This window comes from Pseudomonas sp. FW305-20, from assembly GCF_058788075.1.
In genome coordinates this window covers 1-113532 of record NZ_JBYTAJ010000016.1, presented here as the reverse complement: position 1 = coordinate 113532, position 113532 = coordinate 1, and the positions used below count along the sequence as shown (strand labels likewise).

General features: G+C 57.2%; 106 protein-coding genes, 1 tRNA gene, 1 other RNA gene and 1 riboswitch (1 of these 109 only partly in view). Of the genes, 66 read left to right on the top strand and 42 right to left on the bottom strand.

The window, feature by feature from the left end; genetic code table 11:
- Window positions 1–948 carry the 5' portion of a methyl-accepting chemotaxis protein gene (locus AC3WP4_RS16015; protein WP_074880273.1) on the bottom strand. 1110 nt of this gene lie to the left of the window's left edge, so only the first 948 of its 2058 coding nucleotides appear in the window; the start codon lies at window positions 946–948; its stop codon lies off the left edge, out of view.
- A gap of 331 nt (window positions 949–1279) precedes the next feature.
- Here AC3WP4_RS16015 and AC3WP4_RS16010 point away from each other — a divergent pair, with 331 nt between their 5' ends.
- From AC3WP4_RS16010 to AC3WP4_RS16000, 3 genes are all read left to right on the top strand, one after another.
- A complete protein-coding gene (locus AC3WP4_RS16010) occupies window positions 1280–2497 on the top strand; it encodes an MFS transporter (RefSeq protein WP_102615260.1) in 1218 nt (405 codons plus the stop codon).
- A gap of 80 nt (window positions 2498–2577) precedes the next feature.
- The gene (locus AC3WP4_RS16005) at window positions 2578–2757 is read left to right on the top strand and encodes a hypothetical protein (protein ID WP_074880266.1); all 180 of its coding nucleotides are present in this window, start codon (window positions 2578–2580) and stop codon (window positions 2755–2757) included.
- A gap of 4 nt (window positions 2758–2761) precedes the next feature.
- Window positions 2762–2995 carry a hypothetical protein gene (locus AC3WP4_RS16000; protein WP_102615261.1) on the top strand — a complete coding sequence of 78 codons (234 nt, stop codon included), beginning with the start codon at window positions 2762–2764 and terminating at the stop codon, window positions 2993–2995.
- Window positions 2996–3108: 113 nt separating this feature from the next.
- On the opposite strand, the gene ychF is transcribed toward AC3WP4_RS16000, so the two are convergent.
- The 8 genes from ychF to AC3WP4_RS15960 all read right to left on the bottom strand — a co-directional run bounded on the left by ychF (window position 3109) and on the right by AC3WP4_RS15960 (window position 10029).
- A complete protein-coding gene (gene ychF / locus AC3WP4_RS15995; protein WP_008011955.1) occupies window positions 3109–4209 on the bottom strand; it encodes a redox-regulated ATPase YchF in 1101 nt (366 codons plus the stop codon).
- Between the two features lie 22 nt (window positions 4210–4231).
- On the bottom strand, window positions 4232–4816 hold the full coding sequence (gene pth, locus AC3WP4_RS15990) for an aminoacyl-tRNA hydrolase (RefSeq protein WP_008153430.1): 585 nt from the start codon (window positions 4814–4816) through the stop codon (window positions 4232–4234).
- Between the two features lie 169 nt (window positions 4817–4985).
- A complete protein-coding gene (locus AC3WP4_RS15985; RefSeq protein ID WP_076029795.1) occupies window positions 4986–5588 on the bottom strand; it encodes a 50S ribosomal protein L25/general stress protein Ctc in 603 nt (200 codons plus the stop codon).
- 141 nt (window positions 5589–5729) lie between these two features.
- Window positions 5730–6671: a ribose-phosphate pyrophosphokinase gene (locus AC3WP4_RS15980; RefSeq protein WP_003208392.1), complete on the bottom strand. Its 942-nt coding sequence runs from the start codon at window positions 6669–6671 to the stop codon at window positions 5730–5732.
- A gap of 45 nt (window positions 6672–6716) precedes the next feature.
- Window positions 6717–6791: transfer RNA gene (locus AC3WP4_RS15975), tRNA-Gln, on the bottom strand.
- Window positions 6792–6828: 37 nt separating this feature from the next.
- Complete coding sequence (gene ispE / locus AC3WP4_RS15970) at window positions 6829–7680, bottom strand: 4-(cytidine 5'-diphospho)-2-C-methyl-D-erythritol kinase (protein WP_074880862.1); 852 nt, start codon at window positions 7678–7680, stop codon at window positions 6829–6831.
- Window positions 7681–7682: 2 nt separating this feature from the next.
- Entirely contained in the window at window positions 7683–8300 is a 618-nt protein-coding gene (gene lolB / locus AC3WP4_RS15965) for a lipoprotein insertase outer membrane protein LolB (RefSeq protein ID WP_102615262.1), read from the bottom strand.
- Window positions 8301–8304: 4 nt separating this feature from the next.
- On the bottom strand, window positions 8305–10029 hold the full coding sequence (locus AC3WP4_RS15960) for a tetratricopeptide repeat protein (RefSeq protein ID WP_074880251.1): 1725 nt from the start codon (window positions 10027–10029) through the stop codon (window positions 8305–8307).
- 182 nt (window positions 10030–10211) lie between these two features.
- Between AC3WP4_RS15960 and hemA the strand changes: the two genes are divergently transcribed.
- The 6 genes from hemA (at window position 10212) to AC3WP4_RS15930 (ending at window position 15576) form a co-directional block, all read left to right on the top strand.
- Window positions 10212–11501 (top strand): glutamyl-tRNA reductase, encoded by a 1290-nt coding sequence (gene hemA / locus AC3WP4_RS15955; protein ID WP_074880247.1) that lies wholly within the window; start codon window positions 10212–10214, stop codon window positions 11499–11501.
- Window positions 11498–12580, top strand: a complete 1083-nt coding sequence (gene prfA / locus AC3WP4_RS15950) for a peptide chain release factor 1 (RefSeq protein WP_074880244.1) — start codon at window positions 11498–11500, stop codon at window positions 12578–12580. Before hemA ends, prfA begins: the two co-directional genes overlap by 4 nt.
- The gene (gene prmC, locus AC3WP4_RS15945; protein WP_102615263.1) at window positions 12581–13411 is read left to right on the top strand and encodes a peptide chain release factor N(5)-glutamine methyltransferase; all 831 of its coding nucleotides are present in this window, start codon (window positions 12581–12583) and stop codon (window positions 13409–13411) included.
- Window positions 13405–14160 carry a molybdopterin-synthase adenylyltransferase MoeB gene (locus AC3WP4_RS15940; RefSeq protein WP_102615264.1) on the top strand — a complete coding sequence of 252 codons (756 nt, stop codon included), beginning with the start codon at window positions 13405–13407 and terminating at the stop codon, window positions 14158–14160. The genes prmC and AC3WP4_RS15940 overlap by 7 nt, the downstream gene beginning before the upstream one ends.
- Complete coding sequence (gene murI / locus AC3WP4_RS15935; protein WP_074880235.1) at window positions 14153–14944, top strand: glutamate racemase; 792 nt, start codon at window positions 14153–14155, stop codon at window positions 14942–14944. The genes AC3WP4_RS15940 and murI overlap by 8 nt, the downstream gene beginning before the upstream one ends.
- A gap of 113 nt (window positions 14945–15057) precedes the next feature.
- On the top strand, window positions 15058–15576 hold the full coding sequence (locus AC3WP4_RS15930) for an acyloxyacyl hydrolase (protein ID WP_102615265.1): 519 nt from the start codon (window positions 15058–15060) through the stop codon (window positions 15574–15576).
- 129 nt (window positions 15577–15705) lie between these two features.
- Here the strand turns inward: AC3WP4_RS15930 and AC3WP4_RS15925 are convergent, their stop codons facing one another.
- The 6 genes from AC3WP4_RS15925 to AC3WP4_RS15900 form a co-directional block, all read right to left on the bottom strand.
- Complete coding sequence (locus AC3WP4_RS15925; RefSeq protein WP_074880229.1) at window positions 15706–16011, bottom strand: YkgJ family cysteine cluster protein; 306 nt, start codon at window positions 16009–16011, stop codon at window positions 15706–15708.
- Window positions 16012–16122: 111 nt separating this feature from the next.
- Window positions 16123–16902: an SDR family NAD(P)-dependent oxidoreductase gene (locus tag AC3WP4_RS15920; RefSeq protein WP_076029801.1), complete on the bottom strand. Its 780-nt coding sequence runs from the start codon at window positions 16900–16902 to the stop codon at window positions 16123–16125.
- A 14-nt stretch (window positions 16903–16916) separates the two neighbouring features.
- Window positions 16917–18362 carry a deoxyribodipyrimidine photo-lyase gene (gene phrB, locus AC3WP4_RS15915; protein ID WP_102615299.1) on the bottom strand — a complete coding sequence of 482 codons (1446 nt, stop codon included), beginning with the start codon at window positions 18360–18362 and terminating at the stop codon, window positions 16917–16919.
- Window positions 18363–18397: 35 nt separating this feature from the next.
- The gene (locus AC3WP4_RS15910; protein ID WP_074880219.1) at window positions 18398–19339 is read right to left on the bottom strand and encodes a MerR family transcriptional regulator; all 942 of its coding nucleotides are present in this window, start codon (window positions 19337–19339) and stop codon (window positions 18398–18400) included.
- A gap of 10 nt (window positions 19340–19349) precedes the next feature.
- The gene (locus tag AC3WP4_RS15905; protein WP_102615266.1) at window positions 19350–20306 is read right to left on the bottom strand and encodes a YbgA family protein; all 957 of its coding nucleotides are present in this window, start codon (window positions 20304–20306) and stop codon (window positions 19350–19352) included.
- 261 nt (window positions 20307–20567) lie between these two features.
- Window positions 20568–21554, bottom strand: a complete 987-nt coding sequence (locus AC3WP4_RS15900; RefSeq protein ID WP_074880213.1) for an NAD(P)/FAD-dependent oxidoreductase — start codon at window positions 21552–21554, stop codon at window positions 20568–20570.
- A gap of 196 nt (window positions 21555–21750) precedes the next feature.
- On the opposite strand from AC3WP4_RS15900, the gene AC3WP4_RS15895 reads away from it, so the two are divergent.
- Together AC3WP4_RS15895 and hemH are read left to right on the top strand one after the other, a co-directional pair.
- Complete coding sequence (locus AC3WP4_RS15895) at window positions 21751–22653, top strand: TIGR01777 family oxidoreductase (protein WP_102615267.1); 903 nt, start codon at window positions 21751–21753, stop codon at window positions 22651–22653.
- Between the two features lie 13 nt (window positions 22654–22666).
- Window positions 22667–23692, top strand: a complete 1026-nt coding sequence (gene hemH, locus AC3WP4_RS15890; protein ID WP_102615268.1) for a ferrochelatase — start codon at window positions 22667–22669, stop codon at window positions 23690–23692.
- Between the two features lie 73 nt (window positions 23693–23765).
- On the opposite strand, the gene AC3WP4_RS15885 is transcribed toward hemH, so the two are convergent.
- Together AC3WP4_RS15885 and upp are read right to left on the bottom strand one after the other, a co-directional pair.
- Window positions 23766–25040, bottom strand: coding sequence for a uracil-xanthine permease family protein (locus AC3WP4_RS15885; RefSeq protein ID WP_008153403.1), 1275 nt, complete (start codon window positions 25038–25040; stop codon window positions 23766–23768).
- A 2-nt stretch (window positions 25041–25042) separates the two neighbouring features.
- Window positions 25043–25681 (bottom strand): uracil phosphoribosyltransferase, encoded by a 639-nt coding sequence (gene upp / locus AC3WP4_RS15880; RefSeq protein WP_008025893.1) that lies wholly within the window; start codon window positions 25679–25681, stop codon window positions 25043–25045.
- A 163-nt stretch (window positions 25682–25844) separates the two neighbouring features.
- Here upp and AC3WP4_RS15875 point away from each other — a divergent pair, with 163 nt between their 5' ends.
- Window positions 25845–26402 (top strand): hypoxanthine-guanine phosphoribosyltransferase, encoded by a 558-nt coding sequence (locus AC3WP4_RS15875; RefSeq protein WP_074880200.1) that lies wholly within the window; start codon window positions 25845–25847, stop codon window positions 26400–26402.
- Between the two features lie 39 nt (window positions 26403–26441).
- Here AC3WP4_RS15875 and dauA read toward each other — a convergent pair whose 3' ends face one another.
- The gene (dauA, locus tag AC3WP4_RS15870; protein ID WP_102615269.1) at window positions 26442–28163 is read right to left on the bottom strand and encodes a C4-dicarboxylic acid transporter DauA; all 1722 of its coding nucleotides are present in this window, start codon (window positions 28161–28163) and stop codon (window positions 26442–26444) included.
- Window positions 28164–28314: 151 nt separating this feature from the next.
- On the opposite strand from dauA, the gene AC3WP4_RS15865 reads away from it, so the two are divergent.
- Window positions 28315–28800, top strand: a complete 486-nt coding sequence (locus tag AC3WP4_RS15865; RefSeq protein ID WP_074880194.1) for a hypothetical protein — start codon at window positions 28315–28317, stop codon at window positions 28798–28800.
- A gap of 63 nt (window positions 28801–28863) precedes the next feature.
- Complete coding sequence (locus AC3WP4_RS15860) at window positions 28864–29151, top strand: PA4642 family protein (RefSeq protein WP_046053428.1); 288 nt, start codon at window positions 28864–28866, stop codon at window positions 29149–29151.
- A 203-nt stretch (window positions 29152–29354) separates the two neighbouring features.
- Here AC3WP4_RS15860 and mqo read toward each other — a convergent pair whose 3' ends face one another.
- Both mqo and AC3WP4_RS15850 read right to left on the bottom strand, forming a co-directional pair.
- Entirely contained in the window at window positions 29355–30863 is a 1509-nt protein-coding gene (gene mqo, locus AC3WP4_RS15855; RefSeq protein ID WP_102615270.1) for a malate dehydrogenase (quinone), read from the bottom strand.
- 740 nt (window positions 30864–31603) lie between these two features.
- Entirely contained in the window at window positions 31604–31837 is a 234-nt protein-coding gene (locus AC3WP4_RS15850) for a hypothetical protein (protein WP_074880185.1), read from the bottom strand.
- Between the two features lie 205 nt (window positions 31838–32042).
- Between AC3WP4_RS15850 and AC3WP4_RS15845 the strand changes: the two genes are divergently transcribed.
- On the top strand, window positions 32043–32627 hold the full coding sequence (locus tag AC3WP4_RS15845) for a YajG family lipoprotein (RefSeq protein ID WP_074880182.1): 585 nt from the start codon (window positions 32043–32045) through the stop codon (window positions 32625–32627).
- A gap of 99 nt (window positions 32628–32726) precedes the next feature.
- Here AC3WP4_RS15845 and AC3WP4_RS15840 read toward each other — a convergent pair whose 3' ends face one another.
- On the bottom strand, window positions 32727–32933 hold the full coding sequence (locus AC3WP4_RS15840) for a hypothetical protein (protein ID WP_074880179.1): 207 nt from the start codon (window positions 32931–32933) through the stop codon (window positions 32727–32729).
- A 190-nt stretch (window positions 32934–33123) separates the two neighbouring features.
- On the opposite strand from AC3WP4_RS15840, the gene AC3WP4_RS15835 reads away from it, so the two are divergent.
- Entirely contained in the window at window positions 33124–33408 is a 285-nt protein-coding gene (locus tag AC3WP4_RS15835; protein ID WP_102615271.1) for a hypothetical protein, read from the top strand.
- Window positions 33409–33626: 218 nt separating this feature from the next.
- Here AC3WP4_RS15835 and AC3WP4_RS15830 read toward each other — a convergent pair whose 3' ends face one another.
- Complete coding sequence (locus AC3WP4_RS15830; RefSeq protein WP_173860457.1) at window positions 33627–34790, bottom strand: 1-acyl-sn-glycerol-3-phosphate acyltransferase; 1164 nt, start codon at window positions 34788–34790, stop codon at window positions 33627–33629.
- Window positions 34791–34932: 142 nt separating this feature from the next.
- Here AC3WP4_RS15830 and AC3WP4_RS15825 point away from each other — a divergent pair, with 142 nt between their 5' ends.
- The 4 genes from AC3WP4_RS15825 to AC3WP4_RS15810 all read left to right on the top strand — a co-directional run bounded on the left by AC3WP4_RS15825 (window position 34933) and on the right by AC3WP4_RS15810 (window position 37156).
- Window positions 34933–35115 carry a CPXCG motif-containing cysteine-rich protein gene (locus AC3WP4_RS15825; protein ID WP_008153387.1) on the top strand — a complete coding sequence of 61 codons (183 nt, stop codon included), beginning with the start codon at window positions 34933–34935 and terminating at the stop codon, window positions 35113–35115.
- 12 nt (window positions 35116–35127) lie between these two features.
- Window positions 35128–35388, top strand: a complete 261-nt coding sequence (locus tag AC3WP4_RS15820; protein WP_074880171.1) for a putative signal transducing protein — start codon at window positions 35128–35130, stop codon at window positions 35386–35388.
- A gap of 35 nt (window positions 35389–35423) precedes the next feature.
- Window positions 35424–36047, top strand: coding sequence for an SOS response-associated peptidase (locus AC3WP4_RS15815; protein WP_046048287.1), 624 nt, complete (start codon window positions 35424–35426; stop codon window positions 36045–36047).
- 290 nt (window positions 36048–36337) lie between these two features.
- Window positions 36338–37156, top strand: coding sequence for a M48 family metallopeptidase (locus tag AC3WP4_RS15810; protein ID WP_074880168.1), 819 nt, complete (start codon window positions 36338–36340; stop codon window positions 37154–37156).
- A 166-nt stretch (window positions 37157–37322) separates the two neighbouring features.
- Here the strand turns inward: AC3WP4_RS15810 and AC3WP4_RS15805 are convergent, their stop codons facing one another.
- The 3 genes from AC3WP4_RS15805 to AC3WP4_RS15795 all read right to left on the bottom strand — a co-directional run bounded on the left by AC3WP4_RS15805 (window position 37323) and on the right by AC3WP4_RS15795 (window position 40157).
- Window positions 37323–37907 carry a TMEM165/GDT1 family protein gene (locus AC3WP4_RS15805; protein ID WP_102615272.1) on the bottom strand — a complete coding sequence of 195 codons (585 nt, stop codon included), beginning with the start codon at window positions 37905–37907 and terminating at the stop codon, window positions 37323–37325.
- An 88-nt stretch (window positions 37908–37995) separates the two neighbouring features.
- Window positions 37996–38120, bottom strand: a riboswitch (yybP-ykoY riboswitch).
- Window positions 38121–38160: 40 nt separating this feature from the next.
- Window positions 38161–39159 (bottom strand): methyltransferase, encoded by a 999-nt coding sequence (locus tag AC3WP4_RS15800; protein WP_074880163.1) that lies wholly within the window; start codon window positions 39157–39159, stop codon window positions 38161–38163.
- Between the two features lie 32 nt (window positions 39160–39191).
- Window positions 39192–40157, bottom strand: a complete 966-nt coding sequence (locus tag AC3WP4_RS15795; RefSeq protein ID WP_076029815.1) for a 2-hydroxyacid dehydrogenase — start codon at window positions 40155–40157, stop codon at window positions 39192–39194.
- Between the two features lie 92 nt (window positions 40158–40249).
- Between AC3WP4_RS15795 and AC3WP4_RS15790 the strand changes: the two genes are divergently transcribed.
- Complete coding sequence (locus AC3WP4_RS15790; protein WP_102615273.1) at window positions 40250–40879, top strand: LysE family translocator; 630 nt, start codon at window positions 40250–40252, stop codon at window positions 40877–40879.
- 7 nt (window positions 40880–40886) lie between these two features.
- Here the strand turns inward: AC3WP4_RS15790 and AC3WP4_RS15785 are convergent, their stop codons facing one another.
- Window positions 40887–41780, bottom strand: a complete 894-nt coding sequence (locus tag AC3WP4_RS15785; protein ID WP_074880154.1) for a glycosyltransferase family 2 protein — start codon at window positions 41778–41780, stop codon at window positions 40887–40889.
- A 351-nt stretch (window positions 41781–42131) separates the two neighbouring features.
- Here AC3WP4_RS15785 and AC3WP4_RS15780 point away from each other — a divergent pair, with 351 nt between their 5' ends.
- The 4 genes from AC3WP4_RS15780 to AC3WP4_RS15765 all read left to right on the top strand — a co-directional run bounded on the left by AC3WP4_RS15780 (window position 42132) and on the right by AC3WP4_RS15765 (window position 50577).
- On the top strand, window positions 42132–43814 hold the full coding sequence (locus AC3WP4_RS15780; RefSeq protein WP_074880151.1) for a fatty acid--CoA ligase: 1683 nt from the start codon (window positions 42132–42134) through the stop codon (window positions 43812–43814).
- Between the two features lie 335 nt (window positions 43815–44149).
- On the top strand, window positions 44150–46087 hold the full coding sequence (locus AC3WP4_RS15775; RefSeq protein ID WP_102615274.1) for a DUF1302 domain-containing protein: 1938 nt from the start codon (window positions 44150–44152) through the stop codon (window positions 46085–46087).
- A gap of 28 nt (window positions 46088–46115) precedes the next feature.
- Window positions 46116–47480, top strand: a complete 1365-nt coding sequence (locus tag AC3WP4_RS15770) for a DUF1329 domain-containing protein (protein ID WP_074880145.1) — start codon at window positions 46116–46118, stop codon at window positions 47478–47480.
- Window positions 47481–47841: 361 nt separating this feature from the next.
- Window positions 47842–50577: a winged helix-turn-helix domain-containing protein gene (locus AC3WP4_RS15765; RefSeq protein WP_102615275.1), complete on the top strand. Its 2736-nt coding sequence runs from the start codon at window positions 47842–47844 to the stop codon at window positions 50575–50577.
- A 102-nt stretch (window positions 50578–50679) separates the two neighbouring features.
- On the opposite strand, the gene AC3WP4_RS15760 is transcribed toward AC3WP4_RS15765, so the two are convergent.
- Both AC3WP4_RS15760 and AC3WP4_RS15755 read right to left on the bottom strand, forming a co-directional pair.
- Entirely contained in the window at window positions 50680–51450 is a 771-nt protein-coding gene (locus tag AC3WP4_RS15760) for a PP2C family serine/threonine-protein phosphatase (RefSeq protein WP_102615276.1), read from the bottom strand.
- Window positions 51451–51980: 530 nt separating this feature from the next.
- Window positions 51981–53411: a hypothetical protein gene (locus AC3WP4_RS15755; protein WP_102615277.1), complete on the bottom strand. Its 1431-nt coding sequence runs from the start codon at window positions 53409–53411 to the stop codon at window positions 51981–51983.
- Window positions 53412–54178: 767 nt separating this feature from the next.
- Between AC3WP4_RS15755 and AC3WP4_RS15750 the strand changes: the two genes are divergently transcribed.
- Window positions 54179–54850 (top strand): hypothetical protein, encoded by a 672-nt coding sequence (locus AC3WP4_RS15750; RefSeq protein ID WP_309475422.1) that lies wholly within the window; start codon window positions 54179–54181, stop codon window positions 54848–54850.
- 275 nt (window positions 54851–55125) lie between these two features.
- On the opposite strand, the gene AC3WP4_RS15745 is transcribed toward AC3WP4_RS15750, so the two are convergent.
- Complete coding sequence (locus AC3WP4_RS15745) at window positions 55126–55800, bottom strand: hypothetical protein (RefSeq protein WP_146011581.1); 675 nt, start codon at window positions 55798–55800, stop codon at window positions 55126–55128.
- Between the two features lie 190 nt (window positions 55801–55990).
- Window positions 55991–56251, bottom strand: coding sequence for a TraK family protein (locus tag AC3WP4_RS15740; protein WP_102615281.1), 261 nt, complete (start codon window positions 56249–56251; stop codon window positions 55991–55993).
- Between the two features lie 308 nt (window positions 56252–56559).
- On the opposite strand from AC3WP4_RS15740, the gene AC3WP4_RS15735 reads away from it, so the two are divergent.
- From AC3WP4_RS15735 to AC3WP4_RS15695, 9 genes are all read left to right on the top strand, one after another.
- Window positions 56560–56982 carry a plasmid mobilization protein gene (locus AC3WP4_RS15735; RefSeq protein ID WP_442964038.1) on the top strand — a complete coding sequence of 141 codons (423 nt, stop codon included), beginning with the start codon at window positions 56560–56562 and terminating at the stop codon, window positions 56980–56982.
- 152 nt (window positions 56983–57134) lie between these two features.
- The gene (locus tag AC3WP4_RS15730) at window positions 57135–57362 is read left to right on the top strand and encodes a transcriptional regulator (RefSeq protein ID WP_102615283.1); all 228 of its coding nucleotides are present in this window, start codon (window positions 57135–57137) and stop codon (window positions 57360–57362) included.
- Between the two features lie 118 nt (window positions 57363–57480).
- Complete coding sequence (locus AC3WP4_RS15725; protein WP_102615284.1) at window positions 57481–58749, top strand: hypothetical protein; 1269 nt, start codon at window positions 57481–57483, stop codon at window positions 58747–58749.
- A 6-nt stretch (window positions 58750–58755) separates the two neighbouring features.
- Entirely contained in the window at window positions 58756–59670 is a 915-nt protein-coding gene (locus AC3WP4_RS15720) for a hypothetical protein (protein ID WP_207250554.1), read from the top strand.
- 170 nt (window positions 59671–59840) lie between these two features.
- Window positions 59841–63317, top strand: a complete 3477-nt coding sequence (gene hsdR, locus AC3WP4_RS15715; RefSeq protein ID WP_102615285.1) for a type I restriction-modification system endonuclease — start codon at window positions 59841–59843, stop codon at window positions 63315–63317.
- Window positions 63318–63570: 253 nt separating this feature from the next.
- The gene (locus tag AC3WP4_RS15710) at window positions 63571–65118 is read left to right on the top strand and encodes a class I SAM-dependent DNA methyltransferase (RefSeq protein ID WP_102615286.1); all 1548 of its coding nucleotides are present in this window, start codon (window positions 63571–63573) and stop codon (window positions 65116–65118) included.
- A complete protein-coding gene (locus tag AC3WP4_RS15705) occupies window positions 65111–66718 on the top strand; it encodes a restriction endonuclease subunit S (protein WP_102615287.1) in 1608 nt (535 codons plus the stop codon). Before AC3WP4_RS15710 ends, AC3WP4_RS15705 begins: the two co-directional genes overlap by 8 nt.
- Window positions 66708–68288 carry an AAA family ATPase gene (locus AC3WP4_RS15700; protein WP_102615288.1) on the top strand — a complete coding sequence of 527 codons (1581 nt, stop codon included), beginning with the start codon at window positions 66708–66710 and terminating at the stop codon, window positions 68286–68288. Before AC3WP4_RS15705 ends, AC3WP4_RS15700 begins: the two co-directional genes overlap by 11 nt.
- A complete protein-coding gene (locus AC3WP4_RS15695) occupies window positions 68285–69148 on the top strand; it encodes a hypothetical protein (protein ID WP_102615289.1) in 864 nt (287 codons plus the stop codon). Before AC3WP4_RS15700 ends, AC3WP4_RS15695 begins: the two co-directional genes overlap by 4 nt.
- Before the next feature lie 110 nt (window positions 69149–69258).
- On the opposite strand, the gene AC3WP4_RS15690 is transcribed toward AC3WP4_RS15695, so the two are convergent.
- A complete protein-coding gene (locus tag AC3WP4_RS15690; protein WP_256581184.1) occupies window positions 69259–70254 on the bottom strand; it encodes a tyrosine-type recombinase/integrase in 996 nt (331 codons plus the stop codon).
- 167 nt (window positions 70255–70421) lie between these two features.
- Between AC3WP4_RS15690 and AC3WP4_RS15685 the strand changes: the two genes are divergently transcribed.
- Together AC3WP4_RS15685 and AC3WP4_RS15680 are read left to right on the top strand one after the other, a co-directional pair.
- The gene (locus AC3WP4_RS15685) at window positions 70422–71066 is read left to right on the top strand and encodes an MBL fold metallo-hydrolase (protein ID WP_102615291.1); all 645 of its coding nucleotides are present in this window, start codon (window positions 70422–70424) and stop codon (window positions 71064–71066) included.
- Between the two features lie 103 nt (window positions 71067–71169).
- Window positions 71170–71901, top strand: a complete 732-nt coding sequence (locus AC3WP4_RS15680; RefSeq protein ID WP_076029822.1) for a YiaD family glycine zipper/OmpA-like lipoprotein — start codon at window positions 71170–71172, stop codon at window positions 71899–71901.
- A gap of 242 nt (window positions 71902–72143) precedes the next feature.
- Here AC3WP4_RS15680 and AC3WP4_RS15675 read toward each other — a convergent pair whose 3' ends face one another.
- Window positions 72144–72578: a Z-ring associated ZapG family protein gene (locus AC3WP4_RS15675; RefSeq protein ID WP_008155956.1), complete on the bottom strand. Its 435-nt coding sequence runs from the start codon at window positions 72576–72578 to the stop codon at window positions 72144–72146.
- 144 nt (window positions 72579–72722) lie between these two features.
- On the opposite strand from AC3WP4_RS15675, the gene AC3WP4_RS15670 reads away from it, so the two are divergent.
- From AC3WP4_RS15670 to zapE, 3 genes are all read left to right on the top strand, one after another.
- On the top strand, window positions 72723–73352 hold the full coding sequence (locus AC3WP4_RS15670) for an alpha/beta hydrolase (RefSeq protein ID WP_076029823.1): 630 nt from the start codon (window positions 72723–72725) through the stop codon (window positions 73350–73352).
- 24 nt (window positions 73353–73376) lie between these two features.
- The gene (locus AC3WP4_RS15665) at window positions 73377–74732 is read left to right on the top strand and encodes a tryptophan--tRNA ligase (RefSeq protein WP_074880132.1); all 1356 of its coding nucleotides are present in this window, start codon (window positions 73377–73379) and stop codon (window positions 74730–74732) included.
- A 91-nt stretch (window positions 74733–74823) separates the two neighbouring features.
- Window positions 74824–75918 (top strand): cell division protein ZapE, encoded by a 1095-nt coding sequence (zapE, locus tag AC3WP4_RS15660; protein WP_074880131.1) that lies wholly within the window; start codon window positions 74824–74826, stop codon window positions 75916–75918.
- Between the two features lie 87 nt (window positions 75919–76005).
- Here the strand turns inward: zapE and AC3WP4_RS15655 are convergent, their stop codons facing one another.
- The 5 genes from AC3WP4_RS15655 to AC3WP4_RS15635 form a co-directional block, all read right to left on the bottom strand.
- Complete coding sequence (locus AC3WP4_RS15655; RefSeq protein WP_102615292.1) at window positions 76006–76986, bottom strand: asparaginase; 981 nt, start codon at window positions 76984–76986, stop codon at window positions 76006–76008.
- Window positions 76987–77063: 77 nt separating this feature from the next.
- Window positions 77064–78266 carry a threonine/serine exporter family protein gene (locus AC3WP4_RS15650; RefSeq protein ID WP_102615293.1) on the bottom strand — a complete coding sequence of 401 codons (1203 nt, stop codon included), beginning with the start codon at window positions 78264–78266 and terminating at the stop codon, window positions 77064–77066.
- Window positions 78267–78281: 15 nt separating this feature from the next.
- Complete coding sequence (locus AC3WP4_RS15645; protein WP_076029827.1) at window positions 78282–79169, bottom strand: nitrilase family protein; 888 nt, start codon at window positions 79167–79169, stop codon at window positions 78282–78284.
- A 228-nt stretch (window positions 79170–79397) separates the two neighbouring features.
- Window positions 79398–81335: a flavin monoamine oxidase family protein gene (locus AC3WP4_RS15640; protein ID WP_102615294.1), complete on the bottom strand. Its 1938-nt coding sequence runs from the start codon at window positions 81333–81335 to the stop codon at window positions 79398–79400.
- Window positions 81336–81559: 224 nt separating this feature from the next.
- The gene (locus AC3WP4_RS15635) at window positions 81560–82456 is read right to left on the bottom strand and encodes a GlxA family transcriptional regulator (RefSeq protein ID WP_173860460.1); all 897 of its coding nucleotides are present in this window, start codon (window positions 82454–82456) and stop codon (window positions 81560–81562) included.
- A 244-nt stretch (window positions 82457–82700) separates the two neighbouring features.
- Here AC3WP4_RS15635 and AC3WP4_RS15630 point away from each other — a divergent pair, with 244 nt between their 5' ends.
- Window positions 82701–83837, top strand: a complete 1137-nt coding sequence (locus AC3WP4_RS15630; RefSeq protein ID WP_074880118.1) for an acyl-CoA dehydrogenase family protein — start codon at window positions 82701–82703, stop codon at window positions 83835–83837.
- A 122-nt stretch (window positions 83838–83959) separates the two neighbouring features.
- Here AC3WP4_RS15630 and AC3WP4_RS15625 read toward each other — a convergent pair whose 3' ends face one another.
- Complete coding sequence (locus tag AC3WP4_RS15625; RefSeq protein WP_074880116.1) at window positions 83960–85000, bottom strand: NADP(H)-dependent aldo-keto reductase; 1041 nt, start codon at window positions 84998–85000, stop codon at window positions 83960–83962.
- 245 nt (window positions 85001–85245) lie between these two features.
- Between AC3WP4_RS15625 and rplM the strand changes: the two genes are divergently transcribed.
- The 7 genes from rplM (at window position 85246) to AC3WP4_RS15590 (ending at window position 90132) form a co-directional block, all read left to right on the top strand.
- The gene (rplM, locus tag AC3WP4_RS15620; protein ID WP_007905295.1) at window positions 85246–85674 is read left to right on the top strand and encodes a 50S ribosomal protein L13; all 429 of its coding nucleotides are present in this window, start codon (window positions 85246–85248) and stop codon (window positions 85672–85674) included.
- 14 nt (window positions 85675–85688) lie between these two features.
- Window positions 85689–86081 (top strand): 30S ribosomal protein S9, encoded by a 393-nt coding sequence (rpsI, locus tag AC3WP4_RS15615; RefSeq protein WP_003216038.1) that lies wholly within the window; start codon window positions 85689–85691, stop codon window positions 86079–86081.
- 268 nt (window positions 86082–86349) lie between these two features.
- A complete protein-coding gene (gene petA / locus AC3WP4_RS15610; protein ID WP_074880113.1) occupies window positions 86350–86943 on the top strand; it encodes a ubiquinol-cytochrome c reductase iron-sulfur subunit in 594 nt (197 codons plus the stop codon).
- Window positions 86943–88154 carry a cytochrome b gene (locus AC3WP4_RS15605; protein ID WP_074880111.1) on the top strand — a complete coding sequence of 404 codons (1212 nt, stop codon included), beginning with the start codon at window positions 86943–86945 and terminating at the stop codon, window positions 88152–88154. The genes petA and AC3WP4_RS15605 overlap by 1 nt, the downstream gene beginning before the upstream one ends.
- Complete coding sequence (locus tag AC3WP4_RS15600; RefSeq protein ID WP_074880110.1) at window positions 88154–88936, top strand: cytochrome c1; 783 nt, start codon at window positions 88154–88156, stop codon at window positions 88934–88936. Before AC3WP4_RS15605 ends, AC3WP4_RS15600 begins: the two co-directional genes overlap by 1 nt.
- Window positions 88937–89084: 148 nt before the next feature.
- A complete protein-coding gene (locus AC3WP4_RS15595; RefSeq protein WP_008155978.1) occupies window positions 89085–89702 on the top strand; it encodes a glutathione S-transferase N-terminal domain-containing protein in 618 nt (205 codons plus the stop codon).
- Window positions 89703–89718: 16 nt separating this feature from the next.
- Window positions 89719–90132 (top strand): ClpXP protease specificity-enhancing factor, encoded by a 414-nt coding sequence (locus AC3WP4_RS15590; RefSeq protein ID WP_074880107.1) that lies wholly within the window; start codon window positions 89719–89721, stop codon window positions 90130–90132.
- Window positions 90133–90232: 100 nt separating this feature from the next.
- Here the strand turns inward: AC3WP4_RS15590 and AC3WP4_RS15585 are convergent, their stop codons facing one another.
- The 4 genes from AC3WP4_RS15585 to AC3WP4_RS15570 form a co-directional block, all read right to left on the bottom strand.
- Window positions 90233–90811 carry a BON domain-containing protein gene (locus tag AC3WP4_RS15585; protein WP_074880104.1) on the bottom strand — a complete coding sequence of 193 codons (579 nt, stop codon included), beginning with the start codon at window positions 90809–90811 and terminating at the stop codon, window positions 90233–90235.
- Window positions 90808–91401, bottom strand: a complete 594-nt coding sequence (locus AC3WP4_RS15580; protein ID WP_007943727.1) for a phosphoheptose isomerase — start codon at window positions 91399–91401, stop codon at window positions 90808–90810. Before AC3WP4_RS15580 ends, AC3WP4_RS15585 begins: the two co-directional genes overlap by 4 nt.
- Window positions 91402–91505: 104 nt before the next feature.
- Window positions 91506–91868 carry a YraN family protein gene (locus AC3WP4_RS15575; RefSeq protein WP_102615295.1) on the bottom strand — a complete coding sequence of 121 codons (363 nt, stop codon included), beginning with the start codon at window positions 91866–91868 and terminating at the stop codon, window positions 91506–91508.
- The gene (locus AC3WP4_RS15570) at window positions 91868–93679 is read right to left on the bottom strand and encodes a penicillin-binding protein activator (protein WP_102615296.1); all 1812 of its coding nucleotides are present in this window, start codon (window positions 93677–93679) and stop codon (window positions 91868–91870) included. Before AC3WP4_RS15570 ends, AC3WP4_RS15575 begins: the two co-directional genes overlap by 1 nt.
- 176 nt (window positions 93680–93855) lie before the next feature.
- Between AC3WP4_RS15570 and rsmI the strand changes: the two genes are divergently transcribed.
- The 18 genes from rsmI to lpxC all read left to right on the top strand — a co-directional run bounded on the left by rsmI (window position 93856) and on the right by lpxC (window position 113373).
- On the top strand, window positions 93856–94761 hold the full coding sequence (rsmI, locus tag AC3WP4_RS15565) for a 16S rRNA (cytidine(1402)-2'-O)-methyltransferase (protein WP_162493963.1): 906 nt from the start codon (window positions 93856–93858) through the stop codon (window positions 94759–94761).
- Between the two features lie 75 nt (window positions 94762–94836).
- Window positions 94837–95191: RNase P RNA component class A (gene rnpB, locus AC3WP4_RS15560), an RNA gene on the top strand.
- Between the two features lie 355 nt (window positions 95192–95546).
- On the top strand, window positions 95547–96002 hold the full coding sequence (gene mraZ / locus AC3WP4_RS15555; protein ID WP_008147486.1) for a division/cell wall cluster transcriptional repressor MraZ: 456 nt from the start codon (window positions 95547–95549) through the stop codon (window positions 96000–96002).
- Window positions 95999–96946, top strand: a complete 948-nt coding sequence (gene rsmH, locus AC3WP4_RS15550) for a 16S rRNA (cytosine(1402)-N(4))-methyltransferase RsmH (RefSeq protein WP_371916899.1) — start codon at window positions 95999–96001, stop codon at window positions 96944–96946. Before mraZ ends, rsmH begins: the two co-directional genes overlap by 4 nt.
- The gene (ftsL, locus tag AC3WP4_RS15545) at window positions 96943–97236 is read left to right on the top strand and encodes a cell division protein FtsL (RefSeq protein WP_033053422.1); all 294 of its coding nucleotides are present in this window, start codon (window positions 96943–96945) and stop codon (window positions 97234–97236) included. The genes rsmH and ftsL overlap by 4 nt, the downstream gene beginning before the upstream one ends.
- Window positions 97236–98975 carry a peptidoglycan D,D-transpeptidase FtsI family protein gene (locus tag AC3WP4_RS15540; protein ID WP_173860459.1) on the top strand — a complete coding sequence of 580 codons (1740 nt, stop codon included), beginning with the start codon at window positions 97236–97238 and terminating at the stop codon, window positions 98973–98975. Before ftsL ends, AC3WP4_RS15540 begins: the two co-directional genes overlap by 1 nt.
- Window positions 98975–100438 (top strand): UDP-N-acetylmuramoyl-L-alanyl-D-glutamate--2,6-diaminopimelate ligase, encoded by a 1464-nt coding sequence (locus AC3WP4_RS15535; protein ID WP_102615297.1) that lies wholly within the window; start codon window positions 98975–98977, stop codon window positions 100436–100438. Before AC3WP4_RS15540 ends, AC3WP4_RS15535 begins: the two co-directional genes overlap by 1 nt.
- On the top strand, window positions 100431–101798 hold the full coding sequence (locus tag AC3WP4_RS15530; protein ID WP_102615298.1) for a UDP-N-acetylmuramoyl-tripeptide--D-alanyl-D-alanine ligase: 1368 nt from the start codon (window positions 100431–100433) through the stop codon (window positions 101796–101798). The genes AC3WP4_RS15535 and AC3WP4_RS15530 overlap by 8 nt, the downstream gene beginning before the upstream one ends.
- The gene (mraY, locus tag AC3WP4_RS15525; protein WP_008147501.1) at window positions 101798–102880 is read left to right on the top strand and encodes a phospho-N-acetylmuramoyl-pentapeptide-transferase; all 1083 of its coding nucleotides are present in this window, start codon (window positions 101798–101800) and stop codon (window positions 102878–102880) included. The genes AC3WP4_RS15530 and mraY overlap by 1 nt, the downstream gene beginning before the upstream one ends.
- 5 nt (window positions 102881–102885) lie before the next feature.
- The gene (gene murD, locus AC3WP4_RS15520) at window positions 102886–104232 is read left to right on the top strand and encodes a UDP-N-acetylmuramoyl-L-alanine--D-glutamate ligase (protein WP_074880081.1); all 1347 of its coding nucleotides are present in this window, start codon (window positions 102886–102888) and stop codon (window positions 104230–104232) included.
- Complete coding sequence (gene ftsW / locus AC3WP4_RS15515) at window positions 104229–105446, top strand: putative lipid II flippase FtsW (protein WP_074880076.1); 1218 nt, start codon at window positions 104229–104231, stop codon at window positions 105444–105446. Before murD ends, ftsW begins: the two co-directional genes overlap by 4 nt.
- Window positions 105436–106506, top strand: coding sequence for an undecaprenyldiphospho-muramoylpentapeptide beta-N-acetylglucosaminyltransferase (gene murG, locus AC3WP4_RS15510; protein WP_074880071.1), 1071 nt, complete (start codon window positions 105436–105438; stop codon window positions 106504–106506). The genes ftsW and murG overlap by 11 nt, the downstream gene beginning before the upstream one ends.
- On the top strand, window positions 106499–107959 hold the full coding sequence (gene murC / locus AC3WP4_RS15505; protein WP_074880068.1) for a UDP-N-acetylmuramate--L-alanine ligase: 1461 nt from the start codon (window positions 106499–106501) through the stop codon (window positions 107957–107959). Before murG ends, murC begins: the two co-directional genes overlap by 8 nt.
- Complete coding sequence (locus tag AC3WP4_RS15500; RefSeq protein ID WP_074880065.1) at window positions 107956–108912, top strand: D-alanine--D-alanine ligase; 957 nt, start codon at window positions 107956–107958, stop codon at window positions 108910–108912. Before murC ends, AC3WP4_RS15500 begins: the two co-directional genes overlap by 4 nt.
- Before the next feature lie 4 nt (window positions 108913–108916).
- Window positions 108917–109786: a cell division protein FtsQ/DivIB gene (locus AC3WP4_RS15495; protein WP_074880062.1), complete on the top strand. Its 870-nt coding sequence runs from the start codon at window positions 108917–108919 to the stop codon at window positions 109784–109786.
- Between the two features lie 14 nt (window positions 109787–109800).
- On the top strand, window positions 109801–111060 hold the full coding sequence (gene ftsA / locus AC3WP4_RS15490; protein WP_008147519.1) for a cell division protein FtsA: 1260 nt from the start codon (window positions 109801–109803) through the stop codon (window positions 111058–111060).
- Between the two features lie 95 nt (window positions 111061–111155).
- Window positions 111156–112349: a cell division protein FtsZ gene (gene ftsZ / locus AC3WP4_RS15485; RefSeq protein ID WP_074880059.1), complete on the top strand. Its 1194-nt coding sequence runs from the start codon at window positions 111156–111158 to the stop codon at window positions 112347–112349.
- Window positions 112350–112461: 112 nt separating this feature from the next.
- Complete coding sequence (gene lpxC, locus AC3WP4_RS15480; RefSeq protein WP_008147525.1) at window positions 112462–113373, top strand: UDP-3-O-acyl-N-acetylglucosamine deacetylase; 912 nt, start codon at window positions 112462–112464, stop codon at window positions 113371–113373.
- The last annotated feature ends 159 nt before the right edge of the window (window positions 113374–113532 follow it).

Here is a 113532-nt window from a genome sequence, read left to right as displayed (position 1 = left end):
CGACACCAACGATTGCTGACGCAGCGAAGCGAGGTCGGCGAGCAGGGTGTCGAGGCTGCGTTCGAACTCGTCCGGCTTGAGCTTGATGCTGCCGCCGAACACACCGTCATCGAGGACTTTCAACTCGGCATCCAGGTGCTTGAGGCTGTCATGGTATTGCCCGGCCCAGGCCTGCAATGCGCTGGGTAGTCGCGCTTCGAGCAGGCTGGCGGTTTTGACCAGTTGCTCCCGGGCGTCACCGATGCGGCTGCGCAAGTCCCGCAGTTGCAGACGACTTTGCAGGGTGAACTGCCCGGACACTACAGAGGCCTGACCAACGCTGGCGAGACGGCCGACGCGTTCGATCAGGTCCGGCGCGTGCTGCGTGGAGATCTGCGTCAGCAGATAGGTTTCCAGCCACGGCGCCAGCGTCAGGCGATTGTCCATGGCAATCTGTTCGCGCAAGGCTTGCAGAGCGCTCAAGGCATTGGTGAAACGATCGTAACCGTCCGGCCACCAACCGACGCTGCTCAGGCTTTTCGAGTCCAGGCCGTTGAGGGCGCTTTGCAGCGCTTGAAAACGGGCCAGGGTTTCGCCCTCGGCGCCTTCGGTTTGCAGTGCGTTGCCGAGGTCCATGGTGGCTTGGGCGACGGCGGGCTGAACCGTATCGAAAGCCGCCATCGCCGCGATCGTCGCGGGTGTCGGCTGACGATTGGTTTCCGTGGCGCGCCAGCGAGCCGCGCGATCACGCTGAGCGGCGAGCAGATTATCCAGAGCGTCCAGGGCGAGCAGTTGCCGAACCCCGGCACGTTCGCCGGAGATCAGGTTCAGTTTGTCGCGATAGTCTTGACCGATCATCCACAGACTGCCCGTCAACGGCAGGATAAACAGCAGAAACAACAGCTGAAATTTGCGTGCGAAGCCAAAACGCCCCAGCAACCCGATCCCCGGTGATAAAAAAGCCTGCATGCCCCATGACTCCTCTGGACACCACGCACCATTGGCGTGCGTCGCAACCGTTGCGGTCGCGACCGGTGCCCTTCTAAAAGGCCTCGAAAGTTCACCCTCGCCAGCTCTGTAGGCCGGCTCTGTAGCGAAACTTCCCATTCTCGGTCCCCTTTGTAAGGGGCCGCGTTGAAGCGGATTACCAAGGCAAGATTCAGACCATGGCGTTGCGCTATCACCTTTTCAACGATGAAAACGAGGTCGTTAGCAGGCTAAGGGGATGGCGCGGTTGCACCGAAAAATGGCACATTGGCGCACCTGCCCGTGTGCACCCATCTGTTGTATGGAAACTCTTATGGCTATCAGCAATGTCCAGACCGGCGCGCAGCCGGCATCCGCGACTTCACAAAGCAGCCCTTTGGTCATGCGCATCATCGGCGCCGTGGCGCTGGCGCATTTGATCAACGACTTGATCCAGTCGGTGCTGCCGTCGATCTATCCGATGCTCAAGGCCAGCTACGGCCTGACCTTCACCCAGGTTGGCCTGATCACCTTGACGTTCCAGCTGACGGCTTCGCTGTTGCAGCCGTGGGTCGGTTACTACACTGATCGGCACCCCAAACCCTGGCTGTTACCGGCCGGGACGATCTGCACATTGATCGGCATTTTGATGATGTCGGTGGTCGGCACCTTTCCGATGATTTTGCTGGCGGCAGGGTTGATCGGTATCGGCTCCTCGACCTTTCACCCGGAAGCTTCTCGCGTGGCGCGGCTGGCTTCGGGCGGGCGGTTTGGTTTGGCGCAGTCGACGTTTCAGGTCGGCGGCAATGCTGGCTCAGCCTTCGGTCCTTTGCTGGCTGCGGCGATCATCATTCCGTTCGGTCAGGGCCATGTCGCCTGGTTCGGGCTGTTCGCGGTGTTTGCGCTGTTCGTGCTTTATCGGATCAGCCGCTGGTACGCCAATCACTTGAGCCTGTTCAAACTCAAACAAGGCCAGGCGGCGACGCATGGTTTGTCGAAAAACCGTGTGATCAGTGCGCTGGTGGTACTCGGGCTGCTGGTGTTTTCCAAGTATTTCTACATGTCCAGCCTCACCAGTTACTTCACCTTCTACCTCATCGAGAAATTCGACCTGTCGGTAGCGAGTTCACAGTTGCACTTGTTCCTGTTTCTCGGCGCGGTAGCGGCGGGGACTTTCTTCGGTGGGCCGATCGGCGACAAGATCGGGCGCAAGGCCGTGATCTGGTTCTCGATCCTCGGCGTAGCGCCGTTCACCCTGATCCTGCCGCATGTCGACCTGTTCTGGACCAGCATCCTCAGCGTCGTGATCGGCTTCATCCTGGCCTCGGCTTTCTCGGCGATCGTGGTGTATGCCCAGGAACTGGTGCCGGGCAATGTCGGGATGATTGCCGGGGTGTTCTTCGGATTGATGTTCGGTTTTGGCGGGATTGGCGCGGCGTTGCTTGGGCATCTGGCGGACATTCACGGCATTGAGTACGTGTATTTCTTGTGTTCGTTCTTGCCGCTGCTTGGGGTGTTGGCGATCTTTCTGCCGCGGAGCAAAAAAGTCTGACGCGGACCGATCCGGATTTGCGATAACCCAAATCCTGATGGACACTTCGCGCCTTTCTGGATTCGTTAAGGATGCGAACAGTGGAGTTTGACAGGAATCAATTTACCGCCAATCACGGCATTGTCCTCAGCGCTCATCCGTTTCAGTGTCAGGCCTATCACGCTGGCGATGTCATCGTCAGTCTGGACGCTCAAGTCAGTGGCGGCATCGGGCCGCAGCGTTCCGTGTCCTCCATGATCATCAAGTCACAAGGGGCATAGGCCCATGAGTCTCTACATTCAATATGCGTTGGCAGGCGTGGGGATGCTGCTGCTATACAGTTGCGTAAGGAGCTACGTACTCAGGAAATGGCTGGGTATTGCTCTGGTCGGTTTGGGCTTTTGCGTGATGTTTGTGCTGCCGCTCTATATTGGCAGCATTGATGTCGGGATCTTTGCAATCGCGGTAGTGGGGGCGGGGGCTTCGATGTTCTTCAATCGGCGCAAGTATCGGGTGTGAGGTAACGAGCCGCCGTAGCATGTGTTGTGCTGGTTTAATCCATGAAAAAAAGGCACAAAAAAGCCGCGTCTAAACGCGGCTTTTTCTTGGGTAGTGCTTTGTTCTGAATAAAGTTAGACGTTAAAACGGAAGTGCATCACGTCGCCGTCTTTAACGATGTAGTCCTTGCCTTCCAGGCGCCATTTACCGGCTTCTTTGGTGCCGGCTTCGCCCTTGTACTGGATGAAGTCGTCGTAGGCGATGACTTCGGCGCGGATGAAGCCTTTCTCGAAGTCGGTGTGGATCACACCAGCGGCTTGTGGCGCAGTAGCACCCACGCGGACGGTCCAGGCGCGGACTTCTTCGACGCCGGCGGTGAAGTAGGTCTGCAGGTGCAGCATTTCGTAGCCAGCGCGGATGACGCGGTTCAGGCCAGGCTCTTCGAGGCCCAGGGCTTCGAGGAACATGTCTTTCTCTTCGCCGTCTTCCAGTTCGGCGATTTCGGCTTCGATCTTGTTGCAGACCGGAACCACCATGGCGCCTTCTTCTTCGGCGATGGCTTTGACGATGTCCAGCAGCGGATTGTTCTCGAAACCGTCTTCAGCGACGTTGGCGATGTACATGACCGGCTTGGTGGTCAGCAGGTGGAAACCACGAATCACCGCTTTGTCGTCGGCGCCCATGTTCTTCATCAGCGTACGAGCAGGCTTGCCGAGGGTGAAGTGAGCGATCAATTGCTCCAGCAGGCCTTTCTGGACCACGGCGTCCTTGTCACCACCCTTGGCGTTGCGGGCGACTTTCTGCAGTTGCTTTTCGCAGCTGTCGAGGTCGGCGAAGATCAGTTCCAGATCGATGATTTCGATGTCGCGTTTCGGGTCGACGCTGTTGGAGACGTGAATCACGTTCTCGTCTTCGAAGCAGCGGACTACGTGGGCGATGGCATCGGTTTCACGGATGTTGGCCAGGAACTTGTTGCCCAGGCCTTCACCTTTCGAGGCGCCGGCAACCAGGCCAGCGATGTCGACGAATTCCATGGTGGTCGGCAGGATGCGCTTTGGATTGACGATGGCCGCCAAGGCTTCCAGACGTGGATCCGGCATCGGCACGATACCGGTGTTCGGCTCGATGGTGCAGAAGGGGAAGTTCTCGGCCGCGATCCCGGATTTGGTCAGGGCGTTGAATAGGGTGGACTTGCCGACGTTAGGCAGGCCGACGATGCCGCAATTGAATCCCATGGTGTTTTCCCCGAGGAGTGAGTCAGGCCTTCTGGCTGTGCAGGTTTTTCATCGCGCGGTTCCATTCCCCGGCGAGGATATCCGGCAGCACGCCGAGGGCAAAGTCGATGCTGGCATCGAGTTTTTCCTGTTCGGCGCGTGGCGCACGACCCAGGACGAAATTTGAAACCATACTGGCAACGCCCGGGTGGCCAATGCCAAGCCGCAAGCGGTGAAAGGTATTCTGATTGCCCAGTTGCGCGATGATGTCGCGCAACCCGTTGTGCCCGCCATGGCCGCCGCCCTGTTTGAGCTTGGCAACGCCGGGTGGCAGGTCGAGTTCGTCATGCGCCACCAGGATTTCTTCAGGCGTAATGCGGAAGAATCCGGCAAGTGCCGCGACGGCCTGGCCGCTGCGGTTCATGTAGGTGGTGGGAATCAGCAGACGAACATCCTGACCTTGATGCGAATAGCGTCCGGTCAGGCCGAAATATTTGCGATCCGCCACAAGGTTTACGCCTTGTGCGTTCGCGATGCGCTCAACAAAAAGGGCCCCTGCGTTATGCCGGGTCTGTTCGTATTCAGCGCCTGGATTTCCCAGGCCAACGATCAGTTTGATGGCAGTCACGATAGGGGCCCTTCTTTGGAGTGGTGGATAACATCGCCGCGACCGTTGTGTGCGGCGAAAGTGGACGACAAGTGCTCATTTACCATTATGTAAACTCCGCGATCTCGCCCGCTTTCTCGCTACGCTTTAGTCCGCGATGTTTCCGGTCACTCCGGCGAACAGAGTGAAATTACTCTGCTGCGCCTTCTTCAGTAGCTTCTGGAGCAACACGTGGAGCGTGAACGTTGGCAACAGCCTTGTCATCGCCGTGTGCCAGAGCAACAAACTCAACGCCTTTAGGGGCTTTGAGGTCAGACAGGTGAATGATCGAACCGATTTCGGCGTTAGCCAGGTCGACTTCGATGAATTCAGGCAGGTCTTTTGGCAGGCAGGTCACTTCGATTTCAGCAACAACGTGCGAAACTTCGCCGCCTTTCTTGATCGGAGCTTCTTCGCCAACGAAGTGTACAGGCACGATAGCGGTCAGTTTCTGGCCAGCTACAACGCGTACGAAGTCAGCGTGCAGCACGTGGCCTTTGGCCGGGTGACGCTGCAGGGCTTTGATGATTACGTTTTGCTTGGTGCCGCCAACGTTCAGCTCGATGATGTGGCTGTAAGCCGCTTCGTTTTCGAGCAGTTTGGCAACTTCTTTAGCCAGCATGCTGATGGATTCAGGGGCTTTTTCGCCACCGTAAACTACAGCTGGTACCAGGCTTGCGAGACGACGCAGGCGGCGGCTCGCACCTTTCCCCAGGTCGGAACGCACTTCAGCATTCAGAGTAAATTCGTTCATGTTGTATCTCCAAAATAACCACATTCGCCCCAGCGTTTGCGACCAGCGCTAAAGGCGATATGGGCAAAAAAGCCCCGCCCCGACAGGAATGCCGGGGCGGGGCGCTTTTCGTCAACGAGATGGTCGAGAAGGGCAGGGCCCTTAACGGAACATCGCGCTGATCGATTCTTCGTTGCTGATGCGGCGAACCGCTTCGGCAACTACCGGCGCGATATCCAGTTGACGGATACGCGAGCAGGCTTGAGCAGCGGCGGACAACGGGATGGTGTTAGTCACCACCAGTTCGTCCAGCATTGAATTTTCGATGTTTTCGATCGCCCGACCGGACAGCACAGGGTGTGTGCAGTAGGCGAAAACCTTGGCAGCGCCATGCTCTTTCAGGGCCTTGGCCGCGTGGCACAGAGTGCCGGCGGTATCGACCATGTCATCGACCAGAATACAGGTGCGCCCTTCGACATCACCGATGATATGCATCACTTCAGAGTGATTGGCTTTCTCACGGCGTTTGTCGATGATCCCGAGATCCACGCCCAGGGATTTGGCAACAGCACGTGCACGCACGACGCCGCCAATGTCTGGGGATACGATCATCAGGTTTTCGAAGCGCTGATCTTCAATGTCATCCACCAGTACCGGGGAGCCGTAGATGTTATCTACCGGAATATCGAAGAAACCCTGGATTTGGTCAGCATGCAGATCAACCGTGAGAACACGGTCGATGCCGACTACGGTAAGCATGTCAGCAACGACTTTCGCGCTGATAGCCACACGTGCGGAACGCGGACGGCGATCCTGACGGGCATAACCAAAGTAAGGAATAACAGCAGTGATACGAGTAGCCGAGGAGCGGCGGAAGGCATCAGCCATCACTACCAGTTCCATCAGGTTATCGTTAGTCGGAGCGCAAGTCGGCTGAATAATGAAGACATCTTTACCGCGGACGTTTTCATTGATCTCGGCAGTAATTTCGCCGTCGGAGAACTTACCGACAGAGATGTCACCGAGAGGGATATGCAGCTGACGTACAACACGCCGAGCCAGATCGGGGTTAGCGTTCCCCGTAAAGACCATCATCTTGGACACGCGCAGTACCTAGAGGCTGAGGGTAACCTGGATGAGTATGGAAAATGGCAGGGGCGGCTGGATTCGAACCAACGCATGGCAGGATCAAAACCTGCTGCCTTACCGCTTGGCGACGCCCCTGTATCTGTTGCAACGAGTACCCAGTACTCGATTCCTTTTAGAGCAGACTTTGCAGCTTGCGATGCAACATCGAAACGTTGCTTCCCTTTGCTACAAACCCTGTAAGGGTCTCTGTAAGAAGGGCCGAGACTTTATCAGCTTCAGCTTTGTTTGGGAAGCCCCCAAACACACAACTTCCAGTTCCGGTGAGTTTTGCTTCGGTAAATTTACCTAACAAATTCAATGCGTTACGTACATCTGGGTAACGCCTTGCTACCACCGGTAAGCAGTCATTTCGACTGTTTCCCTTGGGAACGGGGCGCACTTTAATGGGAGAAGAGTTACGTGTCAACAACGGATCTGAAAAAATTTCTGCTGTACTTACAGAGACTTGCGGCACAAGCACGAGATACCACGGTTCTTCGGGGTCTACAGGGGTCAGTTTCTCCCCCACGCCTTCGGCAAAAGCCGCGTGCCCACGCACGAAAACCGGGACGTCCGCGCCCAGCGTCAGGCCTAGAGCGGCCAGTCGATCCTCATTCCAACCCAGTTGCCAGAGATGATTGAGACCGAGCAAAGTCGTCGCGGCATTTGAACTGCCGCCACCAATTCCACCGCCCATAGGAAGAATTTTTTCGATCCAGATGTCGATGCCGAGCGAACAACCGGATTGCTCCTGAAGTTTTTTTGCCGCTCGAACAATCAGATTGCTGTCGTGAGGGACGCCTTCGAATTCGGTGTGCAGTCGAATCACACCGTCATCACGAACGGCGAAGGTGATCTCATCGCCGTAATCGAGAAACTGAAAAATAGTCTGCAACTCGTGATAACCGTCTTCACGGCGACCGAGGATGTGCAGCATCAGATTGAGTTTGGCCGGGGAGGGCAGCGTCAAGCGCGCAGCAGTCATCTTCATTGCCCCAATTTGCGAGGTTGCCATTCCTTGATCACCAGCGTGACATCAAGGTCGGTGCCATGCAGTTTGATCCGCTCGGGCAGCCAAAAGCCGTTTTGCTCGGCATAACTGAGGTATTCGACTTGCCAGCCATCCTGCTCAAGGTTGGACAGGCGGCTGTCAGTGTCCAGCGTCAGACGGCTTTTGCTGTCCGGAGCCGGGAGCCCGCGAACCCACCAGGCCAGATTCGACACCGGTAACTTCCAGCCGAGTTGTTCTTCGACCAACACTTCGGGCGTAGGCGCTTCATAGCGGCCCTGGTTGGCGACTTCCAGCGAGACCTTGCCGGGGCGGCCGGTCAGGCGTGCTGCGCCGCGACCCAGGGGGCCGGAGAGGCGAATGTCGTAGTAATCCTGTCGCTGCAGCCAGAACAACGTGCCGCTGCCCGAGTCTTTCGGGGCGCGAATGCCGATCTTGCCGTTGATCTGCCAGCCGTCGAGGCTGGTCAGTTGCTGTTTGTACACGCGCCATTGGGCCGTGTTGCCTTTGCCCTGGACTGATTCGCGGGCACCGAAGCCCGCGCAACCGGCGAGCAGGGCGATGAAACTGAAAACGATGAGGTGGCGCAAAAACATAATGTTAAAGAGTCTCTGATCCGGTCAGGCGCTTGATGGTGCTGCGCAGGATGGGGCTGTCGGGTTGTTCCTTGAGGAACTTGCTCCAGATTTGCTTGGCTTCCCGTTGCTTGCCATTGGCCCACAGGACTTCGCCCAGGTGCGCGGCGACTTCCTGATCGGGGAAGCGCTCCAGCGCCTGGCGCAGCAGGCGTTCGGCTTCGTCGAGGTTGCCCATGCGAAAGTTCACCCAGCCGAGGCTGTCGAGTACCGCCGGGTCTTCCGGATTGATCTTGTGCGCTTGTTCGATCAAGGCCTTGGCTTCGACGTAGCGCGTCGTACGGTCCGACAGGGTGTAACCGAGGGCGTTCAACGCCATCGCGTTGTCGGGGTCGCGCTTGATGATCAGCCGCAGATCACTTTCCATCTGCGCCAGGTCGTTGCGTTTTTCCGCTTGCATGGCGCGGGTGTACAGCAGGTTCAAATCGTCCGGGTATTGCTGCAAGGCTTGCTTCAATACATTCCAGGCCTTGTCGGGCTGTTTATTGGCAGACAAGGTTTCGGCTTCGATCAAGTACAACTGAATCGCGTAATCGGGTTGCTCATCGCGCTCCGCAGCCAGACGGCTTTGGGCTTCTGCGGTCTTGCCGTTATTCATCAGGATATCGGCCTGACGCAATTGCGCCGGCAGGTAATCGTTGCCAGGGCCGACCTGGGCGTACTCGATCAGCGCGCCTTGAGGGTCATTGCGCTCTTCAGCGATACGACCGAGGTTCAAGTGCGCCGAATCGACGTGGCTTTCCCGGGCAATCAGGTCTTCCAGATAGCCCTTGGCCTCATCCCAGGCCTTGGCTTCCAGGCAAACCAGCGCCAGGGAATAACGCAGCTCGTCGTCTTCGGGGTACTGCTGAACCAGGCTCGAGAACTCGGCTTTGGCGTCGTCCATGCGGTCCTGTTCAACCAGCATGCGCGCGTAAGTCAGGCGCAGGCGTTTGTCGTCCGGGTATTTCTTGATGCTTTTTTGCAGCAGCGGCAAGGCTTCGTCGCCACGACTGAGGGCCTGCAGCAGGCGTGCGCGCAGCAAAATCGGTGCTATTTCGCCTTCGTCCGGAGGATTGTCTTCCAACAGGCTCAGCGCACCCTTGGCATCACCGTCCTGTTGCAGCAGCAAGGCTTTGCCGAAAATCAGCTGACTGTTGTTCGGATGGCGCTGCAATAAACGGTCAAAACTTTTCATCAAGCCGTTGCGCGTGTCCTGGTCGGTATCGGCCGCAGACAGGGCGAGGAAGTCGAAATGCGTGTCGCCCTTGCCTTGCAGGACTTTCTCCATATAGACCATGGAGTCGTCATAGCGCCCGGCACGAGCCAGTTGCACGGCAGCGGCCCGTTGCGCCTCAAGGTCTTGCGGCGCGTTTTTCGCCCAGATCAGCGCGGTGTCCAGGGCGGCCTGATCGGCGCCCAGATACTCGGCAATACGGAATGCTCGCTCGGAGATGCCCGGATCCTGAGTATTGATTGCCTGGGTCACGTAGTTGTCCAGGGCAATGTCGAAACGATTGCGCTGGCCAGCCAGTTCGGCGCTCAACAGGCTGAAGACGGTTTCTTCACTGAATGAGCTGTAGACCTTGGGCTTTTCAGGGGCCGGAGTGCTGTCTTCGACCGGCGGCGTACCGTCCGACGAAACGGGTGCCAAGGCCTGGCAGCCGCTGAGGAAGACAAAAGCGAGGAGCAACGCGGAAGATCTATTCATATAGGAAGAGGACGACTAACCTGCGGTCGGATCATCATGACACAAGCCTTCGGCCAAACATAACCGAGACTCAATCGGCACCTTTATAGAGGCAGATCATTGGGACAATAGTCAGCGGTAGTTGTTCTGGCTCTGTCGAAGTAGGACAATTGCCGGCTTCACGTCACTATCAGCGACCTTGAATGGCCTTCCTTGCACTCGGTATTAACCACAAGACTGCTTCAGTAGACGTCCGCGAGCGCGTGGCCTTTACCCCTGAGCAACTGGTGGAGGCCTTGCAGCAGCTCTGCCGACTCACCGACAGCCGCGAAGCCGCGATCCTCTCCACCTGCAATCGCAGTGAACTCTATATAGAACAGGATCACCTTTCGGCGGACGTCATTCTGCGCTGGCTGGCCGATTATCATCATTTGAGCCTCGAAGAGCTGCGTGCGAGCGCTTATGTGCACGAAGATGATGCGGCAGTTCGTCACATGATGCGGGTGGCTTCCGGGCTCGATTCGCTGGTGTTGGGCGAACCGCAGATTCTCGGTCAGATGAAATCGGCCTACGCCGTGGCCCGCGAGGCTGGCACCATCGGTCCGTTGCTCGGGCGGTTGTTCCAGGCCACGTTCAATGCGGCCAAACAGGTGCGCACCGACACCGCCATTGGCGAGAACCCGGTGTCGGTGGCGTTTGCCGCGGTCAGTCTGGCGAAACAGATTTTCAGCGACCTGCAACGCAGCCAGGCCTTGCTGATTGGCGCCGGCGAGACCATCACCCTGGTCGCCCGCCATCTGCACGAATTGGGTGTGAAACGCATCGTCGTCGCCAACCGCACCCTGGAGCGCGCGAGCATTCTGGCCGAGCAGTTCGGCGCTCACGCGGTGTTGCTCTCGGACATCCCGGCGGAACTGGTGCGCAGCGACATCGTCATCAGCTCCACCGCCAGCCAGTTGCCGATCCTGGGCAAGGGCGCGGTGGAAAGCGCCTTGAAACTGCGCAAGCACAAGCCGATCTTCATGGTAGACATCGCCGTCCCCCGGGATATCGAGCCTGAAGTCGGCGAACTGGACGATGTTTACCTCTATAGCGTCGACGATCTGCACGAAGTCGTCGCCGAGAACCTCAAGAGTCGCCAGGGTGCAGCCCAGGCGGCGGAAGAGATGGTCTCGATTGGTGCCGAAGATTTCATGGTCCGCCTGCGTGAACTGGCGGCAGTGGATGTGCTCAAGGCCTATCGCCAACAAAGCGAGCGCCTGCGCGACGAAGAATTGCAGAAGGCCCAGCGCATGCTGGCCAACGGCAGCAGCGCCGAAGACGTGCTGGTGCAACTGGCGCGGGGCCTGACCAACAAACTCTTGCACGCACCGAGCGTGCAGTTGAAAAAGCTCTCTGCCGAAGGCCGCCTCGATGCGCTGGCCATGGCCCAGGAACTCTTTGCCCTGAATGAGGGCTCATCGGATAGCTTTTCGGATAAAAAACCGCAATGAAAGCGTCACTGCTCAATAAGCTGGACATCCTCCAGGACCGTTTCGAGGAATTGACCGCCTTGCTTGGCGACGGCGAAGTCATTTCCGATCAGAACAAATTCCGCACCTATTCCAAGGAATACGCGGAAGTCGAACCGATTGTCGAAACCTATAAACAGTTGCTCAAGGTACAAAGCGATCTCGAGGGCGCTCAGGCGCTGCTCAAGGACAGCGACCCGGACATGCGCGAAATGGCCGTGGAAGAAGTCCGCGAAGCCAAAGAGCAACTGATCGACATCGAAGCCAGCCTGCAACGCATGCTGCTGCCCAAGGATCCGAACGATGGCCGCAACGTGTACCTCGAAATCCGCGCCGGCACCGGCGGTGACGAGGCGGCGATTTTCTCCGGCGACCTGTTCCGCATGTATTCGCGTTACGCCGAACGACGTGGCTGGCGGGTGGAGATCCTCTCGGAGAACATCGGTGAACACGGCGGCTTTAAAGAAGTCATCGCTCGCGTCGAAGGCGACAACGTCTACGGCAAGCTGAAATTCGAATCCGGTGCCCACCGCGTACAACGGGTTCCGGCTACCGAATCCCAGGGCCGCATCCACACCTCGGCCTGCACCGTAGCGGTGTTGCCCGAGCCGGACGAGCAAGAAGCGATCGAGATCAACCCCTCGGATTTGCGCATCGATACCTACAAATCCTCCGGTGCCGGTGGTCAGCACGTTAACAAAACGGACTCGGCGATCCGCATCACGCACTTGCCGTCCGGTATCGTCGTCGAGTGCCAGGAAGAACGTTCCCAGCACAAGAACCGCGCCCGGGCGATGTCCTGGCTGTCGGCCAAGCTCAACGATCAGCAAACCAGCGCCGCCGCGAACGCGATCGCCAGCGAGCGTAAATTGCTGGTCGGTTCGGGCGATCGCTCGGAGCGGATTCGCACGTACAACTTTGCCCAGGGGCGGGTCACCGACCACCGGGTCAACCTGACGCTGTATTCCCTCGACGAAATCCTCGCGGGTGGCGTCGATGCGGTGATCGAGCCGTTGCTGGCCGAATACCAGGCCGACCAATTGGCAGCGATAGGTGAGTAAATGACGATCATTGCCAGTTTGTTACGCGCCGCCGACCTGCCGGATTCGCCCACTGCGCGCCTGGATGCCGAATTGTTGTTGGCCGCGGCGTTGGGCAAGTCCCGCAGTTTTCTGCACACCTGGCCCGAGCGCATCGTTCCGAGCGAAGCGGCGCTTAAATTTGCCGAGTATTTGCAGCGCCGCCGTGGCGGTGAGCCAGTGGCTTACATCCTCGGCCAGCAAGGTTTCTGGAAGCTTGACCTGGAAGTGGCGCCGCATACGCTGATCCCGCGCCCGGACACCGAGCTGTTGGTGGAGACTGCGCTGGAACTGCTGCCGGCCACACCTGCCAAGGTCCTCGACCTCGGCACCGGCAGCGGCGCCATTGCGTTGGCCCTGGCCAGCGAGCGTCCGGCCTGGACGGTGACCGCCGTGGATCGCGTACTCGAAGCCGTGGCCCTGGCCGAGCGCAATCGCCAGCGCCTGCACCTGAACAACGCCACCGTGCTGAGCAGTCATTGGTTCAGTGCGCTGGAAGGTCAGCGCTTTCAACTGATCATCAGCAACCCGCCTTACATTGCCTCCGCCGATCCGCATCTGGTGGAAGGCGATGTGCGCTTCGAACCGGCCAGTGCCTTGGTGGCTGGCGTCGACGGGCTCGACGATCTGCGTCTGATCGTCGCCCAGGCGCCGGATTATCTGGAAGCGGGCGGTTGGCTGATGCTTGAACACGGTTACGATCAAGCCACTGCGGTACGCGATTTACTGCTGACCCGCGGCTTTGAAGAAGTCCACAGCCGCACCGATCTGGGCGGTCACGAACGTATCAGCCTGGGGCGCCTGCCGTGCTGAATGATCAGGAGTTGTTGCGCTACAGTCGGCAGATTCTGTTGCAACACGTCGACATCGACGGCCAGTTGCGACTGAAAGAAAGCCGCGTGTTGATCGTCGGTCTTGGCGGCCTCGGCTCGCCGGTTGCGCTGTATCTGGCCGCCGCCGGCGTAGGTGAATTGCACCTGGCGGACTTCGACACCGTCGACCTGACCAACCTGCAACGCCAGATCGTCCACGACACCGACAGTGTCGGCCTGAGCAAGGTCGATTCGGCGATCCGTCGACTGAGCGCGATCAATCCCGAAATTCAGTTGATTGCCCATCGCACCGCGCTGGACGAAGACTCCCTGGCCGCCGCAGTGGCCGCGGTGGATCTGGTGCTGGACTGCTCCGATAATTTTTCCACCCGCGAAGCGGTCAACGCTGCGTGTGTCGCCGCCGGTAAACCTCTGGTCAGCGGCGCAGCGATTCGGCTCGAAGGGCAGTTGTCGGTGTTTGACCCGAGCCGTCCGGAAAGTCCGTGCTACCACTGTTTATATGGTCACGGCAGTGAAGCCGAACTGACCTGCAGCGAAGCCGGCGTCGTAGGGCCATTGGTTGGCCTGGTGGGCAGTCTCCAGGCGCTGGAAGCGATGAAATTGCTGGTGGGTTTCGGCGAGCCGCTGGTGGGGCGCCTGTTGTTGATCGATGCCTTGGGCTCGCGCTTTCGCGAATTGCGGGTCAAGCGTGATCCGGGCTGCAGCGTCTGTGGTTCGAAGCATGCGTGAAGCGCCGATTGGCGTGTTCGACTCCGGTGTCGGCGGGCTTTCGGTGCTGGCCGAGATTCAGCGTTTGCTGCCTAACGAGTCACTGTTGTACGTCGCCGATTGCGGGAATATTCCCTACGGCGAGAAAACCCCGGAATTCATCCGTCATCGCTGCAGCGTGATGGCCGGTTTTTTTCAGCAGCAGGGCGCCAAGGCCTTGGTGCTGGCCTGCAACACGGCGACGGTCGCTGGCGTTGCCGACTTGCGCCGCGATTATCCCGAGTGGCCCATCGTCGGCATGGAGCCAGCGGTCAAACCGGCCGCTGCCGCCACCCGCAGCGGTGTGGTCGGCGTGCTCGCCACTACTGGCACCTTGCAGAGTGCCAAGTTCGCGGCGTTGCTCGACCGATTCGCCACCGATGTGCGCGTCATCACCCAGCCGTGCCCCGGCCTGGTGGAGCTGATTGAAAACGGCGATCTGCACAGCGAGGCATTGCGCCAGTTGCTGGCCAGGTATGTCGAACCGCTGCTCGGTGCCGGGTGCGACACGATAATTCTGGGCTGCACGCATTATCCCTTCCTAAAGCCGTTGCTTAAGCAGATGATCCCCGATGACATCAGTTTGATTGATACCGGCGCCGCTGTAGCGCGGCAACTTCAGCGATTGTTGGCCGAGCGGGAATTGCTCGCCCAAGAACCTGCGCGTGCTGCGCAATTCTGGACGAGTGCCGATCCGGAGCATTTCAGAAATATCTTGCCGATACTGTGGAATACCGCTGGTGTTGTGCGAAGCTTCAAGGAGTAACAAAACTCGGGGCAAGCGAGTAATTGGGGTGAACTTCTGATTAATCGTCGACTTCTATAGCGTTAAGCAACAAAAAAAAACCATACGAAATCGTTCGGAAAAGGATGTTTCTAATGAAGCGACTATTCTGCTTGGCCGCGATTGCGGCCGCACTAATGGGGCACAGTTTTACCGCACAAGCGGCAGGCGTGGAGTTCGCGGTCGGCCAGACTGACGAATCGACCATGACCTATCGGCTGGGCATGCAATTCGATTGGGACAAGAGCTGGTTGCAGAGTGATATCGGTCGTTTGACGGGTTACTGGAGCGGTGGCTACACCTATTGGGATGGCGACAAGACCTCCAGCAACCACAGCCTGTCGTTCTCGCCGGTGCTGGTTTACGAGTTTGCCGGGCAGACCGTCAAACCCTACCTGGAGTTGGGCGTCGGCGTCGCGGTATTCGCCAATACCGAAGTCGAAAACAACCAACTGGGCAGTGCCTTTCAGTTTGAAGACCGGTTCGGTTTTGGACTGCGCTTTACGGGCGGGCATGAAGTCGGGATTCGTGCGACGCATTATTCCAATGCCGGAATCAGCAGCCCGAACGATGGTGTAGAAAGTTACGCGCTTCACTACACCATGCCGCTGTAAGACTCACTCGGTTAAATGTGGGAGCGGGCTTGCTCGCGAATGCGGACTGTCAGTTGACATCATCGTTGACTGACACGCCGCCTTCGCGAGCAAGCCCGCTCCCACATTGGATCTTCACTGGTCTGACTTTCAGCGATACGCCGTGGTAATCCCTTGGCGTTCTTCGATGCATTCCGGTGCGCCCATCTCGAACTCCCGACAGATCAGCGGGCGTTTTTCGTAGATGGTGCACATCATCGTGTTGCGATCCAGCGCGGCGCACCAGCCGTCATCCAGGCGCAGCATGACTTCCCCGCCCCAGTCATCGGTATCGATAAAACGTTCGGGCACGCCCGTGTCCGTGATCAGCATGACTTCGAGCTGACAGCAGCAAGCTGCGCAGGTCGAGCATGTGACCGCAGGCTCGGCGATTTGCGTATGGGGAATGGTTTTCATGGCGCCCAGTGTAAGGCAGTGGGCCGATGCTGTGTGAAAGGCCTGACGGACAGGGTGATCTCATGGCTGCGATTCAACAGCCAGGAGCGATCAGCCTTGGAGGCGGGTGATTTACGGCTGGTCCTTGATCGGCGGGTTGCTGCGCACCATGCGTTTGCCGATTGCCAGGTTTGCTCGGTGGGGTGATTTCGATAATGGCCAGAGGTCGGCCATGAACAACGCGGGAAAGGCTATCTCCAGCGGCCGATCCTTCAGTTCGGCGAAGATGTGGCGTGCGGCCTTGTCCACCGGCCAGCCGAGTGGCGTGGGGCTGTTTTGCGCTGTCAGGGGTGTTTCGACAAACCCGGGGCTGACCACGGTGACTTCGATGCCATCTGGAGCAAGATCAATGCGCGACGATTCAAACAGATAACGCAACCCGGGCTTTGAGGTGCCATGAGCCTCGGACCGTGGAAGCGGCAGGTAGGTGACCGAGCTGGCGACGCCCACCAGATACGGCGCGGTGCCGGCGCGCAAGAGCGGCAGGGCCGCCTGGATGCAAAAGCTGCTGGCAAGCAGATTGGTGCGCACCACGTGCTCGACGATCGACGCATCGAACTGCTGAACGTCGACGTATTCGCAAGTGCCGGCATTGAGGATCACCGTGTCCAGGGCTCCCCACTCCTCGGCAATCTGCTCGCCGATTTCTCGCACGGTCTGGCTGTTGGTCAGGTCACCGGCCACTACCAGCACTTGCCCCGGATAACGCTGGGACAAGACTTTGAGTGGCGCCACAGAACGAGAGCTCACCGCGAGGTGAGCACCGGTTTTCAATATTTCTTCGGCCAGCGAGGCACCAATGCCGTTGCCGGCACCTGTCAGCCAGTAGCGCCTTGGAGGTGTAAAACTCATCCCATTCTCCTTTTTCAGTCAGGTAATCGCCCGGCAGATTGTCGTGATGGCAAGTTCTTGAACGCGGCCAGCGCCCGTTGCCGAGAGCTGCTCAGATTGACGATCGGCGAAGGATAATCCGCCACACCGAACAGGCCGCCGAGGTTCGCCGGGTTGTGCACATCCTTCTTGTTCAGCCCGGCCAGTTCCGGCAGCCAGTACTTGATGAACAGCCCCTCGCTGTCAAATTTCTCCGACTGGCTCAGCGGGTTGAAAATCCGGAAGTAGGGCGCCGAATCGGTGCCAGTGGACGAACTCCACTGCCAGCCACCGTTGTTCGCCGCCAGGTCGCCATCGATCAGATGACGCATGAAAAAACGTTCGCCTTCACGCCAGTCGATCAGCAGATTCTTGGTCAGGAACATCGCCACTACCATGCGCAGGCGGTTATGCATCCAGCCGGTTTCCAGCAATTGGCGCATGGCCGCGTCGATAATCGGCAGACCGGTGCGGGCCTCTTGCCAGGCCAGGAGTTCATCCGGGGCATCGCGCCAGGCGAGGGCTTCGGTTTCCGGGCGGAATGCGCAATGACGCGAGACCCGTGGGTAGCCCACCAGGATGTGTTTGTAGAACTCGCGCCACAGCAATTCGTTGATCCAGGTAACGGCGCCGACCTTGCCACTTTCGAACTCGCCCTGATTGCTTTGCAGCGCGGCGTGCAGACATTGACGGGGGGAAATCACCCCGGCGGCGAGATAGGCCGAGAGCTGACTGGTGCCGGGTTTGGCCGGGAAGTCGCGTTCGTCTTTGTAGTCGTCGATCTGAGCGTCGGCGAAGGTGACGAGGCGACGGTGGGCTTCGGCTTCCCCGGCAGGCCAAAGACTGCGCAGGCTGTCGCTGGGCGTTGCGAAGCCTTCAACGTTCGACGGGATCTTGTCGCTGTCGATCGCCAGCGGCGCCTGCACGGCGGGTGCTGGGACCCGCTGCGGTAACGACCAGCGCAGGCGGTCATAACACGCCTTGCGGAACTGGCTGAACACCTGAAAGTAGGTGCCCGTTTTGGTCAGTACGGTGCCCGGTTTCAACAGCAATTGATCGAGGTAGCTGTAAAAGTCGATGGCATGGGCATTCAGTGTTTCGGCTACGGCTGCGTCACGACGGCTTTCATGAATGCCGTACTCCTCGTTGACGTGCACCGCGTCGACTTTCAACTGCTGGCAAAGATCGAGCAGCACCTTGGGTGCTTCATCCCAGCGAGATGCCTTGCGGATCAACAAGGGAATGTTCAGCTCATCCAGGGCGCTGCGTAACTCGCTCAGGTTGCGCAGCCAGAAATCCACTTTGCACGGCGCATCATCGTGTTCCAGCCATTGCTCCGGGCTCAGCAGATACACCGCCACAGTCGGGCCGCGGGCTGCAGCGGCCGAAAGGGCGGTGTTGTCATGGAGGCGCAAGTCGCTGCGCAACCAGATCAATTGCACAGAGGTGTCCGCACGATTCATTAAAAAATTCGCCATTAAATGAGCCCACGCTGAATCAGGCCCTGATGCGCTGCTAGCGGATCTTCAGCCAGGAACAAATCAGTGATCTTGTACGTTCGTGCGGACAACTCGGTGTGGTGGATGCATACCGTTGGTCCGGCAATCAATTTTGGGCAACTGACCCCGTTCAAAAGTTTCGGCAGCTGCGAAAGATTCATGGCTTTGCTGGAATACAGCAGTACGCCGCGGGCTTGCAGATGATCGACCGCCAGTGCGAGTTCGCCGGCAGGAAGTGGCCAGTCGAACACTTCCACCGGGCAATCGGCGCTGCTGATCAGCCAGGCGGTCAGCCACAGGTGGGGTTCCAGTGGCAGGTCCGAGTGATTGATCAACAACAGGGGCGCGGTGCGTAACTGACGGTTGTTATGGTAGATGCGTGCGCCAAATTTGCTGCGTAACCAGGAATAAAAAAACACTCGTTCCATCTGCGCGCCGAATTGGCCTTGCCAGCGTTGTTCCAGTTCAGCCAGCAAGGGCATCAGCAGTTGTGCGCACAAGGTCCGTGGTGGATACAGCGCCATGGCCTGATTGACGGTGTCATCGACGGTGCGTTCATTCAGTTGAGTGACCGCTTGCAGCAGCGTCTGGCGCAGCACTTGCCAATCGTTTTCGACGGATTGGGTTAAGGCCTGTGGGGTGTCGAGCAGTTGTTTGACCTGGCTGACAGCCACGCCGCGATTGAGCCAGGTGAGGATCGTCAGGATGCGTTGAACGTGGTCGGCAGAAAACAGCCGATGCCCCTTGGGCGTGCGTTGCGGGACGATCAGGCCATAACGCCGCTCCCAAGCCCGCAGGGTGACGGCGTTGACGCCAGTCTGCCGCGCGACCTCACGGATCGGCAGCCAGCCTTCGTCGAGGGCTTTCCTGAAGTCGGCACCGAGGTCTTCGCTGGCGCTGGTGTCGAGTGGGCTTTTCATTGGATTGTCATTAGATCGCGTTTCGCAGGCTGAGATTTTCCGGATGCGGTTGCAGGTAAACCTGTTGCGCGATGTACGGATCCGGGTGTTGACGGAAGAAGTGTTTGAGCAGCGTCAACGGCACCACCAGCGGCACGATGCCGTGGCGGTACTGGCCGATAACGTGTTGCATTTCCTGTTTGTCTTCAGGGCTGATGGCCTGTTTGAGATAGCCACTGATGTGCTGCAGGACGTTGGTGTGGGTGCGGCGCGTGGCGCATTTTTTCAAGGCCGACATCAGCTCGCTGAAGTAGCGCGGGCCGAGTTCGTTCGGATCGGTCTGGCCCATGTTGCCCAGCAGATTCCCCAGGGTTTTGTACTGCACCGGATTGTGGGCCATCAGCAGGTATTTGTAGCGCGAGTGAAAGTCCGTGAGGCCACGGCGAGTCAAACCTTCGCGCAGCAACTGCTGCCAGGCACTGTAGGCAAACACGCGGGTGAGGAAGTTTTCTCGCAGCACCGGGTCGTTGAGTCGGCCGTCTTCTTCCACCGGTAGATCTGGATGCCGCGCGCAGAACGCCTGGGCATAGATACCTCGGCCACCACCGTCCACCGGCGCACCGTTGGCGTGGTAGACCTTGACCCGATCCAAACCGCATGACGGGGATTTCTGCATGAAGATGTAGCCGCTGATGTCGCCCAGTTCCGCGGCCATTTTCTGACCGTACTCGGCGAGTGGCCGGGTGACATTGAGCTCCGGGTTGACCGAGCCGACAGCCTCGGGATGTTCGGGATCACCCACCAGGCGGATCGGCTCCCGAGGAATGCCGAGGCCGATGGCGACTTCGGGGCAAACCGGGACGAAATCGAAATAGTCCGTGAGGGTGCGACTGCACAACTGCGAGGCCTTGTGCCCGCCGTTGTAACGTACTTCTGCGCCCATCAGGCAGGCGCTGATGGCAATCTTCGGTTTCACGGCGTGGGGCATTGGAGCACCTCGAATCTAAACCTGTACAGACTGTTCAGTCTGTACAACATGACTTCATCATAGATTCAAAGGTGTACAAGTCAAATTAATTGTACAAGTTTTTTGTGAGGATCAACGCCGCGTCTGCATCGCCTGCAACCCGGCATTCGACTCTGTGCCTTCGTCGTCGCGACAGCTCGATGATCAGAAGATGTTTTTCGCGGTTTTGCGGGTGGGCTGCTGTCTATTTCGACAGCAGCAATTGACTCTGATCGATGCGGTTTACTGCAGATGCGCATGCAAGCGGCGGGCGGCTTCCTGGCCGCTGAGCCAGGCGCCTTCGACACGACCGGACAAGCACCAGTCGCCACACACATAGAGCCCCAGGTCGGCATCGGCCAAGGCCCCCCATTCATGACTGCTGGCCGGCCGGGCGTAAAGCCAGCGGTGCGCGAGGCTGAAGGTCGGGGCGGGCATGGAGTCGTGCAGCAGCTCGGCAAATGCGCCGTGCAATTGCTCGATCACCGCTTCCTTGGGCAGGTCGATATGCTGCCGACTCCACGCGCTGGTGGCGTGCAAAACCCAGGTGTCGAGGGTGATGTCACGTCCGGGTTTGCTGCGATTGCGAGCCAGCCAGTCGAGCGGGCTGTCCTGTACGAAGCAGCCTTCCATGGGCGTATCCAACGGTACCTCGAACGCCAGCGCGACAGCCCAGGTCGGGTCCATTTTCACTCCGGCGGCGGCACCGGCGAGTTTCGGCGCGGAGGCCAGCAGTGCAGTCGCCTGAGGCGCCGGCGTGGCGATGATCACATGGCTGAAAGGGCCGTGGGTGAAGCCTTCGGCGTCCTGCAGATGCCAGTGTTCTTCGCCGCGATAGACCTCGGTAATGCGGCAGGCAAAATGCACCTCCAGGTCGCCGAGCAGCCCACGGGTGATGGCGCTCATGCGCGGCGTGCCGACCCAGCGAGTCTGTTCGTCCGGCGACAGGTTGAGCTGGCCACCATGGTAGGTGTAGAGCTGCGGTAACCATTCGGCGACCCAGCCTTTTCCTTGCCAGCGCTGGACTTCAGTGACGAAGCGACGGTCGCGGGCAGTGAAATATTGCGCGCCCATGTCCAGAGCACCCGCATCGCTGCGCTTGCTCGACATGCGTCCGCCACTGCCGCGGCTTTTATCGAAAAGTTGAACGACATGCCCGACCTCTGTAAGGGCCTGGGCGGCGGAGAGTCCGGCGATGCCGGTGCCGATGATTGCGATAGGTACAGTCATAGGGGCCTCGTTTGCCTTTCTGTACAGACTACGCCGTGGATGAAACCTGTACAATATTGTTTTTTGGTATAACTTTTAGCGTTCTTGTTCTGACAGCTTGGCCTATTGTTAAACACAGAGCCTGCCCGATACCAAAGATCCCTGCATATAAAAATAGACTAGTGATCAAGGTAAAACGCCACGCGAGGAAGAAGTCATGCACATATTGCTGACCGGCGGTACTGGTTTGATAGGACGTCAGCTCTGCCGACACTGGTTGAGTCAGGGACATCGTTTGACTGTCTTGAGCCGCACACCTGAAAAAGTCGCGCAGATTTGCGGTGCGCAAGTGCGGGGAATCGCACTGTTCGAGGACCTTGGACAGGAAACGGTTGATGCCATTATCAACCTGGCGGGCGCACCGATTGCCGACCGACCCTGGACCTCCAAACGCAAGGCGCTGCTCTGGAGCAGCCGGATCACGCTGACCGAAACCATGCTGGCCTGGCTCGAAAGCCGCGCGCAGAAACCGCAGGTATTGATTTCGGGCTCTGCTATTGGCTGGTATGGCGACGGTGGGGAGCGCGAATTGACCGAGCAATCTCCGCCGGTCATCGATGATTTCGCCAGCCAGTTGTGCATCGCCTGGGAGGAAACAGCCCAGCGCGCCGAGGCGTTGGGCATTCGCGTGATCCTCATCCGCACCGGGTTGGTGTTGTCGGCCGAGGGCGGCTTTTTGTCGCGGCTGTTGCTGCCGTTCAAAATGGGGCTGGGCGGGCCTCTGGGCAGTGGCCGGCAGTGGATGCCATGGATCCATATCAACGATCAAATCGCCCTGATTGATTTTCTTCTGCATCAGGAAGACACCAGTGGTCCTTATAATGCCTGCGCGCCCAAGCCGGCGCGCAATCGCGAATTCGCCAAGACGTTGGGTAGCGTGCTGCACCGTCCGACGTTCATGCCCATGCCGGCCCTGGCGTTGAAGGTGTGTCTGGGCGAGTTGTCGTCGCTGTTGCTGGGTGGCCAGAAGGCTGTACCGGCTCGCTTGCTGGAAGCGGGTTTCACTTTCCAGTTCACTGATTTGCGCGCGGCTCTGGACGACCTTTCCAGCCGCCTTTGAAATAGGACGTTGCATGACCGATCACGCATTGCTTCTGGTCAACCTGGGCTCGCCGGCTTCCACCTCGGTGGCGGATGTGCGCAGTTACCTCAATCAATTTCTGATGGACCCGTATGTGATCGACCTGGCATGGCCGGTGCGACGTTTGCTGGTGTCGCTGATCCTGTTCAAGCGCCCGGAGCAGTCGGCGCACGCCTACGCCTCGATCTGGTGGGAGGAGGGCTCGCCGTTGGTGGTGCTCAGTCGTCGCCTGCAACAGGCCATGACGGCCCAGTGGACCCACGGTCCGGTGGAACTGGCGATGCGTTACGGTGAGCCGTCGATTGAATCGATGTTGGTGCGCCTGGCGGCCCAGGGTCACAAGCGGGTCACGCTCGCACCGCTCTATCCACAGTTCGCCGACAGCACAGTGACCACGGTGATTGAGGAGGCCAAGCGAGTGGTTCGCGAGAAGCAGCTGGATGTGCAGTTTTCGATTCTCCAGCCGTTCTACGATCAACCGGAATACCTCGATGCGCTGGTGGCCAGCGCCAAGCCGCATTTGCAGCAGGATCACGATCACCTGCTGCTGAGCTTCCACGGTTTGCCGGAGCGGCACCTGACCAAGATCGACCCTACCGGTCACCATTGCTTCAAAAGCGACAATTGCTGCCAGAACGCTTCGCCAGAAGTCTTGGCGACCTGCTACCGCGCCCAATGCCTGCGCACGGCCTCCGAGTTTGCCAAGCGGCTGGGGCTGCCGGACGGCAAGTGGTCGGTGTCGTTCCAGTCGCGTCTGGGGCGGGCCAAGTGGATCGAACCCTACACCGAAGCGCGCCTTGATGAGTTGGCTGGAATGGGCGTGAAGAAAGTGCTGGTGATGTGCCCGGCATTTGTCGCCGATTGCATCGAGACGCTGGAAGAGATCGGGGATCGCGGCAAGGAGCTGTTCCGCGAGGCGGGGGGAGAGGAGTTGGTGTTGGTGCCGTGTCTTAACGACGACCCGCAGTGGGCGCGGGCGTTGAGTGCCTTGTGCGAGCGAGCGCCGCTGGCGCTTTAAACTGTGGCGAGGGGGCTTGCCCCCGTTTGAGTACAGATCGTTCCCACGCAGAGCGTGGGAACGATCAGTTCGCTCAAAGCAGCGATTCATTCGCCTTCTTGTGCTTCCAGCTGTCATTGCCCGGCAGCAACAGGTTCAGCGCAATCGCCGTCACCGCGCACAGCGCGATGCCTTTGAGGCCGAAGTCGTCCGGCCCTGTGCCGGTGCCGACCAGTACGCCGCCAATCCCGAACACCAGGGTCACCGAGACGATCACCAGGTTGCGCGCTTCGCCCAGGTCGATCTTGTGGCGAATCAGCGTGTTCATGCCCACTGCCGCGATCGAGCCGAACAACAGGCACAGAATCCCGCCCATCACCGGCACCGGAATGCTTTGCAGCAGCGCGCCGAACTTGCCGATGAACGCCAGGCTGATGGCGAATATCGCCGCCCAGGTCATGATCTTCGGGTTGTAGTTCTTGGTCAGCATCACCGCGCCCGTCACTTCGGCATAGGTGGTGTTGGGCGGGCCGCCAAACAGGCCGGCTGCGGTGGTGGCAATGCCATCGCCGAGCAGGGTGCGGTGCAGGCCGGGTTTCTTCAGGTAATCGCGACCGGTCACGCTACCGACAGCAATCACGCCGCCGATGTGCTCGATGGCCGGAGCCAGGGCCACCGGAACGATGAACAGAATCGCCTGCCAGTTGAATTCCGGCGCGGTGAAGTGCGGGATTGCAAACCATGGTGCAGCGGCAATTTTCGCGGTATCAACGACGCCGAAATAAAACGCCATCGCAAAACCCACCAGTACACCCGAGATGATCGGCACCAGGCGGAAGATGCCTTTACCGAACACCGCGACGATCAGGGTGGTCAGCAGCGCGGGCATCGAGATCAGCATCGCCGTCTGATAATGAATGAGCTCGGTGCCGTCGCCAGCCTTGCCCATCGCCATGTTGGCGGCGATTGGCGCCATGGCCAGGCCGATGGAGATGATCACCGGGCCAATCACCACCGGTGGCAGCAGACGGTCAATGAAACCGGTGCCTTTGATCTTCACCGCAAGGCCGAGGAAGGTGTAGACGAAACCGGCCGCCATCACGCCGCCCATGGTCGCAGCGAGACCGAACTGGCCCTTGGCAAGAATGATCGGGGTGATGAAGGCAAAGCTCGACGCCAGGAACACCGGCACCTGACGCCCGGTGACGATCTGGAACAGAATCGTCCCCAGGCCTGCGGTGAACAGCGCCACGTTCGGGTCGAGGCCGGTAATCAGCGGCATCAACACCAGGGCGCCGAAGGCCACGAACAGCATCTGCGCACCCGACAGCACCGTGCGCCAGAGCGGATCGTTGAACTCTTGCTGCATGCTCAAGCGTCCTTCTGCTTGGTACCGAAGATCTTGTCACCGGCATCGCCCAGGCCTGGGATGATGTAACCATGCTCGTTCAGTTTTTCGTCAATGGATGCGGTGTAGATGGTCACGTCCGGGTGAGCTTTCTCTACGGCGGCAATGCCTTCAGGGGCAGCCACCAGCACCATCGCGCGGATATCCCGGCAACCGGCCTTTTTCAGCAGGTCGATGGTCGCGACCATGGAACTGCCGGTGGCGAGCATCGGGTCGATGATCATCGCCAGGCGTTCGTTGATTTCCGGGACCAGTTTTTCCAGGTAGGTATGAGCCTGCAGCGTTTGTTCGTTGCGGGCCACGCCCACGGCGCTGACTTTGGCGCCTGGGATCAGGCTCAGCACGCCTTCGAGCATGCCGATGCCTGCGCGCAGGATCGGCACGACGGTAATTTTCTTGCCGGCGATTTTCTCGACCGACACCGTGCCGCACCAGCCTTCGATGTCGTAGCTTTCCAGCGGCAGGTCTTTGGTGGCTTCATAGGTCAGCAGGGCACCGACTTCCTGAGCGAGCTCACGGAAATTCTTCGTGCTGATGTCGGCGCGGCGCATAAGGCCAAGTTTATGGCGGATCAGCGGATGGCGGATCTCGAGGATGGGCATGGGAAAGGCTCCGGCGGCGGGCAAAAAAACCGGCCTAGATTAATCTATCCGAGGGTGTTGTCCTATAGACATTCAGAACGTTAGTCCACAAACGCTTGATCTGGCCTCGCTTGATGCGTACCTTTGCCCGCTTTTCCTGAACCGCCACCCCCTGGAGAGCGCCATGCCCGCAGATCTCGAGCATATCCGTCAAATCATGCGAGAGGCTGACTGCCTGTACACCGAAGCTGAAGTCGAGGCGGCCATCGCCCGTGTCGGTGCACAAATCAACGACCAGTTGGCTGAAAGCAATCCTGTGGTGTTCTGCGTGATGAACGGCGGGCTGATTTTCTCCGGCAAACTGCTGACCTATCTGAACTTCCCGCTGGAAGCGTCCTACCTGCACGCGACCCGTTATCGTAACGAAACCAGCGGCGGTGATCTGTTCTGGAAAGCCAAGCCGGAAGTCTCGTTCCTCGACCGCGACGTGCTGATCATCGACGACATCCTCGATGAAGGTCACACCCTGGGCGCGATCATCGACTACTGCAAACACGCCGGCGCCCGCGCTGTGCACACCGCCGTGCTGATCGACAAGGACCACGACCGCAAGGCTCGCCCGGACCTGAAAGCCGATTTCGTCGGCCTGCCATGCATCGACCGTTACATCTTCGGTTACGGCATGGACTACAAAGGCTACTGGCGTAACGCCAACGGGATTTTTGCCGTTAAAGGCATGTGAATGGGGTGACTGTCCGCGCAGTTTGCTTGAACTGCGCGCTCAGTCCTGTCCGGCGAGCCAGCGTTCGCTTTTGCGTCGAGCCTGTTCCAGATTATTCACATAGGCCAACTGGCGCTGCTCCCGATGAATCCCCGCGCGCCTGAGTTTCAGGCGTACCCGTGGAGCGGTTCCTACCAGAATCAGGCCGATGCCGTCGGTGCGGTAATCCCTCAGGATATTGTCGAAGGCAGCCAGTGCCGTCATGTCCAGCATGGGCACGGCGCTCATCTCGACGATCACCACTTTGACCTCCGGACTGAATTTGCGCAGCACGCCCAGGGCTTTTTCGGCGGCACCGAAAAACAGCGGCCCGCGTATCGCATAGCAACGAACATGCTCCGGCATATCCCGTAAGGCTTGATGGAATTCGCGAGGCAGTTCGGCGGTGTCCGTGAGGTCGCTCATGCGCTTGATGAACAGACCGGCGGCCAGCAGCAGGCCGACGGCGACAGCCATCACCATGTCGAACAACACCGTCAGGCTCAGGCAGGTCAGCAACACCAGCACATCGCTGCGGGGCGCGATGCGCAAGGTATGCAGCACGTGCCGGGCCTCGCTCATGTTCCACGCCACCATCACCAGCAACGCGGCCAGAGCAGCCATCGGCAGATAGCTGAAAAGCGGTGCGAGGACGAGTATCGCCAGCAGCACCACAGCACTGTGAATAATGGCCGCCAATGGCGAAAAAGCTCCGCTGCGCACGTTGGTGGCACTGCGGGCGATCGCCGCCGTGGCGGTAATGCCGCCGAACAGCGGTGCGATCAGGTTGCCCAGGCCCTGGCCCAGCAGTTCTGCATTCGGATCGTGTTTGCTGCCGGTCATGCCATCCGCCACCACCGCACACAGCAAGGATTCGATGGCCCCGAGCATGGCAATGGCGAACGCCGGTGCCAGTAGCTGACGAATCAGATCGTAAGACAGGTGCAAAGGCTGGCCGTCGGGGCCGGGTAGATTCCACGGCCAATCGAAGCTAGGCAGGAACGGCGGAATCCCGGGATGGCTGACGCCTTCGACCATATAGCTGAAACGCTCGCCCAATGTCGCCACCGGCAGCCCGCCGTGCTCCAGCGCCAACCCCAGGAGCGCGCCGATGGTCAGCGCCACCAGATGCCCCGGAATCCTCGGCACCCACCGTGGCCAGACAATCAGAACCGCCAGGCAGGTGATGCCGATGATCCCGTCCCCTAACCGGGCGCTGGGCAAGGCCAGAATCAGTACACCCAACTGTTCGATGTAATGCTCTGCCTGGCCGGCGGTGTTCAGGCCCAGAAAATCCTTCAATTGCAGGGTTGCGATGACAATGCCGATCCCGGCAGTAAAGCCCAGGGTGACCGGATAGGGAATGTACTGGATCAACCGCCCGGCTCGGATCAGCCCCAGCGCAATGAGAATGACGCCGGCCAGCATGGTGCACAGCAGCAAACCGCCCAGGCCATATTGTTGGGTGATGGGTAACAGAATGACCACGAAGGCAGCGGTCGGCCCACTGACATTGAAACGCGAACCTCCTGTCAGGGCGATCAGGGGCGCTGCGATCAGCACCGTATACAACCCATGCTGAGGCGGTACACCCACGGCAATCGCCAGCGCCATGGCCAGCGGGATGGCGATAATTCCTACCGTTACCCCGGCGCTGATGTCGCCGCGTAAGCGTCTGAAGGAGTAACCAGCGCGCCAGGTCTGACGCCAGGCGGCGAACAACGGGGGAACGGAGAACGACATGAGCACTCCACGGTAGATGGCGCACCGTTGAACGACGGCTGAAAGCTCTTTCAGTATGGCCAGCTTCACCCTGCGAAGTATTGACCCATATCGCCAATTCGCGCGGTTGATCCTCATGCTAGAGTGCTCGGCTTCGCCTTGGGAGCCTGTTATGAGCCTTTTAATCCGCAGCTGCGCCGCCCTGTTGCTGACTGTCAGCCTGCCTCTGGCGGCCGCCCCGGTGCCGATGCACGCGCAGTTCCTGCCCCCCGATGACCTCACCCTGCGTGACGCGGAGCCCGAGCAGCAACAGTTGTTGCAGGTTACCGAGTACTCGGTAGTGGTCGGCAGTCAACGCCAGTCCAACCAGCAGCCGATCCCGGTCACGTCGCCGTTGCTGATCCGACTCAAGGGCAAATCCTTGAACAAGGGTGCGACCATCAGCCAGGTGCTGGTCAATTTCGATGGCGAAAGCAAAAGCCTGAAAAAGCCGATCTACGACGACAAGAGCAAAACCCTGACGCTGTTTTACCCGATGGCCCAGTACCGGGTGGTGATCGACTTGTTGCGCAATGACACGGTGTATTGCCAGTTCCTCAGCTACGCCAACGGTCATGTCTGGGCCGATCTGCACACGGGCGCTGTTCGTCCGCGTTGAGCCCGGTGGCAAGGGAGGGGTAAACTGCCCGCCCCGTGAAATGTCTGCGAGCTGGAGTCGGCAATGCGTAAAGATAAGAAGCAAGTGATTGGTGACGAGATCGGCGATGAGCAGATCAAGCTGTTCCTCGATTTCGAACCGGTCGACGCCACGTCGCCGTCGCTGCACAAACTGATCAAGGCTTACCGTGGCCTGCGCATCGATGACTTCGAACGTTTTCTGACGTTCTTCGTCGAAGCCGGTCTGGACCTGGACGGCAAGGATGAGCACGGCAATGACTTCGTCGCCCTGATCAAGGATCAGCGTAATGCGGCCGAGTACATCGAGCTGATCAACAAAGCTCGCGGTTAATTATTGCCTGACTGGGGTAGTGTTTGTGCTTGCCCCTTCGCGAGCAAGCCCGCTCCCACATTAGACCGCGATCAAAATGTGGGAGCGGGCTTGCTCGCGAAGGCGGTGTAAGTAACACCGAAGATCTTAGAGCCATCAGTTTCGCCGCCCATAAAAAAACGCCCCGCTCTCAAAGAGAACGGGGCGTTTTTTATGGAGCCGAATCAAGCGTAGCTTTCGGTCTCGTTGCTGGCTTCAACCAGTTCCAGCGCGACGTTGTTCTGCACATTGAGCTTGCGATACAGCGCAGCGTCGGTTTCCAGGACTTTTTCCCGAGCCGGGAAGATTTCCGCCAGTTTGGCAGCCCACTCACCGGAAGCCTTGTTCGGGAAGCATTTCTCGATCAGTTCCAGCATGATCGAAACGGTCACCGACGCACCCGGCGAAGCGCCGAGCAGGGCAGCAAGGCTACCGTCCTTGGCCGCGACCAGTTCGGTACCGAACTGCAGAACGCCGCCCTTTTTCGGGTCTTTCTTGATGATCTGCACCCGTTGGCCAGCCACTTCCAGGCGCCAGTCTTCGGCTTTCGCTTCAGGGTAGAAGCGACGCAGGGAATCCAGGCGCTGCTCCATCGACTGCATCACTTCGCTGACCAGGTACTTGGTCAGGTCCATGTTGTTTTTCGCCACGGCCAGCATCGGGCCGATGTTGCCGGCGCGAACCGACATCGGCAGGTCCATGAAGGAACCGTGCTTGAGGAACTTGGTGGTGAAACCGGCGTAAGGTCCGAACAGCAGGGACTTCTTGCCATCGACTACGCGGGTGTCCAGATGCGGCACGGACATTGGAGGCGAACCCACCGCTGCCTGGCTGTAAACCTTGGCCTGGTGGTGTTTGACCACTTCCGGGTTGTCGCACCGCAGCCACTGACCGCTGATCGGGAAGCCGCCGAAGCCTTTGCTTTCTTCGATGCCCGACGCTTGCAGCAGCGGCAGTGCAGCGCCACCGGCGCCGAGGAAGACGAATTTCGCATCAACCTCACGGGTATTGCCGCTGTTGACGTCCTTGATGCTGACAGTCCAGCCGCCGTTGTTGCGCTTCAGGCCGGTCACACGCTTGCAGTACTTGACCTGGGCATCGGGGGCGCTGGTCAGGTGCTTGAGCAGTTGATTGGTCAGCGCGCCGAAGTTGACGTCGGTGCCGTTCATGACGCGGGTGGCGGCGACGACTTCGTCGGCCGGCCGGCCTGGCATCATCAGCGGCATCCACTCGGCCATGGTGGCCTTGTCTTCGGTGTATTCCATGTCCGAGAAGGCGTGGTGCTTGCTCAGCGTCTTGAAACGTTCCTTGAGGAAGGAAACGCCATCGTCGCCCTGCACGAAGCTCAGGTGCGGCACCGGGCTGATGAACGTCTTGCACGAGCCGAAGGTGTTTTTCCTGGTCAGGTAGGACCAGAACTGCTTCGACACCTCGAACTGGGTGTTGATGTGCACGGCTTTCTTGATGTCGACGGTGCCGTCGGCGGCCTGCGGCGTGTAGTTGAGCTCACACAGCCCGGCGTGACCGGTACCGGCGTTGTTCCACGGGTTCGAACTCTCCGCAGCACCGGAATCCATCAGCTCGACGACTTCCAGCTTGATCGCGGGGTCGAGCTCTTTGAGCAGTACAGCGAGGGTGGCACTCATGATGCCGGCCCCAACCAGTACTACGTCGACTGCTTCGTTATGCGCCATTTAACGCGTCTCCAAAATCTGCAGCACCAAATTGTCGGCATGGCTGCCAGGTGTTCAGGGGCGTGTCAGTGAGGCCCCAAGTAACCATGGCAGTATCGCCATGTCCGAATCTTCGCAATTTTTTGCAACTTCGACGGACGCTACCGGCCGGGTCTAAAAGAGTCACATGAACTCACTTCAACACGCGGCTGGCAATTCGACTTATGGTCGATACATCCGTTTGTGCAACCAAATCCGTAGAGGACAGGCTTCAGGATCCGGTGTTCGAGGCGTACTCGGTCCTGTGTCGTTGGGCTGTTTCAGACGCTAATGGTGCATGTTCAGACGCAAAACTATTCATTTGCTCGCCACACTCTTGTGAAGTTGTGAAAACCCGTTTTTTTCACGCTCTTTTGAAGACGTGAACCTCAAAAAAGGGCTGCCCCAGCCTGGCACCGTGCCCGGATGGATTGCCGCCATGGGATACATGACAGGCAAAACGGGCAAACAGCTCAGTGACCGAGCGTAATGACAGCTCTGCAGATTCGCGAAAAGTGGGGTTTTTGCTCAAGGAACAGCAAGCGCGCCAGCTTCACTCGATCTGTGTGGGCGGCTCTCTGTAGGGCGGTGCGGGGTGTCAATACAAGCGCATTGACGATGCTGCGAGGCCCGATCAGGAGACGTCCTTATAATCGGGGGGAGATTGTAGCGAAGAAACGCAGGGAAATGGTCGTGTTAAATGACTTTTATTAGGTGTTCGGTCAGGTGGTCAACAGTTGCTGAGCCCGCGCACGAGGCTGGCGCTGGCTGACACGGGCGCTAGGGGGCAGGGGGTGATGTAACCAGTTGAGACGGATTTCTTCGATTTCGACCCAGCCATCACCCATCGGCTGGAGGCTGCACTGTTTGAATGCCTGGCAAAGGCCGTTGCGGTCGAGCAGGGCGAAGCAGCGATGCAGAGGGCGTGGAGTGAACAGCGAGATGAGATAGCGCATGGCGAAGTACCTTGTGGGGTGACTGCTCTGAAGGTTGCCAGCGTGCCGTGACGAGCAAGTGTATGGGCGGTGACATATCTGTGACAGGAACCGCAGTCTGGAGGGTTTGTCAGAGATTTCAGTATTCACTGTGAGGTGCTAGTTACCCACAGTGGCCCACCGCTATACTGCGGGCCTGTTTGTGCCTGATTCTGGAGAGAAGAGCATGTTGCAACGCCTGTTGTTCGGTTTGATCACTGTGACCAGTTTGACCCTGGTCGGCTGCGCCCACAGCCCGCAACAACTGAATCCGGAACCCAAGCTGACCACTCAGCTGGCACCGGTCGGCCGTGGCCAACCGGTGGTGGTGCGTGTGGTGGACGGTCGTCCGTCGCCGACCTTGGGCACCCGTGGTGGCCTGTACCCCGAGACCAGCGCGATCACCGTGCAGGGCGCGCAGATTCTGCCGAAGTTGCAGGCTCAGGCCGAAGCGGCCGTGCGGTTGTTGGGCTTCACCCCAACTTCCAATGCGCTGAATGCTCCGCAGTTGACCGTGACCCTGTCGGAGCTGAAGTATCAGTCGCCTAAAGAAGGCATGTATGTGACTGAAGCCACCATTGGTGCGACATTCCGTTCCGATGTGCAGAACGCCAACCGTCGCTACAGCGGTCGTTATGGTGCGTCCCTGGATCAGCGTTTTGGTATGGCGCCGAATCAGGAAACCAACACCAAGCTGGTCAGTGATGTGTTGAGCGATGCGTTGACGCGTCTGTTCAAGGATCCGACGATTGGTCAGATTCTCGCCGAATAAACGTTCGCTGGATTCAAAAAAGCCCGGTGCCAGCAATGGCCCCGGGCTTTTTCATGCGTGCTGATTTGGTGGAACTGCACCCACAAGGGATCCGCGGTGTCAGGCGGCCTGCGAATAAAAATCCAGAACACTCACGCCCGTCAGCAAATCCGTCTCTGGCAAATCCGCATGCTGATGCCCGCCCAATGCGCAATACACCAGCCAGTGGCAGTCCTGGACGTTGAAGGCGAGGCTGCCGACGAGGTTTTGTTGTTCGTCGCTTTGGGCGATGAGGTAGAGGCGATCCTGGTTTTCGGCGTGCAACATGACGGTTTCCGTGTCGGTTTCGAGGGGCGGCAGACTGGCGTATCCAGATGACGGCGCCGTGACACAGGACAGGAATCAGTCAAATGGTTCGTTATTTGTCGGAAAGCAAGGGCAGGAGGTGAGGCTTTCGGTAGAATTCGCGCCGCGGTCGCCGGTTCGGCGTCTGCCACCTGTTTTGCTGAGGTCCGTGATGTCGTTGCATTTGATTTCGCTGTTTACCAACCATCCCGCCAAGTTGATCAACCTGTTCGCCTTGTTGTTGGCCTTTCCGGGCAGCTGGTTGCTGCATGCCACTCGGCGCCGCGAACAGCGCGCGCGGGCCATTCTCCAGGCGCAAAGCCAGAGCAGTCGTATCGATGAGCCGACGTTGATGCCGGACAGTGCGACCTCGCGCATGAACCGGTTTTTCTATCGTTTCGGTTTTGCCTGCCTGGGGTTGGCGCTGCTGGTGTCGTGGATCAGCACGCGCTTCTGAAGCGCTGACACCAACCTTGTGGCGAGGGGACTTCTGTGGCGAGGGGATTTATCCCCGTCCGGCTGCGCAGCAGTCGTGAATCGGTACCCCTGGCCTGTCTGAAAAATATGATCGCAGGTTTTGGGGCCGCTTCGCAGCCCAACGGGGACAAGTCCCCTCGCCACAGGTGATGTGGTGACAGTCAAATAGAGCGCCGTTGTCGTATCCAGCCAAAAGCCCTACAGCGGCAAACCTGCTTTCACACGGTACTGATTGCGCACCGGCGTCGCGTATTGCAGGACCATGAACGGACGATGCTCCTCAGGGCACGCGTCCAGACGCTGTTGCCATTGCTCCTGCGCCTTGGCCAGTTCGTCGGCCGCAAACACTTCAGAGGCTTTCGGCACCTGCAATTGCGGGTCGGCGTCTTTCCACTGGGCGTAGGCCAGGTAATGCACCGGGAACAGGCGGTAGCCGCCGAGGATCTGCCGGTCTATCTCGACCGCCAATTGCTTGGTGTCGTCGAACAGTTCAGTGATCGGCGAGGCGAAGTTCACATGCACCCGGCCCTTGTAGCCGGTGATGCCCTTGGCGATGCTGACATCGTCCTCGCCCGGCACTTTGGTGTAGCTGCCGGTGGTGGCGCGGATGAACAGCTCGCGAGCCTTGGCTTGATCGCACGGATCGTATTCATAGCTGATCGACACCGGGGTGAGGTTCAGCGACTGAATGACTTCGCCGAACGGCTCGTCCTTGCGGCTCATATGGAACATCTTGAGGATGGCCGACTCGGTGCGGTCGTCGCCGTCCTTGGCCCGGCCTTCGGCCTGGGCGATCCAGATCGAGGCGCAATCGTTGCGGATCGAGTGGTTGATGTAGGCCGACAGCAGCTGATACGCCGCCATCTTCTCGCGTCGGCCGGTGATCGAACGGTGCACGATAAAACTCTTGTTCAGGCGCATCAGATCGCTGACGAAGGGCTTTTGCAGCAGGTTGTCGCCGATCGCGATGCGCGGTGTCGGCAGGCCGGCGTGGTACACGGCGTAATTGACGAAGGCCGGGTCCATCACGATGTCGCGGTGGTTGGCAATGAACAGGTAGGCGCTGCCGGACTTGAACTGCTCGACGCCGGTGTACGTCACCCCGTCCGTGGCTCGCTCGATGGTGTGGTCGACGTACATCTCGACTTTATCCTGCAACGTGGCCACCGACGTAACGTCGGCGAACTCACGGCGCAGCCGATGAGCTATAAGAGGTTTGAGCATCCAGCCGAAAGCACCGGCAAAACGCGGGAAGCGGAAGTGGATGAGGATATCTAGAAACGCCTTGTCGCCGAGCAGCCGGTCCAGCACCGCAGGGACTTCGCTGTCATTGTAAGGTCGGATGGCATCGAATTCGCCCATCATGCTCTCTTGTTAGAAACGGCTAGGGTAAGTAAAGGTTTTGATCGAAAACCAACGGGGTACGGTCTGAAAAGTTAGCCAGACAAAAATAGCCCTGCAAATAGACCGGCGATTATACGCACAAGTCACCTGGGAGACCGCGATGCTGGAAACCGAGCGCTACGAATGTCCATATTGTGGTGAAGAGGCTGAGGCCGTTCTGGACTTGTCCGGCGGCGATCAGACCTATATCGAAGACTGTCCGGTGTGTTGTCGCCCCATCACGTTTGTCCTGCAGACTGACGGTCAGGAATGGTTGCTCGAAGTTCACAGCGAAAACGAATGAAAGGGGCGCCCCATGCAGCGAATCTACGAGCCGGAAAACCTCATGGAAGGAGAGTTGCTGCAAAGCATGTTGGCCAGCGAGGGCATAGAAGCGCATCTTGTTGGGCGTGACTTGCTCGGTGGCAGCGGAGAATTGCCGACCTTTGGCCTGCTCGGTCTGTCGGTCGATAACGACGAGGCCGAGTACGCCCGGGAGCTGATCACTGCGTACAATGCCGCGCTGCCACTGCCCGGCGATGAGCCGGACAGTTTTCCCGGCACGCTGGTCTGTTAGGCTGACGTTCGTTTTATCAAGAGTCGTGTTGCCCCATGTGTGGACGTTATGCCCTGTTTCGCTGGAACCCCGCCTTCGCGGCCCTGCCTGGCTTTCCCGCCGATCAGCAGGCCCAGTGGAATATTTCCCCCAACGATTCGGTGTTGATGCTGCGCGCCGGTGTTGACGGTCAGCGTGAGTTGGCCCGCGCGCGTTGGGGTTTGACGCCGCCGTGGCTGACTGATTTGTCTCGCACGCCAGCCCATGCCCGGGCCGAAACCGTTGCCGAACAACCGATGTTTCGCCAGGCCCTGCGCGAACGCCGTTGCCTGCTGCCGGCCAATGGTTTTTACGAATGGCGCGGCACCACACGCAAGCGTCCGTATTGGTTGACGCCGGGTGAGGGTTCGACGCTGTTCTTTGCGGCGATTTGGGAAGCGTATCCGGTGCAGGAGCAGGTGTGGCTGAGTACGGCAGTGATCACGCAACCGGCGGCGAGTCAGCGCCGTCCTTTGATTCTCGATGCGGCGGGGCAGGAAGCATGGCTCAATCCCGAGACTCCGTTGCATGCTTTGCAAGCGTTGCTCGCCAGTGAACCCGCGGCGTTGCGCGAGCGGGTGTTGGCGAATCTGGTGAATGATCCGAAGCTCAATGGGCCGGAGTGTTTGACCCCGGGCTAAATGGGCGTTGGTGCTGGCCTCATCGCGAGCAGGCTCGCTCCCACATTTGATCTGCTGTGTTCACAAAAAATGTGTTCACAGGAGCATCCCCTGTGGGAGCGAGCCTGCTCGCGATAAGGTCCGCAGGACCTTCCGGCGATTGTTAAACCATGAACTAATTGATCGTTATGTGAGTTTTTTTCTACGGCCATGAGAGCTTTGTCTGAAATGTGCGTCTACACCTCTGTTGTATCTGGCGTCGATGCAAATCCACGCCTAGGATACGCGGCATGTTTTCAGGGGGTTTTTTGATGAACAAGACATTGGTTGTGTGTGCACTGAGCGCAGGTTTGCTGCTCGCCGGTTGTCAGTCGGTCAACACCACCAGCGGTGGCGCGGTGGGCGTTGAACGCAAACAGTACATGTTCAGCATGCTGTCGACCGACGACGTCAACCAGATGTACGCCCAGTCTTATCAAAAGACTGTCGGTGAGGCGAACACCAAAGGCGTGCTGGACAAGACCAGTAACAATGCCAAGCGCGTCCAGGCGATCTCCAGTCGCCTGATTGCCCAGGCGCCAGTGTTCCGTCCGGATTCGGCCCAGTGGCAATGGGAAGTGAACCTGATCAAGAGCGATGAGCTGAATGCCTCCTGCGGGCCTGGCGGCAAGATCATTTTCTACTCCGGGCTGATCGACACCCTGCAACTCACTGACGACGAAATCGCCGCCATCATCGGCCATGAAATCGCTCACGCCTTGCGTGAACACGGCCGTGAAGCGATGTCCAAGGCTTACGGTATCGAAATGGCCAAGCAGGGCGCCGGGGCATTGTTCGGTCTGGGCGAGGGCAGCCTGGCTCTGGCGGACACCGTGGCCCAATACGGCATGACCTTGCCCAACAGTCGCGGCAATGAAAACGAGGCGGACCTGATTGGCCTCGAATTGGCCGCCCGTGCCGGTTACAACCCGAACGCCGCGATCACCCTATGGAACAAGATGAGCAAAGCCTCGAATGGTGCACCGCCAGAGTTCTTGAGCACTCACCCGGCGTCGGCCAGCCGGATTGCTGCTTTGCAAGCGGCGATTCCGAAAGTCATGCCGCTGTACGAGAAAGCCAGGAAGTCCTGATAGCCATGCGGCGCTGCTCTTGTGGCGAGGGGGCTTGCCCCCGTTGGGCTGCGAAGCAGCCCCTTATTGAACTCCACAACAATGCTTCAGTTACACCTCGGTCTGCTGCCATGCGACTGCTGCGCAGTCGAACGGGGGCAAGCCCCCTCGCCACAAAGAGGCCGCGTCAGACCCAGCCGCTGCTCTGCATCGCCTTGTACACCGCGACAATGGCGAGGATGAAGAATGCCGACGCCGCCAGGCGACGGATCAGGGTCAAGGGCAGTTTGTCCGCGGCAAAGTTACCGGCCAAAACGACCGGCACGTTGGCAATCAACATCCCGACGGTGGTGCCGATGATCACCAGCCACAGTTCCGGATATTGCGCCGCGAGCATCACCGTGGCGACCTGGGTCTTGTCGCCCATCTCGGCAAGGAAAAACGCGATCAGCGTGGTCAGGAACGGTCCGAACTTGCGGGCGGTGCTGGCTTCGTCGTCATCCATCTTGTCCGGTACCAGGGTCCACAATGCGGTCGCGGTAAAGCTCGCGGCGAGGATCCAGTGCAACGTCGCATTCGAGAAGAAACTGCCGACCCAGGCACCTACTGCGCCTGCGGCCGCATGGTTGGCCAGGGTTGCAGCGACGATGCCGGCGATGATTGGCCAGGGTTTGCGAAAGCGAGCGGCGAGAATGAGCGCGAGCAGTTGCGTCTTGTCGCCGATTTCGGCCAAGGCAACGATTGCGGTGGGAACGAGAAGTGAATCCAGCATCAGGGTTTTCCTAAGGGGCGGGTCGACACGGCTATGACACGTACAGCCTTCCCGCCCCGGGTAAGGTGTTCGTGTCATAGGTCTTGTCAAACCCTGCGATCCGTCTGATGCGGACGCTTGGGTCGCATACGCCATGGTCTGTTGACCAAGTATGTTGACGTATGCCGGACGAGCATGGCGCTCGTGGGAGACTACTCCCCTAGGACGGAGCGGATTCTGCCTAGGCAAAATCCGTTAGGCAAGCACTTATTTATCAGCCGCGTTTGGCCCGATAGATTCTGAAACCCTGTCCTTCGGCCTTGATTGCGCACACCCCCAGATGCTCCTCGATCAGCGGCTGGTACTTCAGGAAGCTGTTGGCTACCAAGCGCAGTTCGCCACCGTTTTTCAGATGTTTAGCTGCTTTTCGCAGCAAGTTCTCGGTGGCGAAGTAGTCGGTATGAACCCCGACATGGAACGGTGGGTTGCTCAAGATCGCACTCAAACCCATCGGTGCGGCGTCGATACCGTCACCGGTGATCACGTCAGCTTCCAGGCCGTTGGCAGCCAGTGTCAGACGACTGCTGGCGGCGGCAAACGCATCTACATCAAGCAAGGTGACCTGGTTGTGTGGGTAGCGACGTTTCACGGCTGCGCCCAACACACCGGCACCGCAACCGAAGTCCAGCAAATGGCCACTCGGCAATTTGTCCAGATGCTCCAGCAACAGTGCGCTGCCGCGATCCAGCCGACCGTGGCTGAACACGCCTGGCAGGCTGATGACTTTTAGCGGACCTTCGGCCAGCGGCAACTCATAAGTCTGGGCCAGGCTTTCCAGCGACTTGGCTTGCGGTGCCGTGGCCACCGTAACCAGCCACAACTGACAATGCCGCGCGCTGTCGAGTTTGCGCGGCTTGCCGAAGGGGTTCAGTTGCTTGGCCGCGCCTTCGATGCCGCTGCGTTTTTCACCCACCAAATACAGTTCACGACCGGCCAGCCGGGAGGCGAGGGCGTTGAGGATGTAGTCGGTCAAGTCCTTGGACTTGGGCAAAAACACCACGGCGGTGTCGAACGCGCGCTCCGGTACATTCACGCCGAAATGGCTACGCTCGGCAAAACGGGCGTCCAGCGCCGCTTGATCGCCGGCATGCCAGCACCAGCCATGAGCGTCGGGCAGACGGCCCAGCAAGTCATCGGCGGGCAAACCGGCCAGCAGCACCGAACCCTGGAATAACTCGGCCTGGCGAAGCAGTACTTCACTGCGCGGATCCATACTCTGCTCCTGTAAAAAAGTGCCGCAGTCTATCAACTGACGACCCGCAGTGCTTTACCGCTGAAGTATCCCTGCGCGTTTTCGGTCAACTGGCCCACGATCCGCTGACGTGCCTCGCAGCTGCCCCAGGCGTTGTGCGGGGTGACAATCAATCGCGGAATGTCGTGGGCCAGCAGCGGATTGCCGGCGGTTGGTGGCTCGACGCTCAACACGTCGGTGGCCGCGCCACCCAGGTGGCCTTTGCGCAAGGCATCGGCCAAGGCCTGTTCGTCGATCAGGCCGCCGCGCGCGGTGTTGACCACGAACGCACCGGGTTTCATCGAGGCCAGCTCACGGGCTCCGATGAAATGGCGGGTGTGTTCGTTGAGCGGGCAGTGCAGGGTCAGCGCGTCAATTTGCGGCAGCAGCTCATCCAGTGGCAAACGATCCGGCCGGGCAGGGCGCCCGGGAATCTGCCCGAGCAGTACACGCATGCCAAAGGCTTCGGCCAGTCGTGCGACTGCGCCGCCCAATTCGCCGTGACCAAGCAGGCCGAGGGTTTTGCCTTCCAGTTCGACAATCGGGTAATCCAGCAGGCAGAACTGTTTCGCCTGCTGCCAGCGACCTTCGCCGACAGCCTTTTGATAATCAGCCAGGCGTGTTGCCAGATTAAGCAGCAACATGATCGTGTGCTGCGCCACCGACGGCGTGCCGTAACCCTGACAGTTGCAGACAGTAATCCCGTGGGCGCGGGCGGCGACGAGGTCAACGTTGTTGGTGCCGGTGGCGGCGATCAGGATCAGCTTCAACTCGGGGCTGGCAGCGATGGCGGCGGCATCGATCGGGATTTTGTTGCTGATGACAACGGTGGCGCCCTTGAGGCGTTCGATCACTTGGTCCGGCGTGGTTTGGGCAAAAAGCTTGAAGTCGCTGAAACACTCTTGCAGCGGGCTGAGGTCGAGGTCACCCAGGTCCAGGGACGGGTGGTCGAGGAAAACGGCGCGGTGAGTGTTCGTCATCAACTGTACCTTTTGTGCAATGAACTGAAGGCGTAATCTGCCGAGCCTATCAGATGAAACAAACAGTTACGCTTGGCCAAAAGGATCCCCCCATGTACTGGACAGAGTTTTTGACCGTTGCCCTTATTCATTTGTTGGCCGTAGCCAGCCCCGGCCCGGACTTTGCCGTGGTAGTGCGTGAGAGCGTGACCCATGGTCGTCACGCTGGCACCTGGACGGCGCTGGGGGTCGGCACCGCCATTTTCCTGCACGTCGGCTATTCGTTGCTCGGCATTGGCCTGATCGTGTCCCAGTCGATCGTGCTGTTTAATGCCTTGAAATGGGCGGCCGCCGCGTACCTGCTGTACATCGGCTTCAAGGCCTTGCGAGCACAGCCGGCCCAACCTGCGACTGATCATTTGCACAAGGAAGCGGGCGAGCGCACTGCTCGCGGCGCTTTCACTTCAGGTTTCGTGACCAACGGCCTGAACCCGAAAGCGACGCTGTTTTTCCTTTCGTTGTTCACCGTGGTGATCAATCCGCACACGCCGCTGACGGTGCAGGCGGGCTATGGCATCTACCTCGCGGTGGCCACCGCTGTGTGGTTCTGCCTGGTGGCCATGCTGTTCAGTCAGCAGCGCGTGCGCGCAGGTTTTGCCCGGATGGGCCACTGGTTCGATCGGACCATGGGCGCGGTACTGATCGCTATCGGGGTGAAACTCGCATTTACCGAAATGCACTGAGTAGCGGTTAGCGATGTAATACCAGCCGCTTGAAGCGTTTGAAGCTGGTTCTGTTGAGGTGTCGCCAGGGAATCGAGCGCAACAGCTGCCAGGCTTCTTTCTTGTCCTCGACCACGGCATATTTGAGGGCCTTGTTCACCAGTCTGGTGCGGGCGCTCTGATAGCCGGGATGGTTCACGTACGGCGCGATCGCCTCAAGGTCCGCCTGGAGCAGCGTCCGGTATTTTCTCGACAGGTTGTTGGCATGGCGGCGATAGCGGGACATGCAGATCGGCAACTCATGGATCTCATAACCCAGCCGGGCAATCCGCAACGTCATCTGAAAGTCCTGAACCCGCAGCTTCGGCGCGTAGAAGTCGGCACTTCGCATCGCTTTCATGCGATAGAGGGCAACAGGGGCGCCGACCACGACGGCACCTCTGAGGACCTGATCGAAGTTGTAGGTGTGTATCCGGTCGCGGTGTTGTTGCTTGATGGTGTTGCCATCACTGTCCATGTAGCTGACCAACGCACCTACGCAGCCGACGTTCGGGTGCTGGTCCAGGTATTCGGCGCGCATGCGCACTGACCCCGGCAGCATGATGTCGTCCAGGTCCGGGGTCGCCACATAGACGCCTTTGGCGTATCGCAAGCCGTGGTTGAGCGCCGCGCTCACGCCCTGGTTCGGTTGCGAATACAGCTGGAAGTCATAGGTTTGTTGCAAGCGCTCGAGAATGGCGAGGCTGTCGTCGCTGGACCCGTCATTGACGATGATGACTTCGAAATTTGGATAGTCCTGGGCGAAGATGCTCTTCAGGGCGTCTTCCACAAATTTTTGCATGTTGTAGCAGGACGCCACGATGGAAACCAGGGGCGCAGGTGTCGATGGGCAGTGCTCGGGGGCGTTCAGTTCAATGCTCATTATTTATGCAATACCGATGGCGTTTGACCAGGCAGGTCTAGTGAACAAGATCCTTCTCTTGAAGATGAGGTGAAGGCCGTGGCGACTAGAGGGAGGCAACCTGTTTGGCTGCCAACCGATCGGCTCATCGTGTCCGTATGGTACGTAGGCTCACAGACAAGTGTTACGAGCATGCGTTGCAACGTTTTACAACGCAACCGCCGAATTCCCGACGAAACAGTCCAGACAGTGGCGCAAAGCTAGCATTTGCCCCTCTTCTGCAAATCATTCCTTTGGCTGATTTGGCTGGCGCCCAAGGGCACTAAAGTGCTTACTTTCAGCCACGACCGTGTAGTCAGAAAAGGGACTCTTATGTTGCAGACTCGCGTTATCCCTCCAGCCGAAGGCGCTTACCAGTATCCGCTGCTGATCAAACGGCTGCTGATGTCCGGCGCTCGTTATGAAAAAACCCGCGAGATCATTTACCGCGACCAGTTGCGCTACAGCTATCCGACCCTGATCGAACGGGTGGCCAGGCTGGCCAACGTGCTGACGGCGGCCGGCGTCAAGGCCGGGGATACCGTGGCGGTGATGGACTGGGACAGCCATCGTTATCTGGAATGCATGTTCGCCATCCCGATGATTGGCGCTGTGATCCACACCATTAACGTGCGCCTGTCACCGGAACAGATCCTCTACACCATGAACCACGCCGAGGACCGCTTTGTGCTGGTCAACAGTGAGTTCGTGGGGCTTTACAACGCGATTGCCGGGCACCTGACCACCGTCGAGAAAACCCTGCTGTTGACTGACCTGCCGGAAAAAACCGCCGACTTGCCGGACCTGATCGGCGAGTACGAGCAATTGCTGGCGGCGGCGAGCACGCAGTACGACTTCCAGGACTTCGACGAAAACTCCGTCGCGACCACGTTCTACACCACCGGCACCACCGGTAATCCCAAAGGTGTGTATTTCACCCATCGGCAACTGGTGCTGCACACCATGGGGGTGTCGACCATCATGGGCGCCATCGACAGCGTGCGGTTGCTGGGCACCAACGACGTTTACATGCCGATCACCCCGATGTTCCATGTGCACGCCTGGGGCCTGCCATATGTGGCGACCATGCTCGGACTCAAGCAGGTCTATCCCGGTCGCTATGATCCTGAATACCTGGTGGAGCTGTGGCGCAAGGAAAAGGTCACCTTTTCCCATTGCGTGCCGACCATCCTGCAAATGGTCCTCAATGCCAAAGCGGCGCAAGGCACGGATTTCGGCGGCTGGAAAATCGTCATCGGCGGCAGCGCACTGAACCATGCGCTTTACGACGCGGCCAAGGCCAAGGGCATTCAACTCACCGCCGCGTATGGCATGTCGGAAACCGGGCCGTTGGTATCGTGTGCACACCTCAATGACGAGCTGATGGCCGGCACCGAAGACGAACGCACCACGTACAGGATAAAGGCCGGTGTACCAGGCCCATTGGTGGAAGCGGCGATCGTCGATACCGACGGCAACTTCCTGCCCGCCGATGGCGAGACCCAGGGCGAACTGGTGTTGCGTGCGCCGTGGCTCACCGAGGGCTATTTCAAGGAGCCGCAGAAAGGCGCAGAGCTCTGGGCCGGAGGCTGGTTGCACACCGGTGACGTGGCGACTCTGGACAGCATGGGTGTGATCGACATTCGCGACCGGATCAAGGACGTGATCAAGACCGGCGGCGAGTGGATCTCCTCCCTGGACCTTGAAGACTTGATCAGTCGCCACCCTGCGGTACGCGAAGTAGCAGTGGTGGGCATCGCCGACCCGCAGTGGGGCGAACGTCCGTTTGCCCTGCTGGTGGTCCGCGAAGGCCATGAGATCGGGGCCAAGGAACTGAAGGAACACCTCAAGCCGTTCGTGGAGCAGGGGCACCTGAGCAAGTGGGCCATCCCGAGCCAGATCGCCCTTGTTACTGAAATTCCCAAGACCAGTGTCGGCAAACTCGACAAGAAGCGTATTCGTGTCGACATCACCGAATGGCAAGCCAACAACAGCACTTTCCTCTCGACGCTTTAAGCGTCACCTGGCGTGCCCAAAAGGGCACGCCAGCCCCACCAAGCAAGCGCTTGGCTTGTCAAATCTGAAATTTCAGCCATTCTTGCCGTGCCGACGGGTGTCGGCTTGGCAAAGGACTGTTCCAGAGTGGCTGGCAGCTGCAAATCACACTTTAGAGGGATCAAGCAGTACTACCTGCTGGCTATAGTCCGCTCAAGGATTTTTAAGAACGGGGCAAACGCACAAACCGGGGCGATGCAACTTTGGAATGACTTGGGGACACCTTGGCTCCCCGTCATCCAAGCGTTTTTAAAAGTGCTCACTGCCATAACAATAATGCACATGGAGTAGCGTCGATGACATCAGTAAACCAGTTCTGGCGCCGGGCAAAACTGCCCCTGGCGGTCAGTCTTGCCTCTTCGCTCGCCGGGCCAGCATTCGGCGTCAGTTTCAACGTTGGGGAAATCGAAGGTCAGTTCGACTCGTCCCTGTCGATCGGTTCCAGCTGGTCGACTCAAAGTCCCAACAAGAACCTCATCGGCGTCAACAACGGCGGCCGTGGCCTGTCCCAGACTTCGGACGACGGTCACCTGAACTTCAAGAGTGGCGAAACGTTCTCCAAGATCTTCAAGGGTATCCATGACCTTGAATTGAAATATGGCGACACCGGCGTTTTCGTCCGTGGCAAATACTGGTACGACTTTGAACTCAAGGACGAAAGCCGTCCGTTCAAGGACATCAGCGACAACAACCGCAAGGAAGGCGCCAAGTCCTCCGGCGGCCAGATCCTCGACGCCTTCGTCTACCACAACTACGCCGTTGCCGATCAGCCGGGCTCCGTGCGCCTGGGCAAGCAAGTAGTAAGTTGGGGTGAAAGTACCTTCATCGGCGGTGGTATCAACTCGATCAACCCGATCGATGTGTCCGCGTTCCGTCGTCCCGGTGCCGAGATCAAGGAAGGCCTGATCCCGGTCAACATGTTCTACGTCTCGCAGAGTCTCACCGAGAACCTCTCGACCGAAGCCTTCTACCAGCTCGAATGGGACCAGACCGTCACCGACAACTGCGGCACCTTCTTCTCGCAACCGGACGTGATTTCGGATGGCTGCGACAACAATCTGGCCGTACTGCGCACCCGTAACGGGCTCAACAGCGCATTGGCGGCGGCGGGGCTGCCGGCTTCGTTGCGTAATGCCAGCATCAACACCCTGGCTGCCAGGGGCGTCACCTGGGGAGACCCTGATGAAGGCGTAATCGTTCGTCGCGGTCCGGATCGCGATGCCCGTGACAGCGGTCAATTCGGCGTGTCCTTCAAATACATGTTCGATCCGCTGGACACCGAGTTCGGCGCCTACTTCATGAACTACCACAGCCGCGCGCCGATTTTCAGCGGCAAAGGTGCTCCGGCGAGCGCTTACAGCGCGGCGGGCCTGGTGGGTTCACTGAGGGCTGCGGGGGTTCCGGCCGGTGTCGCGGCAAGCCTGGCACCGACCTTGTTGCCATTGAACGTGGCCGGTAACTCCAGCTACTACGTCGAGTACCCTGAAGATATTCGCCTGTATGGCTTGAGCTTCTCCACGACGCTACCGACAGGTACTGCGTGGAGCGGTGAAGTCAGCTACCGGCCGAATGCTCCCGTTCAGCTCAACACCACCGACATTCTGTTTTCCGGTCTGACGCCGCTGAACCCTAACGTTTCCGTGCTCCAGGGGACGCCAGGGGAGGATCAAAAAGGCTATCGCCGCAAGGAAGTGACCCAGCTCCAGACGACCCTTACTCACTTCTTCGACCAGGTGATGGGCGCCGAGCGACTGACCCTGGTGGGCGAGGTCGGCTTTACTCACGTTGGTGGTCTGGAAAGCACTAACAAAGCGCGTTACGGCCGTGACCCGAGCTACGGCCCCGGTCCATTGCCCGGTGGTCAGTGCCAGACATTGAACAGCGGCACCCTGGCCGGCGGACCACAAAACAACGTCAGTCGCTACTGCGAAAACGACGGGTTCACCACCGCAAACTCCTGGGGCTACCGTGGTCGTGCCATCTGGGAATACAACGACGTGTTCGCCGGTGTGAACCTCAAGCCGAACGTGGCCTGGTCTCATGACGTGGAAGGCTACTCGCCTGGCCCTGGCGGCAACTTCGAGGAAGGCCGCAAAGCGGTGAGCCTGGGTGTGGATGCCGAGTATCAGAACACCTACACCGCGAGCCTGGCCTACACCAACTTCTTTGATGGCAAGTACACCACCGTCGATGACCGCGATTTCGTTGCGCTCAGCTTCGGCGTGAACTTCTAAGCACTGCATTATCAGGACGAACACACCTATGAAAATAACAAAGAGTCTGTTCCACGTCGGTGTTCTGGGGCTTTCGCTGCTGGCGACCGGCGTCATGGCGGCGGTCCCTGCGGCCGAAGCGGACAAACTGGGCAAGAGCCTGACGCCGATGGGCGCCGAAATGGCGGGTAACGCCGACGGATCGATCCCGGCCTGGAAGCCGATGGCGAAAAACGCCGGCACCGCCGACAGCAAAGGTTTCCTGTCCGACCCGTTCGCCAGTGAAAAGCCACTGTTCACCATCACCGCGCAGAATGTCGACCAGTACAAGGACAAACTCGCACCGGGCCAGTACGCGATGTTCAAGCGCTACCCGGAAACCTTCAAAATGCCGGTCTACCCGTCCCATCGCGGCGCGACCGTGCCGGATGCCGTGTTTGCCTCCATCAAGAAAAACGCCACGTCCACTAACCTGGTGTCCGGCGGCAACGGTCTGGAGAACTTCGAAACCGCCATTCCATTCCCGATTCCGAAGACCGGCGTCGAAGTCATCTGGAACCACATCACCCGTTATCGCGGTGGCAGCGTGACCCGTCTGGTGACCCAGGCCACACCGCAGCCGAACGGCTCGTACAGCCTGGTGTACTTCCAGGACCAGTTCGTATTCCGCGACAAGATGAAGGATTACGATCCAGCGAACCCGGGCAACATCCTGTTCTACTTCAAGCAGAAAGTGACCGCGCCGGCACGTCTGGCCGGTGGTGTGCTGCTGGTGCACGAAACCCTCGACCAGGTGAAAGAGCCACGTTCGGCGTGGGTCTACAACGCCGGTCAGCGTCGTGTGCGTCGCGCACCACAAGTGTCCTATGACGGGCCGGGTACTGCAGCCGACGGCCTGCGTACCTCCGACAATCTGGACATGTACAACGGTGCGCCGGATCGTTACGACTGGAAACTCGAAGGCAAGAAAGAGATGTACATCGCCTCCGACGCCTACAAACTCGACTCGCCGCAACTCAAGTACGACGACATCATCAAGGCCGGTCACATCAACCAGGACCTGACTCGTTACGAGCTGCGCCGGGTCTGGCATGTGGTGGCTACCTTGAAGGAAGGTCAGCGTCACATCTATGCCAAGCGTGACTTCTACATCGACGAAGACACCTGGCAAGCAGCGGTGATCGACCACTACGACGGTCGTAATCAACTGTGGCGTGTGGCGGAAGCTCACTCCCAGAACTACTACAACGTCCAAGTGCCGTGGTACACCCTGGAAACCTTGTACGACCTGCAATCGGGCCGCTACCTGGCGCTGGGCATGAAGAACGAAGAGAAATCGGCGTACGACTTTGGCTTCACCGCCACTACCAGCGACTTCACCCCGGCCGCGCTGCGCCAGGATGGTGTTCGCTAAGCTGCCCTGAACAGAGGCCGCATCCTCGAAAAACGCCCCGACTGGTTCGGGGCGTTTTTTTACGGCCATAACAATTCCTTGTAGCAGCTGTCGAGCTTGCGAGGCTGCGTTCGACTGCGCAGCAGTCGCTATACCGTGCGCCGCATAGTGTCAGGCTGAACGCAGGGGGAGGTTCTGCGACTGCTGCGCAGTCGAACGCAGCCTCGCAAGCTCGACAGCTGCTACAAGGTGAGTTCAGATCAGGCATTGCTTGTATTCTTTTTGTAGCCATTTGTAGCAATAACCTTCATTCCCTCTTCGTTTACCGCTAGGCTGCGGACATCTGCAACGCCGCCAACAGCATTTCAAACAAGAGCCGGCCATGACTGATCTGTCCCCACCCCCGGGCCCTGCAAGCGTTGCCGTCGCGGCACTGGACGGGCGTTTTTTTCGGCCTCCGTTGCCTGATGGCCATGTCCTGCGACCTCGTCTGTGCGAGCGCCTGAGTGCGGGCCTCGGCGGCAGGTTGTTGCTGGTCAGCGCTCCGGCAGGGTTTGGCAAGAGTTCGTTGGCGGTGGAGTTCTGTCAGGGCTTGCCGGCTCACTGGCAAAGTCTGTGGCTGGGGTTAAGTCCGCGAGACAGCGATCCCGGACGTTTTCTTGAGCGGATGCTCGAAGGCCTCCAGGACTTTTTTCCGCAACTGGGCAGCCAGTCCCTGGGGCTGCTGAAAATGCGGCAGCGGCACCAGCCGTTTGCCTTTGAGGAATGGCTGGACGGTTTGCTCGATGAGTTGGCCGTGCACCTGTCAACGAATACGCCCCTGCTGTTGGTGCTGGATGACTACCATCTGGCACAGGGTCCGGTTCTCGATCGCTGCCTGCAATTTTTCCTCAATCACTTGCCTGACGGTTTACTGGTGATGGTCACCAGTCGACAGCGGCCGGACTGGCATCTGGCGCGCCTGCGGCTGTCGCGGCAATTGCTCGAGTTGAATGAACAGGACTTGCGCCTGACTCACGATGAAGCCTTGACCCTGCTCGATCGGCACAGCAGTTCCTTGCGCGGCGAAGCGCTGGAAAGCCTCATCCAGCGCAGCGAAGGCTGGGTTGCCGGGTTGCGTTTCTGGCTGTTGGCGGCGTCTGAAGCAGGCTCCCAGGGGGCTTTGCCGCAGACCTTGCATGGCGGGGAAGGGCTGATCCGCGATTATCTGCTGGAAGAAGTCATCGATTGTCTGCCCGCCGAGGTGCAGTCGTTCCTTTACGACACCGCCCCTCAGGAACGCTTTTGCAGCGAACTGTGCGATGCCGTTCGCGAAGCCCATGACAGTGCCGAGATCCTGCGTTTTCTGCTGGCCCACCAGGTGTTCCTGGTGCCACTGGATGAAAACGGTCACTGGTATCGCTACCACCATTTGTTTTCCGACCTGTTGCGCACCCGGCCTACCGCTCAAGCGATGGTGCCGGCGGCCAGCCTGCACCTGCGCGCCTGTCGCTGGTTCAATGCCCAAGGGCTGCTCGACGAGGCGGTGGAGCAGGCGCTGCGTGCCGGGCACCTGGACGTCGCGGCGAACCTGGTGCAGAACCTCTCCGAAGAACAATTGCTGGCCGAACAGAACGTCGGCATGTTGCTGCGCTGGAAAATGGATTTGCCCGACAGCCTGCTGATCAGCACCCCACGGCTGATTGTGCTGTACAGCTGGGCCTTGGGGCTGGCTTGTCAACTGGACGCCGCCGAGGAGTTGGTCAGTCATTTGAGCCGCTTCCTGCCGGCCCCATCGGCCACTGCGCAGAAATCCATGCTGGCGCAATGGCTGGCCCTGAGCGGGATCATTGCTCGCGGGCGCGGCAATCGTGAGTTGACGCTGCGCTATTGCACCGAAGCGCAGGAGAGCCTGCCCGCTAAACGCTACGGGCAACGCCTGATGTGCCTCTCGACCCTGTCCAACCTGGCCATTGCCGACGGCGACTTGTGGCGTGCCCGCGAGTTGAACCGAGAATCTCTGGAGTTGGCGCAACGGGTCGGCAACCCGCTGTTCGAAGCGCTGGCCCATTACGATCGCGCTCGCGTACTGCAAGCGCGAGGGGAAATCCTGCGTGCGCTGGATGAAGTGCGCCAGGGGCTGCAACGGCTGCAACCGTTATCCCCGCAACGACTTTATGCCGTGCGCGCCCGACTGATTCTGTACGAAGGCTTTTTGCTAGCCCTGCGCTTGCAGCCCCAAGCTGCGCGCGCACGCTTGCAAGCCGGTTTGAATGAGGCACGCGCCTGTCGGGACATCAGCGTATTGATCGGTCACTGCGTGATCGCCAGGCTTGAGGGCAGCAGCGGCGAATTCGCCAAAGCCTTCGCCGAACTTGCCGAAGCCGAGCGCCTGATGCACATCTGGGATGTGCCGCCGATCTACTACCTGGCGATGATTACCCTGGTCAAATGCGAACTCTGGCTATCGCAGGGGCGCACCGACCTGGCCGAAGCCTGGCTCGCTCGCTTGGGTCAGACCTACAACGGCGAACACGCGGCAGCCCCTCCAGAGTTCCATCCGCAACTACCGCTGCATATCGAGTTGCAACAGGCCTTGCTGGAGGTCATTCAGGGGCAACCGATGCTGGCCGAAGGACGATTGAACGCGTTGCTTGAGCATGGGCAGCAAACCGGCAGGCAGCTGCTCAGCGTGATGGCGCTGACTCAAAAAGTGACGTTATTGCTTGGGAATGGGCGTGAACCCGAGGCCCGCAAGGCCCTGGGTCAGGCGCTGGAAGCGGCGGCCGGTGGAGCGCTGCAACCGTTTGACCGGTTGTTGGCTGAACATCCGGACTGGCTGCGTACCCAACTTCAACTCGGTGTGCCGACGCCCGTTTCGCAGAGCCTTTCAGAGCAGCTTCCGGCAGTGTCAGCCCGTCCGGCGGAGTCATCCGCCGCAGCGGAACAACTCAGTACGCGGGAAATGGCCGTCCTGCGACTGATTGCCCAAGGCTGTTCGAATCAGGAAATCAGCGATCAGTTGTTTATTTCGCTGCACACGGTGAAAACCCATGCCAGCCATATCAACAGCAAGCTTGGGGTTGAACGGCGCACGCAGGCGGTCGCCAGGGCGAAAGAGTTGGGTGTATTGCAGTAATCACCGATTAAAGACCTCTGGCACAAGGTGGGCCTTGCGATCAGAGGTTTCGGTCATTTCTCCTCGGAGGCAGTCACTCCGGGGCGTTTGCCTCACGTCGATTCAGGGCTTCAGGATCGACAGTAAGCCCAGGGAGCAGTCATCTTCGGTTTTACTGGCAATGGACTGTTGCAGGTTGTCAGCCAGCACTTCCTTCATTTTTTTTCTGGGCAGCGTTGCATTCAACTCCAGTAGCTTTTGAAGCGCCGGGGCGGGGACGCCGCTGGATTTTTCATAGAGGCTTTCTGCGCTGCCTTCGCTCATGATCGCGAAGCCAGTCGTGGCTTCGATTGGCCCACGGTACAACCTGAGTCGCGACGCCGCTTTATGGTCAGTCAGAAACAGGGCGGTGTTGGCGAGCTCGCCGTTTTCCGGATGAGAAAGGGCCTGAAGTTGTCCGTCCGCATCAGCGCTTGCGATAACGCCATCGCCCAAGTGGCCTGCCAGGTAGCGGCCTCGTGAGTAAGCGACGAATGACAAGTTGCAGGCCAGGTCATTGATCTCGCCGCCAAGTTTTGCAGATTTACGCCTGAACGCATCGAGGCAGCGATTAACCAGACGCTGGGCTGCCTTCGCGTTGTGTTTGTCCATGTTTTGCCAGAGGCTTTCAAAGTTTTTGCAGACAAAGGCCAGGGTCGCCGTGACCGCTACCTGGGCGCCGATTGCAGAGCTGGCTCGGGAGCCGGCCCCATGGGCCAATGAAATGCAGGTCACCTCGTTGGACTCTCTGGCCGCGACATAGTCCTGGCAAGAGGTTTGCGTCTTGAGGTGCGAGCGTCCTGCCACAAAAGCGCAGGTCGTTTTACAGCTGAAGTCTATCGGGATCTCAGGCATGGTTCAGACCTGTGCCCAGGCTTCGATACCTTTAATGTCCTGATGAAGGAGATAGTCTTCTTGCATGGGATTATCCTTTTTGGGCTGAGCGTTAGAAAAAACGCTTCAAGAGTCGTTTGAACCAGGCATTGGCTTCCTGCCGTCTTGTTTCAAAACTGGCGCGGCGCGAGGATAACCTATCAATTTTGCGGATCACAACCGCAGTACCCAGCCCTGGCACCAGGATTTAACCCATGCAAACCCCCAATACTGCCCTCATCCGCGAAACCTTCCCCGTCGGCCCCTTGCAGTGCAACTGCAATGCTGGATGAGGATCTAAGTAATTGTTTTTAATACGGTTTGCAAATTTTTTTAATAGAATCAAATGGTTGCGGTGTTGCAGTGTTGAGCAGGTTTGAGCTTTTTTTTGCGATGTATTGCGTTCTCTATGTGCCAGATTTGTGCCGAGCATGTGAACAGCTGGTTAGACAAAATTTAGTGACTGCCGAAAAATCGGCAGTCTAGGATTTTCCGCCTGCCTTACTCTTGACTTACTCGCGATCTTTACACTTTAGGAGAATGTACGTTTCGACCCAATTAACAATTGTCGCCCTCATAGTTTCGTAAAACTCAAAAAATAGCTTATGTTGTCTAGCAAAGATCAAGTCAGTCTCAATTAACAGGCTTGGGTTCAATTCTCGAAAATGAAATTTCCCCGCATGGAAGTGAGAGCTTCTTAACGAATAATAGTAATCGCAGAGTTTTTTGTCGTAATTTTCAGGAGCAAATGCATTTAGGAATGCAGAGAATCCCTGCTTAGGAGTAGTCAAAGATTCCACCGCGCAAATCAAGTAGGAAAGGCAGGCCGTGGGCTCCGTCCTATGCAATTTTATGGCGAGATTATACATCCGAGAGCAAGAAAGAAACGCTTCTTTCTTTTCCGTTGACAGTCTGTGAATGCCCGTAAAGTAAGCTCTGATCTCTCTCGGAAATTTTATTTCTAGATTTGGGAGATGATGATCTTTAGATATTGTTTCTCGATAAAAATTCATCGGGTTTGGGATGTTTTCAGGAAGATTCCTGTTGAGGAATGATTGTTCAAGATGTTCTTTTTTTGTTGCTGTGTAGTTAAATCTAGTGTTTTTGTGCGTTAAAGTATCGTCAAGCGATACGCTGACTTTTCCTTGGAACAGGTTTGTGAAGTCCTCATCGTCATTGATATGGCTAAGGAAATTCAAATTGTCTCTTACAACCAGCTTTAGGTCGGGGTCAAAGTAGCCGGTCCTAAATCTTTGGGTTGAAAAGCTCGGTGCTTCGGGAGGATAGGGCTTGAATATGAAAGTTCTGAACTCGGAGTCAACGAACTCGAAACCCACATCAACCAGTACAGATAGATAGGATTGGATATTTGAGACGTGCTCAAAAGCCTGTGAACGCGCATGCTCAATATTTGCTGCGGTCATTTCGACGTCGAAAAAGATAATTTGCTCAGTGTTTGGTTCTTGTTTGTAAGGAGCAGCTACTGCAGAAAGCAAAGTTTTATATTTGAAGTTAAGTAAATATTGTCCTTTTATGGGGTGTGAATTGTAGATCTTTGAGTAGATTCGAACGGTGTAGCTATTTTTCGTGCCTTCATTTTTTTTTAGAAGTATTTTATAGTAAAGATTTTGTATGTATGCCTCTAGATCGTACTCGTTTATTTCTAATGTTTGAGATTGAATTTTTATTTCGGTTCTAGTGATTTTGCTTTGTTTGTCTTTTTGGTGCGCTACTGAGATTGTTAGTAAAAAATTACACTCTTCTCTCCTGATGGAATCTTTGCAGTAAAATGTTATTTCTGTACTGCTTTCGGAGGTTTCTTGTTTTATGATGGAATAATCGCTTAGTTCGGCGAAGCATTTGTTGATGGTTGGGATTATGTCGGCGTCAAATGTTATTTCGTCTGTGTGCGAGTATTCTAATTTGGCTTTTATTGGGTCCATCCTAATGTACCTTTATATTTAAGGCTGTAGAAAGGTTTTAGTTTTTCATCGCAGGTAGCGCTAAAGATATTGCTGCGTATGATCTATAAATTAGCATTTGAGGTGTCAAAATGACATCCCTTCGGTTTCTGGCAGACGCTGTCATCTTTAGCCGTCAGAAGGACGTATTGTGCTCGCCGAACGGTAAGAAACTGTTGAAAACCTTACCGTGATCCCATTGCTGCTTTGCAACAATCTGAAGGCATTCGCAAACCAATGCAGCGATGAGCACTAACCTGCTCAAGCTCATACGAGTGCCATCCTATGCAAGCCTTACTCACTGTCGATCAGCTTTCTGCCTTTTTGCAAAAATCCGTCACAAGCATCCGTAGCGACGTTACTCGTAACCCTCAATCTCTGCCGCCAATCTGCCGACTGCCAGGCACCAAGCGTTTGCTATGGCGTGTAGAGGATGTGGAGGCATGGTTGGCTGAGTATGTTGTTGGTTGTGCGTTTCCAGCGTCTGCTGTAGAGCAAGAACGTGCTCGACCTGGGCGCCCTACTAAAGCCGCGCAAATCGCTAAGCAGCGCAGTTACGCGAAGTGAGCTCCATTGGTTCTCTTTCTGACCGGGTGGAAAAATTACGTAAGTCTGCCCCTTCTAGACCTGCTGTAACACTCGCACCTACCCCCTTGTTTCTGCCCGGTCTAAGTGAGTTCAGTCGTGCAATGCCGAATCATATTGCCCGCTCCAGCTTGTTCGCTCCGGTAGCTCGCGGAGCTAAGAAAATGCACAAAGAAACCGTGCTGGTTAGTCGTAAGGACGCTGTCCTCACTTTTTGGGGGGAGCAGTTGGATGAGGCTCAGGCCGATGTTTGGATGCAGTTGATGCACGAAGCGATCAAGGCTCCGCTGGGTGTTGCGGTGCCAATCAATCGTGCACGTCTGCTGCGAGCCATAGGCAGGCAAACGGGGAATTATGAGTATCGGTGGTTACACCGTACGATGAAGGCATTGAGCTTCGCCATGTTGATCGTCGAGGTGACGAAGGACGGTAAGCCAAAGCTTGAGGTTGGCAGAGCCGAATCACTGCATCTGATCGATAAGTTTATGTACGACCCGGAGCGAGAGAGCTACGTCGTCCGCATCGATCCAAGGTGGCGTTTTCTGTACCGTAATCGCGAGTACGCCTTAATCAATTGGGAGAAGCGGCTACGTATTCGCAAAGGTCAAGATATGGCTAAGGCCTTGCAGCGTCTCGTCGCGACTTCGAGTGAGTCTGTGCAGCGATTTCAGCTCGTTTGGTTGAAGGAACGCTTCCAGTACTCCAGTCCAATGCGCAAATTCAGGGCTTCATTAGATGCTGCGATGCAAGAGTTGGAACGTGTGGAGGTCATTGCGGCCGGAAGAATCGAGCTCAGCACTAAAGGGATGGAACAGGCAGTGTGGACGCGCCTTTAACCCAGTTGACCTATCGGGGTTGCGTTCCGCTTGCTTCGGGGTTGCATTCCGGTCAGTCGGGGTTGCGTTCCGCTTTATCGGGGTTGCATTCCCCCCGAGGTGCTGGAGGCCGCGTAATCCGTGGTGTCCAAAGGAGTAAAGTGCTCTCTACCTTTTTTCTACTGTTTAACTACCACCACAATGCTGTGGATAACCTGGCTCTTTGGCATCTTTAGATGTCGTCCGACCTCACGAACTTGAACATCTGATTTGGTCGGAACACGACTGCCAAAGCGTTAGACCAGACCGCACTCGATGGGACTAACCCAATTCGGTCTGTTGCTGACACGCTCCTTTTCAATCTTGCTGATTTCTAACTGAACTCCTTCGTAAATCCCCAGTTCTGATAGATGCTTTTTTATCTCGTCCAATTTGAGTATTTTCGTTAATTGTAGATATATTGAAAATGCGCGACCGAAACCATAACCATCTCCAAATCTCCCGTATGGATCTGTTGTAGCTAGGTATCTATATGCAGCGATGGTTGACGTAAGAGAAAAAGAGCCATGAACCAGGTAATCCATAAAGACTTTATTTAATGCCTCCTCAGTTGTCGATTGCTCCAAAGTTTTTGAGATTGTTTTTACTATGTTTGAGGTCTGGTGAGCCTCACCCCACAACGCAGACCAGAGATTCTCTGGGCCGCTCCAATAAATATCTTCTGCATTCTGAAAAAGCTGAGATAGAAGGTTCAATATCTGTGTCGGATGTCTTCTTACATCTCCTCGAAAGTATTTATAGAGTCTGTTCGATTCCACCATGTCTGGCCAGCCAAGGCTCTTGGTCTCCTGGCCGATAATGCAACTGAGTTGATATGGGCTTGACGCTCCAGCACCCATGCGCAGGTGATTCATTAGTGCGATAGTCCGTAGCTTTATGCGACTCAAATCACCGCTATTTTTAGAATTCATAAATTTATCGTCTCTTAAGAATCTTCTCGGGTAATGAAACGTAGCAACAAGCGAAGTCAGGCACCAAAAGGGATCGGTATGTAGTAGACGGTGGCTTGTGTGTGATTCGTTGCGGCACCTTGGAGGCGGGCTGAGGTTTGAAAAGTATTTGTTACACCGTCGATTACACGCTGCTCCCTTTTGGTGTTTATCAAAAATGCTCCGGTGACGTAGTGAGGTTTTGGTGTTGGGTAGCGGTGGTTTTTTTGTAGTCAGGCGTCATGCAGTATCGGGATACATATTTTGTAAATTGGGTATATCCAATGCTTAGTTTGGATGCGCTGCTGGCGTATATATTAATCAGCGTATGGCCTGCATTGATTTGTTTTTGAAAAGTATCTTGCAACTTAAGGAAATCAACCTTCCCTTGGCCGCGTCTAGCCTCTGAATTAGGGCTGTTGAAATTTTTCATGACGGTTCCTGTTTGACGGTTTTTCTATGTCTAACAGGAGAAAAGAAAATTTGGAAGAAGTTAGTTAAAGATTTTTATTGTATATGCGATTTAGCGCGATTTAATGCGATTTAATGCGACGCGAAGAAACTTAATGCGATTGATGTCTCAAATTTAACTTTTCGCATTAAATCGCGTAGATTCGCAAATTATATGACGGCAAGATGTGTGTTGTACCGGTACGGGCTACGCACGCACCAGTCCTCCACCTACTCTTACTCGCCTTTGGCTCGACGTAAATTTGCTCTGCGAGGCTGGCTGCCACTACCGTGAATAAAGAAGCAATCAAAGGAGGAAACCTTATGGCGCGAGAGAGAGCGACTGAGGAAGTGAAACCCCATTCACGCGGCTCACGCCCACGCCGTGAACGCGTTGAAGTTTGGGTCGATGCAAACGAGAAGGCGGAACTGGTAAACAAAGCGGCACAGACGGGGCTATCAATGGCTGCTTACCTTCGGTCCGTGGGCCTCAATCACCCGGTAGGTGCTCGCGCTGATCTTGACGCTGTCCGCGAGCTAGTCAAGGTGAACGGTGATCTTGGGCGAGTTGCCGGATTGCTAAAACTTTGGCTGGTCGAGAAGCGTGGACAAGGGGCAAAGCCGATAGATGTAGAAGCGATGATGAAGAATTTTCGAGCTCTGCAAGCTCTGGCATTGGATCTCATGAGCCGAATCGTCTACAAGCGAAAATAACATTGGCCCGAAGATGCATCTGGATGCCCTTTGCTTCTGGCTCAGATCGCGCATGTGCGGAGTATGTAGGGGGGGCAGACAGTATAGTTGCGATACCTTCGTATAACCCGGCTAGATTTGTATCGTGCGTTCAAAATAGAGGACGGGGTAAAATGAAAGACAGATCACACGAAGAGGTTATGGCCGAGTATTTCCGCGCCCACCCGGCCTATGCAGCTGAGCTGTTAGCTGAAGTTCGCAGCGATGGCGATCCGACCGAACTGAAAACCGTGTTTCATCATATGGTCAAAACGTTCGGCCGGGAGGGTACTTGGTGGCACAGCCTCACCAGGGCAGAGAGAGACTTTTTGAGTAAGGGACCTCGAACCCCTGACGCATAGGCGCCGGCTCGATCCAACCAGTATCTAGAAGCCCAAAACAGACACATAAAATTAATAAAACTATTACTCAAACTTAAAAGTCGCGGGCCGGACATCGACTCTAACAAATGGTTATGCAATGTCAAATTTCATAAATATTGAAACACAGAAAATTGTACAAGAAATCACAAACGAAATTGATCCACATCGCATTCTTTCGCTATGGGCGTGCAACAAAGAGAAATTGAAAGGAGTAAGATTACTTACCCAAGTCAACAGCTTTGACTCAAAGCTTCTCCCGAAGCACTTGGAGAAAAAAGAATTTGAGGGGAAATCAAAAGCTTTTCTTCAAGAGTTTTACCAGAACAGGAACCTATTCGTCTTAAGTAATGAGATATTAGACGCCCACCACAGCAGCGCAATCCTTAAACTGCCAATCGACTATTCATTGCTATTTGACTCAAATTATATAGGGTCAATAGATTTATTCCTTAGAGGAATGCCAGTTGGAAACAACTATGACGCACTCACAAAATCGATGCACTATATACTAAGCAACAAGCTAAATTGCGACGCACTCCCATATTTATTTGAAAACATCGAACACATTACAGAGCGGAGAGAGGATGTTACGAGATCATTTGCGAATTTCTTGCGCATATCATCCGCTACTCCAAAAAGCGAGTGCATCCGCACGCCAGACGACCTAACATTTAAACTATCCGAGGCTGATTCATTGGACCTCGCAAAGCAGCGAATTTTAAATTTTTATGATGATAAGGAAGCACTCGAAAATCATATTTTACGCCAAAAAACTGATTTCTACATAATACTGTCGATGATTCATATAGAACACCACATAAAGGGGAGTCTGTCAGAAAAATTTTCCGCACTCATCACAATAATGCATTCCGAAATTCGAGGCGTTGCGCTGAGAGAGCTAACAATAGCCTACAAGTACTTTAAAAATAATAATTCAATATTTATACTGGCGAATCTAGGTAAGCTAATAAAAGAAAGCAACAGCTCCATTAAAGCAATCAGAAATATAAGCTGGGATTTCCATTTTTTTCGTCTAATGGAAACATGGGCATCAGACACCTCAAAGGCTGCTTTTTTTATACCAATGTTTGTCACGTTAGACAAACGACTAGCAAACCTAAATGAAATATACCTGACAAAATATTCTGTATTCCACGACATCGAAAGAAAAATGTACACCGTTCCTGCATTAGATATCAGATCCCAGATCGACAATAAGGCATGTCGACTTATCCTCGAAGATTACTTTACCCCTCAAAAAAGAAGTCAAAGAGCCAACGGTACCCGCCTGTCATCGGACGCACTTGAAGAGAAAATCAAGAAAAAAGGATCCGAGCTTGATGCTATTTTTCTCGCCACAAAATAAGCGTCCATGATGGTTTCCTGGGGTAGCGGCTTTCTCAAAGACTTTCTTGAACAGTCGAATATCGGAACGACCACGGATGAACGAACGGGAACGAGCAGTAATCAAATCCAAGAGGGAACTATGACACAGCGTGATTTCACAACCTTTTATCTTGCTACGATAGACCTCCCGATTATTCTGGAACCCCACGAATTTTATGTATCAGAGGCCAGAAGGAGATTACTGGCACAGTTTTACGATATGGACCGAGAAGCGCAGAAAGCAGAGAAGGAACACCTAGAAAAATCGGCACAATATTTCGATCCGGATCGAGATGACCCTGCAGATGCATATGAACGTGCATACCACGAAGGAGTATCCCACTGGCTGGCACTGAATGAGATGCACAACACAGTCACCTTGGCACTGACAGCCGGGATGTTTCACCAGTTTGACAAAGCTCTGCGTGAGAAGGCCGTCAGGGAGTTCAGCCATTGGCTTGATGGGCACATAATCAGCCCACTTATCTGGGATTTGGGTTTTCCCAGGCTAATCGAGCTGCTTGAATGGGTTGGACTAAAAATTAGTGGAGAACCCTTTTCCAACACAATTAACGCCTGCCGGCTGGTCATTAATGTTTACAAACACGGCGATGGAGACGCGCATCGCGAGCTTTCATCCAAATACCCTGAATATTATCCGCGTGGCAATCTGCACGATTTAACGCTCTTTAGCTCCCGTCACGAAGACCTGAAGATAAGTGAAGCGCAGTTTGTTGAATTTGCCGATGCTATTACTGCTTTCTGGAAAATTATCCCGCAATACTGCCACCACTCGCAGCTGGGGGATGATCCTACATGGTTAGAGGCAGAATACAGAAAGTACGAAAAACGGCTTACCAAAGCTAAATCAGGCAGTGCCAAGAAGGCGCCATGGGTGTAACGATCAGCATACGCTTGGAGCCTACTCAAAAAGCCCAATGCTGCGACCAAGCGACACCGCAAGCGTTACGCCATGGTCAAACCTAACCCATCTTGGGTAAGCTCAGCGAAACTTTGCGCAATTAAGCTCAATTCGGCGCAATCAAGGGATGAGCACTCATAGGATCGACCATGGCCGCCAGTAGCAACTTCTCCTTTCTTCAGGAACACGACCCCGTTTTCCTACAGCTTGCGAGCGCGGCCGAACAGGTCTTTGGCAGAGATCCCAACACCACACTGATCAAGCTGAGACAATTGGGCGAGGCTTTGGCTCAGGACCTAGCCAGCCGCGCCGGTATCGAGTTCGATGCCACGACCACGCAGTCCGATCTCCTTTACAAATTGAGCCGCGATATCCAGCTGGATCAAAACATCCGTAGTCTGTTTCACACCCTGCGCATCGAAGGTAATAAAGCCACACACCAGTTTCGTACCCAGCACCGCGAAGCCATGGACGGGCTCAAAGTCGCGCGTGCTCTGGCCATCTGGTACCACCAGTCCTTCGGTAAAAACGGCAATGCGTTCAAACCCGGCGCCTTCGTTACACCGGCTGACCCCAGTACCCCGCTACGTGATCTACAAAACCAGATTAAGCAGTTAAAAGTGCAGCTCAGCGAGTCCAGCCAACAGCTTGAAAGTAATCAACAACTGGCCTTGTTGATGAGACGCGAGGCAGAGGAGTACTCCGTTCTCGCCGAGCAAATGGATGCGGAGTCACGGAAACACAAACAACTGGCCGATTCCCACGAAGCCGAGCTGAACAAGTTGCGCGCTGAATTTGAACAACGCCTTATGGCGTTACAGAAAAGGTTGGAAACCAAGCCTCAGTCTACCAAGCAGGTAGTTTATAAGACCCAACAAGCCAGCAGCCGCTTCGATCTAAGCGAAGACCTCACACGAATACTGATCGACCAGCAACTGATCGAGGCCGGCTGGGAAGCCGATTCGTTGGACCTCATCTATAGCAAGGGCGCGCGCCCTGAAAAGGGTAAGAACAAAGCTATCGCAGAATGGCCCACCAGCAGCCCAAAAGCCTGCGCCGACTATGTACTGTTCGCTGGCCTTCTGCCCGTAGCCATTGTTGAAGCCAAACGCAAGCGCATCAATATCGCCGACCGTATTACCCAGGCAGAGCGTTATGCCCGCGAGTTTGAGATTCCGTCGGAGTATCAGCAGTCTTGGCTGCTCGCTGGGCGGCCGCAGCCTTGGAACGATGGTCAAGGCAACAGCTTCCGCGTCCCATTTGCCTTTGCCTGCAATGGTCGCCCCTATATCAAACAGCTCGCCGAACAATCAGGCACTTGGTTCCGTGATTTGCGCAGTCCAGCCAATACGCGTCGGCCGCTGCAGGATTTCCATACCCCGAATAATCTGCTCGACCTCCTCAGACGCAGCCAAGCAGAGGCCGAAGCGAAGCTCAAGGGTGAAGGGTTCGCCTATCTCAAATTGCGTGATTATCAGGAAAAAGCCATCCAGGCAGTGGAGCAAGCCCTAGCTAACAACCATCGCAATTGCTTGCTCGCCATGGCAACTGGCACCGGCAAAACCCGCACTATCATTGGCTTGATGTACCGATTTCTAAAGGCCGAGCGCTTCAAGCGCATCTTGTTTCTGGTTGACCGCAGTGCCCTTGGCCAACAGGCCATCGACTCATTTAACGACACCCCCCTTGAGCAGAATCACACCCTGGCGCAGATCTATGACATCAAAGAGCTGGGAGACATGGCCGCCGAAGCGGAAACTCGCATTCAGGTGGCTACCGTACAGGCTATGGTCAGCCGTGTTTTTCGCTCAGACAGTCCACCATCCGTAGGTGAATTCGACTGCATCATTGTTGACGAAGCTCACCGTGGTTACACCCTCGACCAGGAGATGAGCGAAGGCGAGCTAGCTGTCCGTGATCACAGTCAGTACCTCTCACAATATCGTCGTGTGTTGGACTACTTCGATGCTTGTAAAATCGGCCTCACCGCCACCCCCGCCAAGCACACCAGTGAGATTTTTGGTAAGCCTGTGTTTACCTACAGCTACCGCGAAGCCGTAGCCGATGACTGGCTGATCGACCATGAACCGCCAATCCGTTACGAAACCCGACTCAGCAAGCACGGTATCCGTTTTGAAAAGGGTGAGTCGGTCAGTGTGATCAATACTCAGACCGGCGAAGTTGACCTAGCCGAGCTGGAGGACGAACTCACCTTCAATATCGAGTCGTTCAACCGCCGCGTCATAACCCCAGCTTTTGACAAAGTGATCTGTGACGCCCTAGCCAATGAGCTGGACCCATTTGGCGAAGAAAAAACCATGATTTTCTGCGTCAACCAAGCCCACGCCGAGCGCGTGAAAAATCTTCTGGATGATGCCTTCAGGGAAGCTTACGGCGAGCAATACAACCAGGCGACGGTGCAAATCATCACTGGCCAGAGTGATAAAGTCGAGCAACTGATTCGCAAGTACAAAAACGAAACTCATCCTAGCATCGCCATCACAGTAGATCTGCTCACTACCGGCATTGACGTGCCGAAGATCTGCAACCTGGTCTTTATGCGCCGGGTACGCTCGCGCATTCTCTATGAACAAATGAAAGGCCGTGCTACCCGACGCTGCGACGACATCGGCAAAACGGTTTTTCGCATCTACGACCCTGTCGATCTATACGCCAGCCTGGAAGCCGTCGACACCATGAAACCATTGGTGAAGAATCCCAACGTATCCCTTGAGCAATTGGTCAGCGAGCTCACTAACGATGCCAGCCATGACGCCCCTGGTACCCAGGAGGACAGCAGCCACGCCCATGATGTGCTGGACGTTCTCAGTCAGCGCATCATGCGCATCCTGCGTACCGCCGACCACAAAGCAGAAAGCGACCCATCCCTGAAGAAAAAGCTCAACGAACTTGAAGACATCTGGGGGGTAGAGCCGGCCAAACTACACAAACATCTGCATGAACTGGGGCCTCAGCAAGCCGCCAACTTTATCCGTCAACATAGTCAACTAATCAACCAACTGGATACCGTCAGCAACCTACTCGGCTCAGAGAGGCACCCAATCATCGCCACTCAAAGCGATGAGCTAATTGGCCGCGAGCAAAATTACGGCGACCACCAAAAACCTCAGGACTACCTGGAAAGTTTCCACGATTTTATTCACCAACAGCTCAACCAGTCCGCAGCCCTCGGTGTGGTGGTCAACCGGCCGAAAGACCTCACCCGCGAACAATTGCGCAATGTGCGCCTACTGCTCGATCAACACGGTTTCAGCGAAGTCAGCCTCAAAAGCGCATGGCGAAACCAAACCAACCAGGAAATCGCTGCCAGCATCATCGGCTACATCCGCCAGGCCGCTATCGGCGAAGCCTTGCTTCCATTTGATCAGCGGGTGGCCACTGCCATGCAAAAAATCTACGCCCTCCAGCAATGGACGCATGTGCAACGTAAATGGCTCGATCGCCTCGCTAGGCAACTGGTGCATGAGGTGATCATCGACCTGCAACAAGTCAATGAGGCATTCAAAAATGATGGAGGTCTTAAAAGCTTGAATCGCAACCTCGGTGGTCATCTGGACCGGGTATTGGAGGTCCTGAATGACAATCTGTGGCCGAAGGTAGGTTAGCCAATTGCCGCTTCTATTGGGCGGTAGCCGCACGTACCGAAAATAAGCACCCGGAGTACAATGCCGTCCTGCTCATCACTGTAGAACAAAGATTTTTTTCAGAACGCGGACTTCGTCACCGAAGCGGTGTAGGCCATTCAAACGTAGAGCATTTTTTACACCACGTTTCAATAAGTCAGCCCGAAACATCCAATTCAGGTGGCCTACCCGACAATGTCAGCGGCTGGCCCCACCCATTTACTAGAGTGCCACCATGACCAACAGCGACATCGTCCAGAAGCTCTGGAACCTTTGCGACGTCCTTCGTGACGACGGCATCAACTACAGCGACTACGTTACTGAATTGGTCCTGTTGCTGTTTGTCAAGATGGAGCATGAGCAAGTCCAGAACAACGACAGCTTCGGCCACAAGCTACCCGAGGGCGCGCGCTGGTCGGACCTGTCTGGTAAATCTGGCATCAATCTACTCAACCACTATCGACAGATGCTGCTCGATTTGGGCAAAAATACTGACCCTCTGATCGCTGCCATCTATGCCGATGCACAAACTCGTCTGAAAGAGCCGCGTCATTTGGAGCATTTAATCCAAAGCCTAGATGGTATCGACTGGTTCAGCGCGCGCAGGGACGGCCTCGGCGACCTATATGAGGGCCTACTGGAAAAGAACGCAAGCGAAACCAAATCCGGTGCAGGCCAGTACTTCACCCCGCGCCCGCTGATAGACAGCATCATCAAGTGCATCCAGCCCCAAGCCGGAGAAATCATTCAAGATCCTGCTGCCGGCACTGCGGGTTTCCTAATTGCCGCTGATGCTTATATCAAAAGCCAGACTGATGACCACTACAACCTAGATGAAAAAGCAAGAACCTTCCAACGCAACCAGGCTTTTGTCGGAGTTGAGTTGGTGCCTGGCACCCGCCGTCTGGCTTTAATGAACACCTTGCTGCATGGCATGGAGGGTGACGAAGAAGGCGTGGTTCACCTCGGCAACGCACTCGGCCAAACCGGCGCTAATCTGCCCAAGGTCGATTTAATACTTTCCAACCCGCCCTTCGGCACTGCTAAGGGCGGCGGTGGTCCTACCCGCGACGACCTAACCTACAAAACAAGCAACAAGCAGCTGGCCTTCCTTCAGCATATCTACAGAGGTCTAAAACCCGGCGGCCGAGCCGCCGTGATCCTGCCTGACAACGTATTGTTCGAGGGCGGCGTGGGCACCGAAGTGCGACGCGACCTGATGGATAAGTGCAACCTGCACACTATCCTGCGACTGCCCACCGGAATCTTTTACGCGCTTGGCGTTAAGACTAATGTCCTGTTTTTCCAGAAAGGTACTGCCACCAATCCACGTCAGGAACAAGGCTGTACTCAGCGAGTATGGTTCTATGATCTGCGTAGCAATATGCCTAGCTTTGGTAAGAGAACACCCTTTTCTTCCGTACATCTCACTCCCTTCGAAGTAGCCTACGGCGTCGACGCAAACGGGAACAGCCCACGGGCAGAGAACGTCGAAGGCCTCGGAGAAAATAGCCGTTTTCGCGTCTTTAGCCGCTCCGAAATCGCTGGGCGTGGGGATTCGCTCGATATCGGCTGGTTAAAAGCTGATGACAGTATGGACTCCAACGATTTACCCGCGCCTGATGTATTGGCCGGAGAGGCTATGGCTGAGTTGACTGAAGCGCTGCGAGAGTTGGATGAGTTGATGAGATCACTTGGCGCAAACGATGAGGCCGAGATACAGAAAAAGATGCTGGCGGAAGTGATGGGACTGACCGTGCTAGAGGGTTACGGGGATGAATGATTTGCCAAAAGGCTGGCAGTCTGTTTCTTTGGGGGAAATTGGCCTTGTTCAAAGTGGTATTGGCTTCCCCCTTGAACTACAAGGCTCAACTAATGGTCTCTACCCTGTATACAAAGTAAGCGATATTTCTCGTAGCGTCGCACAAAAAAATGGCAACTTAGAAACTGCCAATAATTACGTATCGGAGGAAACTGCGACCCTATTAAGGGGGCATATTTTTAAATCTGGTTCTGTTTTATTTGCTAAAATTGGCGAGGCATTAAAACTTAACAGAAGAGGTTTTATTAAAAGGGAAGGTTTGGCAGACAACAATGTGATGGGATTCACGGCTGAGGAAGGTATAGATGATCGATTCATTTATCATTTCCTCAGAACCCAAGACTTCGCAGCTTACTCAAGATCCACCACAATTCCTTCTATACGAAAAGGTGATATTGAAGGTATCACTATCCCACTCCCGCCCCATGCGGAACAAACTCGAATAGCTCAAAAACTTGACGAGCTTTTGGTTCAAGTTGATACGCTCAAAGCTCGGATCGGTTTCATCCCTGAATTGCTTAAACGCTTCCGCCAATCCACCCTTACCGCCGCTGTCTCTGGAGTACTAACCGAGGAATGGCGCGCGGCAGCCAAATTGAATTTAAACTGGGAAAAAACTTCCATTGGTTCAATATGCAACAAGGCGTTTGATGGTCCGTTCGGCTCTAAGCTTAAGTCAGATGACTATACGGTCGAAGGAGCCAGAGTTGTCCGCCTGGAAAATATTGGGCATCTAATTTTCAACGAAGATAAAAAAACTTATATCGGCGAAGAAAAATTTGAGCAGCTTTCAAAAAACACGCTCGAGGCTGGAGATGTTCTTTTTTCTTCTTTTGTCGATGAAGAAATAAGAGTCTGCCAGTTACCTAAAAGCGAAGAATCTTTCATCAATAAGGCTGACTGCTTCTGTCTGCGTGTAGATAGTTTTTCTGCTAACCCAGCGTTCGTTATGTATGCTTTAGCTGCAGGAGCCACTTATCGTCGAATTAAAGAGGCGGTACACGGCGCTACGAGACCAAGAATAAATCTGGGCTTCCTTAAAGCTTTTGAGATCAATCTCCCTTCAATTCAGGAGCAAAATGAAATCGTTCGCCGAATCGAGCAACTGTTCGCGTTCGTCGCGCAGCTCGAAGCCAGAGTCCAGGCCGCTCAAGTCCGCATCAATCAACTAACCCCAAGTATACTGGTTAAAGCCTTTAGCGGCGAACTACTCCCTCAAAACTATAACGACGAGCCAGCGGTAGAACTGATTGCACGGATTGCTGCAGAGCGTTCCAGAAACCTCCCTGCAAAAAAGATACGCAAATCTCGACAGTCTGGAATCATCCGCCCCCTAAGGGAGAGCACCACTATGAGCAAGCGTCGTCAAGATAAGGATGTACTGGGTCAACCTTACTTGAGATCTCATCTACATCGTTTGGGCTCAAAAACTACAGCTGATGTTTTGTTCAAAACTGCTGATCTTTCAATAGCTGATTTTTATAAACAGCTGGCTTGGGAGGTAGAGCAGGGTTTTATTCAGGACCACGGCCATACCTTGGAGGCTAGTGATGCGCCTTGATAAGGTATACATCGACGGGTTCAAAAATCTAAAACAGCTCGAAATCGATTTTGATGAAAGTAGATTAACTACGGTACTCATTGGGCAGAACGGTGCAGGAAAGTCCAATCTCATCGAGGCAATAACACAAATTTTCCGATGGGTAGACATAAGCCGTCATGAACCGCACTTCAAGTATCGAGTGGACTACCGAATTGATGACAAGCAAGTCACGCTGAGCAATTTAACTGGTGAGCCTGCCATAGCCGTAGATGGGAAAGAAGTAAGCCTGATAGAGTTCGAAAGGAACAAAAGCGAGTGGTTTCCTGATTTGATTTTTGGCTATTACTCCGGCGGAAACCGTAACCTCGAGTTGATTTTTGATGCTCACCAAGCTAAATATTACAAGGCAATAGCGCGCAACAATGACGAAGTATCATGTCACGAGGCCTTGTTAGAGCGCCGGCTTTTCTACTGCAGGCCCGTACATGGTGCTTTAGCGCTACTGGCCCTTTTTGCCTTTCCTGATGAGGCGGTGATACGAGAGTTGCAAGATCGTTTGCGCATCAACAATTTTCACTCTGCTTTAGCTTTGTTCAGAGAGCCTTGGTATGCCAAGGGTGGCAAATCAACAAAATCTGCAAATGCGTCAAGCTTTTGGGGGGCTGAGGGACCTGCAGGCCGCACTGCAGAAAAGTTAAAGAAACTGGCTTTTCACCCGTTCGGCCTTTCAGGGAACTCTATCGATGATTACCGAGATAAGAGACAGGAAGAATCTCAGTTCGCAACCTTCCTTGCCAACCCAAAAGCACTAGCAAATCTACGCGAAGAATTCAGCGACGACAGCGATCTATTTTACGCTCTTGAAGCGTTGGACGTCTCTGATCTTATACGCGAAATGACAGTTTGGATCACTAGAGAGAACGATAAAACTGGCGATGTTGGTTTCGCGGACTTATCGGACGGCGAGCGGCAGCTGCTCATGGTTTTGGGATTGATTCGCATCTCGCGTGGCAAACGCGTCTTGTTTTTATTAGACGAACCTGACACCCATCTTAATCCACATTGGCAACTTAGCTATCTAAAGTTGATTGAGGACTGGACTGGCATCGCAGCAAACAAAAATAGATGCCAAGTAATTTTAAGTACCCATAACCCATTAACTATCTCAGCGCTCAGTCGTGATGAAATCCGTATTCTCACTACGGCTGATGATGGCCGGATACTCGCCTCTCCGCCATTTGCAGATCCCAAAGGAATGGGGTTTACTGCCACTCTGACCGAGATTTTCGGACTTCCAAGCACTCTGGATATTGATACCCAACGTCTTGTGGACGAGCGTAATGCGCTTGCTCATAAGGAGTCTCTAAATGAAGCTCAAACTCTCCGACTTGGAATGCTCAATGAAGAACTTTCGCAATTGGGGTTTTTATTCGACAACAGAGAACCACTCTATAAAGATTTCCTGCTCTCTTGGCATGACCTTAGATATGCAGACCGTCAGCCAATGACCTCTGAACAGGTGCTTGGGAGGCGCCGTGCAATGACAGAATTATTGAGGCGATTGACAAAAAGGGAGGTGGAAAATTGATCCTCGTCCGGCGAAATTCTGCGCTCATTCCAGAAAAAATACTTAAAGTCGCAGAGCGCGCTCAAATTGTGCTTGAGGCACTTCCTGAAGATCAACGCAAAGACTATATCGAAAAGAAAGGTTATGTATGGCGTAGCTTTGGCCGTCATCTAGCAAAAATGTCATATGGTAAATGTTGGTACTCTGAAAGCAAGGACGCCCATTCCTTTCAAGATGTAGACCATTTCAGGCCAAAGAAAAATGCAAAACGCGCAGATGGCGATGATGACGATGGCTACCCTTGGCTAGCCTTCTCCTGGGATAATTTTCGCTTTTCATCTCAGCGTGCAAATCGACTAAGCACCAACGAAGATAGTGAAGAAACTGTTGGAAAGGGCTCGTGGTTTCCTCTCTTGCCTATTGGTAAAAAGGCAACTTGGGAGGATCGCTGTATTTCGGATGAGCGGCCCGTTCTCCTTGATCCGACGGTTCATTCAGATGTACGTCTCATTGAGGTGAAAGCATCTGGACAGCTTGGACCAAGTCGATTTTGCTTAGGGAAGCAACATAGGGAACGAGTAACTGAAAGCATTAAGCTACTAGGACTAGATTTGCCTGGATTAGTTGAGGCAAGACAAGTGGTAATGCGCGCAGTACAAGGGATGGTAGAGGATTTGGAAAGGGTGGCCGCAGCGGCGGATTCACTCGGAGACCTATCTCACCTAATTGCTGAAACGTTACCAATTGATGAAAAAGCAAATCAAATTCAACAGCTTACTAGACCTATGCAGCCATTCGCTTCAGCAGTTCGAGCTCAGCTCAGGGAGATGGGATATGGGGAGTTCTGCTTGCGAGATGAAGAGATTGGATTGAATACATGAGAGAGCAATCTGGACCTGCCCCATAAGGCGCATCGCACTGGTGCTCACGAAGCAAAGTCATGAGATTGGCAGTTGAGCTAAGCGACTGCCAGTACAGCGCGGGTCGAGTGCTAAGTGAGCTTCTTGGCTAAGTCCTCCGTTTTAGGATGGTAATAACGCATGAGCATGCGCGTATCCTGATGGCCAGTGATCTTGGTCAGTTCGTGCAGCGGAAAGATTTCCGCTAGACGCGAGGTTGCCTCATGGCGTAGATCGTGGAAGCGCAAATCCATCAGGAACGGATCGGCCTGGATGCACTTGTCAATCTTGTCCTGTGAGAGTTTCTTGTGTTTGAGGTGAAGGGACAGACCTTCCGTGTAGGCGTTGCGTGCATCGGCAATAGCATTCGTGAATGCTTTGGTGATTGAGTCGGGCCTGCTCCGAAAACAGCGACCATCCTCTCTCTCGGCAAGGTTACTCAATATGTCCACTGCCTTGCTGGAGAGAGGAACGCCCCGGGAGGAGCCGTTCTTGGTCATCGGCAGCAGAGCGACTCGCTTGTCTAAATTGACGTTAGTGCTTTGCAAACCAGTTATCTCACTGCGGCGCATCGCTGTTTCTACAGCGAAAGTCATGATTTTCGGTAGCTCAGTCGAGCGAGAGTAGCGGCAAATCATTTCGAGCTCGTCCACATGCTCGTGCAGCAGCTTCCCGCCTTTTTGCGTCCATACATCAGCGCTGAGAATGCGTCGCTCGCGTGAATCGTCAACGCTTGGTTGGCGGATGAGTTCGACCGGATTGGTCAGAGACTCCATGCGCCACTCTTTGCGGGCGATGGTGAATACGTGAGAGATCAAGGCGAGTTCGCGGCGCACCGTGGAGGGGGCCAGTCCCGCTTCGAGGCGACTATCACGGTAAGTCGCCATATCGGAGCCGCGAATGCTCGCAAGCGAGCGAAGGGCCATTGGATGACGTTGCATAGCCTGAATGCGTGACAGCTCGGATGCACTGCTGCGTTTTTTGCAGGTTATCTCTTTGGCGTATAGCTCAAGGGCGCTGGCGAAGGAGGTCGCTTCAGCTTCGCTGCGGCTAACGAATACTCCAGCATCCATTTCACGCTCAATCATAGTCGCCCAGGTTTTTGCTTCGAGCTGGGTATTGAATGTGCGTGTCTGTTGGGGCCACCCTTTACGTCTGATTTGAGCGTGCCATTGGTGGGGGCCTTTCTTCCTGAACGTCGCCATCGCTTTTCGCACTGTGCCAAAAATGTGCCATTAACTTTACAGGAACACCCATGCAAGCCGCAAAGCCCGCGCTAATACGAGAAACCTTCCCTGTTGGCCCTTTGCAGTGCAACTGCACGATCATCGGCGATCCGATCACCAAAAAGGCCATCGTGGTCGATCCGGGCGGTAACCACGAACTGATCCTCGCGCGGCTCGACGCATTGGGCCTGAAGGTGGTCAGCATCATTCACACCCATGCTCACCTCGACCACTTTCTGGCTTCCGGTCAGTTGAAGGAAAAAACCGGTGCTACCCTGCACCTGCATAAAGAAGATCAATTTCTGTGGGACAACCTGGAGATGCAATGCCAGATGTTCGGTGTGCCCTACACCCCGGTGCCGCCGCCGGATCGCTGGTTGGCCGATGATGAAGAACTGGCCTGCGGCTGTGGCGTGGCGTTGCACACGCCGGGTCATACGCCGGGCTCCATGAGCTTTTGGTTTTCAGAAGCTAAGCTGCTGATTGCCGGTGACACGTTGTTTCGTCGCGGGGTAGGGCGCACGGATTTGTGGGGTGGCGATCAGGCGACCATCGTGCGGTCGATCAAGCAGCGGCTGTATACCCTCGATGAAGAGGCGACGGTGGTGACCGGGCATGGTCCGGACACACGTCTTGGCGATGAAATGCGCGAGAATCCTTTTGTACGGGCTTAATTGTTACAGACGGAATTTTTGTCCGCTGAAACGATCCAACGCCCGCAAAGGTTTAATGCCTTGTCCGTTGCACCACAGAATGCAAAAAAAGTAGGAGCTCTACATGTTCACCAAGCAGCGTTTGATTATTGTCGCTACGGCTGTGGCCTTGCTGTCTGGCTGCGCCTCGCCTAACCCTTACGACAATCAGGGCCAGGCCGACGGTGGTTCCACGGGCATGAGCAAAACCGCTAAATACGGTGGCCTCGGCGCTCTGGCCGGGGCTTTGGCCGGTGCCGCCATCAGTCACGATAACCGTGGCAAGGGCGCGCTGATTGGCGCCGCGGTGGTCGGTGCTTCCGCCGCCGGTTACGGGTATTACGCCGACCAGCAAGAGAAAAAGCTGCGGGCCAGCATGGCCAACACCGGGGTGGAAGTGCAGCGCCAGGGTGATCAGATCAAACTGATCATGCCGGGTAACATCACCTTCGCCACCGATTCGGCGAACATCGCCTCGGGTTTCTATCAGCCGTTGAACAACCTGGCGGGCTCGCTCAAGGAGTTCAGCCAGAACCAGATCGAGATCGTCGGCTACACCGACAGCACCGGCAGCCGCCAGCACAACATGGACCTGTCCCAGCGTCGGGCCCAGAGCGTGGCGACTTACTTGACGTCTCAGGGCGTGAGCGGTGCCAACCTGTCGGCTCGCGGCGCCGGGCCGGATAACCCGATTGCCAGCAACGGCGACGCCAATGGCCGGGCGCAGAACCGCCGGGTCGAGGTCAACCTGAAGGCGATTCCGGGTCAGCAGTATGGTGGTCAGCAACAGCAAGGTACGGTTCAGCAGTATCCATAAGCGTCTGACTGAACCCCAGGCGTTAAAAAGCCCGCTCGATCCTCAACAGATCGGGCGGGCTTTTTTGTGCCGTCAGTCAGGGCCTCTTCGCGAGCAAGCCCGCTCCCACAGGGGAGTGCATTCCAAATGTGGGAGCGGGCTTGCTCGCGAAGAGGCCCGAACTGGCAACTAAACCATCAGCAACAAAAAAGCCCTCGGACAATCTCTTGTCCGAGGGCTTTTTCATGTCGCGCGAAACCTGATTACTTCTTCAGGCCGTAATGCTCATCGAGCATGCCCGGCGCGTTCGGGGCTTTGGGGGCGTAGTCGCGAGGCGGCTCCTGATTGCGCGGCGGCGTCAGGCGTTCCCGTGGGGCGGCAGCTGCATCGGCGTGGAGAGAGGCCAGCAGGCGTTGGCGGGTTTGCTCGTCCAGGGCCAGGCGGTTGGCGCCCTCGGCGAGGTGATCCTGCACTTCCTGATAGCTCTGAGTCAGCTTCTTGACCAGTGTTGCAGTGCTGTTGAAGTGGGTAACCACCTCGTTCTGATAACTGTCGAAACGTTCCTGAATGTCATCCAGCTGACGTTGCGTGCTGCTAGGCGCGGCATTCGGCACCAGGCGAGCGATCAGGAAACCAATGGCGACACCCACAACCAGGGCAAGAGTCGGTAACAACCAAACTAAGAGCGAGTGTTCCACGAGTCCTTCCTCTATAAACGGCTTTGCTTTACGTTAACGGCTCGAACCTGCGCTGTATACCGCGATTCACTCGCAATAGATTGGCACAGACAATTTGCTAGACGAGTCGACCCGATTCGAGGTCACGGAGTTCCTTCCTTGCTTATGCGCGAAACCCCTGTAGTGATTGATGGCCCGGTGGGTCAACTGGAAGCACTTTACCTGGAAAACGAGCAGCCCCGCGGCGTGGCGCTGATTTGCCATCCAAACCCGGTGCAGGGCGGCACCATGCTCAACAAAGTCGTCTCGACCTTGCAGCGCACCGCCCGCGATGCCGGTTTGATTACTTTGCGGTTCAACTACCGTGGTGTCGGTGCCAGCGAAGGCACCCACGACATGGGCACCGGCGAAGTCGACGACGCCCAGGCCGTTGCCGAATGGTTGCGGGCCAAACACCCCGAGTTGCCGCTGACGCTGTTCGGCTTCTCCTTCGGCGGTTTTGTTGCAGCCAGTCTCGGTGGACGTCTGGAAGCCAAGGGTGAGCCGCTCAAGCACCTGTTCATGGTTGCGCCTGCGGTGATGCGCCTGGGCGATCAGGATCAACTGCCGCAGCAAGGCGAACTGACGCTGATCCAGCCGGAAACCGACGAAGTCATCGATCCGCAGCTCGTTTACGACTGGTCCTCGAAACTCGAGCGCCCCCATGAGCTGCTGAAAGTGGCAGAATGCGGACACTTTTTTCATGGCAAGCTGACCGATCTCAAGGATCTGATCCTGCCGCGTCTTTCGAATTGATTGCAGTCTGACAAGCGATTACCCATGACGACTCGTACCCGTATCCTCACCGGCATCACCACCACCGGCACGCCGCACCTGGGCAACTACGCCGGCGCGATCCGCCCGGCGATCATCGCCAGCCGTGACAGCAATGCCGATTCGTTCTACTTCCTGGCCGATTACCACGCCCTGATCAAATGCGATGACCCGCTGCGCATCCAGCGCTCGCGTCTGGAAATCGCCGCGACCTGGCTGGCCGGTGGCCTGGATGTGGAGCGCGTAACCTTCTATCGCCAGTCCGACATCCCGGAAATCCCCGAGCTGACCTGGCTGCTGACCTGCGTTGCCGCCAAGGGCCTGCTCAACCGCGCCCACGCCTACAAGGCTTCGGTGGACAAGAATGTCGAAACCGGCGAAGACCCGGACGCCGGTATCACCATGGGTTTGTACAGCTACCCGGTGCTGATGGCCGCGGACATTCTGATGTTCAACGCCCACAAGGTGCCGGTCGGTCGTGACCAGATCCAGCATGTGGAAATGGCCCGTGACATCGGCCAGCGCTTCAACCACCTGTTCGGCCAGGGCAAAGAATTCTTCACCATGCCCGAGGCGCTGATCGAAGAAAGCGTCGCCACGCTGCCAGGCCTCGACGGTCGCAAGATGTCCAAGAGCTACGACAACACCATTCCGTTGTTCAGCAGCGCCAAGGAAATGAAGGACGCGATTTCGCGGATCGTCACCGACTCCCGCGCGCCGGGCGAGGCGAAAGATCCGGATAACTCGCACCTGTTCACCTTGTTCCAGGCCTTCGCCACCCCGGCGCAGTCCGAGGAATTCCGCAGCGAATTGTTGCAGGGCCTGGGTTGGGGTGAGGCGAAGAATCGTCTGTTCCAGTTGCTCGACAGCGAATTGGGCGAATCCCGCGAGCGTTATCACCAGTTGATCGAACGTCCGGCGGACCTGGAAGACATGCTGCAGCTCGGCGCCAAAAAGGCTCGTTCGGTGGCGACACCGTTCCTTCACGAACTGCGTGAAGCGGTTGGCCTGCGTTCTTTCGTCGCTCAGACCCAGGTCGCGGCGACGACCAAGAAGAAAGCCGCGAAAGCCGCGCGTTTCGTCAGTTTCCGTGAAGACGATGGCAGTTTCCGCTTTCGTCTGCTGGCGGCCGACGGCGAACAGCTGCTGCTGTCGCGCAACTTCGCCGACGGTAAAACCGCGGGCCAGGTAACCAAGCAACTGCAATCGGGCCAGCCATTGGACGTGCGCAGCGAAGACCTGAGCTTCAGCGTCTGGCTCGAAGGCGAGTGCGTTGCCGACAGCCCGGCCTTTGCTGACAGCGCCGCCCGCGATGCTGCCATCGAGACCCTGCGAGTGGCTCTGACGCCGGTTCAGGAATAAATCAGCGGCTCGGCCCGACCAAGGGCTGATTGCCATTCCCACGGGCCGTCGCTACAGTGACGGCCCGTTTTTGTTGCCTTGCTAACGAATTATGACGCCCCTAGAACGATATCAAGCTGATCTGAAACGCCCGGAATTCTTCCATGACGCCGCGCAGGAAACTGCGGTGCGCCATTTGCAGCGCCTGTACGACGATCTGGTCGCGGCCTCGCAGAGCAAGCCGGGCCTGTTCGGCAAACTGTTTGGCAAAAAAGACGCGGCACCGATCAAGGGCCTGTACTTTTGGGGCGGCGTCGGTCGCGGCAAGACCTATCTGGTCGACACCTTCTTCGAAGCGCTGCCGTTCAAGGAAAAGACCCGCACTCACTTCCACCGCTTCATGAAGCGCGTGCATGAAGAGATGAAGACCCTGGGTGGCGAGAAAAACCCGCTGACCATCATCGCCAAACGTTTTTCTGACGAGTCGCGAGTGATTTGTTTCGATGAATTCTTCGTCTCCGACATCACCGACGCGATGATTCTTGGCACGCTGATGGAAGAGCTGTTCAAGAACGGCGTGACCCTGGTCGCGACGTCGAACATCGTGCCGGACGGTCTGTACAAAGATGGACTGCAACGTGCGCGCTTCCTGCCAGCGATTGCGCTGATCAAGCAGCACACCGAGATCGTCAACGTCGACAGCGGCGTCGATTACCGTCTGCGTCACCTCGAGCAAGCGGAGCTGTTCCACTTCCCGCTGGATGATGCGTCCCACGAAAGCCTTCGCAAGAGCTTCCGCGCCCTGACGCCGGAATGCACGGCAGCCATCGAGAACGATGTGCTGATGATCGAGAACCGCGAAATCCGTGCCTTGCGCACGTGCGATGACGTGGCCTGGTTCGACTTCCGCGAACTCTGCGACGGCCCGCGCAGCCAGAACGATTACATCGAACTGGGCAAGATCTTCCACGCCGTGTTGCTCAGCGGTGTCGAGCAAATGAGCGTCACCACCGACGACATCGCCCGACGCTTTATCAACATGGTCGACGAGTTCTACGACCGCAACGTGAAGCTGATCATTTCCGCTGAAGTCGAGCTCAAGGACCTCTACACCGGCGGTCGACTGAACTTCGAGTTCCAGCGCACCCTGAGTCGCCTGCTGGAAATGCAATCCCACGAATTCCTGTCCCGGGCCCACAAGCCGTAGGATTTCGGAAAATGAAAAAGGTCTGCATCTGCAGGCCTTTTTTGTAGATGTGCTGCAGATCCCTACTCGCTGCTACAGGTTGTTGTGTCAGTCTTCCAGGAGGAAGCTGGCCAGTTCATCTTGCCGCTGGCAGCCGATCAGCAACCACAGGAAGATCCGGGCTTTACGCGGGCAAAGAAATCCAGCCATCGATACACCTTTGCGGATCAAGTCCATCTCGCCGCCAATAAAGCCGTAGGAAGAGTGCGCGGTGGACCCGGAACCGGTCCGGGTTGCAACGATCACCGGGATTTTCCTGGCGATCTTTTCGATAACATCCGCCCAACTCTGCGAAACATGTCCGGCACCGAAACCGCCGAGCACCAGCCCGTCATAGCCCAGTTCAAGGATGTTCTCCAGTAACAGCGTGTCGGCAGAGAGCAACGCCTCCAGCATCGCAACCTTCTGCGTCGTCTGTTGCGGCAAAGGTAAAACCGTTCGCGGGGTTGGTGGGCGCAAATAGCGGGTGATGTTTTCCACAAGCATTCCGCAGGGGCCAAAGGCTGGTGAGGAAAACGCCTGCAATGCCAGCGAATCGGTTTTACGCACGCGGCATGCCGCGTGAATCTGCCCGTTCATGACCACCTGAACGCCTCGCAGTCGACTGTTTTCAGCCAGTGCAACCCGGCAGGCATCCAGCAGATTCGCCGGACCATCGGCCCCTGCCTGGGCTGCCGAACGCATGGCGCCGGTCACGACCAGCGGTTCGTCGTGCTCCCACAAGTAATCAAAAAACGCGGCCGTTTCTTCAAGGGTGTCCGTGCCTTGGGTAATCACAACCCCGACGGCACCTTGCTTGATCTGAAAGTTGGCCCAGGAAAGGACACTCAGCAAAAACTCGAAATCCAGTGAGGCACTGGGCAGTAACCCGAGCGTTTCGACGTTGACCCGGGCCAGTGCCGTCAGCTCCGGTACCGACGCCAGCAGGGTTTCGCCGCTGACGGTCGGGACAACACCTTCGCCAGCGTTCCGGGCTTGCATGCTCACGGTGCCGCCGAGCGCGGCTATGGCCAGTTGGGGCAGATCCATGTGATACCTCGCTTGTTTGTAATGAGAAGTGGCTGTATCCGGCTTCGAGCCCGGATACAGCCGGCTGGCAGCGTGCATCAGTTGGCGATCAGCAGTCCGATAATCGGAATGATCAGCAAAGTGCTGATGGCCATGGACAGGACATTACCGATGTAGGCATGCATGTACGCAGGCACTCGCTGGGCAATGGCGCAAGCCAGGGGCGGTGCAATCAGTGCGCCCAGCAGTGCGCTCGAGAGGATCACCTGCCAACTGCCGCCATACGTCAGAACGGCCGCCGGCACCACGGACACCAATGGAACGTAAGTGGGATACCAGCCGCGTGACATCCATTGCCGACGCCAGATCACCACCCCCAGCGCTGAGGTCAACGCCTGGGCACCGATCAATTGGGGCAGCAGGCCCGAGCCGTATACCGGGCTCATCGGATTCCAGGTGTAAGCCAGCAATACACCCAGCAACAGGCCGAGGCTGGCCAGCTCATTGCCAAAGAACGGCGCTTCCGAAAAATCGGCCAGCACCCGGCGCAAGCTCCAGATCACCCCGTAGTCGGGCGTTTTGGTATTGACGGTTGCGGGCGAAGGGGCGGACGGCTGCTCGCAGGGCTCGGACTTCACCAGGCTTGGCAGATAACGGCAAAGTACAAAAGCGAAGACGCTGGCGACTGCCATGCCCAGGACATTGCCGATGACGACAGGCAAACCCAGGGGATTGCACACGTAGTTGACGAACAGCAGGCACGTCGGCGTGACCAGCACGGCGCCCATGATTGCGCCATTGATCGTGACCTTCCAGCCACCACCAAACATCAGCACCATCGCCGCGGGCAGCGAAACAAACGCGGCAAACGTCGGTTGCCAACTGGTTGCGGTGACCGTCCAGCCCCACAGCAGGTTGCTCAGCAACAGTCCAAGCAACGAACTGGTCACCAGCCACGGCCACAATCCAGTCCCATAGGAAATGGCAAAACCTTGCCAGGTTTTTCCCGTGCGATTCGCCCAGTAGGCCAGATAGGCGCCGGCCAACAACCCGATAGAGGCGAACTCGTGTTTGTAGAACGCCACCTCGCTGATGTCGCCCAGCACCCAGCGTAACCACGCAGCCGGTTCGGGAAGCTTCGAGACCATGTCGCTGTAGCTTGGCCAATGCGCTTCCCAGACGGAACGGTGGGTGAATGAAAGCCAGAAAATCAGCAGTGCCGTGCCGATCATCAGCAGGATGATCGCAAGATCCAGTGGCGATCTGGCGCCAGGCCGGTTTTTTTCGATTGTGATGTTCATCGGTTAGCCCCCTTGTCAGCGCGGCAGGCAAGGGTGCTGGGTGTAACCGAGCATCTGATCGTAGAGATCGGCGCGACGATCGCGATGCAGATCGTTCAAATTGTTCCAGATGGGCGCGCTTCGGGAGCTGGTCAGGTCGATATCGGCAAACAGGATTTGTTCCTGGTCCGCTGACGCCACGGCGCCAATCGGCCAGCCATTCGTACCGGCAATCAGTGAGCAGCCCAGATAACGGGCTCCTCGTTCTTCGCCGATCCGGCTGGCGGCGGCGATAAACACATTGTTGACGTGTGCGGCGGTCATGGTCAGGTACGACGCCATGCACTTGCCGGCTTCGTCGAACAGCGGTGGCGGTGTCCACACCCAGTTGTTCAGGCTGCAAATAATGTCCGCGCCTTGCTGGGTCAGGATTCGCGGTACTTCCGGGAACCAGATATCCCAGCAGATCAACAGGCCGATACGACCAATAGGCGTATCAAACACCGGAAAGCCCAGGTCGCCCGGCGTGAACCACAGCTTCTCCAGATTCCACAAATGGGCCTTGCGGTACTTGCCGATAAAACCGTCAGGCCCGACCAGAACGCCGGTGTTGAACAGCCGCATGCCGTCACGCTCAGGTAATCCGGCGACCAGGTAGACTTTGTGGTTGCGGGCAAAGTCCATCCAGATTTTCACACTCGGTCCGTCGGGAATGGCCTCCGAATGGTCGAACGCGTCCTGCCGGTTGCTGAAGAAATAACCTGTGCTGGAAAGCTCGGGCAGCACGATGAGATTGGCACCGCCATTTACCGCCTCCAGTGCCAGTTCCAGACCATGACGCAAATTACCTGCACGTTTTTCCATGCCGACTTGTGGGTCGAATTGCACAACTGCTACACGAACAGGACTTGTTGGCTCGCTCATTCGGGATGACCTCTTTTTATTGTTATTCACGCTGTTTAATTGCGTGTTTATTAAGAGTTGAAATGGCGTTTTTGCGTAAGTCAGCGGCTTCCGTTTGAGCTGTAGTCCGTGTCCGAAGATCGCGCAGGGCAGAGCGCCCGGGTTTCCCTGCCGGGGCGCAAGATGGCGTAATAGAGCGGTTTGACGCAGGCAGAACCAACGCGCAGGCGCATTGGTTCGGGCAAGGTCTCAGGTGCGGATGCGGTATTGCGGGTAGTCGCTCATGCAGAATCCGCCATTGAACACCGCTGCGGTTTTATTGCAGATATGAATCACCGCATCCACGGCGCCGCGAAAACAGGGCTCTGTCCAGCCGGCATCGACCGAAAACGATTCTCCGCAAAAATACAGGCCGGACAGATGTGAGAAATCCCGGTTGTACTTCATCAGGCTCACTGCGTCGTAATAAGTGCCGGGCCTGTATAGCTTGGCGCAGCCCAAGGCGTTTCTGTCCGTCATCCAGCGTTGGACCAACGCTTGTTCAGTTTGAATATAGGGAGAAATCCTCTCCTGGATATTGGCGCAATTCATCAATATCCGGTCGAGTTCCTCTACGCACTTCGCCACCAGTTCCTGGTCGTTGAACAACGCCAGTTTGGTGGCGTCATCCTCCCATGTGTAACTTAATAATATGCAGTCGTATGGATAATTCTCGTTGTAGCGATAGCTGTAAACGTCATGAATGAAACTGTCGGTCACAATGGCTTGGGGGATTTTGGTGTTACTCGAAAGGAAAGATTTACTTAATGGCGCATACACTTTGCAGCTGGTTTCCCAGTGCGCTGTTTTGTAAGCGTTGATCATTGCGAACGGCAACATGTGCTGATTGAAGTTTTCGAGCCGGACACCCGTTTCGATCAGCCAGGAAGGCAGGGTCATGATGACAGCGTCAAAGTCATTGAACAGTTCCTGCGATTGACAGGGCTGGCTGAATTTCCACGTGTAGTAGACGCGTATTTTTTGATCGTCCAGTTTCTTCAGTTTGTTGACGGAAGAATCGGTGAAAAAACCGTCGCCCCTTTCAAGGCAATGTTCGTAGAACGACTTGTGCGCGCTGTCGGTGTTCATGAACAGCAAGCATTCGTCCAGCGCCGCAAGACCGATGTAGCGCGGACTGTCGAAAGGCAGGCCCTTCGCGTCGAGAACAGCATCGCTGTGCAAGTAAGGCGCGGGAAGCGGTTCGCCGCACGAATCGACCCGGCCGTGAACGAGTTGCAGGCGGGTGCTGAATCCGAAAATGGCGGTGCGCAGCGGGTAGAGCGCGCACACGTCATAAAAAGCGCCCCAACTACCGTCGCCGATGCCTATCGAATAGAACAGGGTTGATTCGTGCGAGGTCATTCCGACTCCGCCAAAATCCCCAGGTTTGTCTTTATCCCAGGTGTCCAGCACCGGCATACAGACCAGCTCGCGAAACGAAACACGCTCGTATCTTTCGACGATTGCCGCCCAGACAGCTTCCCATTCCGGCGTGGCGTAGATCGGCGCAACCTGGCGAGTCATGCTGGCGGCAAAGGTTTTCCACTTGGCATAAACCGTTTGCAGCGCCTCGTCGGGTGGAGGGGTCAAGCCGTCTTTGTTCGTCCAGATCAACATGTGCGGATCCGCACGACCACCCAGGCTGCCTTCCTGGAGATAAATACCGGTCGAACTCACCCACTGGCTTCCCGGGTTGGGGAAATCCGATAGCGCCAGGTCAAATGCCTTGGCGTAATAAGCCATCAGCGATCGACCCTCTTTAGGTGGTTCGTTTTCCCTATTGAAGAATGGCAAGCGCATGGCGCCCATCTCGAAAGGAGTGTGACTTTCTTTTATTGAATGGCGGCCATGGACGGTCAGGTGTCTGCCGCCGATGCGTGTCGATTGTTCTATCAGTGTCACGTCGGTAAAACCGCAACGGTAAAGTTCCCGGGCGGCAGTCAGTCCGGTAACACCTGCGCCGATGATGCATATTTTATGCGTTGGATTGGTTGCCTTTGCGACGCCATGTTCCTGTTCGATTAACGCCCGGTAGTCAAAGCACAAGTCCGGTGGATTGGGGAATCGACCTGCCCAGTTCTGTTTAGTCTGGAGATTGTCGGTGTTGTCGTTACATGAAAGAGGTTGGGGAGTGATGTCCGTAGTCATTATTGATCTTCCCTGAAGTGCGGTTCAGTTGGCGGGAAGAATATATTGGCGATTCGAGAAAGCAGCTCGCAAGAGTACAAAGGACTTGTCCGGTACTCTGCATTCCGTTTTTCATGTAAGGGAAATAATCACTTTATCGTTATCTTTAAACACAGTTGGTACAGGCAGTTTAATTCGCAAGCAGGCGCCGCTTGGCAATTACGTGGCGGCGCCTGTATCAACCGTTAGGCTGCTTGTTGAAACTGCTGCCGATACTGGTTCGGCGAGAGCTCGGTGTGCTGGCGGAACAGGCGCGCAAAGAAACTTGCATCGTCATAGCCGACTTCATAGCTGATGGTCTTGATGCTCTTGCGGCTGCCGGACAGCAGACCCTTGGCGGTTTCGATGCGCAGTCGTTGCAGGTAATGCAACGGCTTGTCGCCGGTGGCGGTCTGGAAGCGCCGCATGAAATTGCGGATGCTCATGCCGTGTTCGCGAGCCACGTCTTCGAAGCGGAATTTGTCGGCGAAGTGTTCTTCGAGCCAGTGCTGGATCTGCAGGATGATCACATCCTGGTGCAGCTTCTGACCGCCGAAACCGATTCGTCCCGGCGAGTAGCTGCGCTGCACTTCATAAAGAATGTCCCGCGCCACGGCCTGGGAGACGTTGGCGCCGCAGAAGCGTTCGATCAGGTAGATGTAAAGGTCGCAGGCCGAAGTGGTGCCGCCCGCGCAATACAGGTTGTCGGCGTCGGTCAGGTGCTTGTCCTGATTGAGCTGAACCCGTGGGAAGCGTTCGGCAAACGCATTGAAGAAGCGCCAGTAAGTGGTCGCCTCCTTGCCGTCGAGCAGTCCTGCCTCGGCCAGCCAGAACACCCCGGTGGCTTCGCCGCACAGCACTGCGCCGCGAGCATGTTGCTGACGCAGCCAGGGTAGGACTTGTGGATAACGTTGGCAAAGCGTGTCGAAATCGTCCCAGAAGGCTGGAAGGACAATGATGTCGGCGTTTTCCAGGCCGCCATCCACCGGCATGATCACGTCACTGAAGCTGTTCACCGGTTTGCCGTCGGGGCTGACCAGGCGGGTTTCGAATGCCGGAGTCAGGCCTTGGCCCAGTTGTTTGCCGTAACGCAGGCTGGCCAGGTGGAAAAAATCCTTGGCTTGCATGAGGGTGGAAGCGAAAACCCGGTCGATAGCCAGGATGCTGACGCGCCGCAAGGGCGTGGAGACTTGGTTAGACATAATTCAACTTTATTCTTATAGGGGAAAGTGGTCACCAGACGGCTGGATCGTCTTATTTTTTGTCGCATGTGTCCAGTGTCCTGTGCCGGAGGCGAGGCATAGTCTTTGAGGATCAATTCCGGCTAACAATAACGACAGGTGCCGCATGATCCCCAGAACCTTGTTCAGTTCCGAGCACGAACTTTTTCGCGACAGCGTACGAACGTTCCTCGAAAAAGAGGCCGTGCCGCTCCATGGGCAATGGGAAAAACAAGGCTTTATCGATCGCAAACTCTGGAACAAGGCAGGGGAGGCGGGGATGCTCTGTTCGCATCTGCCGGAAGAATACGGTGGCCTGGGTGCTGACTTTCTCTATAGCGCGGTGGTGATCGAAGAGATCGGTCGTCTCGGCCTGACCGGTATCGGTTTTTCCCTGCATTCGGACATCGTCGCGCCTTACATCCTGCATTACGGCAGTGAAGCGCTGAAACACAAATACCTGCCGAAACTGGTGTCTGGCGAAATGGTCACGGCGATTGCCATGACCGAGCCGGGTGCCGGTTCCGACCTGCAAGGGGTGAAAACCACCGCGGTGCTCGATGGCGACGAGTATGTGATCAACGGTTCGAAGACCTTCATCACCAACGGGTTTCTCGCTGACCTGGTGATTGTCGTGGCCAAGACCGATCCGAAAGCTGGTGCAAAAGGCACCAGCCTGTTTCTGGTGGAGGCCAACACCCCGGGCTTCGCCAAGGGCAAACGCCTGGAAAAAGTCGGCATGAAGGCCCAGGACACTTCGGAACTGTTCTTCCAGGATGTTCGGGTGCCCAAGGAAAACCTGTTGGGGCAGGCCGGGATGGGCTTCGCGTACCTGATGCAGGAATTGCCTCAAGAGCGTCTTACCGTGGCCATCGGCGGGCTTGCTTCGGCTGAAGCTGCGTTGCAATGGACGCTGGATTACACCCGCGAGCGCAAGGCATTCGGCAAGGCAATCGCCGACTTCCAGAACACCCGCTTCAAACTGGCGGAAATGGCGACCGAGATTCAGATCGGTCGGGTCTTCGTCGATCGCTGTCTGGAGTTGCACTTGCAAGGCAAGCTCGACGTGCCGACCGCGGCGATGGCCAAATACTGGGGCACAGACCTGCAATGCAAGGTGCTCGACGAGTGCGTGCAGTTGCATGGCGGTTACGGTTTCATGTGGGAATACCCGATCGCCCGGGCGTGGGCGGATGCGCGGGTACAGCGGATTTATGCGGGGACCAACGAGATCATGAAGGAGATTATTGCGCGGTCGCTTTGATTTGCAGCGACTGTCAGGCCGCTATCGCGAGCAGGCTCGCTCCCACACTAGACCGAGTTCTCTTAGAGATACGCGATCGAGTGTGGGCGCGGGCTTGCTCGCGAAGGCTTTTTAGTTATCGATCAAGGAGCCGGGTTCGGGTGATCCTTGTGAATCGCCTCAATCCCCTCCAGCACTTCATCGGAAAGTTTCAGATCGAAGCTGGCAAGGTTGCTTTCAAGCTGCTCCATAGTGGTCGCGCCAATGATGTTGCTGGTCACAAAGGGTTGCTGCGTGACAAACGCCAACGCCATTTGCGCCGGGTCCAGGCCATGTTCACGCGCCAGTGCCACATAACGACTGCACGCGGCTTCCGACTGCGGGTTGAAATAGCGGCTGAAGCGGCTGTAGAGGCTCAGGCGACCTTTAGGTGGACGCGCGCCCCCTTCGTACTTGCCCGACAGGAAACCGAACGCCAGCGGCGAATAGGCGAGTAGGCCGCACTGTTCGCGGATAGCGATTTCCGCCAGGCCGACTTCGAAGCTGCGGTTGAGCAGATTGTACGGGTTCTGGATCGACACGGCGCGCGGCCAGCCACGGGCTTCGGCCAGGGCGAGGAAGCGCATGGTGCCCCATGGCGTTTCATTGGACAGGCCGATGTGGCGGATCTTGCCGGCCTTGACCTGTTCGTCCAGCGCTTCGAGGGTGTCCTCCAGCGGCGTGAGGTTGGCTTCGGTCTGGTGTTTGTAGCCGAGTTGGCCGAAGAAATTGGTGCTGCGTTCCGGCCAATGCAGCTGGTAGAGGTCGATGTAGTCGGTCTGCAAGCGCTTGAGGCTGGCGTCCACGGCTTCGGTGATGTGCTGGCGGTTGTGTCGCAGGTTTTTGTCGCGGATGTAGTCGATGGTGTTGCCGGGGCCGGCGATCTTGCTGGCCAGGATCCAGTCGGCGCGATCACCACGGCTTTTGAAGTAATTGCCGATGTAGCGCTCGGTGGTGGCGTAGGTTTCGGCCTTGGGCGGCACCGGGTACATCTCGGCAGTATCGATGAAATTGATCCCGGCACTCTTGGCCCGTTCAATCTGGGCGAAGGCTTCAGTCTCGCTGTTTTGCTCGCCCCAGGTCATGGTGCCGAGGCAGATTGCACTCACGTTCAGATTGGTTCGGCCTAGCTGGCGATAGTCCATCGGGTGCTCCTTGGGCAAAACAATCATAAAAGCAGGTTGAATTATTTTTCGCAATCTGCATAATTGCGCACCTCTTTCTGCAGTGGAAGTGATGCGCCGCCGCCGAAGAATCTTGCCGTTGAACGGACGCGCCGACCCGAGCCCCCGAAAGCGTCTGTATCCGGCTGCCTTTGACTTGTCAAAGTACGCACTATTCAGTAAGATCCGCCGTCTAATTTACAGGGCGGCCCCTGAGGCTATAAAGAATGAAAACTTTTACTGCTAAACCGGAAACAGTACAGCGCGACTGGTTTGTCGTCGACGCTGCAGGTCAGACCCTGGGTCGTCTGGCCACCGAAATCGCGAGCCGTCTGCGTGGCAAGCATAAAGCTGAGTACACTCCTCACGTTGACACCGGCGATTACATCGTCGTTATCAATGCCGAGCAGATTCGTGTAACCGGTGCTAAAACCACCGACAAAATCTACTACTCCCACTCCGGTTTCCCGGGCGGCATCAAGTCGATCAACTTCGAGAAGCTGATCGCTAAAGCCCCTGAGCGCGTGATCGAGACCGCGGTCAAAGGCATGCTGCCTAAGAACCCGCTGGGTCGCGACATGTATCGTAAGCTGAAAGTCTATGCGGGCGCTGTACACCCTCATACTGCTCAGCAGCCCCAAGAACTGAAGTTTTAACGGAATAGTTCATTATGTCGGCGACTCAAAATTACGGCACTGGCCGTCGCAAGACCGCAACCGCACGCGTTTTCCTGCGTCCGGGTACTGGTAACATCTCCATCAACAACCGCACCCTGGAAAATTTCTTCGGCCGCGAAACTGCCCGCATGGTAGTTCGTCAGCCGCTGGAACTGACTGAGACTGTCGAGAAATTCGACATCTACGTCACCGTGATCGGTGGTGGTGTAAGTGGTCAAGCTGGCGCAATCCGCCACGGTATCACTCGCGCACTGATGCAGTACGACGAAACCCTGCGTGGCGCTCTGCGCAAAGCTGGCTTCGTTACTCGCGATGCACGTGAAGTTGAACGTAAGAAAGTTGGTCTGCGTAAAGCGCGTAAGCGTCCGCAGTACTCGAAGCGTTAATTCGCTTTTACGTTCAAAAAAGAACGCCCAGTTTCCTTGCGAAGCTGGGCGTTTTTTTATGGGCGCGATTTATCAAAGAATTGCTCTGTGACAACTTGCCACAGCCGTAGAAGCCCTATACTGCAAGGCTTGGCAGTTAAGCCCCTTGGTAATTACCTTGTCAGAATTGGGGCTTTTCATTACCATTCGGCAAAATTTTTATAAGTTCAGATTTTTACTTAGTAGACGCCTGATTTAACAGGCCACAAAGCTGATGGGAGAGGACTGAATGAGCAATGACGGCGTGAATGCAGGCCGGCGTCGCTTCTTGGTAGCAGCCACATCCGTGGTGGGTGCTGCAGGAGCGGTGGGGGCTGCGGTCCCGTTCGTGGGGTCATGGTTTCCCAGTGCCAAGGCGAAAGCCGCAGGTGCACCGGTGAGGGTGAATGTCAGCAAGATCGAGCCAGGCCAGCAGATGATTGCTGAGTGGCGTGGTCAGCCGGTGTTCATTGTCCGCCGTACCGAGGAAATCCTGGGGAATCTGAAAAAGATCGAGGGCCAGCTGTCTGACCCGACCTCCAAGAACTCGACACAACCGACCTATGTCGACCCGGAAACGCGTTCGATCAAGCCAGAGGTTCTGCTGCTGATCGGTATCTGCACGCACCTGGGTTGCTCGCCGACCTTCCGTCCAGAAGTGGCACCTGCGGATCTGGGCAAGGATTGGGTAGGTGGTTATTTCTGCCCTTGCCACGGTTCCCACTACGATCTGGCTGGCCGCGTCTACAAGTCGCAACCTGCGCCTTTGAACCTGCCAGTTCCCCCGCATTCCTATGAGACCGATGACATCATTGTCGTTGGCGTCGATACGGAGAAAGCGTGATGAGCAAGTTCATGGATTGGGTTGATGCGCGCTTTCCCGCGACCAAAATGTGGGAAGACCATCTCAGCAAGTACTACGCCCCGAAGAACTTCAACTTCTTCTATTTCTTTGGTTCCCTCGCACTGCTCGTTCTGGTTAACCAGATCGTTACCGGTGTCTGGCTGACCATGAGCTACACCCCGTCGGCGGAAGAAGCGTTTGCTTCCGTCGAATACATCATGCGCGACGTCGAGCACGGCTCGATCCTGCGCATGCTGCACGCAGTCGGCGCTTCGATGTTCTTCATCGTCGTTTACCTGCATATGTTCCGTGGCCTGCTTTACGGTTCGTACCAGAAGCCGCGTGAGCTGGTGTGGGTGTTCGGCATGCTGATCTACCTGGCGTTGATGGCTGAGGCCTTCATGGGTTATCTGCTGCCGTGGGGCCAGATGTCCTACTGGGGTGCCCAGGTGATCATCTCGCTGTTCGGTGCGATCCCGGTCATCGGTGACGACCTGACCCAGTGGATCCGTGGTGACTACCTGATTTCCGGTATTACCCTGAACCGCTTCTTCGCCCTGCACGTTGTTGCCTTGCCGATCGTGATCCTCGGTCTGGTGGTGCTGCACGTTCTGGCGCTGCACGAAGTCGGTTCGAACAACCCGGACGGCGTGGACATCAAGAAATTCAAAGACGAAAACGGCGTACCGCTGGATGGCATTGCCTTCCACCCGTACTACACCGTGAAAGATATCGTCGGCGTGGTGGTGTTCCTGTTCATCTTCTGCTCGATCGTGTTCTTCTTCCCTGAAATGGGCGGCTACTTCCTCGAGAAGCCGAACTTTGAAGTGGCGAACGCCTTCAAGACTCCTGAGCACATCGCTCCGGTCTGGTACTTCACACCGTTCTACGCGATTCTGCGGGCGGTTCCGGACAAGCTCCTGGGCGTTATCGCCATGGGCGCGGCCATCGCTGTGCTATTCGTCCTGCCATGGCTCGATCGCAGTCCGGTCAAGTCGATGCGCTACAAAGGCTGGCTGAGCAAGATCTGGCTCTGGGTGTTCTGCATTTCGTTCGTGATCCTGGGCGTGTTGGGTGTTCTGGCTCCAACGCCAGGCCGTACGTTGCTGTCGCAGGTATGTACCTTCCTGTACTTCGCCTACTTCATTCTGATGCCGTTCTACACCAGGCTCGAGAAGACCAAACCGGTTCCGGAAAGGGTGACTGGCTGATGAAAAAGCTATTTGCTGTACTGATTCTTGCGGCGATGCCTGTACTGTCTTTCGCATCGACATCGAGTGGCCCGGAGCTGGAAAAGGTCGATATCGACGTTTCCGACAAGGCTGCCATGCAGGACGGCGCACGTACGTTCGCCAACTATTGCATGGGCTGTCACAGCGCCAAGTTCCAGCGCTACGAGCGTGTTGCCGATGACTTGGGCATTCCGCATGACCTGATGCTCTCGAAGCTGGTGTTCACCGGCGCCAAGATTGGCGACCACATGAGCATCGGCATGCAGCCGGCTGACGCCAAGACCTGGTTCGGTGCGGCACCGCCCGACCTGACCCTGGTCGCCCGCGTTCGTGGCACTGACTGGCTCTACGGTTACCTGAAATCTTTCTACGAAGACCCATCGCGTCCTTGGGGCGTGAACAACAAGGTATTCCCGAACGTCGGGATGCCTAACGTTCTGGTCGGCCTGCAGGGTCGCCAGGTGGTAGGCTGCAAGCAAGTTCAAGTCGTCGAAGACGGCAAGAAGCAATACGATCCGCTGACTGGCACGGCTTTGACTCATGAAGCTTGCGACCAACTGACCGTATTGCCGAAAACCGGCACGCTGAACGAAGAGCAGTTCGACGAGAAGGTCAAGAATCTGGTGACCTTCCTGGCCTACTCGGCCAACCCGGTGAAGCTGCAGCATCAGCGCATCGGTACCTATGTGTTGCTGTACCTGGCGTTCTTCTTCGTATTCGCATACTTGCTCAAGCGTGAATACTGGAAAGACGTCCATTGATATTGCTGTAAAATTGCTGTCAATCGCGCGCGCCCAGGGGCGTCTCTTAAGGTGTAACGAGCCTGGTAGTCCAGGCGTTACGGGAGGCGCCCTCTGGGCGCGCGCGTTTTTCCGTTTCCGATAATTTCAACAAGCGAGGAGGACCGCCATGGGCGTGACCAATCGGTTGGCCTGTTACTCCGACCCCGCCGACCACTATTCCCACCGAGTGCGTATCGTACTTGCAGAGAAGGGTGTCAGCGCCGAGATCATTTACGTGGAAGCTGGTCGCCAGCCGCCTAAACTGATTGAAGTGAACCCTTACGGCAGCTTGCCCACCCTGGTCGATCGTGACCTGGCGTTGTGGGAGTCGACCGTGGTGATGGAATATCTGGATGAGCGTTACCCGCACCCGCCTTTATTGCCGGTTTATCCCGTGGCGCGTGCCAACAGCCGTCTGCTGATTCATCGTATTCAGCGTGACTGGTGTGGTCTGGTGGATCTGATCCTGGATTCCCGATCCAAGGAAGCAGCCCGTGTCGTTGCTCGTAAAGAGCTGCGCGAAAGCCTGACTGGCGTGTCGCCGCTGTTCGCCGACAAGCCGTTTTTCCTCAGTGAGGAACAAAGCCTGGTGGATTGCTGCCTATTGCCAATACTCTGGCGATTGCCGATTCTGGGTATTGAACTGCCGCGGCCTGCCAAGCCGCTGCTTGATTATATGGAGCGCTCGTTTGCGCGTGAGGCTTTCCAGGCGAGTCTGTCTGGTGTCGAACGCGATATGCGCTAAGGCTTAAGGAGCCGCTATGAACTCCAGTCGACCTTATCTGGTCCGCGCGCTCTACGAGTGGATTGTGGACAACGATTGCACCCCGCACATGCTGGTCAACTCCGAGTATCCGTCGGTGCAGGTGCCTCAAGGTTTTGCCAGTGACGGACAGATTGTCCTGAACGTATCACCGGCAGCCGTGCGTCATTTGCACATGGACAACGAAGCGGTCAGCTTCGAAGGGCGTTTCGGTGGCGTGCCACACACCCTGTACGTGCCTATCGCATCGATCCTGGGCATTTACGCTCGGGAGAACGGTCAAGGCATGGTGTTCGATCTGGAATCGCCTATGGAAGACGACGAAGAGATCGAGCCGGATGACGATATTCCGCCACCCGACAGTGAGCCACCGCGTCCCAGCGGTCGACCCAGTTTGAAAGTGGTGAAGTAATAAAAAAGGCGATCCGAAAGGATCGCCTTTTTTATTACGTGTAGGAGCACGGCTTGCCGGCGATGGCGATCCTGAGATCGTCATCGTCGGCAGGGTTGGTTCAGTCGATGTATTCGAACAGCTTCACGATTTTCTGCACGCCGGAAACGCCCTGTACCAAATTGGTGGCTTGGGCCGCTTCCTGTTTGGTCAACAGACCCAGCAGGTAGACGATGCCGTTCTCGGTGACAACCTTGATGCGCGAGCCCGGAATGTTCGGATCGGTAAGCATCTGGGTCTTGATCTTGGAGGTCAGCCAGGTGTCGTTCTGGCGAGCCAGGAAGCCGGAAGGTGGCAGGACTTGCAGTTCGTTGTGGACTGTCTTCACGCGCTGAACAGCCGCAGCGGCTTGTTCAGCCTTGGCCTTGAGGTCGGCACGCGGGGTTTGTCCGGCAAGCAGCACGACGCCATTGAAGCTGGTGACGACGATGTGCGAGTCGTTATCCAGGGCGGGATCGGCCTTGGCAATGTTCACGCCGACCTTGGTGTCGATCAGAGAGTCGTCGATCTTGCTGCCGAAGGTGCGCGTGCCGCGGTCATCTTCAATCGGTGCTTCGCGGCTGGCTTTAACCACCGAGGTGCAGCCGCTGATGCCGAGGCACAGGGTCAAGGCCAGAAGGCCTAGGCGATTAGGGGTCATTCTTCACTCCCGAACAATTGGCTGTCGATCAAATCGCAAAGGCAATGGATCGCCAGCAGGTGGACTTCCTGAATACGTGCGGTGACGTTGGCCGGTACGCGAATCTCGACGTCCTCGGGCAATAGCAGCGACGCCATGCCGCCGCCATCACGACCGGTCAATGCTACGACAACCATTTCGCGATCATGTGCGGCCTGGATCGCTTGAATAATGTTTGCCGAGTTGCCGCTGGTGGAAATCGCCAGCAATACATCTCCCGGCTGGCCGAGGGCGCGGATCTGTTTGGAGAAGATTTCGTTGTAGCTGTAGTCGTTGGCGATCGAGGTAATCGTCGAGCTGTCGGTGGTCAGCGCAATCGCTGGCAAGCTCGGGCGCTCGCGCTCGAAGCGGTTGAGCAGCTCGGACGAAAAGTGCTGGGCATCCCCGGCAGAGCCGCCGTTGCCGCAGGACAGCATTTTGCCTTCGTTGAGCAGGGCGTTGACCATCACCTGGCTGGCTTGCTCGATGTGCGGTGCAAGTACGTCCATCGCCATTTGCTTGGTATCGATACTGGCCTGAAAAAGCTGGCGAATTCGGGATTGCATGTCCATCTGTGTGACCTTAATTAGCGCGGCTACTCGGCACATGAATGTGCAGCCCGCAAAGCAAAGAGCAAAAGTGTTGGGTGAAAGTGTCCGGTTCGGGGCGCGCGCGATCAGCTGTCGAAGGCATTCTGCAACCAGTTCAACTGATCGAGGTTGCTGTCGATGGCAACCACGTCGAAACGGCAAGGGGTATTGGCCCAACGCGACTCGCGCTGAAGAAAGTGCTGCGCGGCAATTATCAGTTTCTGCCGTTTGCGCTCATCGATGCTGCCGAGCGCGCCACCCCATTGAGTGTTTTTTCTGTAGCGGACTTCAACGAATACTACTGTATCGCCATCAAGCATGACCAGATCAAGCTCGCCGCGTTTGCACAACCAGTTCTGCGCCAACAGGCGCAGACCTTGTTGTTGAAGATGCTCGAGCGCATGGCGCTCGCCATCTTTACCGCTTTGCTGGCGTGATCTGTCGGGCATCAGCGCGGAGTATCCGGGAGGCGTTGAACCTGGCCGCTGACAAACTGTGCCCACGGCAACTGGCGCACGACTCGCTGGTTCTGAGTCATGCCCAGGCTGCCCGACTGACCTTCGATGCGGCTGTCCGGTAGAGCCTTGAGTTGGCCCAGGCGTGGTGCCAGGCTGTAAGCATCGACACCCATCGCGTACAGGCGGCCCAGGCTGCCAGCAGCTTGTGGCCATTGAGCGGTGACCTGTTTGCGCAGTGGATCGTTGGTCTCCAGCAACCATGGGGTTTCGCAGAAGCGAATGCCGTTCATGTCGTTGTACTGGTTCACATCGCCGCTGGCGCTGAACACGTGGGAGGTGGCATAAACCGGCACATCGCCGGCGTACTGGAAGTTCAAGGTCGGCTTGATCTGCTGGGCCTGCTGAGGCGTTGCAGCGAGGAAGATGAACTCGATGTCCTGGCGACGTGAAGGCTGGGCGGCGACCTGTCCGCCAACGGTGCTTTGCAGGCTCTTGGCACGACCTTCGCTCTGACGCAGCTGGAACATGTCAGCGATCTGCTGGGCCAGTTGAACCGGTTGATCGACACGTTCGGTCGCGACGATGCTGCCACCGTTAGCCTGCCAATCCTGGCTGAACGCTCTCAAGACGCGATCGCCCCATTCGCCTTTCGGCACCATGATGGCTGCGCGATGCAGGCCATCGGCGCGAGCACGGCGGGACACTTCGCGGGCTTCGTCTTCTGCCGCAAGACCAAACTGGAACAGTTGGGCCGGACCTTGTGCGCCTTCGCTGTAATTCAGCGCCAGGGTGGTGATCGGCAGTTGCGGGCGAGCGCTGAGCTGTTTGACCAGCGGTTTCTCCAGCGGGCCGATGACCAGTTGCACACCGTCGGCCTGGGCCTTGCGATAGAACTCATCGAGGGATGTCAGACGCGTGCTGTCATAGAACTCGATGGCTGGCGGCTTCTGCCCGGCTTGTTGGGCCTGGTAGTGAGCAGCCATGAAACCTTCGCGCAGTGCCCTGCCGACCGAGGCCAGCGGGCCGTCTTGTGGCAGCAGCAGGGCGATTTTGCTCAGGGGCTGGCTGGCCAGTTCCTTGAGCTTGGTCAGTGGCAGCGGCAATTGAATGGCGGCGGGGTGCTTTGGATTCTGGGCGCGCCAGTTGTCGATCGCGGCTTGCTGTTGTTCCAGGGTGCCGGCAGTTTTCACCGCCTGCGCCAGGCCCATCCAGCCGCCGAGGTCGTCGGTGGCGCTCGGCTGCAATTGATCGGTCGGCAGCGAGGCGATCAATGTCCAGATCGCTTCGTGGTTTTTGCTGGCGGCTTCACCTTCAAGCATTGGCGCGATGAAGATGCGCTCCCGTGCGGCGGCCAGTGTCTGGCCATCGGCTTCAAGGGCGCGGGCATGGACGGTACCGGTGCGAACCTGTTGCTCGACCGGCAGTTCGCTCAGGCGTTGCAGGCTCGGATGACTCAAGGCTGTCAGCGCCGCTTTGGGCTGATTGCGAACCATGGCCAGTTCAGCCGCCAGGGTACTGGCGAAAACCTGTGGGCCAGGCTTGAGTGTTTCGACGGGGACTTGTTGCAGGATTTGCGCGGACTGGCCGGCATTCCCCTGGCGATAGGCCAGGTCTGCCGCGCTCAGGCGCAACAGGGAGGCTTTTTCCGGGTCTTTGCTTTCAGCGGCCTGTGCGAGCAGTTGCTCGATACTGGCATCCGGGGTCCGTGGAAGTTCGCCAAGGCTGGAGGAGGGCGAGCTGGCGCAAGCCGCCAGCAAGGCAGCAAGGCAGAGGGCAGTGAACAGCCGCAGGCAAGCGATCATGTAGTGTTCCTGATACTCGATCAAATTAGCGTGGAATTGTACCCAAGCACTGGCCGGGGCGCGATGTTACTGGTGTGAATCGATCAATTTAGCTCGTGCAAATGTTGCGGCACTGCACAAAAGGCTGCAAAACCGAGGGTTGCTTGCGCGTATCGCGAGCGTCGCGACGCGCTACAATGGCGGCTTTTACCGATAATGAGGTGTGCGCTTTGACTGCTCCAGGTGCTTTGAATTCCGCTGCTGGCTCGCTTTATGTGGTGGCGACGCCCATCGGCAACCTGGACGACATCAGTGCGCGTGCGCTGAAAATCCTGCGCGACGTCGCCCTGATCGCCGCCGAAGATACCCGTCACTCCCAGCGATTGATGCAGCATTTCGGCATTCCTACACCGCTGGCGGCCTGCCATGAACACAATGAGCGGGATGAAGGTAGCCGCTTTATCACTCGTTTGCTTGCCGGCGACGATGTGGCGCTGATTTCAGATGCTGGCACGCCGTTGATTTCCGATCCGGGTTATCACCTGGTGCGTCAGGCTCGTGCTGCGGGTATCAATGTGGTGCCGGTTCCGGGCGCCTGTGCGTTGATCGCGGCGTTGTCGGCGGCGGGTTTGCCGTCGGACCGTTTCATTTTCGAAGGCTTTCTGCCGGCCAAGGCTGTCGGTCGGCGCGCCCGTCTTGAGTTGGTAAAGGAAGAGCCGCGCACGCTGATTTTTTATGAAGCCCCGCACCGGATCCTTGAGTGCCTTCAAGACATGGAGCTGGTGTTTGGTGGCGAACGTCCGGCGTTGCTGGCGCGTGAGCTGACCAAGACGTTCGAAACCCTTAAAGGTTTGCCACTGGCTGAGTTGCGCGAGTTCGTCGAATCAGACAGCAATCAGCAGCGTGGTGAATGCGTGGTGCTGGTGGCGGGTTGGTCTGCCCCCGAGACCGAGGATGCCGTCAGCAGTGAAGCCATGCGCATTCTGAATCTGTTGCTTGAAGAAATGCCGCTCAAGCGAGCCGCAGCGTTGGCGGCGCAAATTACCGGCGAGCGCAAGAATGTGCTCTATCAGGTCGCGCTGGATAAACAGAAGGGCGAATAGAAACCGACGTGCAGGCGCAGTCCAAGGCGTTTAGCGCTTGTCCTTCGGCCGCTCTGCCGTTAATCTTCGCCGCGGAGAGTCGATCGGACAGTCGCTGCCCTCTATGAAAATTAGGGGGGGGAGGAAAGTCCGGGCTCCATAGGGCGAAGTGCCAGGTAATGCCTGGGAGGCGTGAGCCTACGGAAAGTGCCACAGAAAATAACCGCCTAAGCGCTTCGGCGCCGGTAAGGGTGAAAAGGTGCGGTAAGAGCGCACCGCACGACTGGCAACAGTTCGTGGCTTAGGTAAACCCCACTTGGAGCAAGACCAAATAGGGTCCCAAGGCGTGGCCCGCGCTGGGACCGGGTAGGTTGCTAAAGATGTCCAGTGATGGCCATCGTAGACGAATGACTGTTCAAGACAGAACCCGGCTTACAGATCGACTCTCCACCTTTTTCCCCTCCCTGCTTTAATCATTGAGCAGGGCGCCTGTAGTAGCTTTTTCCCTCCTTACAGAATCAACAGCAGAAGCACTTTCCTAATACCGAAAAAATCTTACTCTTAACAAACTACTTTAACTTTCGAACGCAGCTTTCAGTGCTGATTCAAGTTATTGAGCAAGATGATGCGCCAAATTCTCGCTACCCCTCCTTTTACGCTCCTAAATCTCAGTTCTGTAAGGGTTTTCCTTTAATCCGCGCCTTGACGGTGCGGTGGCCGCATTCCTATAGTGTGCGCAAGTGGCGGAAAGTGGCATGAAGTGGGTTTTTTGAGCTCAAAACGCTAATATTTGGAGAAACGCTGACGTGTTTCGCGGAGCTAACGCTATCAGTCTCGATGCAAAGGGCCGTCTCGCTATGCCGAGCCGGTACCGTGACGAGCTCGTTTCGCGTAGTTCCGGTCAGTTAATCGTCACAATTGATGCCGTTGATCCGTGTTTGTGTGTTTACCCCCTCGATGAGTGGGAAATTATTGAAACCAAACTGCGCGCACTGCCTTCGCTTCGCGAAGAGAACCGCCGCCTGCAACGTTTACTGATTGGTAATGCCGTCGACCTCGAGCTCGATGGCAGTGGTCGTTTTCTGGTTCCGCCGCGTCTTCGTGAATATGCCAAGTTGGATAAGCGCGCGATGTTGGTAGGCCAACTGAACAAGTTCCAATTGTGGGACGAGGATGCCTGGGATGCGGTTTCTGCCGCTGACCTGGCTGCCATTCAACAACCGGGCGCCATGCCTGATGAACTGCGTGATTTGATCCTGTGACTATTGATAGCGGCTTTAACCACATCACCGTACTGCTCGACGAAGCCGTGGAGGCTCTCGCCGTACGTCCTGATGGCTGCTATCTGGACGGTACGTTCGGGCGCGGCGGACACAGCCGGTTGATCCTCAGTGAGCTCGGCCCCGAGGGTCGGGTACTCGGGTTCGACAAGGATCCTCAAGCGATTGCCACCGGGCAAACGCTAGCGGCCGAAGACGGCCGCTTTGTCGTTGTGCAGCGCAGCTTTGCCGAGCTCGGTTCGGAAGTCGCCGAACGTGGTCTGGCCGGCAAGGTCAGCGGCGTTTTGCTCGACCTCGGCGTGTCCTCGCCGCAGCTCGATGACCCTGAACGCGGCTTCAGTTTCCTCAACGATGGCCCGCTGGACATGCGCATGGATCCGTCCCGCGGGATCAGCGCTGCCGAATTCGTCAACACCGCCCCGGTGGAAGAAATCGCCCGTGTATTCAAGCAATACGGCGAAGAGCGTTTTTCCGGCCGCATGGCCCGTGCCGTGGCCGAGCGTCGCGACATCAAGCCGTTCGAGCGCACTGCCGATCTGGCTGAAGTCCTGAAAGTCGCCAACCCTGCATGGGAAAAGGGCAAGAACCCGGCGACCCGTGCGTTCCAGGGCTTGCGTATTCACGTCAACAACGAACTGGGTGATCTGGAAGCCGGCCTCGAAGCCGCACTGGAATGCCTGGAAGTCGGTGGCCGCCTGGTGGTCATCAGCTTCCACTCGCTGGAAGACCGCATCGTCAAGCTGTTCATGCGCAAACTGGTGAAAGGCGAAGCCGACAACCTGCCGCGTAATCTGCCGGTCCGTCACGTCGCCTTCGAACCAATAATCAAAATCCATGGCAAAGCGCAGTCCGCCTCCGAGGCCGAACTCAAAGCCAACCCACGTTCCCGTAGCGCCGTCATGCGCGTCGCGGAGAAGCTGCGGTGAGCAAGCTTTTCGCCAAGCCACTTCCCGGCGGAAGCTTTTTCATGTTTCTGCTGTTTATTGGCGTGCTCGTGTCGGCCATCGGCGTTTCCTATAGCGCCCACTGGAACCGTCAACTGTTGAACTCCCTGTACAACGAGTTGAGCGTGCGCGACAAGGCGCAAGCGGAGTGGGGCCGTTTGATTCTCGAACAGAGCACCTGGACCGCCCACAGCCGTATCGAAGTCCTGGCGACCGAGCAACTGAAGATGCGCATTCCTGGCGCCGCTGAAGTGCAGATGGTGGCGCCATGATGAAACTCGAGGGCGCTCTCTTTCCATGGCGGTTCCGCCTGGTACTGGGTTTGCTCGGCGTCATGGTCGCGGCGATTGCCTGGCGCATTATCGATCTGCAGGTGGTCGACCGTGCCTTTCTTAAAGGTCAGGGCGATGCGCGCAGCGTTCGTCATATTCCGATTCCGGCTCACCGTGGTCTGATCACCGACCGTAACGGCGAGCCTTTGGCCGTGAGTACCCCGGTCACCACCCTTTGGGCCAATGCCAAGGAAATGCAAACGGCCAAAGAGAAGTGGCCTGCACTGGCGGCTGCCTTGGGGCAGGACCCGAAAGCCCTGGCCGAACGTCTCGAAGCCCAGGCCAACAAAGAATTCATTTACCTGGTGCGCGGGCTGACCCCCGAGCAAGGCCAGTCCGTGCTCGATCTGAAAGTGCCGGGCGTTTATGGCATCGAAGAATTCCGCCGTTTCTACCCGGCCGGTGAAGTCACTGCCCATATGGTCGGTTTTACCGACATCGATGACCACGGTCGTGAAGGCGTCGAGCTGGCCTACGACGAATGGCTGGCCGGGGTTCCAGGCAAGCGGCAGGTGATCAAGGATCGGCGTGGCCGACTTATCAAGGATGTTCAGGTCACCAAAAACGCCAAGGCCGGAAAGCCCTTGGCGTTGTCCATTGACCTGCGTCTGCAATACCTGGCCAACCGTGAGCTGCGTAATGCGATCATCGAGAACGGCGCCAAGGCCGGCAGCCTGGTGATCATGGACGTGAAGAGCGGCGAGATCCTCGCCATGGTCAACCAGCCGACCTACAACCCGAACAACCGTCGCAACCTGCAACCGGCGATGATGCGTAACCGCGCGATGATCGACGTGTTCGAACCGGGTTCGACCATGAAAGCGATTTCCATGAGCGCCGCGATTGAAACCGGGCGCTGGAAGCCGACCGATACCGTTGAGGTTTATCCGGGCACCTTGCAGATTGGTAAATACACCATCAAGGACGTCTCCAAATCCGAAGGCCCGGTGCTCGACCTCACCGGCATCATGATCAACTCCAGTAACGTCGGCATGAGTAAAGTCGCGTTCGATATCGGCGGCGAAACGATTTTCCGCCTGGCGCAAAAAGTCGGCCTCGGCCAGGACACCGGCCTCGGCTTCCCGGGCGAGCGCGTCGGCAACCTGCCGAACTACCGCGAATGGCGCAAGGCTGAAACCGCCACGCTGTCGTACGGCTACGGTATCTCCGTGACCGCGATCCAGTTGGTCCACGCTTTCTCGGCCCTGGCCAACAACGGTCGCCTCGCGCCGCTGACCCTGATCAAAACCGACAAGGCACCGCAAACCACACAGGTATTGCCGGAAGCTGTCGCGAAGACCATGCAAACCATGCTGCAACAAGTGATCGAAGCCCCGCGCGGTGTATTCCGTGCGCAAGTGCCGGCGTATCACGTGGGCGGCAAGTCGGGTACCGCGCGCAAGACGTCGGTCGGCACCAAAGGCTACGCCGAGAATTCCTACCGCTCGCTGTTCGCCGGCTTCGGCCCGATGAGCGATCCGCGCTATGCCATCGTGGTGGTGATCGATGAGCCGTCCAAGGCCGGTTACTTCGGTGGTCTGGTATCGGCCCCGGTGTTCAGCAAAGTGATGTCCGGGACCTTGCGCCTGATGAACATCACCCCGGACAACCTGACACCTACTCAACAAGCGAACGCAGCACCGGTCGTTCCGCTGAAAGCCAATGGAGGGCGAGGCTGATGTCTCTGAGCTTGAACAAGATTTTCGCCCACGCCGGCCGCGATCTGTTGATCCGCGAACTGACCCTGGACAGCCGCAACGTGCGGGCAGGCGATCTGTTTCTCGCCGTCCCTGGCGGCAAGTTCGACGGACGCGCGCACATTGCCGACGCCCTGCAACGCGGCGCTGCCGCTGTGGCGTATGAAGTCGAAGGCGCGACCGTATTGCCGATTACCGATGTCCCGCTGATTCCGGTCAAAGGCCTGGCGGCGCAGCTGTCGGACATTGCCGGGCGTTTTTACGGTGACCCTAGTCGTCACCTGAACCTGATCGGCGTGACCGGCACCAACGGCAAAACCAGCGTGACGCAGTTGGTTGCACAAGCCCTGGATTTGCTCGGCCAGCACTGCGGCATCGTCGGCACGTTGGGTACCGGTTTTTACGGCGCGCTCGAAAGCGGCTTGCACACCACGCCGAACCCGATCGCCGTGCAGGCAACCCTCGCCGACCTGAAAAAGGCCGGTGCCAAAGCCGTCGCCATGGAAGTTTCTTCCCACGGTCTGGATCAGGGGCGCGTGACCGCACTGGCCTTCGATGTGGCGGTGATGACCAACCTGTCCCGCGATCACCTGGATTACCACGGCACCATGCAAGCCTACGGCGAAGCCAAGGCCAAGTTGTTTGCCTGGAATGATTTGAAGTGCCGGGTGGTCAACCTCGACGACGATTTCGGCCGCCGACTGGCCGCTGATGATGGTGAGTCGCGCTTGATCACCTACAGCCTGGAAGACTCCAGGGCCTACCTTTATTGCCGTGAAGCGCAGTTCGATGACGAGGGCGTGCGCGCCACGCTGGTCACGCCGCAGGGTGAGCATCATCTGCGCAGCACCTTGCTCGGTCGCTTCAACCTGAGCAACGTGCTGGCCGCGGTCGGCGCCTTGCTGGGTCTTGACTACGCGCTAGACGAAATTCTCAAGGTCCTGCCAAAACTCGAAGGCCCGGCCGGACGCATGCAGCGCCTCGGCGGCGGTACTCAGCCCCTGGTGGTGGTCGATTACGCTCATACACCGGATGCACTGGAAAAAGTCTTGATGGCCCTGCGTCCTCACGCCAAAGGTCGTTTGCTGTGCCTGTTCGGTTGCGGTGGTGATCGCGATCGCGGCAAGCGTCCGCTGATGGCTGAAGTGGTCGAGCGTCTGGCTGACGGCGTGCTGGTGACCGATGACAACCCGCGCACTGAAGACCCGGCAGTGATCTTCGACGACATCCGCGCCGGTTTTACCGCTGTGGATAAAGTCACCTTCGTCGCAGGCCGTCGCCAGGCGATTGCCCAATTGATCGCCAACGCTTCGGCGGATGACGTGATTGTCCTGGCCGGTAAAGGTCACGAGGACTATCAGGAAATCAACGGCCAGCGTCATGCTTTCTCCGATCTGGTCGAGGCCGATCACGCCTTGAGCGCGTGGGAGGTGGCCCATGCTTAAAGCCTTGAAACTGAGCGAACTGACCGGCGCGCTGAATGCCCGCCTGGTTTCTGCCGATGCCAGCTTCGACGGCGTCAGCATCGATAGCCGCGCGATCAAGCCAGGCCAACTCTTTATTGCCCTGGCCGGCCCGCGTTTCGATGGTCATGACTATCTCAATGACGTCGCCGCAAAAGGCGCCGTGGCGGCGTTGGTCGAGCATGAAGTCGCCGACAGCGCACTGCCGCAATTGCTGGTCAAAGATACGCGTCAGGCGCTGGGGCAACTCGGTGCATTGAACCGTTCGGCTTACACCCATCCTGTCGCGGCCATCACCGGTTCCAGCGGCAAGACCACGGTCAAGGAAATGCTTGCCAGCATCCTGCGCACGCGCGGTCCGGTGTTGGCGACCCGTGGCAACCTGAACAATGACCTCGGCGTGCCGCTGACCCTGCTCGAACTTGCACCGGAACATACCGCTGCGGTGATTGAGCTGGGTGCGTCGCGTCTTGGCGAAATTGCCTACACCGTCGGCATGACCAAGCCGCATGTCGCCGTGCTCAACAACGCCGGGACCGCCCACGTCGGCGAGTTCGGCGGGCCGGAAAAAATCGTTGAAGCCAAGGGCGAGATTATTGAAGGGCTGGATGCCGATGGCGTCGCCGTTCTCAATCTTGACGACAAGGCGTTCGACATCTGGAAGACCCGCGCTGCCGGTCGCAAAGTGCTGACCTTCGCCCTGAGCAATGTCAGTGCCGATTTCTACGCCAGCGATCTGGACCGCGACGCTCGCGGTTGCCCGGCTTTCAACCTGCACAGCCCTGAAGGTATTGAGCGCGTTCAACTGAACCTGCTCGGCACCCATAACGTCGCCAATGCCATGGCCGCCGCCGCCGCCGCCCATGCACTGGGCGTGTCGCTGTTCGGCATCGCCACCGGTCTGGGCGCGGTGCAACCGGTCAAGGGCCGCACCGTCGCGCAACTGGCCAGCAATGGCATGCGCGTAATTGATGACACGTATAACGCGAACCCCACCTCCATGTGCGCCGCCGTTGATATACTCGCCGGCTTTTCCGGCCGCACCGTTCTGGTGCTCGGGGATATCGGCGAGTTGGGCGATTGGGCGGAGCAGGGGCACCGCGATGTGGGCGAGTACGCCCGCGGCAAGGTTTCCGCGCTTTACGCCGTCGGGCCGATGATGGCTCACGCCGTGAACGCTTTCGGTCCGCAGGCCTTTCACTTCAGCACGCAGGCTGAACTGATCGAGGCCCTGGGCGCCGAGCAAGACACAAACACCACCATTTTGATCAAGGGCTCGCGCAGCGCCGCGATGGAAAACATCGTCGCCGCTTTGTGCGGGACCAGCCTGGAGAAACATTAATGCTGCTGCTGCTAGCGGAGTATCTGCAACAGTTCTACAAAGGCTTCGCGGTCTTTCAGTACCTGACCCTGCGCGGGATTCTCGGTGTGCTGACCGCGTTGGTTTTGTCGCTGTGCTACGGCCCGTGGATGATCCGCACGTTACAGAATCGTCAGATCGGTCAATCCGTTCGCAACGACGGTCCGCAATCGCACCTGTCCAAGTCCGGCACCCCGACCATGGGCGGCGCGCTGATTCTGTCGTCCATCGGCGTCAGCACTTTGCTGTGGGCTGACCTGAGCAACCGTTACGTGTGGACCGTGCTGCTGGTGACTTTGCTGTTCGGCGCGATCGGCTGGGTCGACGATTACCGCAAAGTGATCGAGAAGAACTCCCGTGGCCTTCCGAGTCGCTGGAAGTACTTCTGGCAATCGGTGTTCGGCCTGGGCGCGGCGATCTTCCTTTATATGACCGCAGCGACACCGGTAGAAACCACCCTGATCCTGCCGATGCTCAAGGACCACAGCATTCCGCTGGGCATAGGTTTCATTGTCCTGACTTACTTCGTGATCGTTGGCTCGAGCAACGCGGTCAACCTGACCGACGGCCTCGACGGTCTGGCGATCATGCCCACCGTAATGGTCGGCGGCGGGTTGGGGATCTTCTGCTACCTGTCGGGTAACGTGAAATTCGCTGAATACCTGTTGATCCCGTATGTACCGGGCGCAGGCGAGCTGATTGTGTTCTGCGGCGCCTTGATCGGCGCGGGCCTCGGGTTTCTCTGGTTCAACACATATCCGGCTCAGGTGTTCATGGGCGACGTCGGCGCACTGGCGCTGGGCGCGGCACTGGGCACTATTGCGGTGATCGTCCGCCAGGAAATCGTTCTGTTCATCATGGGCGGCGTGTTCGTGATGGAGACCCTGTCCGTCGTCATCCAGGTTGCCTCCTTCAAGTTGACCGGTCGCCGTGTGTTTCGCATGGCACCGATTCACCACCACTTTGAACTCAAGGGCTGGCCCGAGCCGCGTGTGATCGTCCGTTTCTGGATCATCACCGTGATTCTCGTACTGGTTGGCCTTGCCACCCTGAAGCTGAGGTAGAACGAGTGTCTCTGATCGCTTCTGACCACTTCCGCATCGTTGTCGGCCTCGGCAAGAGCGGCATGTCCCTGGTTCGCTTCCTGGCGAACCGGGGCACGTCGTTTGCTGTCGCCGACACGCGGGAAAATCCACCGGAACTGGCCACGCTCAAGCGTGACTATCCGCACGTGGAAGTGCGTTGTGGCGAGCTGGACGTCGAATTCCTGTGCCGCGCCGACGAGCTCTACGTGAGCCCCGGCCTGGCGCTGGCGACCCCGGCCCTGCAGGCTGCCGCCGCCCGTGGCGTGAAATTGTCCGGTGACATCGAGTTGTTCGCGCGTAACGCGAAGGCGCCGATCGTCGCCATCAGCGGTTCCAACGCGAAAAGCACCGTCACCACACTGGTCGGCGAGATGGCTGCGGCGGCCGGCAAGCGTGTCGCCGTCGGTGGCAACCTCGGTACGCCGGCGCTGGACCTGCTCAGCGACGACGTCGAGCTGTACGTGATGGAACTGTCGAGCTTCCAGCTCGAGACCACCGATCAGCTAAACGCCGAAGTGGCGACCGTGCTCAATGTCAGCGAAGACCACATGGACCGCTATAGCGGCCTGCCGGCTTATCACCTGGCCAAGCACCGGATCTTCCGGGGTGCCAGGCAGTTTGTGGTCAACCGTCAGGATGCCTTGAGCCGTCCGCTGATTGGCGAAGGCCAGCCATGCTGGACCTTCGGTTTGAGCAAGCCTGATTTCAAGGCATTCGGTATCCGCGAAGAAGACGGTGAGAAGTACCTGGCCTTCGAATTCCAGAACCTGATGCCAGTGCGCGAGCTGAAAATTCGCGGTGCCCACAACCAGTCCAACGCCTTGGCGGCATTGGCCCTGGGCCACGCCGTCGGCCTGCCGTTCGACGCGATGCTGGCGAGCCTGCGCACCTTCGCCGGGCTCGAGCATCGCTGCCAGTGGGTCCGTGACCTGAATGGCGTGAGCTACTACAACGATTCCAAAGCCACCAACGTCGGTGCCGCACTGGCGGCCATCGAAGGCCTGGGCGCGGACATCGACGGCAAACTCGTGCTGATCGCCGGTGGCGATGGCAAGGGTGCCGAGTTCAAGGACTTGCGTGATCCGGTGGCGGCCAACTGCCGCGCCGTGGTGCTGATGGGGCGTGACGCCGAGCTGATCGCTCAAGCCATCGGCGATGCCGTGCCACTGATTCGCGTCAACTCGCTGATCGAAGCGGTCGAGCAATGCCGCGCCATCGCAGAGAAGGGCGACGCCGTGTTGTTGTCGCCGGCCTGCGCCAGTTTCGACATGTTCAAGAATTACGAAGACCGTGGTCACCAGTTCGTCCGCGCTGTGGAGGACCTGGCATGAGCCTGATGAACATCATCAAGCCCTACCCGTCGCCGATCATCACCGGGCGCGGTATCGACCTCGACTTCCCTATGCTCGCCGGCTGCCTGGCCTTGATCGGCCTCGGGCTGGTCATGATTGCCTCGGCATCGACCGAAGTGGCGGCTGTGCAGTCGGGCAGCGCGCTGTACTACATGATTCGCCACCTTATCTACGTGGTGCTGGGCCTGGGTGCCTGCATCGTCACCATGATGATTCCGATCGCCACCTGGCAACGCCTGGGCTGGCTGATGCTGATTGGTGCGTTCGGTTTGCTGGTGATGGTGATCATCCCGGGGATCGGCCGTGAAGTGAACGGTTCGATGCGCTGGATCGGATTCAGTTTCTTCAACGTTCAGCCTTCCGAGATCGCCAAGGTGTTCGTGGTGATCTACCTCGCCGGCTACCTGGTGCGTCGTCAGAAAGAAGTGCGTGAAAGCTGGATGGGCTTCTTCAAGCCGTTCATCGTTCTGCTGCCAATGGCGGGTCTGTTGCTGATGGAGCCGGACTTCGGCGCCACTGTCGTGATGATGGGCGCTGCTGCGGCGATGCTGTTCCTCGGCGGGGTCGGGCTGTTCCGTTTTTCCCTGATGGTTGTCCTGGCGGTCGGGGCGGTGGTGTTGCTGATTCAAGTGCAGCCGTATCGAATGGCGCGCCTGACCAACTTTGCCGATCCGTGGGCCGACCAGTTCGGTGCCGGTTATCAGTTGTCTCAAGCGTTGATCGCTTTTGGTCGCGGCGAATGGCTGGGTGTTGGCCTGGGCAACAGCGTGCAGAAACAGTTCTACCTGCCGGAAGCCCACACCGACTTCGTGTTTTCGGTCCTGGCCGAAGAACTGGGTGCCGTCGGTTCTTTGTGCACGGTAGCGCTGTTCGCCTTTGTTTGTATTCGCGGGATGTACATCGGTTATTGGGCCGAGAAGGCCAAGCAGTTTTTCGCCGCCTACATCGCGTATGGCTTGTCGTTCCTGTGGATTGGTCAGTTCCTGATCAACATCGGGGTGAACGTCGGTCTGCTGCCAACCAAGGGTCTGACCCTGCCGTTTCTCAGTTACGGCGGTAGCTCGTTGGTGATCTGCTGTGCCTGTCTCGGCTTGTTGCTGCGCATCGAGTGGGAAAGTCGAACCCACTTGGGCAGCGAAGAGATGGAGTTCCATGAGAGTGACTTCGCCGAGGAGCCGACCCATGGGCGCTAACGTATTGATCATGGCGGGCGGCACCGGTGGCCACGTGTTCCCGGCGCTGGCGTGTGCTCGCGAATTCCAGGCCCGTGGTTACACCGTGCATTGGCTGGGGACTCCGCGTGGCATCGAGAACGAACTGGTCCCGATGGCCGGCATCGAACTGCATCGGATCAATGCCAGCGGATTGCGTGGCAAGGGCAAATTGTCCCTGCTCAAGGCCCCATTCATGTTGCTCAAGTCGATCTGGCAGGCACGGGCGATCATTCGCCAGTTGCGGCCGGTGTGTGTCGTCGGCTTTGGCGGTTATGTGACCGGTCCCGGTGGCGTTGCCGCCAAACTGGCTGGTGTGCCGGTGATCGTTCACGAGCAGAACGCCGTAGCCGGTACCGCCAATCGGTTGCTGGTGCCGTTGGCCGCCCGAGTCTGTGAAGCGTTCCCCGACACCTTTACTCTGTCGGGCAGCCGTCGGACCACCGGTAACCCGGTGCGCACCGAGCTGTTCCTCGAAACACCGCGACAGGCTCTGGCCGGTCGCAAGGCGCGTTTGCTGATCCTGGGTGGAAGCCTGGGCGCAGAACCGTTGAACAAGTTGCTGCCTGAAGCCCTGTCGCAAGTCGCCCCCGACCTGCGCCCGGAAGTGTTTCATCAGGCCGGCAAAAACCACGATGAAGTGACTGCAGAGCGCTATCGCGCGGCTGGCGTCGAGGCGCAAGTGCAGCCTTTCATCAAAGACATGGCCCAAGCCTATGGCTGGGCCGACCTGGTGGTGTGCCGCGCAGGCGCGTTGACCATCAGTGAACTGGCCGCCGCCGGTCTGCCCTCGATGCTGGTGCCTTTGCCCCACGCGATCGACGATCACCAGACCCGCAACGCCGATTATTTGGCCCGTGAAGGCGCTGCCTTCCTGATGCCGCAAAGAACGACTGGCGCAGCGGATCTTGCCGCACGCCTGACAGAGGTCCTGATGCAACCACAACGACTCACCGACATGGCTACCGCGGCACGCCGCCTGGCCAAACCCGATGCAACCCGTAACGTGGTCGATACCTGCCTGGAGGTGGCCCATGGTTGAGAATCAGAAAGCCATGCCGCAACCGGAAATGCGCCGCATCCGTCGCATCCATTTCGTCGGGATCGGCGGCGTGGGCATGTGCGGCATTGCCGAAGTGTTGTTGAACCTGGGCTATGAAGTGTCCGGTTCCGACCTGAAAGCTTCACCGGTGACCGAGCGTCTCGAGTCCTTCGGCGCCCAGATCTTTATCGGCCACCGCGCCGAGAACGCCGCGAACGCGGACGTACTGGTCACCTCCAGTGCCGTGAACACCTCCAACCCGGAAGTCGCCACTGCCCTGGAACGCCGCATCCCGGTGGTGCCTCGCGCTGAAATGCTGGCTGAGCTGATGCGCTACCGCCACGGCATCGCCGTCGCCGGTACCCATGGCAAAACCACCACCACCAGCCTGATCGCTTCGGTGTTCGCCGCCGGTGGCCTGGACCCGACATTCGTGATCGGTGGCCGTCTGAATGCCGCGGGCACCAATGCCCAACTGGGCACCAGTCGTTACCTGATCGCTGAAGCAGATGAAAGCGACGCCAGCTTCCTGCACTTGCAGCCGCTGGTGGCCGTGGTCACCAACATCGACGCCGACCACATGGCGACCTACGACGGTGACTTCAATAAACTGAAGAAAACCTTCGTCGAGTTCCTCCACAACCTGCCGTTTTACGGTCTGGCGGTGGTGTGCCTGGACGATCCGGTGGTGCGTGAAATCTTGCCGTTGGTAAAACGTCCGACCGTGACTTATGGCTTCGGCGACGACTGCGATGTGCGTGCGATCAATGTGCGTCAGCAGGGCATGCAGACCTTCTTCACCGTGCTGCGTCCTGATCGCGATCCGCTGGATGTCTCGGTGAACATGCCGGGCAACCACAACGTGTTGAATGCACTGGCAACCATCTGCATCGCCACCGATGAAGGCGTCAGCGATGAAGCCATCGTCCAGGGCCTGTCCGGGTTCCAGGGTGTCGGTCGACGCTTCCAGGTCTACGGCGAACTGCCGGTAGACGGTGGCAGCGTGATGCTGGTCGACGACTACGGTCACCACCCGACCGAAGTTGCCGCGGTCATCAAAGCCGTGCGCGGTGGCTGGCCGGAACGCCGTCTGGTGATGGTCTACCAGCCGCACCGTTACAGCCGCACCCGTGACCTGTACGACGATTTCGTCAATGTATTGGCCGACGCCAACGTCCTGTTGCTGATGGAAGTCTACCCGGCCGGTGAAGAACCGATCCCGGGCGCCGACAGCCGCAAGTTGTGCAACAGCATCCGTCAGCGCGGTCAGCTCGACCCGATCTACATCGAGCGCGGTGTCGATCTCGCGCCGGTGGTCAAGCCGCTGCTGCGTGCTGGCGACATCCTGCTGTGCCAGGGCGCCGGTGACATCGGTGGTCTTGCTCCAAAACTGTTGAAAAGTCCGTTGTTCGCTGGCGCCGTTGCTGCGCCGAGTGTGGGGAAGTTGAAATGACTGCTGCTTACGCCAACCTCGTCTCCACTGTCGCGCCGAAAGATTTCGGCCGCGTCGCCGTGCTCTTCGGCGGCAAGAGTGCCGAGCGTGAGGTTTCCCTCAAGTCGGGTAACGCGGTTCTCGACGCGCTGCTAAGCGCCGGTGTGGACGCGTTCGGTCTCGACGTGGGCGATGATCTGTTGCAGCGCCTGCTGAACGAAAAAATCGATCGCGCCTTCATCATTCTCCACGGTCGTGGCGGTGAAGACGGCAGCATGCAGGGCCTGCTGGAATGCCTGGGTATTCCGTACACCGGCAGCGGCATTCTTGCTTCGGCGCTGGCCATGGACAAACTGCGGACCAAACAGGTCTGGCACAGCCTCGGTATTCCGACGCCACGCCATGCCGTACTGAGCTGCGAGGCCGATTGTATTTCGGCGGCGACGGAACTGGGCTTCCCTTTGATCGTCAAACCGGCCCATGAAGGTTCAAGTATCGGGATGGCCAAAGTGACCTCCGCGTCGGAGTTGATCGACGCGTGGAAAGCGGCCAGTACCTACGATTCGCAAGTGTTGGTCGAGCAATGGATTCAAGGTCCGGAGTTCACCATCGCCACCCTGCGTGACCAGGTGTTGCCACCGATTGCCCTGGGCACGACGCACAGCTTCTACGACTACGACGCCAAGTACGTGGCTTGCGATACCCAGTATCGGATTCCGTGTGGCCTGGACAGCAACAAAGAAAAAGAACTGATGGACCTCACGGCGAAAGCCTGTGAGGCGCTGGGTATCGCCGGTTGGGGCAGGGCTGACGTGATGCAGGACGCCGACGGGCAGTTCTGGTTTCTGGAAGTCAATACCGCACCGGGCATGACCGATCACAGTCTGGTGCCGATGGCGGCTCGTGCTGCCGGTCTGGATTTCCAGCAACTGGTTCTGGCGATTCTGGCCGCAAGCATTGAGCCGCGAGGTTAAGACCATGCAAGGCGCACAGCTGAGACATCAGCCCTCCGCACCGACCGGCCGCAAGCCGGTACCGCGGGGTGCCAGCCGAATGGTGGCCAAAGAGCCGATGTCTGCGCGCCTGCCGAAAGCCAATTTCGGTTTTCTGAAAAGCCTGTTCTGGCCGGTGCTGCTGGTCGCACTGGGTTTCGGTACTTACGAAGGCGCGCAGCGTTTGTTGCCGTACGCCGACCGGCCGATCACCAGGATCAACGTGCAGGGCGACCTGAGTTACATCAGCCAGCAAGCAATACAGCAACGGATCGCCCCGTACGTGGCGTCGAGCTTCTTCACCATCGACCTGGCGAGCATGCGTACCGAGCTGGAAACGATGCCATGGATTGCCCACGCCGAAGTGCGTCGGGTGTGGCCGGATCAAGTGGTGATCCGCCTGGAAGAACAACTGCCGGTGGCCCGTTGGGGCGATGAATCGCTGTTGAACAACCAGGGCCAGGCGTTCACCCCGCGCGAGCTGGCGAACTACGAACATTTGCCACAGCTGTTCGGCCCACAACGGGCCCAACAGCAAGTGATGCAGCAATACCAGGTGCTGAGCCAGATGCTCAGGCCGTTGGGCTTCTCGATTGCGCGCCTGGAATTGCGCGATCGAGGTAGCTGGTTCCTGACCACCGGCGCCGGCAGCGCGGGCCCGGGAATCGAACTGTTGCTGGGACGCGGCAACCTGCTGGAAAAGATGCGCCGTTTCATTGCCATCTATGACAAGACGCTTAAAGAACAGATTACGAACATTGCGCGCATCGATCTGCGCTACGCCAACGGCCTCGCTGTTGGCTGGCGGGAACCTGTAGCGCCCACGACAGCCCAACCCGCTGTCGCGAAGAATTAAGAAGAGGCAGGACCATGGCAAACGTGCAAAGCGGCAAAATGATCGTCGGTCTCGATATCGGCACCTCCAAAGTGGTGGCGCTGGTCGGCGAGGTCTCGGACGACGGCACGCTGGAAATCGTCGGGATCGGTACCCATCCGTCCCGTGGCCTGAAGAAAGGCGTGGTGGTGAACATCGAGTCCACCGTGCAATCGATCCAGCGCGCGATCGAAGAGGCGCAGCTGATGGCTGGTTGCCGCATTCACTCGGCGTTCGTCGGCGTGGCCGGCAATCACATCCGCAGCCTGAACTCCCACGGCATCGTGGCGATTCGTGATCGCGAAGTCAGCTCCGCCGACCTCGAGCGCGTGCTCGACGCCGCCCAGGCTGTAGCGATCCCGGCTGACCAGCGCGTGCTGCACACCCTGCCGCAGGATTACGTGATCGATAACCAGGAAGGCGTTCGTGAGCCTCTGGGCATGTCGGGCGTACGTCTGGAAGCCAAGGTTCACGTGGTCACCTGCGCCGTCAACGCCGCACAGAACATTGAAAAATGCGTGCGTCGCTGCGGCCTGGAAATCGACGACATCATTCTCGAGCAGCTGGCTTCGGCCTACTCGGTCCTGACCGACGACGAGAAAGAGCTGGGCGTGTGCCTGGTGGACATCGGTGGCGGCACCACCGACATCGCGATCTTCACTGAAGGCGCGATCCGTCACACCGCAGTGATCCCGATTGCGGGCGACCAGGTGACCAACGACATCGCCATGGCGTTGCGCACTCCGACCCAGTACGCCGAAGAAATCAAGATTCGCTACGCCTGCGCCCTGGCCAAACTGGCCGGTGCCGGTGAAACCATCAAGGTCCCAAGTGTCGGCGACCGTCCACCGCGCGAGCTGTCCCGTCAGGCCTTGGCCGAAGTGGTCGAGCCGCGTTACGACGAACTCTTCACGCTGATCCAGGCCGAACTGCGTCGCAGTGGCTACGAAGACCTGATCCCGGCCGGCATCGTGCTGACCGGTGGTACGTCGAAGATGGAAGGCGCAGTCGAACTGGCCGAAGAAATCTTCCACATGCCGGTGCGCCTGGGCGTGCCGCATGGCGTCAAGGGCCTGGACGACGTGGTCCGCAACCCGATTTATTCCACTGGCGTTGGCCTGTTGATGTACGGCCTGCAGAAGCAGTCCGACGGGATTTCCTTCTCGGGCATCAGCAGCCGCGACAGCTACAGCAATGAAGAACCGAAAGCCGCCTTGCTCGATCGCATCAAGAGCTGGGTACAAGGCAACTTCTAACGAAGCAGATTCAAGCGACAAGTTTCAAGCGGCAAGCGGTAAAAGCAGCAAAACGCAGTAGGCGAAAAAACTAGAGAAATGAAAGGAGAGGGAAAATGTTCGAACTCGTAGACAACATCCCCGCAAGCCCGGTTATTAAAGTTATCGGTGTTGGCGGAGGCGGCGGCAACGCCGTCAACCACATGGTCAAGAGCAACATTGAAGGCGTTGAATTCATCTGCGCCAACACTGATGCCCAAGCGCTGAAAAGCATCGGCGCGCGGACCATCCTGCAACTGGGCACCGGCGTGACCAAAGGTCTCGGCGCTGGCGCCAACCCTGAAGTAGGTCGTCAGGCCGCTCTCGAAGATCGCGAGCGCATTGCCGAAGTCCTGCAGGGCACCAATATGGTGTTCATCACCACTGGCATGGGCGGTGGTACCGGTACCGGTGCTGCGCCGATCATTGCTGAAGTGGCCAAGGAAATGGGGATTCTCACCGTTGCGGTGGTGACTCGTCCTTTCCCGTTCGAAGGTCGCAAGCGCATGCAGATCGCCGATGAAGGCATCCGTCTGCTGTCTGAAAGCGTCGACTCGTTGATCACCATTCCCAACGAGAAGCTGCTGACCATCCTTGGCAAGGACGCAAGCCTGCTGTCCGCATTCGCCAAGGCCGACGATGTACTGGCCGGTGCCGTTCGCGGTATCTCCGACATCATCAAGCGTCCGGGCATGATCAACGTCGACTTTGCCGACGTGCGTACCGTGATGAGCGAAATGGGCATGGCGATGATGGGCACTGGCTGCGCCAGCGGTCCGAACCGTGCACGTGAGGCCACCGAAGCGGCCATTCGCAACCCATTGCTGGAAGACGTGAACCTGCAAGGTGCACGCGGCATCCTGGTGAACATCACCGCCGGTCCTGACCTGTCCCTGGGTGAGTACTCCGACGTGGGTAGCATCATCGAAGCTTTCGCTTCCGAGCACGCGATGGTCAAGGTCGGTACCGTTATCGATCCGGACATGCGCGACGAGCTGCACGTAACAGTAGTAGCCACTGGTTTGGGCGCAAAAATCGAGAAGCCTGTAAAGGTCATCGACAACACCATGCACACGTCCGTGGCTTCGCAGCCGCAGCAACAAGCGTCTTCGCGTCAGGAAGCGCCTGCTGTGAACTACCGTGATCTGGACCGTCCGACCGTCATGCGCAACCAGGCTCAGGCCGGTGCTGCGACTGCCGCGAAGATGAATCCGCAAGATGATCTGGACTACCTGGACATCCCGGCTTTCCTGCGTCGTCAGGCCGATTGATGGAATGTATCAGGGCTATGAAGGTGATTGGTGTTCAGCAAAGGTCTGGTCTGCTATCATCGCCAGCCTTTGTTGATACCAGTTCGCAATTTGCGCTGAAGCGGCCCAAGCCATGATTAAACAACGCACACTGAAAAATATTATCCGTGCTACAGGTGTAGGCCTGCACTCCGGGGAAAAGGTATACCTGACCCTCAAGCCCGCACCTATCGACACCGGCATTGTGTTTGTTCGTGCCGATCTCGACCCTGTGGTGCAGATTCCTGCCCGCGCGGAAAACGTTGGTGAAACCACGATGTCGACCACATTGGTCAGTGGTGACACCAAAGTGGATACGGTGGAGCACTTGCTCTCGGCCATGGCTGGCCTGGGCATCGATAACGCCTACGTCGAGCTCTCCGCGTCTGAAGTTCCGATCATGGATGGTAGCGCTGGACCTTTCGTATTCCTGATTCAATCGGCCGGCCTGGAAGAACAGGACGCACCGAAGAAGTTCATCCGGATCCTGCGGGAAGTGACAGTGGAAGACGGCGACAAGCGCGCCACTTTCGTCCCTTTCGAAGGCTTCAAGGTGAGTTTCGAGATCGATTTCGATCACCCGGTTTTCCGTAACCGCACACAAAGTGCAAGCGTGGATTTTTCCAGCACTTCGTTTGTAAAAGAAGTCAGCCGCGCCCGTACCTTTGGTTTCATGAGTGATATCGAGTACCTGCGCAAGCACAACCTCGCACTCGGCGGCAGCGTTGAAAACGCTATTGTGGTCGACGCGGATGGCGTACTGAACGAAGACGGCCTTCGCTATGAAGACGAATTCGTGAAGCACAAGATCCTCGATGCAATTGGTGACCTCTACCTGCTGGGCAATAGCCTGATTGGTGAGTTCAAGGGCTTCAAGTCCGGACATGCATTGAACAACCAGCTGCTGCGCAAGTTGATTGAGCAGACAGATGCTTGGGAAGTCGTGACTTTCGAAGACGCCAGCACTGCACCGATCTCTTACATGCGTCCAGTTGCGGCCGTGTAAGTAAAAACCTCTCTAGTTTTTAAAGGCTACCTTCGGGTGGCCTTTTTTTATGCCTGGAAAGTCGATCGTTCCCACGCATTGCGATGATCGTTCCCACGCTCCGCGTGGGAATGCCTCAAGGGACGCTCCGCGTTCCAGCTCTCGAAAGGGACGCGGAGC

What these genes read in the sequence shown, in the direction of transcription:
- mraY (WP_008147501.1), top strand. Translation starts at nt 101,798, where the DNA reads ATGCTGCTGCTGCTAGCGGAGTATCTGCAACAGTTCTACAAAGGCTTC.
- AC3WP4_RS15910 (WP_074880219.1), bottom strand. Translation starts at nt 19,339, where the DNA reads ATGAAAAGCCCACTCGACACCAGCGCCAGCGAAGACCTCGGTGCCGAC.
- murG (WP_074880071.1), top strand. Translation starts at nt 105,436, where the DNA reads ATGGGCGCTAACGTATTGATCATGGCGGGCGGCACCGGTGGCCACGTG.
- dauA (WP_102615269.1), bottom strand. Translation starts at nt 28,163, where the DNA reads ATGTCGTTCTCCGTTCCCCCGTTGTTCGCCGCCTGGCGTCAGACCTGG.
- AC3WP4_RS15590 (WP_074880107.1), top strand. Translation starts at nt 89,719, where the DNA reads ATGAACTCCAGTCGACCTTATCTGGTCCGCGCGCTCTACGAGTGGATT.
- AC3WP4_RS15645 (WP_076029827.1), bottom strand. Translation starts at nt 79,169, where the DNA reads ATGAGCGAGCCAACAAGTCCTGTTCGTGTAGCAGTTGTGCAATTCGAC.
- AC3WP4_RS15840 (WP_074880179.1), bottom strand. Translation starts at nt 32,933, where the DNA reads ATGTTGCACGCCGAAAACCAGGATCGCCTCTACCTCATCGCCCAAAGC.
- AC3WP4_RS15650 (WP_102615293.1), bottom strand. Translation starts at nt 78,266, where the DNA reads ATGAACATCACAATCGAAAAAAACCGGCCTGGCGCCAGATCGCCACTG.
- petA (WP_074880113.1), top strand. Translation starts at nt 86,350, where the DNA reads ATGAGCAATGACGGCGTGAATGCAGGCCGGCGTCGCTTCTTGGTAGCA.
- AC3WP4_RS15765 (WP_102615275.1), top strand. Translation starts at nt 47,842, where the DNA reads ATGACTGATCTGTCCCCACCCCCGGGCCCTGCAAGCGTTGCCGTCGCG.
- AC3WP4_RS15925 (WP_074880229.1), bottom strand. Translation starts at nt 16,011, where the DNA reads ATGAAAACCATTCCCCATACGCAAATCGCCGAGCCTGCGGTCACATGC.
- lpxC (WP_008147525.1), top strand. Translation starts at nt 112,462, where the DNA reads ATGATTAAACAACGCACACTGAAAAATATTATCCGTGCTACAGGTGTA.
- AC3WP4_RS15815 (WP_046048287.1), top strand. Translation starts at nt 35,424, where the DNA reads ATGTGTGGACGTTATGCCCTGTTTCGCTGGAACCCCGCCTTCGCGGCC.
- AC3WP4_RS15725 (WP_102615284.1), top strand. Translation starts at nt 57,481, where the DNA reads ATGTCAAATTTCATAAATATTGAAACACAGAAAATTGTACAAGAAATC.
- ftsZ (WP_074880059.1), top strand. Translation starts at nt 111,156, where the DNA reads ATGTTCGAACTCGTAGACAACATCCCCGCAAGCCCGGTTATTAAAGTT.
- AC3WP4_RS15710 (WP_102615286.1), top strand. Translation starts at nt 63,571, where the DNA reads ATGACCAACAGCGACATCGTCCAGAAGCTCTGGAACCTTTGCGACGTC.
- AC3WP4_RS15770 (WP_074880145.1), top strand. Translation starts at nt 46,116, where the DNA reads ATGAAAATAACAAAGAGTCTGTTCCACGTCGGTGTTCTGGGGCTTTCG.
- AC3WP4_RS15625 (WP_074880116.1), bottom strand. Translation starts at nt 85,000, where the DNA reads ATGGACTATCGCCAGCTAGGCCGAACCAATCTGAACGTGAGTGCAATC.
- AC3WP4_RS15835 (WP_102615271.1), top strand. Translation starts at nt 33,124, where the DNA reads ATGTCGTTGCATTTGATTTCGCTGTTTACCAACCATCCCGCCAAGTTG.
- AC3WP4_RS15865 (WP_074880194.1), top strand. Translation starts at nt 28,315, where the DNA reads ATGAGCCTTTTAATCCGCAGCTGCGCCGCCCTGTTGCTGACTGTCAGC.
- prmC (WP_102615263.1), top strand. Translation starts at nt 12,581, where the DNA reads ATGACGATCATTGCCAGTTTGTTACGCGCCGCCGACCTGCCGGATTCG.
- AC3WP4_RS15605 (WP_074880111.1), top strand. Translation starts at nt 86,943, where the DNA reads ATGAGCAAGTTCATGGATTGGGTTGATGCGCGCTTTCCCGCGACCAAA.
- AC3WP4_RS15775 (WP_102615274.1), top strand. Translation starts at nt 44,150, where the DNA reads ATGACATCAGTAAACCAGTTCTGGCGCCGGGCAAAACTGCCCCTGGCG.
- AC3WP4_RS15700 (WP_102615288.1), top strand. Translation starts at nt 66,708, where the DNA reads ATGCGCCTTGATAAGGTATACATCGACGGGTTCAAAAATCTAAAACAG.
- AC3WP4_RS15640 (WP_102615294.1), bottom strand. Translation starts at nt 81,335, where the DNA reads ATGACTACGGACATCACTCCCCAACCTCTTTCATGTAACGACAACACC.
- AC3WP4_RS15500 (WP_074880065.1), top strand. Translation starts at nt 107,956, where the DNA reads ATGACTGCTGCTTACGCCAACCTCGTCTCCACTGTCGCGCCGAAAGAT.
- AC3WP4_RS15705 (WP_102615287.1), top strand. Translation starts at nt 65,111, where the DNA reads ATGAATGATTTGCCAAAAGGCTGGCAGTCTGTTTCTTTGGGGGAAATT.
- AC3WP4_RS15685 (WP_102615291.1), top strand. Translation starts at nt 70,422, where the DNA reads ATGCAAGCCGCAAAGCCCGCGCTAATACGAGAAACCTTCCCTGTTGGC.
- AC3WP4_RS15785 (WP_074880154.1), bottom strand. Translation starts at nt 41,780, where the DNA reads ATGAGCATTGAACTGAACGCCCCCGAGCACTGCCCATCGACACCTGCG.
- AC3WP4_RS15850 (WP_074880185.1), bottom strand. Translation starts at nt 31,837, where the DNA reads ATGCGCTATCTCATCTCGCTGTTCACTCCACGCCCTCTGCATCGCTGC.
- prfA (WP_074880244.1), top strand. Translation starts at nt 11,498, where the DNA reads ATGAAAGCGTCACTGCTCAATAAGCTGGACATCCTCCAGGACCGTTTC.
- murC (WP_074880068.1), top strand. Translation starts at nt 106,499, where the DNA reads ATGGTTGAGAATCAGAAAGCCATGCCGCAACCGGAAATGCGCCGCATC.
- AC3WP4_RS15875 (WP_074880200.1), top strand. Translation starts at nt 25,845, where the DNA reads ATGCCCGCAGATCTCGAGCATATCCGTCAAATCATGCGAGAGGCTGAC.
- AC3WP4_RS15845 (WP_074880182.1), top strand. Translation starts at nt 32,043, where the DNA reads ATGTTGCAACGCCTGTTGTTCGGTTTGATCACTGTGACCAGTTTGACC.
- rsmI (WP_162493963.1), top strand. Translation starts at nt 93,856, where the DNA reads ATGGCGGCTTTTACCGATAATGAGGTGTGCGCTTTGACTGCTCCAGGT.
- hemA (WP_074880247.1), top strand. Translation starts at nt 10,212, where the DNA reads ATGGCCTTCCTTGCACTCGGTATTAACCACAAGACTGCTTCAGTAGAC.
- AC3WP4_RS15985 (WP_076029795.1), bottom strand. Translation starts at nt 5,588, where the DNA reads ATGAACGAATTTACTCTGAATGCTGAAGTGCGTTCCGACCTGGGGAAA.
- murI (WP_074880235.1), top strand. Translation starts at nt 14,153, where the DNA reads ATGCGTGAAGCGCCGATTGGCGTGTTCGACTCCGGTGTCGGCGGGCTT.
- AC3WP4_RS15790 (WP_102615273.1), top strand. Translation starts at nt 40,250, where the DNA reads ATGTACTGGACAGAGTTTTTGACCGTTGCCCTTATTCATTTGTTGGCC.
- AC3WP4_RS15740 (WP_102615281.1), bottom strand. Translation starts at nt 56,251, where the DNA reads ATGAAAAATTTCAACAGCCCTAATTCAGAGGCTAGACGCGGCCAAGGG.
- mqo (WP_102615270.1), bottom strand. Translation starts at nt 30,863, where the DNA reads ATGGCGCATAACGAAGCAGTCGACGTAGTACTGGTTGGGGCCGGCATC.
- AC3WP4_RS15780 (WP_074880151.1), top strand. Translation starts at nt 42,132, where the DNA reads ATGTTGCAGACTCGCGTTATCCCTCCAGCCGAAGGCGCTTACCAGTAT.
- AC3WP4_RS15930 (WP_102615265.1), top strand. Translation starts at nt 15,058, where the DNA reads ATGAAGCGACTATTCTGCTTGGCCGCGATTGCGGCCGCACTAATGGGG.
- AC3WP4_RS15655 (WP_102615292.1), bottom strand. Translation starts at nt 76,986, where the DNA reads ATGGATCTGCCCCAACTGGCCATAGCCGCGCTCGGCGGCACCGTGAGC.
- AC3WP4_RS16010 (WP_102615260.1), top strand. Translation starts at nt 1,280, where the DNA reads ATGGCTATCAGCAATGTCCAGACCGGCGCGCAGCCGGCATCCGCGACT.
- AC3WP4_RS15575 (WP_102615295.1), bottom strand. Translation starts at nt 91,868, where the DNA reads ATGCCCGACAGATCACGCCAGCAAAGCGGTAAAGATGGCGAGCGCCAT.
- upp (WP_008025893.1), bottom strand. Translation starts at nt 25,681, where the DNA reads ATGCCCATCCTCGAGATCCGCCATCCGCTGATCCGCCATAAACTTGGC.
- AC3WP4_RS15585 (WP_074880104.1), bottom strand. Translation starts at nt 90,811, where the DNA reads ATGACCCCTAATCGCCTAGGCCTTCTGGCCTTGACCCTGTGCCTCGGC.
- AC3WP4_RS15960 (WP_074880251.1), bottom strand. Translation starts at nt 10,029, where the DNA reads ATGAATAGATCTTCCGCGTTGCTCCTCGCTTTTGTCTTCCTCAGCGGC.
- AC3WP4_RS15745 (WP_146011581.1), bottom strand. Translation starts at nt 55,800, where the DNA reads ATGAATTCTAAAAATAGCGGTGATTTGAGTCGCATAAAGCTACGGACT.
- zapE (WP_074880131.1), top strand. Translation starts at nt 74,824, where the DNA reads ATGACGCCCCTAGAACGATATCAAGCTGATCTGAAACGCCCGGAATTC.
- AC3WP4_RS15905 (WP_102615266.1), bottom strand. Translation starts at nt 20,306, where the DNA reads ATGCCCCACGCCGTGAAACCGAAGATTGCCATCAGCGCCTGCCTGATG.
- AC3WP4_RS15900 (WP_074880213.1), bottom strand. Translation starts at nt 21,554, where the DNA reads ATGACTGTACCTATCGCAATCATCGGCACCGGCATCGCCGGACTCTCC.
- AC3WP4_RS15920 (WP_076029801.1), bottom strand. Translation starts at nt 16,902, where the DNA reads ATGAGTTTTACACCTCCAAGGCGCTACTGGCTGACAGGTGCCGGCAAC.
- ftsA (WP_008147519.1), top strand. Translation starts at nt 109,801, where the DNA reads ATGGCAAACGTGCAAAGCGGCAAAATGATCGTCGGTCTCGATATCGGC.
- AC3WP4_RS15755 (WP_102615277.1), bottom strand. Translation starts at nt 53,411, where the DNA reads ATGGACCCAATAAAAGCCAAATTAGAATACTCGCACACAGACGAAATA.
- hemH (WP_102615268.1), top strand. Translation starts at nt 22,667, where the DNA reads ATGACCGATCACGCATTGCTTCTGGTCAACCTGGGCTCGCCGGCTTCC.
- AC3WP4_RS15495 (WP_074880062.1), top strand. Translation starts at nt 108,917, where the DNA reads ATGCAAGGCGCACAGCTGAGACATCAGCCCTCCGCACCGACCGGCCGC.
- AC3WP4_RS15540 (WP_173860459.1), top strand. Translation starts at nt 97,236, where the DNA reads ATGAAACTCGAGGGCGCTCTCTTTCCATGGCGGTTCCGCCTGGTACTG.
- AC3WP4_RS15570 (WP_102615296.1), bottom strand. Translation starts at nt 93,679, where the DNA reads ATGATCGCTTGCCTGCGGCTGTTCACTGCCCTCTGCCTTGCTGCCTTG.
- AC3WP4_RS15730 (WP_102615283.1), top strand. Translation starts at nt 57,135, where the DNA reads ATGAAAGACAGATCACACGAAGAGGTTATGGCCGAGTATTTCCGCGCC.
- ftsW (WP_074880076.1), top strand. Translation starts at nt 104,229, where the DNA reads ATGAGCCTGATGAACATCATCAAGCCCTACCCGTCGCCGATCATCACC.
- AC3WP4_RS15760 (WP_102615276.1), bottom strand. Translation starts at nt 51,450, where the DNA reads ATGCCTGAGATCCCGATAGACTTCAGCTGTAAAACGACCTGCGCTTTT.
- rpsI (WP_003216038.1), top strand. Translation starts at nt 85,689, where the DNA reads ATGTCGGCGACTCAAAATTACGGCACTGGCCGTCGCAAGACCGCAACC.
- rplM (WP_007905295.1), top strand. Translation starts at nt 85,246, where the DNA reads ATGAAAACTTTTACTGCTAAACCGGAAACAGTACAGCGCGACTGGTTT.
- AC3WP4_RS15670 (WP_076029823.1), top strand. Translation starts at nt 72,723, where the DNA reads ATGCGCGAAACCCCTGTAGTGATTGATGGCCCGGTGGGTCAACTGGAA.
- AC3WP4_RS15805 (WP_102615272.1), bottom strand. Translation starts at nt 37,907, where the DNA reads ATGCTGGATTCACTTCTCGTTCCCACCGCAATCGTTGCCTTGGCCGAA.
- AC3WP4_RS15720 (WP_207250554.1), top strand. Translation starts at nt 58,756, where the DNA reads ATGATGGTTTCCTGGGGTAGCGGCTTTCTCAAAGACTTTCTTGAACAG.
- AC3WP4_RS15750 (WP_309475422.1), top strand. Translation starts at nt 54,179, where the DNA reads ATGCACAAAGAAACCGTGCTGGTTAGTCGTAAGGACGCTGTCCTCACT.
- lolB (WP_102615262.1), bottom strand. Translation starts at nt 8,300, where the DNA reads ATGTTTTTGCGCCACCTCATCGTTTTCAGTTTCATCGCCCTGCTCGCC.
- AC3WP4_RS15820 (WP_074880171.1), top strand. Translation starts at nt 35,128, where the DNA reads ATGCAGCGAATCTACGAGCCGGAAAACCTCATGGAAGGAGAGTTGCTG.
- AC3WP4_RS15885 (WP_008153403.1), bottom strand. Translation starts at nt 25,040, where the DNA reads ATGCAGCAAGAGTTCAACGATCCGCTCTGGCGCACGGTGCTGTCGGGT.
- ychF (WP_008011955.1), bottom strand. Translation starts at nt 4,209, where the DNA reads ATGGGATTCAATTGCGGCATCGTCGGCCTGCCTAACGTCGGCAAGTCC.
- AC3WP4_RS15630 (WP_074880118.1), top strand. Translation starts at nt 82,701, where the DNA reads ATGATCCCCAGAACCTTGTTCAGTTCCGAGCACGAACTTTTTCGCGAC.
- AC3WP4_RS15595 (WP_008155978.1), top strand. Translation starts at nt 89,085, where the DNA reads ATGGGCGTGACCAATCGGTTGGCCTGTTACTCCGACCCCGCCGACCAC.
- ispE (WP_074880862.1), bottom strand. Translation starts at nt 7,680, where the DNA reads ATGACTGCTGCGCGCTTGACGCTGCCCTCCCCGGCCAAACTCAATCTG.
- AC3WP4_RS15535 (WP_102615297.1), top strand. Translation starts at nt 98,975, where the DNA reads ATGTCTCTGAGCTTGAACAAGATTTTCGCCCACGCCGGCCGCGATCTG.
- AC3WP4_RS15600 (WP_074880110.1), top strand. Translation starts at nt 88,154, where the DNA reads ATGAAAAAGCTATTTGCTGTACTGATTCTTGCGGCGATGCCTGTACTG.
- AC3WP4_RS15895 (WP_102615267.1), top strand. Translation starts at nt 21,751, where the DNA reads ATGCACATATTGCTGACCGGCGGTACTGGTTTGATAGGACGTCAGCTC.
- hsdR (WP_102615285.1), top strand. Translation starts at nt 59,841, where the DNA reads ATGGCCGCCAGTAGCAACTTCTCCTTTCTTCAGGAACACGACCCCGTT.
- AC3WP4_RS15810 (WP_074880168.1), top strand. Translation starts at nt 36,338, where the DNA reads ATGAACAAGACATTGGTTGTGTGTGCACTGAGCGCAGGTTTGCTGCTC.
- AC3WP4_RS15825 (WP_008153387.1), top strand. Translation starts at nt 34,933, where the DNA reads ATGCTGGAAACCGAGCGCTACGAATGTCCATATTGTGGTGAAGAGGCT.
- AC3WP4_RS15580 (WP_007943727.1), bottom strand. Translation starts at nt 91,401, where the DNA reads ATGGACATGCAATCCCGAATTCGCCAGCTTTTTCAGGCCAGTATCGAT.
- AC3WP4_RS15795 (WP_076029815.1), bottom strand. Translation starts at nt 40,157, where the DNA reads ATGACGAACACTCACCGCGCCGTTTTCCTCGACCACCCGTCCCTGGAC.
- AC3WP4_RS15530 (WP_102615298.1), top strand. Translation starts at nt 100,431, where the DNA reads ATGCTTAAAGCCTTGAAACTGAGCGAACTGACCGGCGCGCTGAATGCC.
- AC3WP4_RS15830 (WP_173860457.1), bottom strand. Translation starts at nt 34,790, where the DNA reads ATGGGCGAATTCGATGCCATCCGACCTTACAATGACAGCGAAGTCCCT.
- AC3WP4_RS16000 (WP_102615261.1), top strand. Translation starts at nt 2,762, where the DNA reads ATGAGTCTCTACATTCAATATGCGTTGGCAGGCGTGGGGATGCTGCTG.
- AC3WP4_RS15690 (WP_256581184.1), bottom strand. Translation starts at nt 70,254, where the DNA reads ATGATTGAGCGTGAAATGGATGCTGGAGTATTCGTTAGCCGCAGCGAA.
- AC3WP4_RS15665 (WP_074880132.1), top strand. Translation starts at nt 73,377, where the DNA reads ATGACGACTCGTACCCGTATCCTCACCGGCATCACCACCACCGGCACG.
- AC3WP4_RS15860 (WP_046053428.1), top strand. Translation starts at nt 28,864, where the DNA reads ATGCGTAAAGATAAGAAGCAAGTGATTGGTGACGAGATCGGCGATGAG.
- AC3WP4_RS15680 (WP_076029822.1), top strand. Translation starts at nt 71,170, where the DNA reads ATGTTCACCAAGCAGCGTTTGATTATTGTCGCTACGGCTGTGGCCTTG.
- AC3WP4_RS15800 (WP_074880163.1), bottom strand. Translation starts at nt 39,159, where the DNA reads ATGGATCCGCGCAGTGAAGTACTGCTTCGCCAGGCCGAGTTATTCCAG.